The organism is Herbaspirillum sp. WTB6 (assembly GCF_057457785.1).
Genome location: NZ_CP176522.1, coordinates 3,512,979 through 3,628,321, shown reverse-complemented (window position 1 = coordinate 3,628,321; position 115,343 = coordinate 3,512,979). Strand labels below are relative to the sequence as shown.

The following is a 115,343-nucleotide window of genomic DNA, read 5'->3' as shown; positions in this document are numbered from 1 at the left end:
GAAGAACTGATCGGCGCTCCGCAAAACATCGTGCGCCACCCGGATATGCCGCCGGAAGCGTTCGAAGATTTCTGGCGCGCCCTGAAAAACGGCAACGCATGGACCGGCCTTGTCAAGAATCGCTGCAAGAATGGCGATCATTACTGGGTTGAAGCGAATGCCGCGCCCATGATGGAAAACGGAAAAATCGTCGGCTATGCGTCGATCCGGGTCAAGCCGAGCCGCGAGCAGGTACAGGCGGCGGAACAGGCCTACCGGGAAATTAAAGCGGGCAACAAAAGTCTCGGAATTCGGGACGGCGCGATCGTGAAACGCACTCTCCGCCGTCGCTTCAGCTTGCTGCAAGCGCTCTCCCTCAAAGCCAAAATGGGCGTCTCCTCGACGCTATTGATGCTCCTGTTCGGCGCCAACCTGGCGGCCTCAAGCATAGGAGGCGAGCACTACCGGGACTGGTCGGCCGTCGCCTCGCTTCTCGGCATTGCACTGGCGGCATTGTTCGGATTCATGCTGTACCGCAGCACGCTCGCTCCGATCGAACGCGTTTGCCGCGACATCGACCGCATGAGCGCCGGAGACCTGACAGGAAAAATCGAATCCGACGGCAACGACGAGTTGGCGCGTCTGATGCAGTCGCTGCGCGTTCTCCAGACCAACGTGAAACTGCTGGTGGGGCAAATCAAAGAGGCGACCGAACTGGTCAACGACGGAGCGGCTGAAATCGCCTCCGGCAATACCAATCTCTCGGCACGCACCGAATCACAAGCAAGCTCGCTGGAGGAAACTGCGTCGTCCATGGACGGACTGACCGGAACCGTCAAGCAGAATGCCGAAAACGCGCGCGAGGCGAACCAGTTGGTGGCAGCCGCCTCGGACATCGCGGCCAAGGGCGGTCACGTAGTCGGCCAGGTGGTCGAGACGATGGGGTCGATCAACGAAAGTTCGCGCAAGATCGTGGAAATCATCGGGGTGATTGACAGCATTGCCTTCCAGACCAATATCCTGGCCTTGAACGCTGCGGTCGAGGCGGCGCGCGCCGGAGAACAGGGGCGTGGCTTCGCGGTGGTGGCGACCGAAGTACGCAATCTCGCCCAGCGCTCGGCAGGCGCGGCTAAGGAAATCAAACTCCTGATCGGCGACTCGGTTGAAAAAGTCGACGCCGGAAGCAAGCTGGTCGACGAGGCCGGCAAGACCATGGACGAGATCGTCACATCGGTGCAGCGGGCGGCCGGCTACATGAATGACATCACAGCCGCCAGCCAGGATCAAAGTGCGGGAATCGCCCAAGTCAATCAGGCGATTGCCCAAATGGAAGATGTGACGCAACAGAACGCCGCCCTGGTCGAACATGCCGCCGCCGCTGCGCACAGCATGCAGGCACAGGTAGTCAAGCTGGCGCATCTGGTGGACGCTTTCAAGCTGGTGAGCGGCGGCGCCCCGGTAGGAAGTGCATTCACACGTGGCTCCGCTTCGCACATCACGGCGCGCATCGCAACGACCAAACTTCGCCCTGCTTCTACCCCTCCCCGCACAAGCATGTGAGAGAACGCGCGGTCGTCACGAGCGCGACGGCGCTGTTTCAAGCCTGTTGATCCGATCCGACAGGGTACCGGCTGGGATCTTATCCGTCGCCGGACGTGCTTCGTTCGGAGTTTCAGCGCGAGCCTTGCGCACAATCGCGGAAAGTCATGCCCGGCGCTGTCGGCTCACTCCGCTTCAAACCATATACTCAAGAAATAGACTGTAAATTTCGCAAGATATATGGTCATTTAGAGAACATACTCCATCATTTTCAAAGCAGCGCCATAGCCTGTTCAATATCCGCAATCAAATCATCGGGCTGTTCCAGCCCGATGTAGAAGCGCACCAGCTGCCCGCTCTCGCGCCAGCTTTGGCGCATGCCCGCCATCCGGTACGGCACGCACAGGCTGTGCGCGCCGCCCCAGCTATAGCCGATCTGGAACAGCTGCAGGCTATCGATGAAACGGTCGGTTTGCGCCTCGCTGTAACGCGGCTCGAAGATCACCGAAAATAGGCCGCCGGCGCCGGAAAAGTCGCGCTGCCAGATTTCATGACCGGGACAATCCGGAAACGCCGGATGCAGCACCTTGGCGATTTCGGGCCGGCTCTTCAGCCAGGTCGCCACTTTGAGCGCGCCGGCGTCGTGCGCCGCGAAGCGCAAGCGCATGGTCGGCAAGCTGCGCAACACCAGATAGGCGTCATCCATCCCGACCCCGAACCCGAGCCGCATGTGGGCGCGCTCGATTTTGTGAGTCAATTCGGCGTCGCGTGTGATGATCGCGCCCATCAGCACGTCCGAGCCGCCCGACTGGTATTTGGTCAGCGCCTGCATCAGGATGTCGACCCCATGCTCGAAGGCGCGAAAGGCAATGCCGGCCGACCAGGTGTTGTCGAGCGCCACCAGCACACCCTTGTCATGCGCGGCGCGGCAGATGGCCGGGATGTCCGGCACTTCCATCGATACCGAACCTGGCGCCTCGGTCCAGATCAGGCGCGTATTCGGCTGAATCAGTTCGGCGATGCCGGCGCCGACCAGCGGATCGTAGTAGCGCGCGCTGATGCCGAAATCCTTGGCCAGCCAGTTGCCCAGCTCGCGGTTCGGGTTGTACACATTGTCGGGCAGCAGCACGTCATCACCGCTTGTTAGCAGCGCGAAGTCCACCATCGCGATCGCTGCCAGCCCGGAAGGCGCCAGGATGCAATGCGTGCCATCCTCGATCGCGGCCAGCCGCGCTTCCAGCGTGAACGAAGTCGGCGTGCCGTGCAAGCCGTAGGTGTACCCGGATTTTTCCTGCCAGTTGCGCGAGCGCAGCGCCGCCACATTCGCAAACAGCACGGTAGAGGCGTGATGGATCGCCGGCTGCAGCGCGGCGAAGCCGGCGGGCGGGGTGTAATCGCTGTGGATCAACGCGGTTTGCGGGGATTTTTTCGAGTTCACACCTGCCTCCGGTTGTGGTTATGGCTTGACTGCGGCTCCTGCCCGCCGTGGCGGCGGCTTTTTCGACGCCGCGGGCTTGGGCCGGATCACTGTCAATACGAACGGCTCGCTGATCGAACCGTCGAACGACGACCAGGTGCCGCTGAAGGTGTCGCCTTCAAGCTTGCCGTCCCACTGGCCCGAGACGTTCCTGCCGTTCTCGGATTCTTCCAGGAACACGGCGCCGTCGCGCTCGAATTCGCCGGCCAGCAGGATTTTCTGCGAACCGCCGAAAACGAAGTATTCGCCTTCCAGCCCTTCGCGCATGTCTTCCTTGATGCGCAGGCTGGCCTGGATCTTCAGTTCGCCCAGCGTGCCGCTCAAGGCCGGCGCGCCGGCGAACAACCTTTCGGCAGCGGATGGCGGCGCGTCAGGGACGACGATCGCGACTGCCGGGTTCGCAGCAGTCATGGACAAATCACTGGCGGCCAGCGCCGCACCGCCCGCGCCCAGCAAGACGCACAACAACAGCCGCTGCATCATGCCGCCGCCCACAAGTCATGCGCGTCGGAGGCGGTCACGGTGACATCGACGAATTCGCCGACCGCCAGCTTGCGGTGCGGCTCATACGGCGCTTTCACATACACCAGGCCGTCGATTTCGGGTGCGTCGGCGGCGGAACGACCGACGCCATTGCGGCCGTCCAGCTCGTCGATCAGGACCCGGATGGTCTGACCAACCTTGGCGCGCAGGCGCTTCTTCGAAATTTCTTCCTGCAGCTGCATCACGCGACCGCGCCGTTCTTCGCGCACTTCTTCCGGCACCGGATCGGGTAGCAAATTGGCGCTGGCGCCCTCCACCGGCGAATAGGCGAAGCAGCCGAGGCGGTCGATTTCGGCTTCCTTCAGGAAATCCAGCAGGTATTCGAACTCGGCTTCGGTTTCGCCGGGAAAGCCGGCGATGAAGGTGGAGCGGATCGTGATATCCGGACACAGCGCGCGCCAGGCGCGGATGCGTTCGATATTCTTTTCGCCGCTGGCGGGCCGCTTCATCCGTTTCAGCACGTCCGGGTGCGCATGCTGCAGCGGCACGTCGAGATACGGCAGCACCTTGCCCTCGGCCATCAGCGGAATGATCTGGTCGACGTGCGGGTACGGATACACGTAATGCAGGCGCACCCAGGCGCCATACTGCGCGGCCACTTCGCCGAGTGCGGTCACCAGTTGCGTCATATGGGTCTTGACCGGCTTGCCGTTCCAGAAGCCCATGCGGAACTTGACGTCGACGCCGTAGGCGCTGGTGTCCTGCGAAATCACCAGCAACTCCTTGACGCCGGCCTTGAACAGGTTTTCCGCTTCCAGCATGACGTCGGCGATCGGGCGCGACACCAGGTCGCCGCGCAGCGACGGAATGATGCAAAAGCTGCAGCGGTGGTTGCAGCCTTCGGAAATCTTCAGATAGGCGAAATGCTTGGGCGTCAGCTTGATGCCTTGCGGCGGCAGCAGGTCGAGAAACGGGTCGTGCGGCTTCGGCAGATGCAGGTGCACAGCATCCATCACCTCGCCCAGCGCGTGCGGCCCGGTCACCGCCAGCACCTTCGGATGCACTTGCTGGATGATATCGTTGCCGGCCGCATCTTTCTTGGCGCCGAGGCAGCCGGTGACGATCACCTTGCCGTTTTCGTGCAGCGCCTCGCCGATCGCGTCCAGCGACTCCTGCACCGCGGCATCGATGAAGCCGCAGGTGTTGACGATCACCAGATCGGCGCCGTCATAGGACTTGGCGGTTTCGTAGCCTTCCGCCCGCAACTGGGTCAGGATCTGCTCGGAATCGACCAGCGCCTTCGGGCAGCCGAGCGAAACGAAGCCGACTTTGGGTGCGGTTTGGGGTGGGTTGGACATAAAAAAGGGTATCAAAAGCGAATCCGCTATTGTACCCGTTCACTTGCGGCGCTCGGCCGCTCGTTCTGCACCGGCTTGGCGCCGGTGCCGGCCGGATTGCGCGCAGGCGACTTATTTCGCTTTGTCCACCGGACCGAATGGAAAGCTACCGAACATGCTCTTGGTCTGGTTTTGCATCTGTTCCTGCATCTGGATGAACAGGTTCTTGCTTTGCTCGATGTAGTTGCTCATCATGCCCTGCATCATCGGGCCCTGCACATTCATGAACTGGGTCCACATTTCCGGGCTGAACGGCTTGCCTTCATACAAACCCTTGGAATTTTCCGCCAGCTTGTTCTGGATGTCGATGAAGGCCTGGATGTTTTTTTCCAGGTAGGAACCCATCATGCCTTGCATCGCATGGCCGTAGTAGCGGATGATCTGCGACAGCGCCGCGCTGGAAAACATCGGCGTGCCATTCGCTTCTTCTTCCAGAATGATCTGCAGCAGGATGCTGCGCGTCAGGTCTTCATTGGTCTTGGCATCGACCACGGTGAATTCCTCGTTGTCGAGCACAAGCTGCTTGACATCGGTCAGCGTGATGTAAGAACTGGTCTGGGTATCGTACAAACGGCGATTCGGATACTTCTTGATCATGCGCTCGGAAACTTTTTTTGCACTATTCATCGGGAAATCCAGTTATTGCGCCACCGCGCAGCGTAAGTCAATCAGCAAAAACACGAACGTACGTTCGCCTCCCCATTTGCAATCATAATCCGTAACATGCACGGCCATGCAATTTCCGTAATTTTCGCCGATCCATTGCAAGTTCCACCGGCGGCGCATGGTTCCGCGCCGCCGGTCCGGTCTAACCCATGTGCAGGCCGCCATTCAGCGAGAAATCGGAGCCGGTCGCATAGCCCCCTTCTTCCGAGGCAATCCAGGCCACGATCGAGGCAATTTCGCTTGGCTTACCCAGGCGTTTGAGCGGAATGCCGGCAATGATTTTTTCCAGCACATCCGGCCGGATCGAACGCACCATGTCGGTGCCGACATAGCCGGGCGAAACGGTATTCACGGTCACGCCCTTGCTCGCCACTTCCTGCGCCAGCGCCATCGTGAAGCCGTGGATGCCGGCTTTCGCGGTCGAATAATTGGTTTGTCCGAACTGGCCCTTCTGCCCGTTGACCGAGGAAATGTTGATGATGCGGCCCCAGCCGCGATCAGCCATGCCGTCGATCACCTGCTTGGTGACGTTAAACAGGGAATTCAGGTTGGTGTCGATCACCGCGTCCCAGTCATCCTTGCTCATCTTCCGGAACTGGCCATCGCGGGTAATGCCGGCATTATTCACCAGTACGTCGACTTCACCGATTTCCGCCTTGACCTTGTCAAACGCTGCTTTGGTCGAATCCCAATTGGACACGTTGCCTTCGGACGCGTGGATATCCAGGCCCTCGGCGCGCATGTCGGCCAGCCATTTATCCTTGCGCTGGGAATTCGGGCCGCAGCCGGCCACAACCGTATACCCTTCCGCACAAAGCCGACGGCAGATTGGCGTTCCGATGCCACCCATGCCACCTGTTACATATGCGATGCGTCGTGCCATTTTCGTCTCCTTTTATCGTGTTGCAGTCACTTCAATCAGAACGTACCCGTACGTAGCGCCCGGGCGCCGGCTCTATCGGCTTGTATGTCGTATTTCCGTATTTGCGCGGCGCCGCCACCTGCACGCCGCCGTGTTCGGCCAGGAAGGCCGACCATTCCGGCCACCAGCTGCCGGCATGCTCCTGTGCCGTGCGCAACCACGCCGCCGCATCGTCGGCCGTCTTGTCGTTACGCCAATAGCTGCGTTTGTTCTTGGCCGGAGGATTGATCACGCCAGCGATATGGCCGGAAGCCCCCAGAATGAAACGATTGCGGTTCGGTTTTTTCGGGTTGAGCAAGGTGGTCGATGCATACGCGGCTTCCCACGGCACGATATGATCTTCGCGCGAACCGTAAATGAAGGCCGGCGCATTGATTTTCCCCAGATCGACCTGCTCGCCGCACACCGTCAGCCGGCCAGGTTCCTTCAGGCTGTTTTCCAGGTACATGTTGCGCAGGTAATAGCAGAACATCGGCCCCGGCAGATTGGTGCTGTCGGCATTCCAGTACAGCAAATCGAAAGCGCGCGGGTCTTCGCCCTTCAGGTAATTCGATTCGACATAATTCCACACCAGGTCATTTGGCCGCAAGCTGGAAAAGGCCGCGGCAAAATCACGCCCTGGCATCAAGCCGCCACGGCCAATCGCCTGCTCGCGTAACGCCACCTGCATCTCGTCAATGTACACATCGAGAATGCCGGTGTCCGAAAAATCCAGCAGCGCAGTCAGTAAAGAAAGGCTGGCAACCGGCTTTTCGCCGCGCGCGGCCAGCACCGCCAGCGCGGTCGCGACCAGCGTTCCGCCGACGCAGAAACCAAGCGCGTTGATCTGCTCCTGGCCGGAGATATCCTGCGCGACGTGAATCGCCTTGATCACCGCATTTTCAATGTAATCATCCCAGCTCAAGTGAGCCTGCGATTCGTCAGGATTGCGCCAAGACACCAGAAACACGGTATGCCCCTGCTCCACCGCGTAGCGCACCAGCGAATTCTCCGGCTGCAGATCCATGATGTAGAACTTGTTGATGCAAGGTGGCACCAGCAAGAGCGGCCGTTCGTACACGGTGCGGGTTTGCGGCTTGTACTGAATCAGTTGGAAAATCTCGTTCTCGAAAATTACCGCGCCTTCGGTCAGGGCGACGCTTTTCCCGATCTCGAACGCCGCCTCGTCGGTCTGAGAAATTCGCCCCTTTTGCATGTCGGCAATCAGCTGCGCCACGCCCTTGGCCAAACTCTCGCCGCCGGTTTCGACGATTTTTTGCTGGGCTTCGGGATTGGTCGCCAGAAAATTGGCGGGAGAAACCGCATCCACCATCTGCTGCACGGCAAACCGTATCTTCCGCTTCACCTTCGGCGGGGCCTGCACGGCATCGGTCAGCGCCGTCAAAAAACGTGAGTTGAGCAAATAGGCTGCTGCATTGAAGGCAAACAGCGGATTGGCATTCCAGGCCGAGGCGGCAAAGCGCTTGTCGGCAATGGCTGGCGCCTTGGCGCTCAGGGCATCCCGCCACAAAGTGGAAAATTGCTGGATGTAGTCCTGCTGCAGTTGCGCCACCACCGCCGGATCGAGTTTGATGCCCAGTTCTTCCAGCTTGGCCGTCAGCGAACGGGTATCGGGCTGTGCCGCCGGCTGCAGCCACGACCGCCACGCATCGGGGTTGGAGAATTGCGCCAGCCAGTGGCCGTATGCGTTCTCGGGGTGCGGAGTAGTCATGCGCGAATCCTCGTTCTCACGTATGGTTACGGTTTATCGCAGGGAGCGGGTTCGTTATGCATATCGTAGCAATTGCGTGGATATACGTGGTACTGATGATGGCCATCACCGAACACTCCATCGTTGCAGCCATTATGACGTTTTTGCTATACGGTGTGTTGCCTTTGGCAATTATTTTGTACATCGGCGGCAGCCGCGGACGGCGGCGCCGGCGCGCGCTGGCGCAAAAAACCGGATCGGCCGACACTGTCCGCAGCACGCCGGAAGATCCCGTGCCGACCGAGGGCCGCACGCCTGATTAGCGGCGATCGAGTATCTGTCACGACAGCCAGATGAAGGAGCCAATGCGCCCGGTTATGCCATCGCGGCGGTACGAATAGAAGCTCTCACGCTCGAAAACCGTGCACCGGTCGCCGCCGGAAATCAAATCGATGCCGGCCGCCTGCAAGCGCGCCCGCGCCAGTCGGTAGATGTCGGCGTGGAATTTGCCGTCGCGCGCCGCGATCGGCGCAAACGCTGCATTCGCGGCGGCATCCTGTTCGACAAATGCCTGCCGAACCTCGGCGCCGACCTCAAACGCCTGCGGGCCGATCGCCGGTCCCAGCCAGGCCAGAATGTCGGCGGCGCCGGCCGCGCGCATCGCATCGACCGTACGTTCCAGCACTCCCCCCGCCAGTCCGCGCCAGCCGGCATGTGCGGCGCCGACCACCCGACCGGCGCGATCGCACAGCAATACCGGCAGGCAATCGGCGGTCAGGATCGCGCACACCACTCCGGGCCGGGTAGCAATGCTGGCGTCGGCAGGCGGGACGGCGTCGACCGCGGTAGCATCCACCACTCGCGTGCCATGCACCTGCGTCAGCCAAGCCGGTTCGGCCGGCAAGAGCTGTCGCAGCAGTTGGCGATTGCGTTGCACGCAACTCGGATCATCGCCGACATGCGCCCCCAGGTTCAAACCACCGCCGCCGCTGCCGTCATCGTAGGGCGCGGCACTGACGCCGCCGCCACGCGAGGTGATCAGGGTGCCGACATTGGCCGGCGCCTGCTCCCAAGTCGCGCGAATAACTTCCATGCCCCTACTCCTCTGCCGAGGTCAGTACCTGCTTCACATCGATGCCGGCACGTGCCAGCAGCGCGGCAAAATCCGGTGCCAGCTGCACGCTCCACGCGCATTGCACATGCGTGACCGGATGCACCAGCCCTAGGCGCCACGCCTGCAGTGCCTGGCGCGGAAACACCGGCGCCAGATGCGCCTTGCCATACACGGCATCGCCGACCAGCGGCCAGCCCAGCGACTGCATGTGAACGCGAATCTGGTGGGTGCGTCCGGTTTCCAGCCGGCAGCGCACCAGGCTGACGGCACGCCCCTCCAACTGCCCGCCGGCTAGCCGCTGGTAATGGGTGCGGGCCGGCTTCGCGCGCTCGCTTTCCAGCACCGCCATCTTGATGCGATCACGCGGATGGCGGCCGATCGCGCCCTCGATGCTGCCGCTTGCCTGCGGCGTGCCCCATACCAGCGCCAGGTATTCGCGCTGCACGGTGCGCGCCTGCAGTTGCCGCACCAGGTCGGTATGCGCCTCCAGCGTTTTCGCCACCACCATCAGGCCGCTGGTATCCTTGTCCAGGCGGTGCACGATGCCGGCGCGCGGCACTCCGGATAGCGCCGGGCAGTGATGCAACAGGCCGTTCAGCAAGGTGCCAGACCAGTTGCCGGCGGCCGGGTGCACCACCAGTCCGGCCGGCTTGTCGAGCACCAGGATCGCGTCATCCTCGGCCACGATGCTCAACGCCATCGGCTCCGGCTGGAATGCGCTTTCTTCCGGCGCCGCCTGCGGCAACACCAGCACCGCCTCGTCGCCGAACGGCATGCTCTTCATGTGCGCGACGGCGCCGTCCAGCGTGACGCGCCCGCTTTCGATCCAGTGCTGAATGCGCCCGCGGGAAAACTGCGGTATATGGCGCGCCAGCACCTTGTCGAGTCGAACACCACCGTCGGCTGCGGACAGGCGCAAACGAATCGGCGCCATATCGGTCGCGTCGGCATCGGCCCAATCGTCCGCAAAATCGCCGGTTTCATCGCCGCCTTTGCCGATTTCGGCGCGCCCGGGATTTTTGCCTGGAAGTACCTTCTTAACCGGCATCACGGCAAATCGCTTCAGCTATAATCAGTCCCTTGTTGATACGCATTCCGGCCAAAACCATGCAAAAAAATTGTTCGAAGCTGCTCGCTGTGCTGTTTGTATTCTCGTTGTCGGGGTGCGGCGTGTTCTCCGAAGCGCCGGACGAAACCGCCAACTGGTCCGCTTCCAAATTATACGCGGAGGCGCATGACGAGCTGTCGGCCGGCGGCTACGACAAGGCCATCAAGTACTTCGAAAAACTGGAATCGCGCTATCCGTTCGGCACCTATGCGCAACAGGCGCAGATGGAAATTGCCTACGCGCATTACCGGCAAGGCGACCAGCCGCAAGCGCTGGCCGCGGTCGAGCGCTTCATCAAGCTGCACCCGAATCACCCGAATGTCGATTACATGTATTACCTGCGCGGCCTGATCAACTTCAATGACAAGGTCAGCCTGTTCGACTTCCTGGCCAGCGAAGACACCACCGAGCGCGATCCGAAGGCGGCGCGCGAAGCCTTCGACTCCTTCAAGTTGCTGGTCGAGCGCTACCCGGACAGTGTGTACGCCAAGGATTCGGCGGCGCGCCTGAAATACCTGGTCAACGCGATGGCCCAGCATGAAGTACACGTGGCCAATTACTACTACCGGCGCGGCGCCTACCTGGCTGCCGTCAACCGCGCGCAAACCGCGATCAGCGAATACCGCGAAGCGCCGGCGATCGAGGAAGCGCTGCACATCATGGTGCGCTCCTATGACGCGCTCGGCTTGCCGGAATTGCGCGACGACGCGCAGCGGGTGCTGAAGCTGAATTTCCCGAACAGCGACGTGACGCAACTCGGCGGCCCGAAGAAAGCCCCTTGGTGGAAGTTCTGGTAAGACGCTTCTAGCAAATATGAAAAAAGCCTCGTCACGAGGCTTTTTTCATTTTCATTGCGGATTTTCGCCGGCTTCGGCTCACGACTCCAGGCGGCGCCGGAATACCCAGCGGCACGCATCCGATTGTTCCGGTGCAAACGTATAACCTTCCTCGGCAAATGCCTGCAACCGCTCTGGCCGCGCAATCCGGTGCACGGCGGCGTGGCGCGCCATCAGGCCGCGCGCGCGTTTGGCATGAAACGAAATGATCTTGTAGCGGCCGCCCTTCCAGTCTTCGAATACCGGCGTAATCACCGGAAACGGCAGCCGCGCGCGCTGCACCACCTTGAAATACTCTTCCGAAGCCAGGTTGATCAGCACCGGCTCGCCTTGCGCCGCCAGCAGGCGGCTCAATGCATCGGTCACGACCTCGCCCCAGAATGCATACAAATCCTTACCGCCCGGATTGGCCAGGCGCGTTCCCATTTCCAGCCGATACGGCTGCAGCAGGTCGAGCGGTCGCAACAGGCCGTACAATCCCGATAAAATCCGGATGTGCGCTTGCGCATAATCGAGCTGGGCCGTGGACAGTGAGGCGGCTTGCAAACCCTCATATACATCGCCGTTGAAAGCAAAGATCGCCGGCCTGGAATTCTTGCGGCTGAACCTGGGCGACCAGGCGGCATACCGCTCCGTATTCAGGTGCGCCAGCGGATCCGAAATGCGCATCAGGCTGGCGATCTGCGCGGGAGAATATGTTTTCAGGATCTCGACCAGTTGCGCCGAACGCGGGATGAAATCGGGTTGGGTGTGCTGGTCGGTGGGCAGCGGCGTTTGGTAATCCAGGGATTTGGCGGGCGACAGGACAATCAGCATGGTGCACATCTCGATCAAAAAATTTGCCTCATGATACCGAATCGCGTGGTCATCGACACCAACGTCTGCCTCGACCTGTTCGTGTTCCGCGACCCGCGCTGGGTGCCGCTGCTGGCCGCGCTGCGCGACGGCAGCCTGCAGGCGGTGACGCGCGCCGATTGCCGGCGCGAATGGCAGATCGTGCTGGGCTACGCCCATCTGCCGCTGGACGCCGCCGCACGGCCGCAAATCGAACGCGAATTCGATGCGCTGATCACCTGCCTCGCCTTCGAAGCACAGCCGGCGGAGGCGGAAGTCCGCCTGCCCTTGTGCAAGGATACGGACGACCAGAAATTCCTGGAACTGGCGCGCGATGCCAAGGCCGAGACGCTGATCACCAAGGACAAGGCATTGCTGAAGCTGGCCAACAAAACGCGGCGCGCCGGACTGTTTTCCATCATCCCGCCCGAGGCCTGGCTGGCGCAATGGGCCGCGGCCGGCGCTGCGGCGCTAGAATAAGACGTTTCCACCGACCGTTGCTGCCCGGATTTCCCTCGATGAATTCGCCTCTCGCTTCCGCTCCTGATTTCAGCCGCCTGCCCTCGCGCCTGCCGAATGTCGGCACCACCATCTTCACCCTGATGTCGGCGCTAGCCGCCGAAAAGAATGCAGTCAACCTGGGCCAGGGTTTTCCCGATTTCGATTGCGACCCGCGACTGCTCGACGCGGTCGGCAGCGCCATGCGGGATGGCCACAACCAGTACCCGCCGATGGCCGGCGTGCCGGCGCTGCGGCAGGCGATCGCCGACAAGATCGCGCGCCTGTACCGGCACACCTACGATCCGGCCGACGAAATCACCATTACCGCCGGCGCCACGCAAGCCATCCTGACCGCCATCCTGTGCTGCGTGCATGCCGGCGACGAAGTGATCATCATCGAGCCGGCCTACGATAGCTATCTGCCGGCAATCGAACTGGCGGGTGGCAAGGCGGTGCCGGTGCAGATGGAATTGGGCCCGAACGGCTATGCGGTGCCGTGGCCGCAAGTGGCGGCGGCAATCAGCCCGCGCACGCGGCTGATCATCATCAATTCGCCGCACAATCCGACCGGTTCCGTGCTGGAGGCGGCCGATCTGGCGGCGCTGGCCGACATCGTGCGCGGCAGCGGCATCCTGATCCTGGCCGACGAAGTGTACGAACACATGGTGTACGACGGCGCGCTGCACCAGTCGGTGGCGCGCATGCCGGAACTGGCGGCGCGCTCCTTCGTCGTCTCCAGTTTTGGCAAGACCTATCACGTGACCGGCTGGAAGGTAGGCTACGTCGCCGCCCCGGCCGCGCTGATGAGAGAGTTCCGCAAGGTGCATCAGTTCAACGTCTTCACCGTGAATACGCCGATGCAGCACGGACTGGCCGCGTATATGGCGGACCCGGCGCCGTACCTGGAGCTGGCAGCGTTTTACCAGAAAAAGCGCGACCTGTTCCGCGCCGGTCTGCGCAAAACCCGCTTGCGGCTGCTGCCGGCCGACGGCACCTATTTCCAGTGCGTCGATTATTCGGCGGTGTCCGCGCTGCCGGAAATCGAATTCGCGCAGTGGCTGACGGCCGAGATCGGCGTCGCCGCGATTCCGGTATCGGCGTTCTACAGCCAGCCAAAGGAATCGGGCATCGTGCGCTTCTGTTTTGCGAAGCGGGATGAAACGCTGCAGGCAGCGCTGGCACGGCTGGAGAAAATATGACTGAATGGCTCTGTTGCAGTTGGCTGTAGAAATTCAGGCCAATTCCAAGCAAGGCGGAGTGAAACCAGGGTCAGAGTTTTTTTACGCCGGCCTCATGGCGTAAATTACTCTGACCCTGCTTTCACGGATCAAGCGCGGCGGCGCCAAAACCCGCGTGGTTGGGAACCTCATCCCCGCAGGCGCGGTTTCAAACACGAAGTGCAACATAGGCTAAATCCAGAGGAAGTGTAGCAAGGTTGTAAAAGACCTCATGCGGGGTTCTGTAACCAAGGCATTTGCGGGGGCGGTGGTTGAGTTTGTCGACGGCGGCCTGGAGCGCTTGCTGGCTGACGGTTTTCAGATTGGTGTTCTTCGGGAAATACTGCCGGAGCAAGCCATTGGTGTTTTCATTCAGGCCGCGCTCCCAGGAATGATAGGGGCGGGCAAAGTAGACATCGGCCCGCAGGCGGGCACTGATCAAGGCGTGGTCGGCGAATTCCGATCCGTTGTCGAAGGTGATGGTGTGGCACACCCGCCGATGCGGGCTGAGCAAATCGACCACCACCGCACCCACGCCCTCGGCCTGCTTGCTGTTGGCTGGGGCGGCCAGGGTGAAGCGCGACCGCCGTTCCACCAGCGTCACCAGCACCCCTTGCTGGCCTTTGCCAATCACGGTGTCGCCTTCCCAATCGCCCAGCCGCAGGCGTTGCTCGACCATCAGGGGACGATGCTCGATGCCGATCCGGCCCGGCAGGATTCCCCGACGCCGCCGGCCGCTGCCGTGGCGCTGGCGCCGGGGTTTCTGGCTGCGCAAGTGCCGGATCAAATCGCCGCCGCCACGCCGATCGGCGTAGATCCGTTGATAGACGCTCTCATGACTGATGCCGATCGGGCTGCCCCGTTCCAGCGTCAGGCGGTGGATCGCTTGTTCGGGCGACAGGTCCAGGCGGATATAGGCCTGAACCGCCAACCAGGCGGCGTCGGCAACCCGGCTCGCATTACGACTGTTCTGTTGCCGTGCCAAGGCTTTATCGTGTGCCTGGCCAGGCCGCCATTGATGCACGCCCCGGTTGCGCCGCAGTTCGCGACTGATCGTCGAGCGATGCCGCCCCAGCCGGCGCGCAATCTCGCTGACTGAATGATCGTCTGCCTGCAGTTCGTGAATTTGGTATCGTTCGTCTCGGGTGAGGTGCGTATAGCGCATATTCGGCAACTTTCGACTGGCTGGTCAAAGGGTTCGAATGCTAGCGCATCTCGCCCTCCTTCCGTTGATCGGTGTTGCACTTCGTCTTTGAAACCGCCAGGTAACCACTCGGGTATGCTTCACAAACAACAGTTTCACGACCGACAATAGACTGCCACATAGGGAGTATATGACTGGCGCTACGATATTTGTCGTCCCCGCGGCAGCCGGAACGACAGCCTTCAATAGCCGACGGCCCAGCGGTCAAGCGCCGTTCACTTGGCGTAATTCTTCATCATCAATTCGGTATTGATCTTGCGGTCGGCATTGACCTTTTGCACCGTCGGCCGCTCGCCCATCTCCTTCAGGTAGGCGCGCACCGGCAGTTCGGCCAGCATGTCTTCGCCGTATATCACCTTGGTCGCCAGCGACACCAGCGGCAAGTGAACGATGGCGGCGCAATCAGCCAGCGTGAACTGGTCACCGGCGATGAATGGCGCAAAGCGCGCCAGCTTGGCGAAGCCCTGGATATGGCGCTTCAGCAGTTTTTGCACCCGGGTCTTGGTTTCCTCGGATACGGTGCCGCCAAAAAAGGCTTGCGGATACAATTCGCGCGCCACCAGTTCCAGATGCAGTTCCAGAAACGTCAGCAGTTCGCGCACCTTGGCGGCCGCGAACGGGTCGGCCGGCAACAGCGGCTTTTGCGGATAGGCGGCTTCAATGTATTCCACGATCACGTTCGATTCGCACAGCACGCCCTGCTCGACTTCGAGATAAGGGATTTTTCCGAGCGGCGACTTTTCCAACAACGCCGGGCTGCGATCGGCCCACACCAGCGCTTCTTCAAATGCCAGCTCTTTTTCCAGCAAACCCAGCTTGACCTTGTTGTAGTAATTGCTGGCGGCAAAACCGCATAATCTCAACATGTAATCTCCTTTTTCGAATCGATGGTAGCCGGCCGGACATGATATCCGCTAACGCTGGTTGCAACCGTGTCAGCGTTGCGCCGGCGGCAATTGCCGCAATTGTTGTTCGACGAATGCCTGCAATTGCGGCGTCAGCGTATTGCTGGCAGCCGCCCGCCCGAAGGCTTCGCGCGCTTCGTCCGGACGCGCCGCATCGCGCAGCGAAATCCCCAGCCCCATCCACCACAGGCCGTTGTCCGGCGCCTTGTGCAGTGCCTGCCGGTAATGCTCGATCGCTTCCGGATGGCGACCATCGCGCTGCAGCAGCGCGGCCAGGAAGGCCTGGTAATCGGCGCGCTCGGCCGCATGCGGCAAGCTGCGCCGCAAGGTATCCAGCGCCGGCCCCAACCCGCCCTGCTCCACCTGCACCCGGGCCAGGATCATCGCCATGCCGACCTGTGCCGGATCCAGTTGCAGGCCGGCCTGCAACAGATCGATTGCCGCCTGCGGGCGCTTGGCATCGAGTAGCAGACCGGCCAGAGTCTGGCGTGCCGCCGTGTGCCGCGGGTCGCCGTGTAATGCTTGTTCCAGCGCCCCCTGCGCGGCCGCGGCATTACCCTGCTGGAGTTGCACAACCGCCCGGCGGAAATCGTTCTCCGCCTGCTGCTGCGGGGTCAGCGCACGAATTTCCTTGGTCAGCGGCGCGCTGGGGGCTTGCGTTTCGGCTTTATCAGCCGGCTTCGGCTCGGCCACTACCAGGGGCGTGGCGGGCGGTGCCGGTCTTGGGGTCGAGGTCGGCGTTGGGGTCGGCTTTGGCGTCGGCTCCACATTGAGCGGAACTGGCGTAGCTGCAGGCACCACCTTATCGATCGCGACAGCTAGGGCCGGTGGCGTCGGGCCGGCTGTTTTTTCCGGCGCTGGCATGGCCGCGGCCGGAGCGACGGGCGCGTGCTCCGGCTGAGTCGTTGCAACGGCAGCTGCTGGCGCGCTTGCGACTGGCGCCGGCTCAGGGCTCGCCGCTGCGGCGCCGGCGATCGCGGCTCCAACCCGCGCCTGCGGAGCCGCAGCCTGGACCGCGGCAACAACCGGTGTGGCCACCGGAGGCGGCGCGCGCAGCCACCACCACAGCCCGACCCCGACCCCACCTCCGATCAATAGCGCCGGCAGCAGTACCAGCCACCAAACGGCAGGCAGGCGGGGCGCTGCCGGCACCGCGCGGACCTGCATCTGCTCCATCGCCAGCGGCGCGTCATCGGCACGGCGCTGCTCCAGGTCCTGCAACATTTGATTGATCAGGCTCATCTCAACACCACCCAGCCGATGGCGGCCGCGGCCGCCAGGAAAATAACACTGCCGAACCCCCAGCGCTGCCATTGGCCGCTGGCGGCCGCCAGCGTATCGCGCGCGGCGCCGGCGACATGGCGCCCCAGTACCCGCCGCCGCCCCTCGCCATACGCCAGCATCAACGATTTATGCGCGAGGATATTCACCAGGCGCGGAATGCCACCGCTGGCCTGGCGCAGCTTGCGCATCGCGTCGCGCGTGAACAATCGGCCACCGCCATAGCCGGCGACAGCCAGCCGATGCGAGACGTAAAACTCCAGGTCATCCGCGCCGAGCGGCCCGAGATGGTAATGGAAGGTGATGCGCTGCGCCAGTTGCCGGATCTCCGGCTGTTGCAACTTGTGGTTCAGCTCCGGTTGCCCGAACAGGACGATCTGCAGCAGCTTGCGCTTTTCGGTTTCCAGATTGGTCAGCAGGCGCAAGGCCTCCAGGCTTTCCAGCGGCATCGCCTGCGCCTCGTCCAGGCACAGCAGCACGCGCTTGCCCTCGCCCGCCAACGCCAGCAGGCGTTGCGTGAGCGCCTTCAGGATCTGGTGCTGATCGACGCCCTGGTCGAGCGCGATGCCCAGTTCGTCGGCCAGTGCCAGCATCAGGCTGCGCGGTTCCAGATAGGGATTGGGGATGTAGGCGGTGACGAAGCCGCCGCCCAGCGTCGCCATGAACTTGCGGCACAACAGGGTTTTGCCGGTACCGACCTCGCCGGTGATCTTGATGAAGCCTTCGCCGTTCCTGGCAGCGACCAGCAGGGTATTGAGCGCCTTCTGCGCGCTGCCGGAGGAAAAAAAGAAACTGGTATCCGGAGTAATACCGAACGGCAGCTCGCGCAGGCCAAAGTGTTTTTTGTACATGCCGGGCGATTACTCCGGCAACATGCGCGGCGCCATGTCCTTGATCCGGCCCTGGGACTCGAGCAGGTCATTGGCCCAACTGGCGCTGCCCTGGACGATGGTCGGCTTCAGCAGGATCACCAGTTCGCGCTTTTGCATGGTTTGGCTGGTATTCCGTGCCAGCAGGCCCAGCACCGGCACGTTGCCCACGCCCGGCAATTGCGAGCGATCGGTGCTGGTGGCTTGCCGCATCAGGCCGCCGATGGCGACGATCTGGCCATTCTGGCCGCGCACCACACTATCGGTTTCCGATACCGCGGAAGACGCCAGCGGCAGGTTCAGCGTACCGCTGGTACCGCCCAGGTTGATCGATTTCTCGACTGTAGTCACATTGCTGACCGATGGATGAATATGCAAAATGATGTTGCCATCGTCATCGATCTGCGGCGTCACGTCCAGCGCCACGCCGGAAAAGAACGGCTGCAGCGTCACGCTCGGGGTGGTGGTGGTGGTGGTGCCGCTGGTGGTCGTGGTGCTGACGTTGGTGACGAAGAATTCGTCGGTACCCACCTTCAATACCGCTTTCTGATTGTTCAGCGTCGCGATGCGCGGGCTGGACAGCACATGCACATTGCCCTGCGTTTCAAGAAATGACAGCAGCGCGGCGAAATTGCTGGTCTGGAAGGCCAGTCCGAACAAGCCGCCCATGCCGGTGGCGGCACGAGCCGCCAGATCCTGGCCCGGCACGCTGACCAGGCGCGGATCGGTGAAGGTACGCGCGCCGGGATCGATCGAGGCCGATCCGGTTGCCAGCGCCCCGTTCGGTTGCAGCACCGTGCCCGGCGAGATGAAGCCGCTCGAAAGCCGGCTATTGCCGCCCCGATGGAAGGCTGCCCAGTTGACTCCGGCCTGGTAGCCGTCGTTCAGCTCGACCTCCATGATCTTGGCTTCGATGATGACTTGGCGATCGACCGACAGCTGGGTTGCCTTCAGGTAGGCGGCAACGTTTTTCAACTCCTCCGGCAGCGCGCGCACCACCACCACTCCGGATTGCGGGCTGATGACGACGCTCCGCCCCTCCTTGCCTTGCCCAACGATCGCTTCCAGCGAGGCTTTCAGCTCGCCCCAGAAATCGCTCTTGGACGTGGTTTTGATCTTGCTGGTATTCAGCGCCTGCGAGGTCGAGCCGGGCGCAACGCTGCCGGGCAAGATGCCGCCCGGTGCGCTGGCGCCGCTGGTAGGGGAATCACTGACCGAACCGGAGGTCACCCGAATATCCGAGGTGCCGTCGCGGTTGCCGGTCAGGTAATTGACCTGGAATACCCGCGTCTGGATCGTCAGCGGCTTGACATAGATGCGCCGCCCCTCGACCTTGTAGTCGTAGCCGTACAGTTCGCGCACCGCATCCAGTGCCTCGAACAGCGTAACGTCCTTCAGGTTGGCCGAAATGGTGCCCGTTACGTCCGGATGCACCAGCATGTTGTAGCGCGTGCCGGCCACGATCGCATTGAAGAACTGCTGTGCCGGCGCGTTGTTGAATGCCAGATTGAAGCGCTCCTCCGCCTGTGGGCGAACCGCCGGCATTTCGATTTTCAGCGGCGGCAGCAGCGATGCCGCCACCGCATCCGGCGCTGCCGGCGCCGTGCTCGACGCAACCGCCTTTTGCATCTCGGCGTTCAGCAAATCATGGGTGGCGCGCTGTGAGGCGGGAGAGACACATCCGGCCAGCAGCAGCACGGCGACAAGAGAGCCTAATCTTTTCATGTTGTTTTCCACGGTTACTTCTGAATTTGCGAATGTCGGGAGGCATTGACGCCCGGGCGGCCGGAGAGCGGCTGCTTTTCCAGATCAGGAAAGAGCTTCAATCTCTGCACCTCGCTGCCATTGCGAAGCACCACTTCACTTTCGGTGATCGTGACCAGCCGCGCGCCCTGGTACGTCCCGCCCAGAGCCACGGTCTGGCCACTGATGATGGCCACCTTGCGCGATGGCGACAACATCACGGATTGCAGCACCGGCAACGTGCTGGCGACCGCCGCGTCCTCCGCCGCCGCCAGGGCCGGCGGCGGGCGCGTCGGATCGGGCAGGTCGGCACCGGTGGCGGCGGTCGCTGCCGACGCCAGTGCCAGGCCGGCAGCCAAACTCGCCAGGCGCCACGCCCGCCTCACAGGTTGATCCATTTCTTATCCAGGCTCAAAGTAAACAAAGTCAGTGTCAGGCGCGCCTGCGGCCAGGATTCCACTTGCAGATTCGCCTTGCCCCAATACAGTTGCCACGGCATCGCCTCCAGTTGCGCCATGTAATGCACCATGTCGGGATAAGTGCCGGCAACCGTAATTTCAACTCCGTGGCGATAGATGCTGCCAATACCGCTGGCGGCACCGGCAGCGGCAGAGCCTGCAGCGCCAGCCTTGGCCTCGGCCGGCGCGCGTTCGGCCAGATCGGCGACCGGCAGGGTCGTCAGCGAGAGCAGTTGCAAGCGGCCGTCGCGGCGCAGGATCGCTTCCAGCAATGCCGGCATTTTTTCCGGTGCCACCAGTGCCTTGCGGGTATCCTCCAGCGCCCCGCGCAACTGGCCGGACTGCTGCTGCAGATGCACCAATTGCTGACGCAGCGCCGCGTCCGGGTCGTTGCCCCGTGCGCGCACTTTTTGCTGGATGTCGTTCTGGATGGCCGCAATCTGCGCCTGCTCCGCGGCGATTTTCTGCGACAACTGTTTTTGCCGGGCGAACTGCGGATCGAGTAGCAGCGCATTCACCAGCACCACCAGGATCACCGCCGCCATCAGGAAGATCAGGGCCCGCTCGCGCAGACTCATCGCGTCGATACGGGCGGAAAATTTTTGCCAGGATTGTTTCATTTGAGCTTGGCTCCGGCGGCGTTGCCCGCATCCTTTGCGACCCCGGCCGACTGCAGCCGGAACTCGACGTAAGCGGCCGCCTTAGTGGTCACACCGGGCGCCGCACCGGCCGCCTGGGAGCCGTCGGCCGCCTCGGCCGGCGGCTGCCGCATTTCCAGCATCGAAAACGATTTTCCCTGCATCACCGGCTCACGCGTCAGGCGACTGATATACGCCGGCACCAAATCCGGCTGCAGCGTGCGGCCCTGCAGCGCGATCTCGTTGCCGGCACCCTGGATCGCCAGCCCGGTCAGCCACAGGCCGCCGGTGATCTGGCGCGCGAAGGCCTGCAGGTAACTCGAATAACCCCTGGTGTTGCCGATTTCCCCGGTTTGCAGGAGGTCGTATAGTTGTTGCAGCGCCTTGACGTCGGCGCCGGTCTTTTGCAGCTCCGCCGCCAGCGCGGAATCCGGTTTGCGCTGGCCGAACTCGGCATTGATGCGCGCTTGCTGCGTCAGCGCCTGGCCAAGCTGGGCGCTGGTCTTGTCGGCCTCCGCGCGCAGACCCGACGAGCGGTAATTGGCATACGCCGCCACCAGCAGGGAGCCGATCAGGACCAGTGCCAGCGCCTGCAGCATCGTCAACGCCGAAAAGTATTTCTTCTGGCGCAGCAATATCGGATTGAAAAGATTGATCTGCTGGCTCACAGCGCCTTCTCCTCGTGCCGCAGGGCCGCGCCCAGCGTCAGGAAATAACGCTGCTGCTGCGCCGGCTGGCGCAATTCAGCGACGGCGGAAAAATCGAACAGGGTATCCAGATCGAGCATCTCCACCGGCACGTACAGATTGGCCGCCAGGTAGTCGCGCAAATCGGAGCCGGCCTCAGCCAGCGGCGCCAGCACCAGTTTGGCCAGCGTGATGAAGTGATATTGGCGGTCGAGGTGGTCCAGCGAGCGCTGCAGTTCCAGCGTGATGCGCTCGCGGCAGGCTTCCTGCTGCCCGGCATCACCCGCCAGCAATTGCTCGGGACGCACGTCGATACGGCGCGACAGATACAGTTCGCCACGATAGGTCACCGTCAGCAGGCCGCCTTCGGCACCGAACGACAGCAACGCCACGCCGCGCCCCTCCGGTTCCAGCAGCGCCGAGATATTCCGCTGCGCCATTTCCGGCACGTCGATCACGCTCAGGGGAATCTTGGCGGCGCCGAACAACTCCTGGCGCTGCGCGATCAATTGATTGCGCGCCGCCACCACGTACATCGAATGATTGCGGGCCGGCGCCGCCGGGTCGGGCGGCACATCCAGCACGTCGATGGTGGCATCGTCGACATGGAAATCCAGCATGTCCTTCAGGCGCCAGCGGATCGCGGTCTTCAGTTCATCCGGCGGCACGTTCGGCGCATCCACCAGCAACAACTGGTATTCGTCCGCGCCCAACAGCGTGGTGCAATCGTGACGATCGGCGTGCAGGTCTTTTGCCAGGCGTTCCAGCACGCTTTCCGCCGAGGCTTTCGCCAGCGGATAGAACGCGGCCTGCCGCACCTTCGGCTTCGCGCCGTCGGCACGCCCAACGCAGGCCGCCAGCACGCCGTCTCGCTGCGGACTAACGCTGACCCAGCCTGTGCTTTTCTTTCTTTTCCTGAATAAGCCCATGCCTCTACATGCCCCCCAAAATTCCCACCTGAAGTAAGGTGGTTCTACCAATCCTTCTACTGTTGCTCCGGTTCTTGACGGCTCCGGCTACCCGCTGCCGCATGCTTGATTTACCTTGCGTTTCAAACGAGCATGTCTAGCGCCAATCGCCGTCCCGTTAATCTAATAAACTTCACGCAGATAAATAATCGGGCCGCTTTTATACACACCAAACGTTGCGCGCGCAGTCGGATCGTCATCGAAAAGCAAGCCATTCCATTTTCCCTGCAGCCAGGGCATGTTCGCCGGCGTCGTCGCAACGCAAGCCGTACCCGGCACATTGTCATCCGCCAGATCAATACAGATATCGACACTACCGTTACCAGACGGTTTCGAAAGCGGTTTTTTCACAACAAGCGAAGCACGCCCATTAGAAAACTCAAGTGGCGTAGCCACGAAATTATTGGACGGCATGTTGGAAGCGGATAGCGCACCACGCTGGTTATAAAGCTTCACACTGGCCGGGTCTATCAAGGTGCAATTATCGTCCGCATTGGTAACGAATCCGACATTATTTTTCCAATACTCGGTATACAGTTGAACCGGCAAGTCGATCAATTCCGAGCCGTGGGTATTCGAAAGCTTCAAGCGCCCAAAGCGAATCGCGGTCGATCCCGATATCACGCTGCCACCTGGTGATTGCGGGGTACCATTGAATGACGTGATGCCGACACCATCTGGATCGTTGATCGCCGTCTTGAGCGCGAAATTTTCATATGAGCCATCTGGCGCCGAATTCCGATCGAAACTATATTTGCCATCAACGACATAACCGCCCGCATTCCAGGTGAAGCCAGGCAAGCCAGGAGTCAGGCGGGCATTCAGCGGATTGATCGCAAGACCGGAATTATCGCCGACAATCGAAAAGGTCGAGAGAGGCGAATAACCGGCTCCATAGCGCGCCAGTTGAACGCCATTTGCGCTCATTGCCTGAAGGCTGATTTGTATTCCCAGTGCGGGTTGTCCCATGTAGGTAAACTTGTCGTCGCAAGCTGCTTTCAATGTCGTCGTTACATCGTAGTGGTGCGGCCTGAAACGCCCTTTCGGCCCTATCGGGGAACTACCGATCACGCATCCGTAGCGGGAATTGACCAGGCCATTTGCCGTGCTATCCACCACACAGTCCTGGGTCGGCCCGTGATTGACGCCGTTTACCACGCCGGTCACCTGATCGACTGCGGTGAAGGTGTCGTCCGTTACCGTATCCAGATTGAATGTGAGGGTACCCGCATCTTCGTATTGAAACGAGCCAACCGATGTGGAACCGGCCGCTGCCTGGAACTCGCCGTTCAGCGGGATACTCGCCCCGGCTGGAACCGCTGTCACCTTCGCTATATCCAGCAACGGTGTGCCGTCGTAGCCGAAGCTCACAGCCGGGTTGGCAGTGATGGCAAAATCGCTTCCCGCCGGAAAGCTGTTGGCAGGGGATGCGGCTGCGGGATCCAATGCCGGGGTCGTCGACAATCCAAATTGCTGCGGGCGTATTGCAAAATTATCCTTGGAACAAACGGATTCACTACCTTTGGTGATACGCACCTTCACATTCCTGGCGGCATTCGGATAATTGAATGGTACCGATACACGGCCGTTTGCCAGTGTTCGCGAGACCGAAGCAACCAGGCCGGCATTCGTATCGCTGCAGTTTCCGCTGGGCGCGGTCGGATCAACCAACGAGACCGACACCGTATCCTTGTTGCCTGTGTCGATAACCGCGTTCTTGACGGCCAATACATCCAGGGAAAAGGCGATACCTGCCAACTTGGTATAAATCGGAGTGGCCGGCCCATTGCCCGGCTCGGCTGCATCAAAGCAGCCTGACAAAAAGCGCACGGTGCAGGTTTCGGCCGAATCGCCGAAACAGCGGGTTCCGGTAGCCGCTATCGGCGAGGTCGCCGCACCACCAATGACGACATCTCCGGCGCCGCTCCTGGTAAGCGTCACTTCTCTTTGTCCACCGGTAAACGTGATCGGATCGGCCGACCAACTACCAGTGGAGTTGGTTAGGTTGACAGTAACCGCTCCCCCGAACAAGGCGGTGCAGTCCGCATCGGCGCATGCCTTCACAACAACCGCAGCGGAACCGCACGCCGTACCCGAATGCTCCAGCCGAATATGATGCAAGGTCAGCACCCGCTGCGTGATGGAACATATTTGTAGTGCATCGATCTCGTGGATATTGGCACTCCCCCCGGTGGCCCCGGTGAACGACATGCTCCAGTTTGTCGGCACTGCCGCTTGTCCGTCCTGCGCCTTGGCGTCGAATACCGGCACCACGACCTGATAACTATTACCAGTGCCGGTCGTGTCGCGCTCGACCGAAGTCAGTGCTTTCACGCCATCGCTGTGGTCGACGATGATTCGATACTTGTGTCCAGGCGCAGGTGACGAAGATGCGGCATTATCAATCCCCGGCGACAAGGTACCTGTGCCACCGAGATAGGAATAGCCTGTAAAACCGCTTCCGGAGCCGCGAATGGCAACCGCGTCGGGCCTCGCTCCCGGCGCATTGCCACCCGATCGCCCTTCGGTATTGCTGGAAAAATTCCCGAACTCGTCCAGCGCGATTCCCAGCCACCCGCCCTTGAAGCCTTCGTGCGTGGTATCGCCCCCTTGGTCCTGTCGTTTGGGCGCATAACCCATCGAACCGCCGAAAGCGCCGGCGATCGCCGGCTGCGAGGCGTCGGACAGGATGATGCCGATACCGTCGGCACCAGTCCCGCCATACGAAAAATGCTGAAATTCAACGATGATCTTGTTTCCGGCACCGGGAAATACTCGTTGCAGCGTGGCGTATGTCGATACCGATTGCGACGCGTTCGTCAGCCGCAAGCGATTGCTCGCGATCGCCGGATTGCCAAAACTTCCCCCCTCGTTACCTACCGTCCAGTCACTGCCCGGATGACCGTTGGCCCGATTGAAATCGTCACCAAAGCAAGACAGGCCACCCAGCGGGTTGATCACCACCGATTGCGCCGCACCGAGGTCAGCGTTGCCGCTGGCTGTAGCGGTTCGTGTGCCGGTGGCGCCAACCGATGGGCGAGACTCAAAATTCATTTCCATCGAAATGCCGGCCGCATTGGGTGGCGTCCCGGATGCCTTATCGATCACTTCGGTCATGCCCGGCGGTGGCGACCAGGTGCCGGAACTGGCGTATTCATGCACCGTAACCAGCACGCTATTCGCCTTGCTGGTAGTCAGGCTGGGAGCCGTGTGGGTAAGCGCGCTGGCCGTCGCTACGCCAGCCTCGGCACCGATTGGCCCGTTCGGATCGGCACCGCCGAACGCCGCGATGCCGCCCACTGCGCCGACATGCGCGCCACCTGACAGCGTCCACGCATAACTGGCCGGTTCATTGGCGGTTGCAATGCGGTAGTAAGTCTGCAATGTGCTTGAATTGGTACCACTCCGAACCACCTGTCTCACCAATGACCAGCCACTGGGCGGGGTAACCACGATCGCGCTGGTTGCAACCGATACCGAAGCGATCATTACATCATTGGCTTCTGTTCCTGAGGGTTTGGCGATCGCCAGCACATTGCCGCTGGTCGACGGGCGCAGTGCGATCAGCGCACCGGTATTCAGGCCAGGCTGATTGTTGTTCATCGTGGCGACCACCGGGCCAACCGCTTGCGGCGCCAGCGCACCGCTGTAAAACAGCCCGATGGCAGCGCCCGGAGCCGAATTGTTACGAGAAAAATATGCGCTGCTCCAGCTTAAACCTCCGGTTGTCGTCATCGTCAAACCACTTGGCCTGCTCGCCACATGCGCAGCGAACAATACCCATGCGCCGTTGGTAGTCGTGTTCAATACGCCAGATTCAACCGTCAAATCGGCTCCCGAATTGACGGCGGCGAAAGGGACATCGAACGGCGCGGCGGGATCGACCCCTCTGAATCCGCTGCAGCGCGCGACGATGCGGCTGCCGGCCGGGTGCACAATCGTCGGAGTCGGCGTATTGCTGATCGCGAGCCGCCAAAACAAGGATGCCCGATGCGAGCCGCTGGCGACCGAATAAGCAAGGCGAGTCCAGGCAGCATCGTTTATCGAGTGATCCACCGTATCAGTCGACTCGACCAGGCACACCAACAAATCGTTTGCCTGCAGGCCACCCGGCAAGGCAGGAGTCAGGTTACCCGAGTTGCCGGTCGCGGCGCCTCCTGATCCGACATAAGTGATGCCGGCATTTCCGGCCGCCAGACTAGCGGAGGTAGCGGCACGAAAAACGACTTGCGCCGACGCATCAGCAACCAGACTAAGCAAAAAAAATGCGCGGCAAACAAACGACAAGAAGCGCAAAGCCCCATTGCCAGTGCTGGCATGCATCGGATTTCTATCGTATTTCATTGCCTTTTTACTTTGCTCCACTTCGACGTCAAAAGCTCGCCTCCTGCTTGCCGCGCGCATGCGATGATCAATATCGGCATGGCATATCGACGTTCCCATCACAGCTGTACCTGCACCACCCTTTGCACATAATTGCTGCTGCCCGGCGTCGGATTGGGGCAGATGCCAGCCGCCGGCAGGTTGCATGCAGTCGCCTGGATGACAGCGGTGTCGATGTTCAGACCCAAACCGGTATCCGGCGTACACACCACCGTCACGGTAAATGCGGATAGCGAGCTACCGGCAGGCAGGACAAGATTGGTGGCGGCGGCGCAACCGCCGGCCTGCAGCTTTTGATACAAACCCCACTCGATTCCTGCGCGCGCAGCCTGGTACGCCTGTACGCCCTGCACATCGAGCGTGGAACTTTGATGCTGAACGGTTGAAATCGAGACCATCGCCGCGCCGAGCGCGGCCAGCACCACCAACATGAATATTGCGCTGACCAACGCGAAACCGGACGCTGGGCGTGAGCCGGTCCGGGCATTTCCGAGGTGCCGGGTTCGTCGCCAAAAGATCATGGTGTATTGTCCACATGAACTTGATGAAACAATGTGATCGTGCCGCTGTCTGGCCGCTGCAAGGCAAGCGTGATGCCAACCAACGCGCTCCTCACATTGGCAAGCGTCTCGTAATTGAACGTGCAGCCGCTCACACCATCGACCAGCAGCGCATTGGCGGCACCGGAAAGCGGTACCGCGCCGGGATTCGCCGGCTGTGCCGCCTGGATCGGATAACCCCAATAGCGCATCAGTATACCGGCGCCTGGATTGCATACGTAGGTCACCGGCGTAGTCACCACCTGAAAGCGATGAGCCGGCGAACGCATGGATACAGGCGTCTGCGCTGCAAACGGATTGGTCGCCAGCGTAATCGTGCGCGAACCTGTGTTGATTGCGCTAATCAACGCACGATTACATGAGCCGGTGCAGTTATAGGCATCGGCAGGGGCCTGCCCCAGGTTGTAAATCACAATGTGCTGTCCAGCCAAAATCTGTTGCGAACCAGCAGCGGCTAATGGTCCGACCACTCTAAAGGTCCGATCGGCAGTATTTGAAAAGTCGAGAATATCGCCCCCCTCGACTGCGTCTTCTTCGGCCAGATAACGCCCCCCGGTGCTGGTCAATAGGAATTCGAGAAACGTACTGGAACCATCGGTCGTGATACGGATGCTGTTCGGCAGCGCCAGACGTAAGTCACGCGCCATGCGCCGCACGACGGTATCCGCCTCGTCCGCCAATTCAGCCCGACTGACGCTATCCACATAACCCTGCACCGGCGAGCGGATAAACACCGCCACCACCGCGCTGATAATGGCGGTGATGACGATCACGATGACCATCTCCACCAGCGTGAATCCGCGCCGGTTGCCGGAGTATGCCGATGAAATCGAGAGAGCCGACCGGTTCATGGCAGCAAGCCCGGCGCATAACGGATGCGATAGCCATCCAGCCGGATGGTCTCGCTACCGTGCGTCACCCTGATCGTAATCCGCAGCGAATCGCTGGCAGGAATGCCGCCCAACGCTTCTTGCGCAACTTCGATCGTCGCTGCATACCCGGCCATGCCGGGAACGCCAATCGCGTTTACGTCCGCAATCGCAATCGGTTGTGGCACGCCGTACGCCGCGACGTAATCGTTGACGTTATCAAACGGACGCGTGTTGCCAGCTTCCGGCCCCACTCCCTCCGGAGCGGCCAGACACTCCGCGGCACTGGCGGCGGTTTCCGCATCCGGATCGGCCGGATCGCAAAACGTAAAGCGGGCCAGCGACACTTCTTCCAGCAGCGCTTCGGCCACCGACAATGCCTGTTTGCGCAACTGCGGATCGGCACTGCTTTTTGTCGTGATATTCAATACCTGCAACACCCCGATCACCGCAATGCTGACAATGACGATGAACAGCACCAGCTCCACCAGCGTGAAGCCAGATCGCGCATGACTGCTCGGCAAACGGTTACTGATGGACATAACCGGTTTCCCGCTCGACGATGATCTTGTGAACCAGGCCGCCACCGGTCAGCGTGACGGTCAAACCGGCGAAGCTGGAGCCGGGGTCGGCATCGCCAAGGTTGAATGGCCGTCCCAACGCGTTGAAATAAAAACCCGCCATCGCCGGCGCGATTGCGACATTGATATTGGCAGGCAATGCTGCACACATCCATGTGCCGTCATTGGCGCAAGCAGCGGAGGCGGCCCGGTTCGCGGGCGAACGCACGCGGCTGTTGCAGGCGGCGTCGAAGCACAGCGCGCCCCGATTGTTGGCGAAACTGACGAAGACATTTCGGTTCTGCGCGATCGCGACTTTTTGTGCGTAACGCAACATCGACTGCATCTGATCGCCAAACGCACGGGTGTCGAATGTGTTGCGGTCAAACATGCGCGGCAGTGCAACCACCGCCAATACGCCCAGGATGATCATCACGACAATCAGCTCGACCAGGGTAAAGCCGGAATTTTTCATCGCGGTTTCGCTTGCTCTCTGGTTGAGGCGCCATGCCCGGCAGCGGGCAAGAAAAAAGCGGGAGGACGTTTGCGCGCCCGTCCCGCCGAGTCCATTACTTGGCGCGGTATGGATTCAGTGCATCACCGCCGTTTGGCGGATCGGTGGCACTGTTACAGCATGTCCTTAGACGCCGATGATCGTCACGCTAGCGGTGGCGCCGCCCTTGGTCTGGGTCAGCACACAAGTATTCTCGCCAGCAAGAAGCGCGGCCGGCGTGGCGCCGAGCGTATATCCGTCCGGAATGCCGCCTTGCAGGATCGCATCCGCGGCGGCAGTGCAGCTCAGGCCGGTCGTGGTTTCGCCTTTAGCACTGTTAGCACTCTTCGCAGCGTAATTGACGGCACTAGCCGAATTGATGGCGCCCGCGACGCCCTGCAAGGCAGCGGCACTCGCATCCGAACTAAGATCGACGAACTTTGGAATCGCCACCGCCGCCAAGATTCCGAGAATCACGATCACTACCACCAGTTCAATCAAGGTAAAACCCGCCTGTACTTTACGCATCATTCACTCCCTAGATGTTGAATAAAAATGTTCCTACTAGAACTTGGTAATTAACAACCTGTAGTGGTTAATGTAATGACCGGCGCCACCGGGCCCAGCGCTGCCTGGGTATAGGAAATACGGCAGTTGGCAGCGGTAGTCGCGCCATTGATGCTGATCAGGCGCGGGTTGGTACCGGTGATGGTTAATCCGTCGGCAGCAGCATTCAGTTGGGCGGCGGCGATGATACCGGCATCCGCTGCGGTCGGATACTGGTTGGCCATCGCAATCGCGGCGCCATCCATGTTGGTGTTGCCGGTGGTTGCGTTGCAGGTTGGTGCCGCATTCGTCGCCATATCGACCATGCAATTGGCGCGCGCCAGCGCGGCGGCGGCCTTGATCGAGCCAAAAATGGCTTGCGCCTTGGCAACCCGGGCTTGAGTTTGCATGTTGATGTAGCGCGGCAAGGCGGTCGCCGCCAGGATGCCGATGATCGAGAGGACGATGACCAGCTCGATCAAGGTAAAGCCGCTGCTCTTGTGTTTCATGTTTGCCCCATAGGAAAAAACTGGGTCGATTGTAGCAATGAAGAAAAAAAAAACGTTGTCAGACTGTAACTATGCAGCTTCTTTACAACATGTTTTTTCGGGAAATTTTATAAATCTTGTTAAATCGGTTCATTCCAGCGGTAGGGCGTGGCCAGCACCAGGGCCACGCCTTCCACCGGTGTCGGCGGCGAAGCCGTCAGGCCGGCGGCCGGCGTGCGCGCCATCACCTGTAGTCGCACTTGGTTGGCGCCAGCCTCAGGCTGGAAAAATCGCCGGTGCTGCGGGAAATACACCAGTTGCCGGCGCACCGCGTCGAAATACCAGTGGCCCGGCCGTGCATTGCCGGCGTCCGGCTGCGCCAGCAGGCCGGCGTAATTGGCGGGCGGCGCCGCCAGCCAGGTGATCGGGTTTTCCCGCAGCAGCTCGCCCATGCGCGCCATTTCGCCGCCGATCATCAGTTCCGCGACGCGTACCCGCAGACCGCTGCGCAGGTTGGCGATGGTGGCTTCCATCACCGTCTTTTCGGCGTATTCCTGGTAGCGCGTCAGGCGCTCCAGCAGTAGCGCGGCGACGATGCCGATCACGATCACCGCGAGCAGCAGTTCGAGCCGCGAGGCGCCGCGCACACGCTTCATGGCAGGCTACGCCGTTGCGAAGGCGACATTCCGCACGGCGCGCTCATTTCGGCAGCGCCACCTTACCCAGGTCCCAGATCGGCAGGAACACACCGAGCGCCAGGATCAATACCAGGATGCCGAGTCCAAGGATCAGGATCGGTTCGATTTGTGAGGACAGCGTCTTCAGTTCGTAATCGACTTCGCGCTCGTACATTTCAGCGACCTCGTCCATCAGCGTGTCAATCTCGCCGGTTTCTTCGCCGACCGCGATCATCTGCAGCACTACCGGCGTGAAGACGCCGGTGGTGGTGGCGACGCGTAGGATGCTCTCGCCGCGCTCGACACCATCGCGCATCTGCTCGACGCGGGCCGAGATGTAGGCGTTGTCGACCGTTTGCGCCACCACGTTCATGCCCTGCACGATCGGCACGCCGCTCTTGCTGGCCAGCGCGAAACTGCGGGCGAAGCGCGCCAGCGTACCCTTTTGCATGATCTTGCCGACGATCGGCAGGCGCAGCTTGAATCTGTCCCAGCGATAGCGGCCGCGGACGGTGCCAACGTACAGCTTGAACCCGACTGCGGCGCCAGCCAGCACGGCCAGCAGCAGCGGCCAGTACTGCACCGAGAAATTCGAGGTGCCGAGCAAGATACGCGTCATCAGCGGCAGTTCGGCATTAAAGCCGGCATACACCTTGGCGAAGGCCGGGATCACGAACAGGTTGATCACCGCCATCGCGGCCGTCATCGCCACCACCACGAAGATCGGGTAGCGTAGCGCGGCTTTGACGCGCTGCTTCATTTCGCGCTCGAATTCGAGGTGATCGAACAGGCGCAGGAAAATTTCATCGAGCCGGCCGGTGGTTTCGCCGACCCGCACCATGCTGGTGTAGAAACCGGAGAACACTTCCGGATGGCGATGCATGGCGGCCGACAGTTCGCGCCCGGCATCGAGCGAATCGCGCAAGTCTTTCAGGATGCGGGCGAAGCCCCTGTTGGTGGCCGACTCCTGCAAGCCGGCCAGGCCACGCATGATCGGCACCCCGGCTTTCAGCAACGTGTGCAGTTGGCGACTGAAGAGCTGCAGGTCGATCGGGCGTACTTTTTCCTCGGTCAGCCGTTGCCACCAGTTTTGCTCGCCGTTGCTGATGGTTTTCGTGGTCGGCAGGATTTCGACCGGCGTGGCGCCGGTGTTGAACAACTGGTCGGCGATGGCGCCGCTGTCGGCACCTTCGAGTACCCCTTGCAGCAGTTCACCCCGGGCGTTGCGGGCTTTGTAGGAAAAGAAAGGCATGGAGGGTTCCGAAAATCAAGGGTAGGCTGGCACGGTGGCGGCGCTGAGCTGGCAATATACTCCAATCGTTATCAGCCGAATCCGCTCATATATTGGATGTGTTTTACATATACTCCATAAATTTTTTGCTGCATCTTATCCACTGTCGTAGTTATTGGGGTCAGATTTTTTTTTCGCAGCGTTTCATCACGAAAATGTCTCTGATCCCAATAATGGACTGGAGAACAATCCTCCAAACCGCGCCGGTTTTGATGTCCTTGCCCCAAGTCCGTGAAACCAGGGGCAGAGTAATTTTCGCGGAAAGGCATCGCGAAAATTACTCTGCCCCTGGTTTCACTGCGCATCGCTTGCGATACGGACGTACTTCAACAGCAAACAGCGACCTGCAATAGAGCATCCGCCTGCAGCCGGAATCTGCTCCCGCTCAGGGATGCCAAAAACCGCACGGGCATTCAATCCTCAAACTGGTTACTAATCCGCATCGCTTCGCCGACCGTGGTCTTGCCGGCCACCACCAGCGCCACCGCATGCCGGCGCAGGGTTTCGCCGGCCATCTGCGCCTGGGCCACCTTCAGGAAATGTGCCGGGTCGTGGTGGTTGGCGGCGTCGGCCACCGCTTCGGTCATTTCCAGCATTTCATAGACGCCGGTGCGGCCGCGATAGCCGGTGCCGTTGCAGTGCGAGCAGCCGCGTCCGTGATGGTATCGATACGCGCCGACCTGGTCGCCCAGTTCGGCTTTCAGCCATGCCGCTTCGCCGGCGGTCAAGGCCACCGGTTCGCTGCAGCTTTCGCAAATGACGCGCACCAGCCGCTGCGCCAGCACCGCTTGCAGCGAGGTCGCCATCATGTAGCGCGGCACGCCCATGTCCAGCAGCCGGATCGGCGTGCTGACGGCGTCGTTAGTGTGCAGCGTCGATAGCACCAGGTGGCCGGTGAGTGCCGCGCGCATGCCGATCTGCGCAGTTTCCTGGTCGCGCATCTCGCCCACCAGCACCACATCCGGATCTTGCCGCAGAGCCGAGCGCAGCACGCGCGCGAAGCTCAATTCGATCTTGTCGTTGACCTGCACCTGGTTGACGCCGGGCAGCCGGTATTCGACCGGGTCTTCGACCGTGATCAGCTTCTTTTCCAGCGTGTTCAATTCCGACAGCGCGCCGTACAAGGTGGTGGTCTTGCCGCTGCCGGTGGGTCCGGTGACCAGCACCAAGCCGTTCGGGCGCTGGACGATGGCGCGGAATTTTTTCACCATTGCCGGCGCCATGCCGATCGAATCGAGCCGCAGTGTGCCGCCGCTCTGGTTCAGCAGCCGCATCACCACCGATTCGCCGTACTGGGTCGGCATGGTGGAAATCCGCACGTCGATCTGCTGCTGCTTGACGCGCACGCCGAAGCGGCCGTCCTGCGGCAACCGCTTCTCGGAGATGTCGAGTTCGGACATCAGTTTCAGACGCAGCGCCAGCGCCGGCGCGATCCGGATGTCGGCCTCGGTCTGCAGGTGCAGTACGCCGTCGATGCGGAAGCGGATCTGCAGCCGTTTTTCCTGCGGCTCGATGTGGATGTCGGAGGCGCGCACCTGGGTCGCATCGTCGAACACCGATTGCAGCAGCTTGACCACCGGTGCTTCTTCCAGCCCCGGCGTGCCGCCCAGCGCGCCGAAATCGACCACGGTGTCGCCCAGGTCCTGCTCCAGCTCGCGTGCGAAGTCGGTAATTTCGTCAGTGCGGCGATAGACGCGGTCGATGGTTTGCAGTAGCTCGCTTTCATTCACCACCGCCAGCGCGATGTTGCGCTTCACCAGACGCGAGATTTCGTCGTAGGCGAACAGGTCGGTCGGATCCACCATGCCGATCAGCAAGGCGCCGCCGCGCTCTTCCAGCACCAGCGCGCGAAAGCGGCGCGCCTGGGTTTCCGGCAGCAGCCGCACCCGCTCCGGATCGATGTTGAAAAACTTCAGGTTGATGTACGGAATGTTCAACTGGCTGGCCAGCGCGCCGGAAATCTGCTCCTCGCTGACCAGGCCGTTTTCGACAAACACCCGCCCCAGCTTGCGCCCGCTGCGCTTTTGCTCGGCCAGCGCGAATTGCAACTGCTCTTCGGAAAGCAGCTTTTGCTGGACCAGAATTTCTCCCAGGCGGACCTTTTCCGGCCTTGCCATAAGCGCTCCTTGCTGTGGACGAATATGAAAAAAACAACGGCGTATTCTATGCCACAAAAACCTTGCCGTCGGCAATTTGTTGTGCGGGCGCGGCATCGCTCGCACACCAGATATCAAGCATGCGCCTGTACCGGCGCCCGCGGTTTGGGCAATAATGACGGGCGTTTTCAATACCTTGGGCGATCCGACCGATTCCAGAACCGATGCCTGGCCACCTCACACGACGCACGACACCAGTGGAATGCATGTACTGCCGCCTGGCAGAACCACAGATAAATTTTCGGCCATCCACCTTTACCACAATCTTCCATGACTGCTGAACTCCGCGCGTCGCGCCGCGACGCCACGCTGATCCTGACGCTGTCCAATCCGGAAGCGAAAAATGCGCTGCATCCGGACATGTACGCAGCCGCGATCGAAACCCTGTCCACCGCCGAGCGCGACGATTCGATCCGGGCCGTGGTGCTGACCGGCGCCGATAATTTCTTTTGCGCCGGCGGCAATCTCAACCGACTGCTGGAAAACCGCGCGCTCGAGCAAGCGGTGCAAGCCGACGCGATCGACCGCCTGCATGGCTGGATCGACGCCTTGCGCGCCTGCCCGAAGCCGGTGCTCGCCGCGGTCGAGTGCGCCGCCGCCGGCGCCGGCTTTTCGCTGGCGCTGGCGTGCGACCTGATCGTCGCCGGCGCCTCGGCCAAATTCGTCATGGCCTACGTCCAGGTCGGCTTGACGCCGGATGGCGGCGGCTCCTGGTTCCTGACCCGCGCGCTGCCACGCCAACTGGCCAGCGAAATCCTGCTCGAAGGCAAGCCGGTGTTGGCGCCGCGGCTGCAGGCGCTGGGACTGGTGAATCGCGTGGTGCCGGACGGCACCGCGCTGGAAGCGGCGCTGGCCTGGGCCGACCAATTGGCGACACTGTCGCCGCAGGCGATGGAGCGCATCAAGGGCCTGGTAGCCGAAGCGGCGGACAATTCCCTGGCGCAGCACCTGGAAGCGGAAAAACGCAGCTTCGTCGCCAGCCTGCATCACCGCGACGGCCATGAAGGCATCAGCGCATTCCTCGAAAAAAGAAAGCCGAACTACAAATGACCCAGCACAGCAGACGACGCATTTACCTGATGCGCCACGGCAACGTGACCTATTTCGACGCCGCTGGCAAACCCTTCGCGCCGGATACGGTGCCGCTCAATGAACAAGGCCGCGCACAGGCGACCGCGGCCGGCCAGGTATTCGCGCAGCAGGCGGTGCGCTTCGATCGCGTGATCGTCTCCGGCCTGCCGCGCACGGTGCAGACGGCGCAGCATGTGCTGGCGCAAACCGGCCAGCAGATCGGGCTCGAAACTTGGCCGCAACTGGAGGAGCTGAAAGGCGGCAAGCTGTCGCAGATCCGCGATGACGAATTGAAAAATGCCTTCATCAGCGCCTTCCAGGGCCTGGTGACGGAAGACAGGCAATTCCTCGGCGGCGAAACGATCGGCCAGTTGCTGGACCGGGTGCACCCGTGCATCGACCGCCTGCATGCCGAACCGGACTGGGACACGATCCTGCTGGTGCTGCACGGCGGCGTCAACCGCGCGATCCTGTCCTATGCGCTCACCGGCCAGCGGCTGTTCATGGGCGGGCTGGCGCAAACCGCCGGCTGCATCAACGTACTCGACGTCGGCGCCAATCGCGCCGACTGGGTGGTGCGGATCATGAATTATTCGCCGCTGTCGCAGTTGCAGGACAAGTCGCGCGACACCACGATGGAGTCGCTGTGGAAGCAGTACAAGAAGGCGCGCGGCCTGTAAGCTGGAACAAACGGCCAGGAAACCCCGGAAACGGGGTTAAATTTCCGCGTCGAATAGTACGAACGTTCTATTCTATCGGGTAGAATGGCTCCGACCCACCCGCACGCTTTCGTGCATCACGCAGGAGACACGATGTTTGAAGAATTCATGGGCACCATGCCAGTGTCGGAGCGGCAAAAATTCGATGTCGGCGCCTTGCACGACTACATGCGCCAGCATGTAGGCCCGATCCAGGGCGATCTGACCGTCGAACAGTTCAAGGGCGGACAGTCGAACCCGACCTTCAAGGTTTCCGCCGACGGCCAACACTTCGTGCTGCGCACCAAGCCCGGCCCGGCGGCCAAGCTGCTGCCTTCCGCGCATGCGATCGAGCGCGAATTCCGCGTCATGGATGCGCTTTCCAAGGCTGGCTTCCCGGCCGCCAAGCAGTATGCGCTGTGCACCGACGAAGCGGTCCTCGGACGCGCCTTCTACCTGATGGAATTCGTCGACGGCCGCGTGCTGTGGGATCAGTCGCTGCCCGACATGAGCCAGGCCGAGCGCGCCGCCATCTACGACGAAATGAACCGCGTGATCGCGCAGTTGCACACCATCGATTACGCGGCGATCGGGCTCGGCGATTTCGGCAAGCCCGGCAATTATTTCGCGCGCCAGATCGAGCGCTGGATCAAGCAATACCGCGCGTCCGAAACCGAGAAGATCGAGTCGATGGACCGGTTGATTGCCTGGTTGCCCGACAACATCCCGCCCGGCGACGACACCTCGATCGTGCATGGCGACTATCGGCTCGACAACATGATCTTCCATCCGAGCGAGCCGCGCATCCTGGCCCTGCTGGATTGGGAACTGTCGACGCTGGGCCATCCGCTGGCCGATTTCTCCTATCACTGCATGAGCTGGCACATCCCGCCCGGGCAGTTCCGCGGCATCGGCGGGCTCGACTTGCCGGCACTCGGGATTCCGTCCGAAGCGGAATACATCGCACGCTATTGCGAGCGCACCGGCAAGACCATCCGCCAGGAAGACTTCGGCTTTTACCTGGCCTACAACATGTTCCGTCTGGCCGGCATCCTGCAAGGAATCATGAAGCGCTATGTAGATGGCACGGCCGCCAGCGCACAAGCCTTGAACGCCGGCAAGCAGGCACGGCCGCTGGCTGACATGGGCTGGGCCTACGCTTGCGGCAAAACGGACTGATTCACCCTTCACCCCCTTACCACCAGGAGACGGCATGGAATTCGAATACTCGGACCGCTGCAAGGATTTGCAGGAAAAGCTGCTGAAGTTCATGGATCAGCACATCTATCCGAACGAAACGGCGTTCACCAAGGAAGTGCACCGCAACGGCAAGGAACACGGCAATCGCTGGATTCCGACCAAATTGATCGAGGAGTTGAAACCGAAGGCGCGCGAACAGGGCTTGTGGAATTTGTTCCTGCCGAAGTCAAGCCGCGCGCCGGAGGGACTGTCCAATCTCGACTACGCGCCGCTGTGCGAAATCATGGGGCGCGTATCGTGGGCGCCGGAAGTGTTCAACTGCTCGGCGCCGGACACCGGCAACATGGAAACCATCGAGCGCTACGGCACCGAAGAACAGAAACGCGAATGGCTGGAGCCGCTGTTGCGCGGCGAGATCCGCTCGGCGTTCGCGATGACCGAGCCGGCGGTCGCCTCCAGTGACGCGACCAACATCGAAACCCGCATCGAGCGCGATGGCGACGAGTACGTGATCAACGGCCACAAGTGGTGGATTTCCGGCGCCGGCGATCCGCGTTGCGCGGTCTACATCCTGATGGGCAAGACCGATCCGGAGGCACCGCGCCACGTGCAGCAATCGATGATCCTGGTGCCGGCCAACGCGCCCGGCATCACCATCGTGCGGCAATTGCCGGTATTCGGCTACGACGACGCGCCGCACGGCCATAGCGAAATCCTGTTCGAGAACGTGCGGGTGCCGGTTTCCAACATCCTGCTGGGCGAAGGGCGCGGCTTCGAGATCGCCCAGGGCCGGCTCGGGCCGGGCCGGATTCACCACTGCATGCGCGCGGTCGGCGTGGCCGAACGGGCGCTGGAACTGATGTGCCAGCGCCTCAACCAGCGCACCGCGTTCGGCCGCAAGCTGTCGGAACAGGGGGTGTGGCGCGAGCGCATCGCCGAGTCGCGCATCCAGATCGATTGCGCGCGCCTGTTGACGCTGAAAGCCGCCTACATGATGGATACGGTCGGCAACAAGCACGCCAAATCGGAAATCGCGATGATCAAGGTGCTGGCGCCGAACGTCACCCAGCAGGTGCTGGACTGGGCGATCCAGGCGCACGGCGGCGGCGGCGTCTCCGACGTCTTCCCGCTGGCCGCGCAATGGGCCGGCAACCGCACGCTGCGCCTGGCCGACGGCCCGGACGAAGTGCACCGCAACGCCATCGCCAAGCTGGAGCTGGCGCGGCACTTGCCGGTACCGGGACAGGAAGTGGAATTGCCGATCACGCGTTCGTAAGGACCGACAAGCACGGCAGCGTGCAGCGCGGCAGCCTGAATTTCCGCATAATGCGGATCAGCGCTGCGCTGCCGGCCCGTTCCGGATCGGGGCACACGATGATTTTTCCATGAGGGCTTGCCATGATCGATGTCTATTCCGCCGCCACTCCGAACGGCCACAAGATCCACATCATGCTGGAAGAATGCGGATTGCCATACCGCGTGCACCACATCGATATCGGCGCCGGCGACCAGTTCCGGCCGGACTTCCTGGCGATTTCGCCGAACAACAAGATTCCCGCCATCGTCGATGCCGACGGCCCGGACGGCAAGCCAATCTCGCTGTTCGAATCGGGCGCGATCCTGATCTACCTGGCCAGCAAGGCCGGCAAATTCCTGGGCAACACCGACCGCGAAAAATTCACCACGCTGCAATGGCTGATGTTTCAGATGGGCGGCATCGGCCCGATGCTGGGACAGGCACACCATTTCCGCATCTACGCGCCGGAAAAGATCGACTATGCGGTGAATCGCTATACCAACGAAGCGCGGCGGCTGTATGGCGTGCTGGACAAGCAGCTCTCGCAGCATGCGTATCTGGCCGGCGATGCCTACACGATCGCCGACATCGCCACCTTCCCCTGGACCCGCTCGTGGAAAAACCAGGGCATCGAGCTGGAGCAGTTCCCGGCGGTGAAGCGCTGGTTCGACGAGATCGGCGCACGGCCGGCGGTGCAGCGCGGCGTCCAGGTGCTGGCCGATTTGCGCCGCCCGCTGACCGATGACAAGGCGCGCGAGATTTTGTTCGGCAGCGTCCAGTACGGTAAGCACTGAAGCCGGGCCGGGAGTAACCCGGAGGGCCTCGGCCGCTCAACATACTCCCTATATAGTGTGCAGATTCCGCAGATAAAATTTATGTCTTCGCAACATACTGTCAGCTTCAAGGCCTGTCGCAGTTATCTGTTGAATTTTTTCCGGTGTCGTTCCCGCGCAGGCGGGAATCTGGTGGCGTGAAGGATCAACGGCCCTGGGCCCCTGCCTGCGCGGGGGTGACTGATCGCTACGAATAGCGCCGCGAAATCGACTCCGCCACGCACACCGGCTTGTCGCTCCCCTCGCGCTCCATCGTCACTTCCCACACCATCTGCGCGCCGCCGGCGATGTCTTCCACCGCCAGCAGCTTGATGCGGCCGCGCACGCGGCTGGGAATCGTCACCGGTGCCGGAAAGCGCACCTTGTTCAGGCCGTAGTTGACGGCCATCTTCACATCGGACATCGAAATCGAGTCCGTCATCATCCTCGGCAATAGCGACAGCGTCAGAAAGCCGTGCGCGATGGTCGAACCGAACGGCGACTGCCGCCGACTGCGCTCGACATCGACATGTATCCATTGATGGTCGCCGGTGGCGTCAGCGAACAGGTTGACGCGCTCCTGGGTAATTTCGACCCAGTCCGACACCGCAACTTCCTGTCCGACCAGCTCTTTCAGTTCTGCCAGTGTTCCAATTTCACGCACAGTGTTCTCCCCCTTTTGTAATTGATCGGCTTAGGTCGGGCGCCGGCCGAACATGCCCAGGCCCTTGATCGACAATACCAGTTCACCGTGCTGATTGGTGGCGCGCCACTCGGACAGCACCACGCCACGATCCGGCTTGCTGGATGAGGGCGTCGATTCCAGCGTCACCAGATTCAGCGTCAGCGTATCGCCGGCACGCACCGGTTTCAGCCAGCGCAACTGATCGACGCCGGGCGAGCCCATGCTCGACGAGTTGCTCAGAAAACCGTCCACCATCAGCCGCATCATCATGCTGCAGGTATGCCAGCCGCTGGCGATGATGCCGCCATAGATCGATTGCGCCGCCGCTTCCGGGTCGACATGGAACGGCTGCGGATCGAATTGGGTGGCGAAGGCGATGATCTCTTCCTCGGTCACCGTGCGCGAACCGATCTCGACCGAGTCGCCGACCTTGAAATCCTCAAAATACCATTTCGGTTGTGGCATCGAACATCCTTTCCGAATAATTCAGGCTATCAGGCCGCATCCTTGAAGCCGGGTTGCGCCGCAAAGCGCGCCAGGTGATGGTCGGTATCGCCCAGCGTCAGCTCGATCATGGTCAGGCGCTTGAAGTAATGCGCCGCCGGCAGCTCGTCGGTGACGCCCATGCCGCCATGCAGTTGCACCGCCTGCTGGCCGATGAATTTCGCCGCCTGACCAATTTTCGCCTTGGCCGCCGATACCGTGCGGCGCCGCTCCTCGACATCGCCGGAGGCCACCTTGACCGCAGCCAGGGTCGCCAGCGAGCGTGCCTGCTCCAGTTGCATGAACATCTCGGCCATGCGGTGCTGCAGCGCCTGGAATTTTCCGATCGGCACGCCGAATTGCTGGCGCGTCTTCAGGTAGTCCAGCGTCGCCGCATTCAGCGCTTCCATCAGGCCGATCGCTTCCGCGCACAGCAAGCCGATGCCGTAGTCGGCAACCGCATCCAGCAGTTCCCAGCCGGCGCCGGCCGCGCCCAGCAGCGCCGATGCCGGCACCTGCACGTCCTTGAACGCGATGTCGGCGGCGCGCTGGCCGTCGATGGTGCGGTAGTCGCGCCGCGTCACGCCGGCGGCATCGGCCGGCACCAGAAACAGCGAAATGCCGCCGGTGTCGCGCTGGCCGCCGCCGCTGCGCGCGGAAACGACCAAGGCATCGGCCTGGCCGCCGTGGATCACCACGGTTTTGGTGCCGTTCAACAGATAGCCTTCGGCATTGGCTTCTACCTTGGCAGCGATGTCGAACAGGTCATGGCGCGATTGTTTTTCGCCCAAGGCCGAGGCCAGCTTCAATTCACCTGCGGCGACCCGTTCCAGCATGCCGCCATGGCCGCCGGCGCGCTTCAGAAATTCGGCGCCGAGCACGGTCGCCCAATACGGCTCGACCACCAGTCCGCGCCCCAGTTCCTGCATCACCACCAGCATGTCAACCGCGGAGCCGTTGAAGCCGCCCTGCGCTTCCGGGATCGGCAGTGCAGTCATGCCCAGCTCGGCCAGCGCGCTCCAGGCCTGATCCGAGACTCCGGCGGCCGAGTGGATGATCCGCTTGCGCTGTTCAAAGCCGTAGTCCTTGGCGGCCCAGCGTTGCAGGGCGTCGGCGAATTGTTGTTGCTCCTGCGTGAAATTGAAATCCATTGCTCTCTCCTCACAGACCCAGGATCATCTGGGTGATGATGTTCTTTTGAATTTCGTTGGAACCGCCGTAGATCGAGGTCTTGCGGTAATTGAAGTAGTAGGCCGCCAGCGGCGCCGCGTCGTCGTCCTGCGTGACGCTGTGCTCATGCGCGCCTTCCAGGAAATCCTGATCGAACGGCAGGCCGTAAGGGCCGACCGCTTCCAGCATCAGCTCGGTCAGCATCTGCTGCACCTCGGTACCCTTCACCTTCAACAGGGAGGCTTCCGGCCCCGGGCCGCGCTTGCTGCCTTCCTGCGATACCACGCGCAGCACGGTCACTTCCAGCGCCATCAGTTCGATTTCGAGACTGGCCACCTTGGCCGCGAACACCGGATCGTCCAGCAACGGCTTGCCGTTTTTTTGCTGGCTGTTGGCGACCCGTTTCAGGAATTGCAGCTCGCGTTTCGAGCGCCCCACTGCCGCAATGCCGGTGCGTTCATGGCCAAGCAGGTATTTAGCGTAGGTCCAGCCCTTGTTTTCCTCGCCGATGCGGTTGGCCACCGGCACCTTGACGTTGTCGAGAAAAACCTCGTTCACCTCATGCTCTTCATCCAGCATGATGATCGGCCGCACCGTGATGCCGGGCGTATGCATATCGATCAGCAGGAACGAGATACCTTCCTGCTTGCGCGCGCCGGGATCGGTGCGCACCAGGCAAAACATCATGTCGGCGTGCTGGCCGAGCGTGGTCCAGGTTTTCTGGCCATTCACCAGGTAATAGTCGCCGTCGGCGCTTTTCACCAGCTCGGCGCGGGTTTTCAGCGAGGCCAGGTCGGAACCGGAACCGGGTTCCGAATAGCCTTGGCACCACCAGTCCTCGCAGGACAGGATGCGCGGCAGGTAATACTGCTTTTGCGCTTCGTTGCCGAATGCCATGATCACCGGCGCCACCATCGCGACACCGAACGGCAGCACCGGCGGCGTACCGGCATGCGCGCATTCTTCTTCCCAAATATGACGCTGTACCGCCGACCAGCCGGTGCCGCCATATTCGACCGGCCACGCCGGCGCCACCCAGCCCTGCCTGGCCAGCGTCTGGTGCCAGCGTACGTAATCCTGTTTCGCCAGGCGCTTGTGGTTTTGCACCTTGTGCTGCAGGTCCGCCGGCAGGTTTTGCTGTAGCCAGCCGCGCACCTGGTCGCGAAACGCGAGATCGTCCGCGGTGTAGTTCAAATCCATGCTGTCTCCCCCTGTTGAGTCATTAAATAGCACGACCGTTCAAAAAGATTATACAGGGGATTTCATGCGCATCGGACTGTTGCGCACGCTTCTGATCACTTGCGGAATCGATGCGCGTCGTCGGCTCGCGGATTTTCAGTGCGGTGCTCTCCCACCGACAGGCGGGCAGCACTGCCCGCAGGCGGCGCTCAGAGCGAGGGCGGAAAATCCTCGGCCGCGACCGGCCTGGAAAACAAATAGCCCTGTGCGTAATCGCAGCCGGCAGCGGCCAGCAAATCGCGCTGTTGCGTATTCTCCACCCCTTCCGCAATGACTTCGATGCCGAGTTTGTGCGCCATCACGATCATGGCTTCGCATAAGGCCAGGTCGGGTGAATCCGGCACCAGGCTGCGCACGAAGGACTGGTCGATCTTCAGATAATCGATATGGAATTTCTTGAGGTAGGACAGCGACGAATAGCCGGTACCAAAATCGTCGATTGACACCGCAATGCCGGCGTCGCGAAATGCCAGCAAGGTATCGGTGACGGCGGCGCCGGCGTCCATCAGCAAGCCTTCCGTAATTTCGATGCAAATGCTGTTGCCCGACAATCCAATCTCCTCCAGCCAAACCAGCCATTCGGCCGGTTTGATGCCTTCGCGTCGAAACTGCACGGCAGACGTATTGACGCTGACCTGGAACTGCGCTCCGCGCGACGCTCTCCACAACATCGCCTGCCGTGCCGCCTGGCGAAATACCCAGTCTCCCAGCGCGTTGATCAGCCCGGTTTCTTCGGCGACCGGGATGAATTCGGCCGGACTGATCATGCCGCGCTCCGGGTGGCGCCAGCGGATCAGGGCTTCCGCCTTCTCGATGGCGCCAGTCGCCAATTTCACGATCGGCTGGTAATACAGGCAGAACTGGTTTCCGGCCAGCGCCAAGCGCAAATCGCGCGCCAGCCGGCGCCGGCTCTGCGCGGTTTCCTGCATCGACCGGACGAAATAGCTGAACCGGTTGCGGCCGCAATCCTTGGCGGCATACATCGCCTGGTCGGCGTTCTTGATCAACTCCTCGGGTTCGCTTGCATCCTCCGGATACAGGGTGATGCCGATGCTGGCTGAGATGTATAGCGCTTCTTCCGCCAGCAGGAACGGCTCCGCCAGTGCCTGCAATATCTTGCGCGCGATACGCTCGACGACGCCAACATCGGTCAGTTCGCCCAGGATCAGGGTAAATTCATCGCCGCCCAGGCGCGCCACCGTATCCGACCCGCGCACGCAATTCCGCAGGCGCTGGGCCGCCTGTTGCAGCAACTGGTCGCCGAGCTCGTGACCCAGCGTATCGTTGATTTCCTTGAAGTTATCGAGATCCAGGAACATCAAGGCCAGCGGCAAGGCGGCGCGTTGCGATTTCTGGATTTCCTGTTGCAGCCGATCGTGAAACATCAACCGATTCGGCAGCCCGGTCAGGGAATCGAAATTCGCCTGTTCCCAGATCAGCGATTCGGTTTTCTTCTTGTCGGTCACGTCGGAAAACAGGCCAATCCGCCGGTACACCGTACCGTCCTCATTGAAAACCGTATTGATCGCCAGATGCTCGGCATATAGCTCGCCATTCTTGCGCCGGTTCCAGAGCTCGCCCTGCCATCTGCCAGTAGTATTGATGGCTCGCCACATCGCCTGGTAAAAAATCTGGTCCTGCCGACCGGAACTGATGAGCTTGATGTTCTGGCCGATCACTTCCTGCGGCTGGTAGCCGGTGATTTCGGTAAACGCCGGGTTGACGGTGACGACGGTACCGACCGCGTCGGTAACCATGATGGCCTCGCTGGTGTGCCGGTACGCCAAGGCAGCCAATTGACCTTCCCGTTCGATTTCCTTGCGCCGGCTAATGTCCAGCATGACGCCAATCGTAACGTCACGACCGTCAATCTGCATTTTCGAACCGAACACTTCGACGTCGAACAGAGAGCCATCCTTTTTGCGTGCCTGCCGCTCGTAATGCACTTCCTGCAATTCGCCGGCCAGCCGGCGACGAATGCCTTCCTTTACCGCCTGCCGCTCGTTCTCGGCAACGATGTCAAACACCCCAACCGACGCTGTCATCTCGCTGCGCTCATAACCGAACATGGCGGCCATCTTGGCATTGGCAAAGTGAAATTTGTGATCCTTGACGATGTAGACGCCAACCCCGGAATTTTCGGCGAGCTGGCGGAACATGGTTTCCGCCCGCATCAGGCTTTGCCGCTCCTGTTCGACGCGGCCCAGCAGATTGCCGATGTGCTGCGCGGAATGGTTGAAGGCAGTCGCCAACTGGCCTATTTCATCAAATGACTGAAAGCTGGTGCGCACATGGTAGTTGCCAGCCGCCAGCTCGGCGCAGTAGCCGGACAATTCCTGCAGCGGATAGACGATCTTGCGGCGGATGGCAAGGAAGGCCGCCGCCAGTACCAGCACATCCAGCAGCAGCAAGGCGTAGATTTTCATCATGCCGCGCTGCTGCATTTGCTGCGTGTCGGTGACGATGAAGCCGATCAAGCTCTCGCTGTCGGCCAGGATGGTCGCCGCGGCTTCCGCCATCGATCCGAATTTGAGGGTAGCCGCCGGTGCGCTGCCGCCAGTCCTTGCACGCATGGTCAGCGCCGCTTCCACGTAACTGCGATAGCTGGCCCAGTCGCGCTGCACCGCCTCCAACCGCCCATGATGTTGCACACCCAGCTTCGGGATGTCGTAGCCGAACACGCTGCCGCCCTGCAACAAGACAGTCAGCGCCGCTTCGAAATCCTGGAGACCGCGCGTTACCGAATCGTGTTCGGCACTGTTCGCCGACGACAGGCTGACGGTTTCAAATGCGATCCGCTGGCTCAGCATGCGCAGCTTGCCGGCCACGTTCAGGGTCGCGGCCACGTCGTTCAGGTCGTTCAGCATCTGCTTGACGACGACGATGTTGGCCGCCGCCACCAGCAGCACCACGAAAAACACCCAGCCCATCTTCTGGCCGATGCTGGGGCGCAAAAAGGGGTGGCTGCGGCCGGAATATGGTAATTGTTTAACGAATTCTTCAGTCATATCCTGCATGGCGCCCGCTGCTGCACCGACGATTCATCGCATCGCCGGCATTGATTTCAAAATTTCTCCCAGTCGCTATCCGCCGCAGTGGAATTGCCAAGCTTTTTGATGCGCGGCGCATTTGCGGCCGGCGCCTTGAGCGCCGGCGCCGCTCTCGCATGACGCTGCACGCCGACGCTCCCGATCGCCGGCCGCTGCGTGACATCGAGCGCCGAGGCCGCCGTCATGCCGTCGGTTCCAGCCAGTTTGAAGACACTGACCACATGCGCCAGATTGGTCGCCTGGTCTTGTAGCGCCGCCGCCGCTGCCGCCGCTTCCTCCACCAGCGACGCATTCTGCTGGGTCACGGTATCCATTTCGGTGATCGCCAGATTGATCTGCTCAATGCCGGAAGTCTGTTCCCGACTCGCCATGGTGATTTCGCCCATGATGTCGGTCACCTGCTTGACGCTCGCCACGACCTCGCTCATCGTGACGCCGGCCTGCTCCACCAGCGCGTTGCCGACTCCGACCTTCTCCACCGAATCACTGATCAGGGTCTTGATTTCGCGCGCAGCTGACGCGCTACGCTGCGCCAGGTTGCGCACTTCGCCGGCCACCACCGCGAAACCGCGCCCCTGCTCGCCGGCGCGCGCCGCCTCGACCGCCGCATTCAACGCCAGGATATTGGTCTGAAACGCGATGCCGTCGATGACGCCGATGATATCAACAATCTTTCGGGATGATTCATTGATCGAGCCCATCGTGTCGACCACTTGCGCCACCACCGCGCCGCCCTTTTGCGCGGTTTCGGCGGCCGACAATACCAGCTGATTCGCCTGGCGCGCATTGTCGGAATTTTGTTTGACGGTCGAGGTCAGTTCTTCCATCGATGACGCTGTTTCTTCCAGCGAACTGGCCTGCTCCTCGGTACGCGCCGACAGATCGAGGTTGCCGGCGGTAATCTGGCCCGAGGCGGTGGCAATCGTATCGGTGCCGGTGCGCACCTGGTGGACGATGGCGGCCAGGCTGTCGCGCATGGCCTTGATCGCAAACAGCAAGCTGTCGTGATCGCCGTGTTTGACATCGATCGCGCCGGACAGATCGCCGGCTGCAATTTGTTGGGTGATCCCCACGGCGTAGTCCGGCTCACCACCCAACTGCCGCAGCAGGCGGCGCAAAATCAGGAAGCCAGCCAACATGCCGATCGCCAGCGCGAGGCCGCCGAGCGTCAACATCAGGATGCCGGCGAATTGGATGTTTTGCTTGATTTCGACGCCACCGCTGGCGACCAGTCTGCCCTGAAACACCAGCAGGGCACTGATCGGCTCCTGCAAAGCATCCAGCGCCGGCAAGGTTTCGGTTTTCATCAGGCTGGTGGCGGCATCACGGCTCCCCTCTTCCAGCAGGGTTTTTACCCGAGAAAAAGAAGCCACATATCTGCCGCGTGCGTCCTTGATATTGGCCAGCAAGGCCTTGCCCTCCGGAGCGTACACCAGCCTTTCCAGTGTCTGGGTAGCTTCATCGCCAGTGTTCTTGTTGGCGTCGATCTTCTGGTAGATTTTGTTCGCCTCGGACCTGTCGGCGACCAAGAACAACTCCAGCGTGTTGCGGGCATTGGCACGCGTGATGCGATCGATTGTGTTGACCGCCTCGGCCTTGACCCAATCCTTGTCGATGATTCGTGCACTGAGCGCACCGACTTCGTTGAAGCGCACCAAACCGACCGCGATCAGCACAGCCATCAGAACCAGCACCAGTCCAAAACCGAGACTCAGACGCGTTGCGACCTTCATGCTTGCCTTGCCCATTACGATTCCCCCGGAGTAAATAACCGGCCCATGTTTCCCAGCACTGGTCACACTGCGAACATGGACTTGACTTGACTTGACTTGACTTGAATCAAGTATCGGGCATTCCCCATTCGCACAGTAGTCGGCTTTTTCTGCAAATAAAGTCAGAACATCCGGCGAAAAAAAGCAGGAAATCCTTACTTGGCGGAAGAACGATAGCTGGAATGTCGGATGGGGGCGGGAGGCGCCGCGCCCGCCAATTGTTGGTTATGCGCGAATAACACCAGATCGGCATTATTGTCGATGTGCAGCTTTTTCATTAGCCGCATCTTGTGCGTGCTGACAGTTTTCGGGCTCAGATGGAGTTGCCGCGCTATCGATCCGATCGGCTGGCCGGCGGCAATCATTTGCAGCACCAGCAACTCGCGCCTGGTCAGCGCCTCCTGCGGCGGTCCATGCACCCGGGCGTCGAAGATGGCAACCTCCACCAGCGCCGGATCGATGAAGCGGCCGCCGGCGGCGACCTTGCGAATGGCCTCCGTCAGCATGCGTAGATCGCTGGATTTGCTGATATAGCCGCTGGCGCCGGCCGCCAGTCCGTGGCGTACGATTTGCCCCTCGTTATGCATCGACAGAATCAGGATCGGCACCGCCGGATGTTCCTCGCGCAGGCGGCCGATCACCTCGAGTCCGGTCGGGCCCGGCATGTTGACATCCAGCAGCAGGATATCGAACTGGCCGTGTCGCGCCAGTTCCAGCGCTTCCACACCGCTTGCCGCTTCGGCTACCACCGCCATGTCGTCGGCGGTGCCAATGATCTGTCTCAGGCCGCTGCGAATCAATGCATGGTCGTCGGCAATCAGAATCCGGATCATCCCTGTGCCCCGCTCTCCGAGAATGGCAACTCGATGGTAATGCAGGTGCCGCTGCCGGGACTGCTATCGATGCGAAGCACGTTACCCAACCCCTGCGCACGCTCGCGCATGCTTTGCAAGCCAAAACCGGCGCGATCGCGCATCGCCGCCACGTCGAAGCCGCAGCCGTTGTCCTTTACCGCCAATCGCAACACCGAAGGGCTGCGCTGCAGGGAAATCAGCACCTCGCTGGCGCCGGCGTGACGCCGCACGTTGGTCAGCGCTTCCTGCGCGATACGAAACAACTCGGTCGCGATCGCGTCATCCAGCCTGACGTCGCCGTCCGGCGCCTCAACTCGGCAGCGGACGCCCCCACAGCGGTTGAAATCCTCAGCCAACCATGCGATGGCGGCCAACAAGCCGAAATCAAGCGCCGCTGGCCGCAGGCTGGTCGCCAGACGGCGCACCGACTCAATGGTTTTTTCCACCAACGCCGCCAGCTCCCGGGTTTTTTCGCGTAGCTCGGGACGATCGTCGCCGAAACGTAAATCAAGCAGGGCAACCTGCATCGCCTGCGCAGTCAGCAACTGTCCGAGTTCATCATGCATTTCGCGCGCCACGCGCCGCTTGTCCTGTTCGATCCTGATGGCACACTGCAGCCGCGTCGCGCCATTGCGCCCCAGCATCTGCGCCAGCCCAACCAGAAATTCCATGATCGCGGCCATGCGCTCGCGCGGGATAACCGTGACCTCCTTAATGGACGCCAGATAGGCGGCTTCGTCAAAACCGAATTGGCGCGCCTGCCGACGAAAGCGCTCCAGATCGGGAGCGGCGTGCAGCATCTGGCCGGTGAAGATGGTGGCGACATGTTCGCCATCGATTTTGACCGGGGTCGCATAATCGAACAAGCCGTTCAGGCATTCATAGCCGACATAGCTCTGATCCGCCAAGTGGCTGAAAATATGGCGATCGCTGGTTTCGCAGTTCTCGCAGGCCTTGGGGTGGGCGCGGTGGAATTTGACGCAACACTTTTCCCAACCGGCAGCCGACAGAATGTTTCCCTGAAGATCCAGCAAGGCGTGATTGATGCCGGTGGCCCGATGCAAGGCTTCCATTACCTGTTGCAACTCAGGCAAGTCAATCAACTCTGAAATATTATGCTTCATCGGTTTGAAACATCTGCGGCGAGGCAGGAATTGAAGCGCCGTGATCCGGTACACAGCCAGTCTCAAGTAGGTTCAACTGCTGGGCCGCGGCCCTTCCTTGACGATGAGCAGGCCGGGATTGGCCTGTTTGTCATTTGCTTGCTGTCAATTTTTTGTGCACGGATTATAGCGTACGCGAATAATGACAAACTGACTCGCGCAGCGAAGTGTCGGTATTTTTCGCTGAGTGATTTGAGACCGGGAGCGGCTGGTTATCGGCGGGATTGTTTCAAAAACTGACTGAAACCGGAATTGCGGAGAATTACCAGCACGCGGGCTACATGCCGTCTCCTGTCAGGGGCAGGGGGCATCACAGGGGAAGCTTGGACCCGGCAATTACCGGCTACCCCAACCGCGCCGCAGTTGCTCGCGTTGTTGTGTCGTCAGCACGCCGTCGATGCGCTTGCGTTGTTCCAGCCAATTCTCGAACATCTGTTTGCGCAGATCAGCCATCGCGGCATATGCCTTGCGCGCGGCTTGCTCGTCAAACTGACCTGTGGGAAGGCCCTGTTCATGCATCTTGCCCATCAGGTCCCATTGTTTGCCCAGAAACTCTTTCTCGATCTGCTCTATCTTCGCACGCTGCTCGCTGGTGAGATCAGGAATATTGCCGAGGCCATAGCGCCCCATCATTCCCGGACCCATCTTGTAGCCATCCCGGTAGCCACCTTGCCCGCATCCCTGGCCCCAGTCATCATCGCCCATCATGCCGGGCCCCATGCGATAGCCACCGTAGCCACCGCCCATCATCCCCGACCCCATGCCGTAAGGCTGGGACCAAGCCGACGCCGCCAATAAAAGACCGGCGACGAGCACTGTCGATGTGCGCTTCATATCCATCACCTTTTAATAGACAACGCTAGAACAATACTCAACGAACCTAATAGCAGCATTGAGCGAGGCCAAACCGCGCGCATTTGCCGGGCTTACCGCGAGCAACGCATCGTAAAACGCGTTCGTGCGATGCGAAGGCCCTGCCTTGGCGGCATCGGGCAAAGGCATGGGACCTGCCGCATGCCAGAAAGCATGCGGATTTTCAGGCCGTTTCAGATGGAATAAAACAACTGGATGGTGCCCGAGACCGGAATCGAACCGGTACGCCCCCTCTCGGGTAAGCGGCGGATTTTAAGTCCGCTGTGTCTACCAATTTCACCACTCGGGCCTGATGCGATTCTAGCGAATCGGCCTAGGACGTTCGGCGCTAGCCGAAGCGCCGAAACCATCAACAACCGCCGGCAATCCGGCAGCAGAAGAGGCGCGCATCTTAGCATATGGGGCGGTGCCAACCCTGACGTTCCGACGCAAATTATCCACGTCTCGGGAACGCCGGCAGCGTCAGGGCGGAGGCCGGTCGCCGGAAGACCGACACACATGATGACCGTGCTTTTCTGCTATTGCACTCGATATTTGAATCCGCCCGTTACTGATATGGGATATAAGAAAAATTTCCCTTATTTTATTGCCGAAAATAGTTGATGTTAGCTGAGTATATGAAATGAAGCCTGTTTCGGGTTGTTTCCCGGCCCTCAAAAAAAGTTAAGTATCACAAACATCTATATCTGACATTCTCAAAGGAAAGCAGACAACAATGATGCGACGCAATATAGTTGCTCTGTCTCCTCCAATTTCCTCCTAAAGAATTGGATTTAGCCCGCAACCGCAAGGTTTGCGGGCTTTTTTTTTGCGGTGAGCCATCGACAATCTTCGTGGTGAGCCCTATTGACGGGGGGCATTCAAGTATGGCGCCATGCAGCGATTAGATTGCACCTGGGCATCTCGACGTCGCCGGCAAAGCCAGGGGAGTGGTGGCGGCCCAGCAACTGATTGGCGAGTCGGACTTGGCGGGACGCATGCTAACGCTGGATGCGCTGCACTGTCAAAAAACATCAGACATCGCCAAATTGACAGCCCTATCCGAAGAACCGAGTCTGTTCGTGATTCGATTGCCGGTTTTATCTCATCTTGCTACGGTAATACAGTTTCGGAAAAGAAATATACTGTTATACTTGGACTAGGGTCATCTTTCTGAAAACCTTCCCCTTTTACCGCCCGGAGGAAACTATCATATGAAAAAAATTCTGCTAATCGCTGCTATTTTCGGCCTCCTTTCCACCCAAGGAATTGCTCAAACCACGCCCGCCGCTGGCGCGGCAGGTTCGGGTACCGGCGCGGGTACGGGCGCTGCTGCTAGCGCGGGTACGGCCGGTGCTGGCGCCGGTGCAGCCGCGGCGGGTGCAACCGCGGCCGGTCTGAGCGTAGGCACTATGGCCGCCATCGGAGTAGCTGTTGCCGGCGTTGCAGCGGCCGCGTCCAACTCCAATTCGACGACAAGCCACTCTACGACCCGGCACTGATTGCCTCCCGGGAACGCCCCATGGCGCTCCCAAGTCGCCCCACCACCATACCGGTACAAAGCACTGTCTGCCTGGATGCAAGCTCCAGGCAGACAGTGCTTTGTGGCGGTCGTATGGTTGCCGTTTTGCTTGAGCCATCTAACTATGAGCTGACCGTCCTGAATCGATAGGCCGCCATCTCCCATGAAGAACCAATCTTTTCACCGCCGTCTTGGTTTTGCGATTCACGGAATCGCTACGGCCTGGCGCGGCGAAAAGAGTTTTCGCCAGCAGTGTGTTATCGCGCTGGGTGTCGTATTCATCCTCGGTTGGCGCAGACCTTCCATGATCTGGTGGGCATTGCTATTACTGAACTGTGGCCTGGTGCTGGCCGCAGAACTTTTCAATACCGCACTGGAACACGCGCTCGACCATCTGAATCCGGAACGGCATCCTGCCATACGGTTAGCCAAAGATTGTTCGGCGGGGGCTGTGCTACTCCTGAGCCTCACCGCCGCGTGCATATTCATCGCATTTCTGATAGAGACATCGGTGGTTTAGCCGGCCATACCCTATGGCCATATACGTGCCTTTGCTCAGAACCAAACCGCCTTCATGGCTGACGACATATCACACACGATTCAACTGACGATGTATGCAAATACTGATTGTTTCATTCTTTTTTTCCGTGCTTGCAACGCTCCTGATCGTACGCTACAGCCACGTTCACCTGTGGCTGTCGGCCGACTACGATCTGCACGGCGTTCAGAAATTCCATGAAACTCCGGTACCGCGCATCGGTGGGGTTGGAATTTTTTTTGCAATGGTCACCGCCGGTATTTGGCTGTGGGTAACCGACTCTCGCGATGTTCGCTTTTATTTTCTGTTTCTCCTCCCCTGCTTTCTAGTTTTCGTCGTTGGATTTGTTGAAGACTTGACGAAACGGGTCAGCGCGCGCATGCGGCTGATTGCAGCCATGTGTTCAGCCTCGATAGGTTTTTTTCTGCTGAATGTCCAGCTTCAAACCTTCGATATTCCTCCAGTAGATGAGCTGCTCCAAGTTACCTATATCTCGCTTCTTCTGACCATATTCGCGGTCGCCGGGGTGGCCAACGCCGTAAACTTGATTGATGGTTTCAACGGACTTTCCGGATTCGTGTCCATGACCACGCTTTTTGCGCTCGGCTTTGTTGCCAGCCTGGTCGGAGATCATACGGTTTTCGTGTTCGCGATGATTTGTGCCGGCGCGGTCGGTGGATTTTTAATCTGGAATTACCCCAAGGCGAAAATTTTCCTGGGAGATGGCGGCGCCTACCTGGTGGGGTTCATCATTGCGGAACTGTCAGTTCTTCTGAACGAACGAAACGCAACGGTATCGGTTGTTTTCCCATTGCTGTTAATGATTTACCCGGTTTTTGAAACCATATTCACCATTTATCGGCGCAAGTTCATCAAAGGCATCTCGCCGGGCGTACCGGATGCGCTGCACTTGCACCAGTTGATCCATAAACGATGGGTTCGCTGGAATGTCGATGACGGTACGACATCCCTCAGGAGCAGAGGGAATTCAGCAACCTCGCCTTATCTTTGGGTGCTGCATCTGTTTGCGGTTATTCCCGCAATTCTATTTTGGGATAACAGCCTGGTTCTGTGCGGATTCGTCATCCTGCACATTCTTACCTACCTCTGGCTATACGACCGTATTGTTCGCTTCAAAACACCAAGGTGGTTGCTGATGTACGGCCGTGCCGGCGCCCGGCCTGCCGGGAAATTGACCAAAATAAAACAACTGGACCCCCGGGTTCGCCCGGAATGAAACAGCGCGGATGCGGGAGTTCTATTCTACTGATATTTCTTCGATCCGATGTGACGCCAGGATATTTTTCTGCCGAAAAATTTTGATGATTTGTTCAAGATAAGCGTTAAAAACGAGCTTTTCATCAAACTCCCGCTGCATTTTTTCGCGGCCCGCCAAGCCCATTTTCCTGAGATCAGGCGCCGACAAATCCAATATCCGCGACATACAGTCGGCCAGGTCGTCCACATCCTTTACCCGGCACAGGAAACCGCTAACACCGTCATCAACCGTGTCACGGCAGCCAACGGCATTGGTGGTAATGACCGGCACCCCCATGCTGGCAGCCTCCAGCAGTGTTTTCGGCGTTCCCTCGCGATAGGAAGGAAGCACGGCACAATCCGCCTGGGCAAAACATTCGCGCACATTATCGGTCGAACCCAGGTATTCAACCACGCCCTCCTCCACCCACTTGCCCATTTGCCCGCGTGAAATCGCGGATGGGTTATCGATATCCAGAAACCCAACCAGCCGGAACCGGGCATCAGGGTATTTTTTCTTCACTTTCCTGGCCGCTGCAACGAACTCGCCAATGCCCTTGTCCCAGAGCATTCGCGCGACCAGCAAGAAAACAAATTTTCCGGAATTTTTCGGCAACTCCGCCGGCTGGAAGAACTCCAGATCGACACCCGATCCAGGCAGAAGACCTGCCTGCCTCACCCGCACCAGGCCTGCGCCCAGGAAAAAATCCCTGTCGTCGGAATTCTGAAAAAAAACCTTTTCCGGAAACCTGAGGGAAAATCGGTACAGAAGGCGAACAATGACGGTAATCCAGTTCGGATTGATAAATGCCCGCCCCAATCCCGACACATTGGAAATTACAGGCACCCCGGCACATTTCGCCGCGATTGCGCCATAGATATTAGCCTTCGGCGTATAGGTCAAAAGCAGATCCGCACCGCTTTTTTTAATGAGTTTCCAATACTGCCAGGCAACTGAAATATCCTTGAAGGGGTTTGCGCCGGCGTTCTGCATCCTTATCTCAAAATATGTGCACCCCAAGTCCGCCAAACGGGGCACATACTCGTCGGTAGGCGCAAACACCACGACCTGGTACCCCTCGTCCTGCAACAGCTTGATCAGGCCGCGCCTGAAGTTGAAAACGTACCATGCCGTATTGGAAGTAATCGCGACCGTCGGTCTGGGTGCCGTCACATCGCCACCGTAGAAACATTCTCGATATACCAATCGGCAGCTTCTGCCAGCCCCTGTTGAACCCGGTGCGTCGGCGCGTAGCCCAGGCACTGTTGCGCTTTTTGAATGTCCGCTTGTGAATGCCTGACATCCCCGGCGCGAAAATCCCTGTATATCGGTGGCGTGATACCAAGCTCAGGGCATCGCTCAAAGACCAATTTCTGGATCGCGTCGAAAAGTTCGTTCAACGTGGTGCGATCTCCCAAGGCTACGTTATAGATCTGGTTCACTGCATCCGGATTCTGAACAGTGGCGGCCAGCACATTCATCTGCACAACGTTCGCTACATAGCAAAAGTCCCGGCTGGTTTCCCCGTCGCCATTAATAAACACCGGCTGCTCGCGCAAAATACTGCTGAACCACTTGGGCATGACCGCCGCATACGCGCCATCCGGATCCTGCCGCGGACCGAATACATTGAAATATCGCAAGCCGATCGTCTCCAGGCCATAGCAGCGCCCAAAAACATCCGCATAAAGCTCGTTAACGTACTTGGTCACGGCATATGGCGACAGCGGCTTGCCAATCCGGTCTTCCACTTTTGGTAAGCCGGGATGATCGCCATAAGTCGAGCTGGACGCCGCATACACAAACCGCCGTACCTTGGCATCACGGCTGGCCGTCAGCATGTTCAGAAAACCCGAGATATTGATTTCATTGGTACGGATCGGGTTTTCCAGCGAGCGCGGCACACTGCCCAGAGCCGCTTGGTGCAGCACATAATCAACGCCGGCGACCGCCTGGCGACACGCATCCAGGTCACGGATATCGCCCTCATGAAAGCGGAAACGCTCCCATTGCTCGGGACGCACCAACTCCTGCACCCACTCCAGATTTTTGCGAAAACCCGTTTCAAAGTTATCGAGCCCGATAACCCGTTGATCCAGCTTGAGTAATGCCTCCAGCAAATTCGAGCCGATAAAACCGGCGACACCGGTGATCAGCCACGTTTTCCGATCGGCGCGCAACTCTTGTTGCTTGTCCTGGTAAGCAGTCATCCGGTTCCTTCTCACAGACGCCAAAGCCGGATACCGGCAGCGGCGAAATCCACCTGATTACAAATTCCTTTAACGTCAATTACGACCGGGTTGTTTTTCAGCATGCGCAAATAATCCGTGACGCCCAACTGGGAAAAATCCTTATGCGCCACCGCAACAACCACCGCTTCCGATGGTCGCAACCGATCCAGCGATGTCAACTTCACGCCATATTCTTCCTTGGCCTTGGCTTCGTCCGCTTCCGGGTCGCAAACCTGCACCTCCAGCCCGAAGGATTGCAGTTCGCGAATCACGTCAATCACCTTCGAGTTCCGCAGGTCCGGGCAATTTTCCTTGAAGGTCAGGCCGAGCACGGTCACCGTGCAGCGGCCAACATCGTGCCCTGCATGAATCAGTTGTTTAATGGTCTGTTGCCCAACATATGCGCCCATACCATCGTTAATGCGCCGGCCAGCAAGAATCACCAACGGATGGTAACCAAGCATTTCTGCCTTGTGCGTCAGGTAATACGGGTCAACCCCGATGCAATGGCCGCCCACCAGGCCGGGTTTGAACTTGAGGAAATTCCATTTGGTCCCGGCAGCTTCCAGCACACTGTTGGTATCGATCCCCATCCGATCAAAAATCAGCGACAACTCGTTCATCAAGGCGATATTCAAATCGCGCTGGGTGTTCTCGATCACCTTCGCAGCTTCCGCGACCTTGATCGTAGCCGCGCGGTGCACCCCCGCCGTGACCACCGATTCATAGACCGCAGCAATCACATCCAGCGTTGCGGCATCCTGCCCTGAAACCACCTTGGTGATTTTTGTGAACGTGTGTTCCTTGTCACCGGGGTTGATCCGCTCCGGGCTATAGCCAACCGTAAAATCCACGCCGCACTTCAGGCCAGACACCCGCTCCAGAATCGGCACACACACGTCTTCGGTTACGCCGGGATAAACCGTGGACTCGTAAACCACGATGTCGCCTTCTTTCAGCGCGCGCCCTACCGTTTCCGAGGCGCGCTCAACCGGCGTCAGATCCGGCTGATGCGCATCATTGACCGGCGTCGGCACCGCCACAATATGAAAGTCGGCAGTCGCCAACTGCTCCGGGTCAGCGGTGAAGACGATATCTGAGCGCGCCAAATCGGCAGCATCAACTTCATTGGTACGATCCACACCATCCCGTAACTCGACCAGCCGTGCCGCATTGACATCAAAGCCAATCGTCCTGGCTTGCTTGCCGAAAGCCACCGCCACGGGCAGGCCGACATAGCCAAGTCCTACAACAGAAATTTTTCTTGTATGCATAGTTCACATTTTAATATTTGACGCCGATGAAATAGCTTATTTCCAGATACTGGTTTACAGTATTTTTAAATCTGCAACGATTGATAACGGAAACCGTTACATTAATAATGATACTCCCAATAACACCTTCGTTAATTACCACGGGACAACTGTGCAAACCACTCCATCAGCATTCCGGTTTTGCCATGAATCGCAACCAGGTGCAGCAGTTTAGTCAAGGCCAGTCGGCCTTCGGCATATTCCGGACAACCGATTCTTCGACACACGTCCTCACCCAAAAAACTGCCTCGCCAAATCAGGTTAGCGCCACAGCAGTACCCACGGATAAAACTGGTAAGGCAGCCAGGCAAATGCATGGGATGCAAAGACCAACCAGACAAACAGCACCGCCGCGCTGTAGGCCACCACGGCGCCTACCCAAATAACATTGTGACCCTCGCGTTTTCCCAAAACATTGGGCAGGCGCGATAACACAAACAACTGCAGCGGAATCCAGTACAGGGCGACCCGATCCACCGCCGTGGAGGACGGCGACACCACCAACAACCCCACAAAGCCCAGCGCCCCCAGCGACATCCAGCTCCAGAACGCCCGGTCTTCCTGCGGCATTTCAAAGCGTTGGCGATAAAACAGGAACAACGCCGCCGGCAACGCATTCATGGCCACGCGGATGGCTGCCCCGGACGAATCGTATTGCGCCCCGATATAGTTGGCGGCCAGTGCCTCCACCGACCCCTGCAGCAACAGCAAAAAAAATAGCAAGGAAGCCAAGCCTATCCATAACACCATCCAGATCCGATGCCGGGTCCCGGCCAATGCGGCCAGCGGCATCAAGATTACCGCCGATTTATGAAACGTCGCCGCCAGCGCCACAAACGCCACGAAACGCAGTATTTTTTGATCTGACAGTGCCACCAGCGCCAGCATGGCAAGGCCGATCGCTACCCCTTGACGCGTATAACCCATGGCCACCACCGTTACCAGATACGGCACTGCCACCACCAGCGCCAGCCAGGGCCGCGGCTGGGCTCGACAAAACGTCACCAAACCCCAGGCAAATAGCGCCGCACAGACGGTATTGACAAAATAAGGTCCAAGCTTCGTCTGGGCCGCAATCCAGTTGAGCATTCCATAGGCCGGATCGCTACTGGAAACAGCCTCCCGAAACGACTGGTAGCCCGCTTGTCTGACGTAGCCAAGGTAATTAAACCAATCTCCTCCGACCTCATGGCGCAGCCCGATCATCAACACCAGAAGCGCAAATACCACGAGCCACCAGTCAGGCCAGTAGGCTGCCCGGACTCGCACTGGCCGCAGGCGCGTGGTGGCGCGCCACGCCACCAGAAAAAACAAGAACCAGTAAGGCACCATCGTTAGCGACTCTCTTCAAGCCAAGCCTGAAACATCAGGACATTCCACAGGTGCGGCCCCCAGTTGCGCTGCCCGCTCAAATGTTCCGCCCACTTTTGCCGAATCGGCCCAGGATAAAAATAGCCTTCCTGACGAAGATGTTGCTCCCCCAGCAAATTTTCGGCCCATTCGCGCAATGGGCCGCGCAGCCATTCGTGCAACGGAATCCCGAACCCCATCTTTGGGCGCTCGATCAGTTCGCGCGGCACATGCCGATACAACACTTCACGCAGCGGCCATTTGCCAACACCATTACGCAGCTTATACGCCAGCGGCAAGCCCCAGGCGAATTCGACAATCCGATGATCCAGCAGCGGCACGCGCGTTTCGAGACTGACGCCCATGGCTGCACGGTCCACCTTACATAAAATGCCGTCCGGCAGATAGCTCAGCATATCCAGCGCCATCATCTGATGGACGAAATGATCGGTGGCAGGCTGCCGACCAGAGTCGGTAAGCACGGAGGATGATTCAGCGCCATCGATCACCACGCCAGCCGGATCGGTCCATTGACTCACCAGCAAGCGGTACAACTCAACCGCACTACCGGCAGCCAGCACCCCTGCGCCTTTATGCAGCTTGTCGCCAATATTGGCCCGCGCAAGACTTACGGGTAGCAGACTCTGCATCGGCCCCAATAACCGGTTCCACGTGGAGGGCGACAGGCTCGTCAACGCGCCGGCCAAGACACGACGCATTCCCACCGGCAGACGCTGCAGCTTGTGCCACAACTGCTGGCCCAGCACATACGAGTTGTAGCCGCCAAACAGCTCATCCCCAGCATCACCGCTAAGCGACACGGTGACATGCCGACGCGCCAGTTGGCTGACCAAAAACGTCGGGATTTGCGAGTAATCCGCGAACGGTTCGCAGTACAGGTTCGGCAACTTGGGAATGACATCCAGCGCCTGCCGTGGCGAGACATACAGCTCGGTATGATCTGTACCGAGGTGCCGTGCCACGGCTTTGGCATGCTCGGCCTCGTTGTAGCCGGCCTCGCCAAAACCGATGGTGAAGGTTTTTACGGGGTGGCCGCCCTGCTCCTTGGCCACTACCTGCATCAAGGCAACCACGGTGCTGCTATCCACGCCACCCGACAAAAATGCGCCCAACGGCACGTCGGCCGCCATTTGCTGACGCACCGCATCTTTCAACATCGACTCCAACGCATCGACAGCCTGCTCCGGCGTACCGGCAAATGGCTGCGCCAGCCCTTGTTCCACCGCCGCCTTACCGCTCCAGTATGTGATTAACCGCGGCATCCGATCCGCCAGCGACACCGACAGCAGGCAGCCAGGCGGCAGCTTGGCAATGTCGCGATAAATGCTATGCGGCGCTGGAATGTAGCCATGGCGCATCAGCAAGCAGAGCGCGCCACGGTCGATTTCTGCGGCAAACGTCGGATGGGCCTTGAGGGCCTTGAGTTCAGACCCAAATAAAAACACCGCGCCTTCCCCGCACCCCTGCCAGCCGTAATAAAGCGGCTTTTCACCCAACCGGTCCCGCCCCAGCGTCAGCGTGCGCGTCTGCTTATCCCATACCGCAAATGCAAACATACCGGTACATTTTTCTACCGTCACCCCAACGCCCCAAGCGTCGAAGCACGCCAGCAACGTCTCGGTATCGGAATGACCGCGCCAAGCCGGCGCCCTCCCCACAGATTCGAGTTCTCCACGCAGCGCCAAGTGATTGTAAATTTCGCCATTGAAAGCCAGCACGAACACTCCGCTTGCGGAAAGCATGGGCTGATGCCCGGTAGATGATAAATCGAGGACCGCAAGGCGCCGATGTCCCAACGCAAAACCCTGTTCTCCATCAAACCAAAGCCCCGAACCGTCCGGGCCACGGTGTGTAATCACCTCAAGCATCCTGACAAGTGTGTCAGATTCTTGATAAGAAGAAGAGCCGCCAAGAAATCCAGCAAGACCACACATAACAGCCTATGCCCCACGCCTTATATTGCGAATTGTACGCAGGCCAATTTCAGAAATATATCTAGCAGAGGTGCCCACAATTGGTACATCTCTAACAGCAAGGGCGTCTTCAAAAGAAATAAAATGTTTTTTATTTAACTCAATAAATAATTTAATTTTCTCGATCTCCCTTACTGTCATATTATTGATGTGCAGACAAATAGTATAAATACCAAAACCAAACTGTATTGGCGAAGAAAACAACTGCGGAAGTACACGTAAGTTACCGATCTTATATGGATAAATCCCGTATCCGTCCGTTAATGCTCTAAACCCAAGATCGCTCAGGGCAGAAACAGTTATCCTATCAAAAGAATGTGCTGGAGCCATGAATAGTGGTTGCCAAATTTTATTGGCAACCATTATTTTTTTTCCTGCCTCTAGTTTTTCAATTTGCTCACCATATGACAGACCTGCAAACTCCGATCTGCGATTTATTCTCAATAGACCGGCGTCTGAAGTTACGTACTCATGTGTATAACCGTGCTGCGCAATCGACCACCCGCTAGCAGCCCATTGTCTCACCACACTCCAAAAATCTTCACGCGTCGGCTCAACTACTAATTTTTTATCTTTATTTGATGGAACCACACCAAGAATAGGTTTTACGTTGTATTTAAGAAGAGTTTTTTCCAACTGTTCAAACTTCGTCCATGCCATGGTCGGAGTAATGTCGTCAAGACGAATTATGTATTTACTCATTACACGAAATTTCGATTAAATGGAGGCGGCGGACGCCGTCAATAGCATCTATCGTTTTGGCAATACGCCCAAGAGAAGAAAGAAAATCGGCATCATGATTATATCTATATCCATTAGATCCCTTTTTTATTTCATCGACGAGCAAATAACGCAATCCAATTCGTTCCTTTATTGACATAACAGCTTCTTTAATTTCTAAAGATTTAATATTGTGCAGCCAATTAACCATAATCAGAAGGTCAACAGGATAATTACAAGCCTTCTGCAATTTATCGATTTCAGAAAGGGATGCAACATGAAAATTTACCGACCTTGAAGCGATACGACTTCCCGCTTTGATCACTGTAGGGTCTGCGTCAAAACCAAATCTTCGTTCAGCAGGAATTCGACAAATAATCTCGCCTAGGCCGCATCCTATTTCCATTACCGTAGAAGCTCCAGCGTGGTTGGCGAGTTCGACAACCTGTTTTTTATACGGGCGGCAAGACCATGGAGCGGACGCATGCCACCAATCAAACCGATAGATTCGCCAAAGTATATAGTTATAAAATTTTCCGAAAAGACAGCAAATCAGGCAAACTCCAGGCTTCATATGAGGCCTCCCCCTTTTCTATACATTCATCATTTGCACATACAAGCTCTCATATCGTTCACGTGTATGCTCAATGGTGAACTGTGAAGCTATGCGGGCGTGTGCTTTTATGCCTAATGCGGCACGATCGGTGGCCGATAGAGTTAAAACATGAAACAAGCCCGCGGCCAGCGCTGGGGTATCTTCTTTGGGTACCACCACGCCGCAGTCGCCAAGCAAATAGGCGGCATCACCTACATCAGTGACTACGCAAGGCTTGCCAATTGCCATTGCTTCACCAACCACATTGGGAAAGCCTTCTGTTCGGGACGACAGGCAAAATACATCCATGGCAGCCAAACATACTGGCGCATCGCTACGCTCGCCCAGCAATACAAAGCGCTCCGCGCATCCAGTAGCGGCAATCCACCCTGTCAATTGAGCGTTGGCGGGGTCGCAGTCGCGCCCCACCATCAAAAATCGAACGCCGGAGTGTTGCCTTGCCAACAAGCCAGCAGCGTTGACGAAATTACGCTGGTCTTTCACAGCATTAAAGCGCCCTAATGTACCCACTACCAACGTGTCCTCCGCCCAACCGCATTCGCTCCGTAGCGCCAGTTTTTGCGCCGGGGTGACGTTCAAGCCCGCTAAATCGAATCCATTCGGAACTACCATCATGCGGGCGGCGCTGTAGCCTAATGCCACGTGGACCCGACGTGAAGCCTCCGCCGCACATACAATTGTGTGCGGTACCAAACCAGAGAGCCTGGCACACAGCCAGCGTATCCAAACGGTCGCGCGGGTACTACCGGCAGCAGCATCGGTGGTTCGAATGCCCCATATGACGTTTTTTAAACCGACTAGCCGGGCCGCTATGCCCCCGAGGAGATCGGAGTGATACATCCAAGTTTGCACGATATCGGGACAAGAAGTGCGGATCAAGTTCATCAGCCTCCACATCACACGAGGGATATCCAGCGCAGAACTCATGCCCAGTGCATGAACCTCAATGCCAAGAGCCTGCAGTTGTGGCCCTATCTTGCCAACGCCAGTGAGTGAAACAACCTCGTGCTGATAATTTCCGTTGCCAAGATGTGATTCGAGCAAGCGCTTGAGCATCAATTCAGCACCGCCAATATTGAGTCCAACAATAATATGAAAAACCCTTATCATCGCATTTCACGCACAAAATTTAGGTTCATCCGGCTCTCGTGTAGGACACGGCGGCCAAATATAGGTTGAGTCCACCACAATGGAAATAAACGACGATCTTGAAGTTGTTCGGATTACGATAACCGCAAGCGCGCTTCTGGAAGATAGCAATCTTGGAATTCAATTCTTCCGCGACGGCGTTGGTAACGTGATGACCAAAGTAGGTCACTTATCCAACTACTCAAATTTCCGGAGTCACTTCTATTACCTTACAGGAATATCTGAAGAGCCACTTTCTTTAACTCGATAGACATGCCCAACCAGGAATCCAGAACCTTTTTTACTAGCAAAAAAATTGTTGTATGTGCTAATAAACAAATCCATCCCTAATGAAATAAATCCTGGAACTCGCCATCCCTTGACCGCAAGAAAATGGGTAAACGGTGGATTACTTGCAATCACTTTTGTAGCAACTAATTCAAGACTGTCAAATTCACTCATAAACTGCTCAAAGTACTCTTGATAGTGAAAAAAAAAGTGCTCACAACCATTAACATAAGCAATAAATTTTTCCGAGTCTTTCTTCATGAACCTATATATCGCACTATCATTATCATATTCATTCACAAATATGAGTCTCGCCCCCTCCCCGCAGCAACGAAGCGACTCACTCAGCAATCTACGCATCACATCAAATGAAATATGCGCATTAAGATTTATGAAGGTAAAAACATCAAACTGATGCTCATACGGCAGCTGACCGCCATCCAAGTACGGCAAAGCATTAAGGTAGCCACGCGCTCTTGCTAAATCAGAGGGAAAGCCAAGAATATCTACCCCATAAACTCCTGCTGTGCGATCCACCAATACCTGTTTTCCGCAACCACAAGCCACATCAAGACAAATCTCATTGCCATATAATTGCTGCGACAAAAACAACTCATCTCCTCCCCTGACGGAGAAAAGCCACGCAAAAAATTTGATGCTCTTAAGCTTAGAAAAAAAAGATAGTGATGAAACCTGCCTGTCGCGCCAGTAATTCTTACTTTGCTCCTTCATAGCCCAACCCTTTATAAGAAAAGTCCTCCCGATCAGGCACTCAGCGGCCAGCACACGAAACAGAAGGCGTCGCCAGCGTCCTTATTAATTCTGCAGTTTCCTGAGCGGTACGTACCCAACCATAGCGGCTGCACATGCCATCAACACTATCCTCATAGTTGGCCGCATAGCGATCAACATCGGCAATAAAATGACGAAATGTAGAAACTGCATTGCTGCCTTCGCGCAACAAAACGCCGAACTGGTTCTGCTCGATATACTCCTGCCCTGGGGTATCGGTGGTAAAAACCGGCAAGCGCGAAGCCACATACTCCAAAGTCTTGAGAGACGAAAGTTTCACATTCCTGTGCCTCTCATATTCGTATAGCACAATGGCTGCATCGGCTGAAGCATAAAGCTTAGGCAAATCCGAGTAATCAACCTTACCCATATACCGAACATTGGTGGGCGAGCCAGCCTGTATGCGTGCACGCGCATCACCATCACCTACCATAAGAAAACAAATATCTGGAAAGTGGTGCGCCAGCCTTACAACGTCTTCCGCGCCATCCCAAGGTGTAAACGTACCCACATAAATAACTGTCAATGATCGCCCCGGTTCACGCAAGGGCCGTTTATTGATGAAGAACTGTTTAGCCACACCATTAGTAATTGTAAAAACAGCACCACGAGGCTGGTAACGCTTACGAACAGCATCTGCAATGCCATCACTTACTGCAATGCACCGTGCCGCATTCCTGACCAACCACCGTTCCTGCCAGCAGATGAGATTCCTCATCAAACTTAACTTCCCCGCGGATACCGAATCTTCCTGCGCCAGCCCATTCAATTCCAAAACAAATGGAACATGAATGATCCATAAGGAAAAAATAACAAAAAAATGCCAATGACTAAGACGAATATAAACAAGATCGTATTGGCCACCCCGCATCAATAAATACAACCCCATGAATGTGTCGAAGCACACCTGTCTTAATTTTGGCACATTGATGACACTGACACTTCGTAACTTGAACCGTGCATTGATTATAGGTGGACGCCTTGTCCAAGATGGCGCGAAACCAGTTACTTGACAACCAGGCCAAACATCTAACAAAGCATTCCAAAGTTCCAGGAAATGGATTGCTGGCCCCCAGGAAATACCTAAATCATTGAATGTAATAGTTATTATTTTCATATAGATCAATAAATATTCAATGGCTGCAAAGCCTATTGGATATTACCATCGCAGGTATTACCGATATAAAACATCACGAAATACTATCCTTAGCCATGTAGCCTTCCACTCGCCAGTACGGAATTGGTGTCACCCTACACCAACACGCGATCCGGCTTTTCAGCCAGTAGCACTTCTTCGATTTTCTCAAGCTGCCGCCCGGCCATCGCATGATGCGCACCGCCACCGATGCCAAAATCATAGGCAGGCTACGGAATATCCATTTCCTCGAAGAAGATATCCGACATACCGGCATCATAATGTCGCCCAGTATGGATTAGTACTTCATTGATACCATATTGTGCAAGCACGCACGACACCGCTGCCGCCTTGATGAATTGAGAGCGTACACCGAGGATGGTAATAATTTTATTCGACGCAAAATACCCTCAATTAAGCCTCATGATTGACTGCCGTAAAACGCGATGTGATAAGGATTCAACGCAAAATTCTTGACTACAACATATCGATACTTGGCTTTAAGCTCTTTCATTATCTGCTTCCGCGACGTCTTCCTTTCCGAGCCAACCTCCCAAAAATGCTCAGCTGCTAATTTCTTTGGCCTTGGAATGTCAATAAATGTATTCCAAAGTACCGGTGAAATCTTCGGAAGCCGCAAAAATCCCCCCAGACCGATTGATGCCCGATAATTTGGAAGCGTCATAAATAATCTTTCTCCTAGCGCGCCGAGATGATCAAGACTGGGAATGAACTGCTCGTACGGCATGTGCTCAAGTACTTCGCAGCAAACGACGAGGTCAAAGCGCTCCCCCTTGATATGAGTAGCGACCTCATCTAGTGGCGCACAAATATCCGGTTCCAATGCCGGGTTAATATCCACCGTCGTTACCTGATATCCGGCCCGTCTCAGGAACGTGGACGTAAAACCATTTCCAATCCCTACCTCAAGGATGCTTTTTGGCCTGAGTGCATGGATCTCATGTATTTGCTGGGACAGCGAACACAGTTGCGTAAGCGCAAAATAGCCGTCCGAGTAATAAATATCTCGCGACAGTGACTGTTCCCTTTCTTTGCCTCTCATTGGTTTGCCCATGACAATTCGAACCCTCTCATCCAGATCCAGTATTGGATTACAACAGCCGAAACAGCGCCAAAAAGAGCGCCCCTGATGTCGCCCACAACAGCAGGATGCGCCAGCACTTCTCCATAACACGGGCCAGAGCACTAAAGTCGACACCCGATATCCGACAAAAAACAATCAAATACAGCAGATACACCATCGCCGATGCAATTGCATAGGTCTCTGCCAACAGCACCACATTCATTCTGCCTACCAGAAAAACTGCGCCAACCCTTACCCCACCACCAAGCAGAGTCAGCCCCAGCATCGTTTTTTGCTTTCCGGCAACATGCGTCACCATGGAAACTGGTGAGGACACGAACTGAAACACAAACCACGGCATCATCCAGCCCACCAACTCTCCCGCCCTGCGCCACTCGGCACCAAACAAGAGTGCAAATACCGGGGCGGCAACGATACCCGCAAATATCAACGGCCCCACGCCCGTCTTCAGCAGCCCGCCCAAAATACGCGTGGTGAATTCCTCCAGCCGCCCCGCCCGCAATTCTTCTGGCGCATGCGCAAGATACACTTGTGCAATCGAACCACCGATCAACCCCATTGGAGCGGCCATCACCTTGGTCGCCAGCATCAGGTAGCCCGCCTCCGGGCCTATCGCCAAGGTGGCGATGATGATGACGGGAATTTGCGTGCCTGCGCTATTGGCTAAGGCCTCCAGCGTCGAATATTTTGGAAACTTGGAATAATTCCGCAGTGCTTGCCATGTGCTGGCCACGGTGACACTGCGAAGTGCTGCGCGATCCTCGCGCCATGCATCGCACACCAATCCCACAAATCCCGCGCCGCCATTCACCATCTGCCCCACCATAAGACCGATGGGACCGGCGCCTGCCAAGCCGCCACCGATCTGTATTGCCGTCCCCCCAACCGTCTGCGCCATGCGCGCGCGCGCGATGCGAGGGAATTTCTTCTTCCGCGTTGACCAAAACTGAACTGCAGCATAGGCACTCGCAAACCAGGTACCCAACGGCACCAGCCATAGATAGGGGGCAATGGCGGACACTTTCAAACGCACAGCAATCCAGTCCCCGCAGAAAAATACTAGCAGGCCCAGCAGCGCCGTGAATGCAGTGGCACTTGCGAGCGCCAGCGCCAATAAACTGGCGGCTTCTTCATCTCTTTCCGGCATCGGAATGGCGATTTCAAGCCGCAGACAGGCCACCACGGCAAGGATGCCCAGCAGCGAGGCATACACCGCCAACACGCTGAAATCTGCCGGCGTGTATAGCCGGGTAAGAATCGGTAGAGCAAGAACCGCCAGCGCTTGGGCAAAGGCGGTGCCGCCCACCAAGATGCCCACGGAATGCACGATTCCGTGACGGGCATCTAGCCGGGCGTGGATTGCCTTTTTTACCGAAGCCAGCAACACACCGCGCGCCTAGCGGATCGCCGCAACGATGGCTGCCACATCTTGCGCCAGCAAATATGGATGCATCGGCAAGCTCAATACCTGCTGCGCTACTTCATCCCCAACTGGCAGCGTGACCGCATTATCTGCAACGGCGGGCTGCTTGTTTAACGGGATCGGGTAATGCACCGCACTCGGAATGCCAGCCTCCTTAAGCTTGGCCTCGACCGCAGTGCGGTCCGTTACCCGAATCGTGTATTGCGCGTAGACGCTGGTGTTGTGCTGTTCGATATAGGGTGTAACGACGGTTCCCGCTGCGTCGAGGATCTGATCATAGTGCTGTGCCACTTGCTGGCGCAGTACTATTTCTTCATCGAAGACTTCCAGTTTCGCCAGCAAGATGGCTGCCTGAAGTGTGTCCAGCCGGCTGTTGACGCCAACCCGGATGTGGTGATAACGGCGATCCTGCCCATGGCGGGCGATCTGGCGCAGCACCATAGCCAACTGGTCATCATTGGTGAAGATGGCGCCGCCGTCGCCGTAGCAGCCCAGCGGCTTGCTGGGAAAAAAGCTGGCACAAGCAATAGTCGTCAGATTGCAGGAGCGGCGGCCCTTGTAGGTGGCGCCGAAACTCTGTGCGGCATCCTCGATCACCGGGATGTCGTATTTGGCGGCAATCGCATTGATGGCGTCGAAATCCGCACATTGGCCATAGAGCGATACCGGAATAATTGCCTTGGTTCTGGGTGTAATCGCCGCCTCAAGCAATTGCGGGTCAAGGTTGTAGGTACGCGGATCGATGTCGACATACACTGGCTTTGCACCCAACAACGCAACAGTCTCTGCCGTCGCGATATAGGAAAAGCCCGGTGTGATGACTTCATCGCCGGGACTGATGCCGAGCGCCATTTGGGCGATTTGCAGGGCATCGGTGCCGTTGGCACAAGTAATGCAATGTTTGGCGCCGACAAAGCCGGTTAGTTTTTGCTCCAGTTCGGAAACTTCAGGCCCAAGAATATATTGACCATGATCGAATACTGCCTGGACACGGGCATTGATATTTTCGCGCAAGGCATTGTACTGAGCCTTGAGATCAATGAATTGCATGAATTTGCCCTTTTATTGATTGGAGATCAGTCTACAAACATTCTCTTTTAGTTCGTAGCGCTCGCCAGTATGGAGACACGTAGTTTCGCCTTCACCTTTGAGCGGCAAATCCAGCCGCTCGCCAAACCGGCTCATCCAGCCAATCTGACGCGCCGGCACTCCAGCCATGAGGGCAAAATCAGGTACATCGCGATTCACGACTGCTCCGGCACCGATAAACGCATATTCGCCGATGGTGGTACCGCACACGATGGTGCAATTGGCTCCCAGGGTTGCGCCGCGTCTGACTAGCGTCTTGCGGTATTCGTTCTTGCGCGTCACCGCCGAACGCGGATTGTAGACGTTGGTGAACACCATGCTCGGGCCACAAAATACGTCATCCTCGATCGTTACTGCGTCATAAACCGAGACGTTGTTCTGGATCTTGACGTTATCGCCAATGACGACGTCGCTGCCGACAAAGACGTTTTGGCCCAGCGAGCAACCGGCACCGATACGTGCGCCACCGCAGACATGCACGAAATGCCAGATCCGGCTGCCGTCGCCGATAATCGCTCCATCGTCGACAATCGCACTCGGATGAATCGTGGCTGCCATCTCAGTACTCCAGCGGCAGCGCGACCCGCTTGCCGTCGCGCGCCGACAGATACGCGGCAATCAGGACTTCCATCGATTTCAAGCCCTCGCGGCCGTCGGTCTCGGGTTCGGACTCTCCGCGCAGTACCCGGATGACGTTGTCGTAGTAGAGCGGATGGCCAAACCCATAGACAGAGGTGGTCTGATAGCTGGCATCCTTGATTTTCTGGTCGTCCTCGTCCGCCTCGGCGAACTCCCAGTGCTGCACCTCATTAACCGCGACCCCGCCAATACGGACAGTACCTTTTTCGCCAAGAATGGTGATGCTGCCCTCGAGGTTCTTGGGGTAGGTCAACATGGTTACATTCATCGAACCGAGCGCGCCATTGCGCCAACGCACACTAACGACGCCGCTATCCTCCACCTCGATGTCGCGCGCCAGCGTGGCCGTATACGCGTGCAGACTTTCGACCGGGCCGATGATCCAGTCGATCAGGTCGACGTAATGGCTGGCCTGGTTCATGAAGGCGCCGCCATCAAACTCCCAGGTCCCCCGCCACTTGGCGCTGTCGTAGTATTCCTGTGGTCGTGTCCAGAAAACATTCAGGTTGACCATGTAGATACGACCGAAACGGTTTTTTTCGACTGCGCGCTTCAGCAATTGCAAGGTAGCGTTACGGCGATTTTGCTTGACGACGAACAGACGTACTCTGGCCGCATCGCAGGCCGCAACCATGCGCTTGGCATCGTCCCAGCGCGTCGCCATCGGTTTTTCAGTAATCACATGGCGACCAGCCTGGGCAATCTGAATTCCCTGCTCCGAATGCAAACCGGATGGCGTGGTCAGAATGAACGCGTCGGCATCGCAGCCTTCGAGCATATCTTTTAAATTCTTAAACGGCCTGGCGCCCGTCGCGCCTGCGGCCTCTTCCAAGGCTTGCGGATTGATGTCGCAGACGCCGACCAACTCGCAGCGCTCTTCATGCTGTTTCATCGCGGCGAAATGATTTTTGGCGATGCGGCCGCAGCCGACTAGCGCGAAACGGATTTTGCGATCGGTAATCGCGGGAGGAAAGGAACGCATTGAATTGTTTTTCATTCATTAATCACTACGAGATAGAGTTTCTGCTTCAAATTAAGCACAGCCGTAAACTACAAAATCACCGCTACACCTGCAGCTTCGGGCCGTTTTACAATTTCGTTACTAGCCATTGATTCCCGCTTCAAACCGCGGGAATCATAGGATGCTGTCGAGCCGTGGTTACGGTTCGCGCCTCTTCCAGGCAATTGACAGTTGCTGCCAGCGCTTGCTGTTATCCGGGTCAATACGCGAGTTTTGATAAGCCGCGTGCAGGAAGGCCAGGATCATTCCCAATAAACCGCCAGCAGCTGCGCTGGTCAGCGTAATCACTGTGCGTTTTGGTTTGGACCTTCGCTCGGCGGGAACCGCCTTATCCAGTTGCTGAATCAGTGACGAATTTTTGGCTTCATCGATCTTTGCCAATTCAAACTGCTTTGCCAGCAACTCGAAAATGGTTTCGTAATACTTGACGCTGCGTAAACTGCGCACATACTCGACTCCGACCTCGGGTATTTTCCCTGTGGGGATCATGAAATCGTTTTCCCCGGATGGCTGACTCTTTTCCAGCTTGGATAACTGCGTCCGCAGCGCGCGAAGCTCTTCCTGGGTACGCAGCAAATCGGGGTTTTGGCCAGTTGCGAAGGTGCGCATTGCATTCAACTGCACTTCTTTGGCTGCGATGGTGCCCTTGATCTGTGCAACATTCGTAATGATTGCCTGTACTTGCCCATCGGGCTGGATCATGCCGGTTTTTTCCTGGGTGGTACGCAGCGCGACTTCGGCATTTGCCAACTGGTCTTTTGCTTCTTTCAATTGTTTTTCAAAAAACAGGCGGCGTTGCGAGGCTTCGGTGATGGCCATGGTCTGGGTCAGCTTGGCCAGCTCATCGACATAGGCATTTGCCAGGTCGGCAGCAAACTGCGGATCCTCGTCATTCACGCTGATGTAAATCAAACCATCGCTCTTGCCGCTGGAAATATCGCTAGTGCTGCGTAACGCCACGCGCGTGTCATCCATGGTCGTCTTCTGATACCGCTCTTTCAGCTTGAAGCGCGTGATCAGGTTATCGGCAACGGTGCGGCTCCCCAGCAAACCGACATAAAGATCGTTCGGATTTTTAAGCCCGGCGACGCTTCCCGCTACGCCAGCCAAGTTGCCAAGCTGCCCCAGCATGGCGGCAACACCGGCGCTTTGCTGCTGCTGTGGCGGCATGATGGTGGCTGTACCGGTAAAAATCGGCGTCATCAGCAGCGTGACAGCCATTGCCAATACTCCGGCAACGATCGAGGTGCCGATCACCAGTTCCTTATGTTTGGCCAACACGATCACCCAGTCCAGTAAACGAATCTGGTCACCATCTTCGTCTGTGGGCGGACGTTGCCGTGCTTTGTTTTCCGGTTGCTCGGACATTGTTCGCTTTCAAAAAATTTACTACTGCCCGTTCCCGCCGCTGCCTGCAGGCGGGGAAAGTGCATGGATTGTTACTTCAACACTTTGATCGCGGCCGCGCCCAAGCCGAACTGATAGAGAATCTGCGTCCAGTCCTTGAAGTTCTTGATCCAACTGGTTTTTTCCGTTTTCTCCGGCACGACGATGGTATCGCCCGGCATCAGGCGCCGGCCTTCAAAGCCGCTCAGCCAACCGGATTGCTGGCTGCCGAGAACCGATCCGTCGGCCTTCAGTATGTAGGCGCGACCCTCGTCAGCATCCTTGGTCGTGCCGCCCGCCTGGGCCAGATAATCCGCCACCTGTTTCCCTGGCTTGTAGAGGAAGGTGTTTTCGTTATAAACCGCGCCGATGACACCCACTACGGATGGCCGCGACGGGATCAACAGGCGGTCACCATCTTCCAGTGCAATGTCGGGCAAATTTTTAACAGTCGATTCATCGGACAGTTCCAGCGGGATACGGCCGGTAGCCTTGACTTGGCGCAGCCTGGCGATCAGCGCCCTGCGACTTTCTATTTCCGCTTTCAATGCTTGCACGTCTTCCGGATTTAATGCATTTTGCGACCGGGTAGCCGCGGTACGCTCGTTCTCGCGCTCCATCCGGTCCAGTGCTTCATCCATTTTCTTTTGCTGCTGCACACGCGCCGACTCGCGGGTGAATTCGGCGCCGTACAGGTAGGCTTGAGGAGTCAGACTGCCGACCCTTGCGGCAAGCTGGCGCAGCGTTTCGCCGACCTCTGCCTTGTACAGCCCGGCTTGGTTGATTTCTCCTTCCACCCGGACGTATTTGGTTTGCTTGGCGGTGGGTACCCGTATATCGTCCTTGGAAAAAATCGTGACGACATCGCCCGGCTGCAACAGTAGGTTCGACTCCGGATCGTTGCCCATGACGACTTTGCCCAGGTTGAACGGGATCAGGCTGGTCGTCAGATCCGCGGCATTGAGCCGCTCGATCACCGCATAATCCCAGTTGACTTCCGCAATCGAGCGCGCGACGTCGTTGCGCAACCGGGATGCCGTATCGACCTCAATACGTGTCGCGGCATTCTTTTTTACCCAATAGTCGGGCGTGATCAGTGCGTCTTTTTCTGGAATCAGGTCCTTGATGCGCATGCCCTTTTGCCAGGGGTAGCGTGCAGTCGCGGCGACGTTGCCGCGCAAGGTGACGGCATTCTCGAAGCGCGGCGAGATCGACAGGATGGTCACCAGGTCACCATCGTCCAGCGTGCGTGCCAGCCCGGCCTGGTCGAACCTGAATTCCTCGACAACGCGCGCCTTGCGCTGGGCGATGCGCTCCAGGGTAACCTTCTCTGCCGCTGCGGTAGTGGTCAAACCGCCCGCCAGTGCAATGGCTTCCTCCAGGGTGGGCTTGCCCTTGATTTCGTATATTGCAGGCGCGTTCACGCTGCCGGTGATGGCGACCAGCGGGCCGATCGGCGGAATATAGATCACATCACCGGGCAACAGACGGGCATCTTTCGATTTGTCACCTTTGACGAGCAGGTCATACATATCGAACTCGGTAACGACCTTATTGTCGCGTTTTAGCTGAATGTGGCGCATCGAGCCCTTGGCGGACGGCCCGCCGGAGGCGAACAAGGTATTAACCAGAGTGCTCATTGAGCTGACGGTGTAGCTGCCCGGACGCCGGGCCTGGCCGACCACAAACACCTGGATCGAGCGCAACTGGCCCAGATTGACGCTCAGGTCGAAGTTGCGGAAGACCCGGCCGATGGCGGTTTTAAGATAGCCCTGCAACTCCTGATACTTGATCCCAGCAACGTTGACGTTGCCCACCTTCGGGATATAAAAATCGCCGTTACGGTCCACCGTTGCGCGGTAATCGATGTCGATCTGGCCCCAGGCGCGCACCACGATCTCGTCACCAGGGCCAAGGACATAGTCAGCGGTAACGGGAATCCGGTCCACCGGGGCGAAGGTCGAGGGCGAGGCACCGAACAGGTTATAACCGAACAGCGGCAGATTGCGCCCTGTCGAGAAACTCACGAAATCCTGGAATTCGTTTTTTTCCTGCTGGTCGTTCAAGTTTGGCGCAGCGATTGCCTGATCGCCGGATTTGGTTTCCGTTGTGGTGGGAAAGGCCGCATTGGTAATCGGCGCAGGCGCCATATTTGGAGCGGGTTGCTGTGTGGCTGTGTCTGCTCTGGACGATTGGCCGGTTGATTGCGCTGCCGCGGAACCGGACGGCGCCGCGCCGTCGCCGAAGCCAGATGTTTCATGCGCCACGCCCGGCACCGAGGTAACGCACAAGCCGACCAGAATTGCGAACAACGAGGAATAACGCATCAACGAACCTTTAAAAATTTTCCCAGATCAATAATGTTGGATCAACGTTTATTGAGTTTTACAAAAACCATGACGACGTACTGCCACTTTCTCAATACGATTTTTGCCACACAACGCCAATTTCTCCCGGGCCGGTACTGACCGAAATTCTCGACTGGCTATCGTCCCGCTGTGCCTGCCAAAGCCAACTGCCGACTGCGTAGCCCAACAAACTACCCGCGACTGTATCCGAAAACCAATGCTTTCTACCAGCTACCCTGCCCATCGAACCCACCGCGGCAAGGCCATACAGCCATTGCGCATCGTATTCCTTCGCAAACGGCGTGACGGCCGCGAATGCAACCGTGGCATGGCCGGATGGGAATGACGAATTCGAGCGGGGCTGGCCGCTTCCTGTACCTGACCACGCACCTCTTTCTTCGTCCGGCCTCGCACGGCCGACAATATATTTGGTGCCGAAGGCGAGACCGGTCGCCGCCGCAACGGACTGGAGCGATATCAGGCCGGTATTTTGCATGCGCTGGTCGCCCAGCAGGGTGGCGGCACCGGCGCCGCCGACCAGCGCATAAGGCAGGACATTGCCGAAGGTATTCCAGCCGCGCAATATGCGCGAGTCGGCATGATTTTTTGCAAACCGGTCGATTGGCTTATCGCTGACCGCGGCGACCAGTACCGCGCCGGCGGCGATTGCCGCTCCCTGGGCCCAATCGGTCGCCCGCGGCAGCGCGGAAGAGGATTGATCGATGCGCGTCCGGACTTCCGGCCATGGGTTGCCAATTGGTTCGATCGGCGGATTGACTGCCGGGTGGTTTTGCTCGTCCGCGCGCTCAGCGAAGTTGCCAAGGCCATCGAGCATGTTCATGTCGCGCCGGGGGTTTTCCAGGAGTTCGTACAGATCGCCGGGCGAGGCCACCATCTGGCCTACGTCGCGGGTCCAGGGCGAGATCGCGAAGTTGGCATTAGCCTGGGAGTCGGCGGGCAGCATGCTTCCCAGCGGGATCGAAAGGAAAACTCCCTTGTCATTGTAGGGAGAGGCGACCGAGCCTGGCGACGTGGTGTCTTTGCCGTTCGTTCGGGTGTACCACGCCCCGACTTCGACGCCAGAGCGAAAGCGCCGTTTGACCTCGGCGCGCACGCCGACGTCCTTGGCCAAAAAGCGCCCAACCCGAGCGGTGGCGGTGATGTCATAGGGCAGGCGGTAATGCAGCGCGCCAAGCGCAGTGATTGTCTGGTAATCCCGCTTGCCGAACCAGCCCTTGAAGTCCCGCTGCTGCAGCGCATCGACCGAAAGATCAACCGCCCAGCGGCTGTTTCCGGGCAGGTAGAGAACCTGTCCGCCGACTCCGCGGTACATTTCTTCATACATCCCGCCTGAAACGCGGGCGTACCAGCGTTCGCCGGGCATCATGTATTGGTTGAGAAGGAGACGATGCAGCTTGAAACGATTGCCTCGCTTGTACTCGGCGACGTCGCTGCGCACGTGCGGCAACAGGCTGTTGGACTGTTGCGTGACGCCGCTGACGTTTTCGGCGATGGTTAGTCCCAGCGCACCGTTCAGATATAGCCCTTCGCCCAGGCGCTTGTCGTAATCGGTCGCCACCGACAACTCGGAGCGCAAAGCGCCACTGGGATCGTTGAAGAAAAAGCCGATCTTGGGAACAATCCGGAAGCGGTTGGCTTCGCGATCTTCCGAACTGAACTGGACCAGATTTCCGTCCTGGCCCACCAGCACGGCCAACCCTGAATCGTCCTTGATGCCGGCCAGCATGCCGGCCTGGTCGTCGTGGATGACGTCGTCCGGCCCGGGCTGGCGTATCAGCACGGCGTCGAGAAACGCCTGACGGTTTATTTTCCCATCCAGATAGCCGTTCAGCCTGTCCAGATCAAAAAACTCATAGGTGGCGACCGGCTGTTCGAGTTTGGTATAGGTAACGTGAATTGCCCTCACGCCCGCCGGTGCAAAGGCCTGCGCGGTGCGTACGGCGCGCCCTACCGCCCTCCCGAGATTGGAAATGCGAGTATTGGTGAGTACGAGATCGAGCGTGTATCCCCGTAGCTCAATGCGGATGTTCTTATAGTCTTGTTTGGCCAGAGCCTGTACCAGGGCGGCGCCGTGGCTGGCATCGTGCTGCCACTCGTCGATCGAGGGACGTGTCCACGTATTTTTCTGCTGGAACCAGGCTGGCTCATAAATCTTGGGAACGAATTCGCGATCGGAGAGCGGGATGCTGATGAATGCGTTGACGCTGGAATGGTCTCGGTGCCGCGCAGCCTGGAGCCCTAACCAGCCCCAGCGGTACTCGACTCCCACCGCCGGCCCTTTGTTACGTTGGCCGGCGTATGTCTCCGAGGCACGGAAATCCGTGCTGTAATTGTTTGCATCGTACTCGGCTACCACCGCCCAATGGGGAAGGCCCTCCGGCCTCCAGCGGACGCCGCCAAACAAGCCATCCGGCCTTTTGCGGCCATAGCCGATGCTGACTTCCAGATTATTGTTTGCGCCAAATGTCTTGGTGGCTACGGCGTATTGCCCTTTGAAAAGCTCGGTACCGAACAGATCGCTTGCCCCGAACGCGATCGAAGGCAGCCAGCGGCTTTCGTCCCATAGCTTCAGCTTGAAATCGATAACCTTGTCTTTGTAGCGCCCGTAGCCGCTACCGTAGTCATTGCCCGCATTAAATCCGTTGATGCCGGTGACCGATACATAACGGCCGGTTGCCTGTAGAAACGGCAGGATATTCGCGGTTGCCCACAAATCCCCATATGGACTGTCGTAGCTATATCCGAAACTGAAGGTCCCATCGGTCTCGACGACGGCGCTCGGCATGTTGACGTATCCGGATTGCCCCTGGTTGTTGGGAGTGGCACCAACGGCTAGCGGACTGCCGAAAGCCAGGCAACCGTAGCACGTATATCTGATCGATTTGCGGAAAACGCTTAACAAACCCAACAACTCCAAAAAAGCTGCCACGCGGCATCGAAATGTCCTTCACCATGGAAAAACAAGAACGCATTTCAGCATAAGAAATCGGAAAAATGCACTACCGCCCCAGTTCGAATACGCGCATGAAACGCATTGCCTCGCTCTGCAGATCGAACATGGAATTATAAAAACCAGATCAATATTGCTTTCCCTCAACACTTGAATTTTAGCATTGCTGCCGCACTCGACCCGAACATGTTCCCTAATAATTACTCTTTGTGGCGGCTCAGTGCGGCACCGCCGCGACAAGCGGTTGGCAGTGACGTTGTCGCAACAGAGTTGGCACCGGCAGGGGTATCCGAGACTGGCGCAATACCGGTAGACGACGCGCAATATGTATCTAAATTTTGCATACTCAAATCATGAGTATTGGTTTCTGCCCTTTTTTATTCATTAATTTGTGCATACTCTGCATTATTAACCGGGAAACAACTCTGTGCGTACTGTGAATCGTTTGAGGCACGTAACCACAAAACGGCCCTGCGCCGCTGCATCACCCCTACGGCTGATAGGTATCACCCAGCACCGCGCCATCACGCCGCGGATCGGCACCCCCGCTTAACCGCGGTACGCCATTCGACATGGATTTGACGATCGTGCTCAGTCCGCTGGCTTGCGGCTGGAGGCTAACGCGGTGGCCGAGCGAGCGCAAACCAGTGATCAATTCATCGGCGTCACCCGCCACGCCATGAACCGGCGCCGCAAGCTGCAGATTTGGATGTTCGCCGCCCACCGTGGTGGCCGCATTGTTGCCGCCGAAATCGATCATCGACACCGCCTGCTGCGCATCCATGTTCCAGTCCAGCACGCCCACCAGCGTTTTGACCACATACTGGATGATGGCGGCACCGCCCGGCGATCCGGTCGCCATCACAAATTCGCCGCGGCTGCCGTCAGGTTTCCGGCGAAACACCAGGGTCGGCGCCATCGAACTACGTGGCCGCTTGCCGGCTTGCAGCCGATTCGCCACCGGCGCGCCATCGAGCTCCGGGGCGGCGCTGAAATCGGTCAACTGATTGTTCAGCAAAAAACCGTGTGTCATGTGAAACGAGCCGAAGCCGGCTTCAATCGTGCTGGTCATCGACAGCACGTTGCCATAGCGGTCGATCAGGGAAACCTGGGTAGTGCCGTGTTCCGGCGTGTGCGGCGCCGCCAGCGGCTGCGTGCCGAAATCGCCGGCCGGCACCGGCAGCGGCAGCGCCTTACCGACGTCGATCAGGGCAGCACGCCGCCGCAAATACGCCTTGTCGAGCAGGCTGTCCAAGCCGGCGCCAGGCAGCGGTACGAAATCGGTATCGGCAACATATTGATTGCGGTCGGCATAAGCCAGGTGCTCCGCCTCCGTCACCAGATGGACGCCGGTCACATCGGGCTTGCCGCCGTTTTGATCCTTCCGCGGCGGTGCGTAGCGGGACAGGTCAAAATTTTCCAGGATGCCCAGCGTTTGCGCCACCGCGATGCCGCCGGAAGACGGTGGCGGCATGCCGCAGATCACATAGCGCCGATAGTCGGAACAGAGCGCCGGCCGCTTCTTGGCACGGTAATCGGCGAGGTCCTGCAGGCTGGTGACGCCCGGCGTAATGCGGCCGCCATCGCTGGTCCGAATGCTGGCCACGATCGCGCGCGCGATCGGGCCATCCTCATAAAATGCGCCGGCGCCGCGCTCGGCCAGCACGCCAAAGGTCTGCGCCAGCGCCGGATTCCTGATCAGACTATTGGTCTTGGGCGGGTTGCCGTCGGCATCCAGAAAGAACGCAGCCATCTCGGGATGGGCGCGAATGCGTCGCAGCGCGCCTGGCTCCGCAATCGCGGCCGCCATGCGCGGCGGCACCGCAAAGCCATCGGTCCCCAGGCGGATTGCCGGCGCAAACAAAGCCTGCCAACGCAACTTGCCGTATTCGGCATGCAGCAGTTCCAGCGCGCGTAGCACGCCGGGCGTGCCAATCGAACGGCCGCTGCGCATCGCGTCCGGCACCGGCGCGCTGCGCTCGGCCGCCGATTTCCAGCGCAGGTAATTTTCATCGGCTTGCGCTGGCGCCGTTTCGCGGCCGTCATAGGCAGTGACCTGGCGCGTTCCGGCGTCGTAGTAAAGGATGAAAGCGCCTCCGCCAATTCCGGATGATTGCGGCTCGACCAGGTTCAGCGCCATTTGCGCCGCCACCGCCGCATCGGCCGCAGTACCGCCCTGCTGCAGCACCTGGCAGGCAATTTTGGTGGAAAGCGGGCTGTTGGTAATTGCCATGTAGGTCTTGGCATGCACCAGCTTCTTCGGACGATAACCGGTCGCCACTTCCGGCGCGCCGGCGTCCCCGATCTGCGCTGCAACTTCGGCGGCCGGCGCCGCATCCAGCGCGCACGCCCCCGGTTCGGGCGCACCGGTTGGCGCCAGCACGCCGTGCTGGCCGCTGCAGGCAGCCAGGCCCACCACAACTACCGCCGCGCAAACTCCTGACGCAAAAGAGCCACCCCGAAATGAGAACAGACGTGCCCTCCCGAGCACTGCCGGGAAATCGCTGCATGACGCGGGATGATTCATTGAATACCTCGGGCAAGGTGCCATGAAATCAGAGGCTAGCGGCATCGCCACGTTCGATCCGATCTTGCCGGTGGATCGAACGTGGCATTTATTAAAGAGAGCTATCCACCAACCACGGCAAAAGTAACCGCCAGCTCGACCGGCGCATCGAGAGGCAGTTGGTCGACCGAGAAGGCGGTCCGTGCGTGCGCGCCAAGTTCCGGGCCCAGAACGGAAACAAACAGATCCGACGCGCCGTCCAGTACCTTCGGCTGGCTGAAATTTCCCGGAACGGAGGCCACGTACCCTTCGATTCGCAGTAGGCCGGCAAAGCCGTCGAATCCGCCAAGATGATGATGAATCTGGGCCAGAACATTGATGGCGGCGATCCGCGCCGCCAGCCTCCCGTCTTCTTCGGTCAGCCCCGCTCCGACTCGACCGGTATAGGCAAGTTTTCCATCAATCAGCGGAAATTGTCCTGAGATGAAGCCGATGCCGTTGCGGACGACGACGCGCTGGTACGCGCCGGCCGGCCGGGGTGCATCTGGGATGAGGATTCCGAGTTGATCAAGTCTGGCGTTGACGGCAAGCGTAATCGAGTTCGGCATCGGATTCCTCCAGTTAAAATGAAACTGAAGTGTGATGCGTACAACCCGTCAGCGCAATACCCACCGGGAGCAAGTCCGGGACAGCCGAGGTGTAGAAGAAGCGCCACCATGACCGGGCGACACCCCTGCTCCAATCGAGACAGCGGCAGTTGATATGAGAGCCGATCGGCAGAAAAAGTCGCCGACAAATAAAAAGGGCCTACCTTGCGGTAGACCCTTTCTGTTACTGGTGCGGCTGGCAGGAATCGAACCCACGACCCCTTGGTTCGTAGCCAAGTACTCTATCCAGCTGAGCTACAGCCGCGAAAAACGAAAGTATAGCACGAGTTAATTTCCATTTGAAAGTCCTAATTTCAGACATTCTTCCTGCACAGTCCGGCGGCTGGCGAGTCCGTGAAACACAACAACGCATGACCGACTTGGGCTTTTTCCGGATGTGTTGCTGCAATAGCTTTTTTTGTAAATTACTTATGCTAAAGTCGACTACATCGAACTTTTCGCTTGGCGGCTTGTCGGTTGTCGCTTCGACATCAAAAAACTGTCGAGTCAAGTAGCCAGTATGGCGACACGTTGTTTGTTTGCTTCTTCCCGACATATTTTCCGTGATTCATTGGACCAGCGCACTTCCAGATTTTTTGTGATTTCAACTCTACCTCATCACTCGCTTCGCCGCGCCGAAAAAATTCCGTCAGACCAATCGCCTGGCCGGCAGCAACGGGTACATGCCGGAACGACAAGACTGCCTCAAGCCGGCCGCAAACAGCGCCCTGTGCCGGGACAGCCATGAAAATTCAGCCATCGCAAATGCTAGCGTCGGCGCCAGCGGGGGGGCGGTTCATGGCGCAATCGACCACGCGCGATATGCTGGAAGCGCAGCGCAGGATGCTGCCAACCGCGTTCGGCGCCTGTCTGTCCGGTGTGCTTTAGGGGCCGCCATGCGTCTACGCAGTCTGGAAAGCCGCATCGTTGTCTTGTTTCTGCTTCTGATTCTGATGGTGCAGTTGGCGGGTTTTGTGACGATTCGCGCCAACATCGAGCGAAACGTGCGGGCCACGATCGGCGAGCAATTGGCAATTGGCGAAAAGGTATTCCGGCACCTGCTGCTGCAGAATGCGAGAAACCTGAGCCAGGGACTGCGCTTGCTGGCTACCGATCACGATTTCCAGAAGGCCGTAGACAACGATGATTACGAAACCATCTCCGCGGCGCTCGCCAGTTACGGCAGCCACAGCAATACCACGCTGACGGCGCTGGTAGGGCCTGACCATCGAATCCGCGCCAGCACCGGCGACCAACCTTCACCAAGCCTGGAACGGGCGGTACTGCAACTGGTCAGCGGTGCCGAGCAGTCCGGCAAGGCCACGGGCATTGCACTGGTGGCCAATCGCGCTTTCCAGGTGATTGTGGTGCCGGTCATGGCGCCAGTCACCATCGGCTGGGTAGCGATGGCGCAACCGATCGACCAAGCCCTCGCAGCCGATATGAGCGAGTTATCGTCACTACAGATATCGATTCTGACACGAGGCGACAATGGCAAATGGACAGCCGGCGTGTCGACCCTCGGCCAATCCAACCTCGACAAGCTAAGCGCGCAATTACAAGCAGTAGCGGGCGCTGCGCTTTCTCCCACCGAAGTGCAACTGCATGACGACGAATTTGGCACGCGCATCTTCCGCCTGGCGCAGGATTCCGGCCAGACCGCGATCGTGGTATTGCAGCATTCGATTGGCCAGGCAATGGCTCCCTATCAGGGCCTGCTGCTAGCCCTGCTGGCGCTGACCGCGCTTGGTATTGGACTGGCGATGGTTGGCAGCATCCTGATTGCCAAGCGCATTACCGGACCGCTGCGGCAACTGGCGGAGAGCGCCAAGCGGCTTGGCACCGGCGACTATTACCAGGGCCTGATCGAAATCAAGCGGGAAGACGAAATCGGCGAATTGTCACGCGCATTCGACAGCATGCGCGAAGGCATCGCCAACCGCGAGCTGGAAATCCGCCGCCTGGCATATTGGGACAACCTGACCAACCTGCCGAACCGTGCCCAGTTCGTGACCATGCTCGACAGTGCCCTGACGCAGGCGCGCAAGCAAGATCTGTCCTGCCATGTACTGATGATGGACCTGGATCGCTTCAAGCACGTCAACGATGTCCTGGGCCACTCGTTCGGCGATGCCTTGTTGCGTCAGGTAGCGCAGCGCCTGTCGACCCTGAAAATCAAGAGCGGCGATCATATTGCCCGCCTAGGGGGTGATGAATTTGCAATCCTGCTGACCAACAGCAGTCTCGACGAAGCGCGGGAAATCGCCAGTCGCATCCTGGAGTCGCTGGAAACCCCGATCTCGCTGGAAGACCAGACGGTCGATCTGGGCGCCAGCATCGGCATCGCCGGCTTCCCGACACACGGCAGTGGTGCCGAGGTGCTGCTAAGCCGCGCCGAAGTGGCAATGTACGCCGCCAAGACCGGCGGCAACGAGGCGATGGTATATGACACCGCAATCGACAAGACCAGCCAGGAAAGCCTGTCGCTGCTGGGGGAACTGCGGCGCGCCATGGACAATGACGAATTCCGGCTGCACGTCCAGCCCAAGACCCTGCTGCCGGACGGGAAGGTCATCGGCGTCGAAGCGCTGGTGCGCTGGATGCACCCGAAGAGAGGCTTGCTGCAACCGGACCACTTCATCCCGTTTGCCGAAAAGACCGGATTCATCCGGGTCCTGACGCGCTGGGTGCTGGAGCAGGCCGCGGCGCTGTGCAGCCGCTGGGAAGCCGCCGGCGTGCGTCTGATGATCTCGGTCAACCTGTCCACCCGCGATCTACTGGATCAGGATCTGCCGGCCAAGTTCATGGAAATCCTGGCGCGGCATCAGGTAGCGTCTTCATCCTTCTGCCTCGAAATCACCGAAAGCGCGATCATGGACGATCCGGTGCGCGCCCAGCAAACGCTGGAACGCCTGTACGCCATGGGGATCGAGCTATCGATCGACGATTTCGGCACCGGCTATTCCTCGCTGTCCTACCTGAAGCGGCTACCGGTGCACGAACTGAAGATCGACAGATCCTTTGTGATGAACATGGAGCATGAAACCGACGACGCCACCATCGTCCGCTCCACCATCGATCTTGGCCACAACATGGGGCTGCGCGTGGTGGCCGAAGGAATCGAAAGCGATGCCGCACTGCAATTGCTGGCACGCATGGGCTGCGACCAGGGCCAGGGCTATTTCATCAGCCGGCCAATGCCGGCCGACCAGTTTTTACCCTGGTTCAAGCGCTGGGAGCCGCGCCATGCCGTCCTCGAAAATCTGATCTAATCGCCGCGCACACGCCATGACCAAAACACCGGCTTCCCCACTGCGCCACCGCGCGCGGCCAACGGATAGCGCCGCCAATCGCGCCATAGACCAGATGCGGGCGGAATGGCTGGTGCCGGTGATGCAAGGCGCCTTCAACGAAATCTACGCAATCGACTGTGACAGCCTGCGCCTGCTGTACCTGAATCCGGCCGCCTGCGCCAATCTGCAATATCCGCAGCACCTGCTGGCTGGCATGACATTGCTGGATGTGGCCGGCAATCTGGATCAGGAAAGTTGCCGCCGAATCCTGCAGCCGCTGCACGACGATGGCGCGGCACAGGTCACGCTGGATACCATGCTGACGCGCCACGACGGCACCCGCTATCCGACCGAATTGCGGCTGCTGCGCTCGACGCTCGGGCCGGCACCGGTATTCATCGCGATCGGCAACGATCTTAGTTCGCGCTATGAGTCGGCCCATGCACTGCGGCTGAGCGAGGCGCGTTTTCGCGCCATCGTCTCCAACACTCCAGGTTTGGTCTACCAGCTCCTGCGGCAAGCGGATGGTAGCGTCGCCTTCCCTTATCTGAGCGGCGGCTGTCATGCGCTGCTGGGCGTTGCCGCCGAGCGGCTGCGTACCGATGCGACGCTGTTCCTGCAACTGATCCTGGCCGAAGACCGACCTTCCTGGCTGGAATCGATGGCCGCCTCCGCCGCCGACATGACAGCCTGGAACTGGGAAGGCCGCATCTGGATCGAGGCCTGGAAGGACATCAAGTGGATCAATCTGCGCGGCACGCCGCGCGCCCTGGAGGGTGGCCTGGTGCAATGGGAAGGCATCATGACCAACATCACCGAAAGCAAGCTGGAACAAGCCGAAATCACGCGTTCGCGCGCGCAGTTGGCAGAATTGTCGGCGCATGTCGAAAACGTGAAAGAGCAGGAGCGCACCCGCATCGCGCGCGAAATCCACGACGACCTGGGCGGTAACCTGACCGCGATCAAGATGGCGCTGGCGCTCCTGGCGCGCCGTCTGCCGGCAGGCGACACCGCACTGGCCGCCAAGGCAGCGTACCTCGATGCACTGGTCGATCGCACCATCGAATCGGCGCACCGCATTTCGGGCGACCTGCGTCCGGGCGTGCTTGACTTCGGCATCGTCGCAGCAATCGACTGGCAAGCGAAGGAATTTGAAAAGCAGGCAGGCATCCCCTGTATTTTCAGCCCGGAAATGAGCGAGCTGGATCTGCATCCGGACCAGGCGGCCGCGCTGTTTCGCATCTTCCAGGAGGCGCTCACCAATATCGGCAAGCACGCACATGCGACCCGGGTGCGCGTGCGGCTTGGCAAAAACCGGCATGGGGTGCTTCTTGAAATCAAGGACAACGGACGTGGCATCGCCGCCACCGACCGCCTGAAACCGAATTCCTTCGGCATTCGCGGCATGACTGAACGTGCCAGTGCGCTGGGCGGCAGCCTCAGCGTCAGTGCCGAACCCGGCGGCGGCAGCCTGGTGGCGATCCGGATCCCGCTGCCAGCCATGGCGGCACCAGAATCACAACACAACAGCAATCAGCAGTACAGATCGTCATGACCAGCAAAAATTCAGCAAAAAAAATAAAAGTCCTGATCGCCGACGACCACGCCATCGTGCGCGAAGGCCTGAAACAGATCCTGGCGGACACCACCGACATCGCGGTTGCCGGCGACGCCGAAAACGGCTTCGAAGCGATCAAGCTGATCCGGCGCGGCCCCAGCGACGTCATGTTGCTCGACATTTCCATGCCCGACCGCAGCGGCATCGATGTCCTGAAACAGTTGAAGAAGGAATTTCCCAAGCTGGCGGTGCTGATGCTGTCGATGCACCGCGAAGATCAATATGCGATCCGGGCGCTGAAGGCCGGCGCCGCCGGCTATCTCAACAAGCAAAGCGCTCCGGCCGAACTGGTCACCGCGATCCGGCAGGTCGCCACCGGCCGCAAATACGTTAGCCCCGCACTGGCCGAAGAACTCGCCAACCAGGTGGGCGAGGACCACGAACGGCCGCTGCATGCCACGCTCTCCGACCGCGAGTATCAGACCATGACCATGATCGCCTCCGGCAAGACCGTCAGCGACATTGCCGCCGAGCTGGCGCTCTCGGTCAAGACCATCAGCATGTACCGCTCGCGCGTGCTGCAAAAAATGAAGTTGCGGCACAACGCCGAACTGACGCATTACGCGATCAAGAACCAACTGGTGGACTGATGTCGCACGCTTGCCGTTCCCGCGAAAGCGGGAACCAAGTGTCGCGCGCCATGTGAGATCAATCCCGTTCGGGCCGGCTGGGAAGAACGCCGCTGGGCTCCCGCTTGGCTCCCCGGGAACGACAGGCTGGGCAGGTTCGTAACCGAAGCCATGGCCAGCCCCCGAAACCTCAAATTGCACCCCCTTTCTGCCGCTACTCCCGGCATCAATGCGCGCCTTGATCCCATAACATGATTCCCACAGCCAGAAAATCTCGATCCGGGAGCGCTCATGCAGGCCACACAAATCAGCTCAAGCTATTCTTCCGCATCAAATCCGGTCGATGTCGGCTTCGAGGTTTTGCGTCGACTGGCAGCACGCCGCATCGCCCCCACTCCGGACGCCTATCGCGCACTGTATGACGAAATCGCCGGGACCGCGTCGCATCAGGCCGAAACCGTACTGGCGCGTTTCGGCAAGAGCCGCGGGCGCGCTCCGTACGACGCGCAAGATGCCAACACCCGCATACGCGCACTGGAATCGCGGCTAGAACAACTGAACGAACTGGTATGCGAAGACCAGTTGACCGGCAGCCTGAACCGGCGTGGCCTGGACGATATGCTTTCGCGCGAACTGAGCCGCGCCAATCGGCGCGGCACGCCTTTGTGCGTGGCGATGCTCGACCTTGACGATTTCAAGCAACTGAACGACACCCACGGCCATTGCGTCGGTGACGAAGTGCTGGTGCACCTGGTGCAAGTCATCAAGCAGACCTTACGCAGCATGGATACCGTGGCCCGCTTCGGTGGCGAGGAATTTCTGATCCTGCTGCCTGATACCACGCTGGAAGCCGCCAGCCTGGCGCTGGCACGCCTGCAGCAAAAGCTGGCCGAACAGGTCTTCATTCACAAGCGCCAGCGGCTGCCGATCACCTTCAGCGCCGGCATCGCCCTGCGCGCCGCCAATGAAGGACGGCCGGCGCTGGTGGCGCGCGCTGATGCCGCGCTGTACGCGGCCAAGCAGGCAGGTAAAAACCGCGTCGTGTACGCGGTCTGACCACGATATAGCCGTTGATCGAAAAAACAACAGAAACGCACAAAATACCGGAAACGACAGAATCTTCCAGAATCGCGGCGCCAAATCGCGCGATCATGCCGGGCTAGCATTATTGCACTGCAAAATTGCACAACCCACTTATCGTTATGCCCGCCAAGCCACCCAAGTCCGTCCAGCACAACGCCGCCGACATCGCGCGCGAAGCGTTCCATCGCTTGGCGGCGCAACGCATTGCCCCCACCCCGGATGCCTACCGCGCGGTCTACGATGAAATCGGCGGCCTGCCCGCGCAGACGGACGCGGAAACCATCCTCTCCGCACTGGCTACCAGGCTCGCAGCCGGGAGCGGCGATGTTGCCGAGCTCGGCCGCCGTTGTGTCCAGGCACGCGCGCAAGGCAATTGGCAAGACTGCGGCGAACAACTGATCCAACTGCTGGAACAACATCTGGCGCCGGCAGCGGCCGCCATCGACGTTGCGCCAGAGCCGATGGCGACCCTGCCGCCATCGGTCATCCTCACCGGTGCCCAGGGCAACCTGCTGCGCGACATGCTGGTGCGCTCGCTCAATCTGGCGCTGACGGCGCAACTGCAGCACGCCCCGCACCTGATGGCCGAAGCGCAGGCGCTGGCCGCCAGCATCAAGGAGGCCGACAGCACCGAAGCGCTAAACCAGGCCGCCGGCCGGTTGCGCCAACTGTGCTTGCACATCGAACAGGACAGCGAAGACACGCAGCACCAGCAGGAGATGTTGCTGCGGCTGTTCCGGTTGCTGCTGGACAACGTCAAGGAACTGGCCGAAGAAGACAGCTGGCTGGCCGGCCAGATCGCCAGCGTGCAGGCGCTGCTTGCCGGCCCGATCGATTCCGCCGCCTTGCAGGATGCCACGCGCAGCCTGAAGGAAGTGATCTACCAGCAAGGCGTATTGAAGCAAAGCCTGACCGAAGCCAAGGTCACGGTAAAGCACATGATGCTAACTTTCATCGAATGCCTGTCGGCCACCGCCGCCACCACGCGCGACTATCACCAGAAGATCGAGCACTACACGACTGAAATCAGCCGCACCGACGACATCGGCAAGCTCAACACCATCCTGCACGACGTGATGCGCGAAACGCTGCTGTTGCAAAGCGAAGCGCTACGCTCGCGCGACCAGATGCTGCATGCCCAGCAAGCCGCGCACAGCGCGGACGACCGCATCAAGGCGCTGGAAACGCAACTGGCGCAAATGAGCGAACTGGTGCGCGAAGACCAGTTGACCGGCAGCCTCAACCGGCGCGGCCTGGACGGCGTTTTCGAGCGCGAGCTGGCGCGCGCCGACCGCCGCGGCACGCCGCTGTGCATCGCCATGCTGGACCTCGATGACTTCAAGCGCATCAACGATTCGCACGGCCATGCCGCCGGCGACGAAGCGCTGATCCACCTGGTGCGCGTGATCAAGGACACCCTGCGCACGATGGATGTCATCGCCCGCTTCGGCGGCGAGGAATTCCTGATCCTGCTGCCCGACACCGTGCTGGAATCGGCCAGCGCCACCATCACCCGCCTGCAGCGCGAACTGACCAAGCGCATCTTCCTGCACAACCACCAGCGCATCCTGATCACCTTTTCCGCCGGCCTCGCCTTGCGCGCCGCGGGCGAAGACCAGAAATCCCTGATCCGGCGCGCCGACGCCGCCTTGTACAAAGCGAAGAAGGCCGGTAAAAACCGGGTGGTCAGCGCCGGCTGAACGGCGCCGCCAAATCGCTTGCTGCAACGGGCCACGCTTTGCGCGGCTTCCGCATACAAACAATATACTCCCAGTGGATGACATTCTTACCGGAAATAAAATGGCGGATTTATCAACATACTCCACCAAACTGCGCGGCGGTTTCAAACACGAAGTGCAACATAGGCTAAATCCAGAGGAAGTGTAGCAAGGTTGTAAAAGACCTCATGCGGGGTTCTGTAACCAAGGCATTTGCGGGGGCGGTGGTTGAGTTTGTCGACGGCGGCCTGGAGCGCTTGCTGGCTGACGGTTTTCAGATTGGTGTTCTTCGGGAAATACTGCCGGAGCAAGCCATTGGTGTTTTCATTCAGGCCGCGCTCCCAGGAATGATAGGGGCGGGCAAAGTAGACATCGGCCCGCAGGCGGGCACTGATCAAGGCGTGGTCGGCGAATTCCGATCCGTTGTCGAAGGTGATGGTGTGGCACACCCGCCGATGCGGGCTGAGCAAATCGACCACCACCGCACCCACGCCCTCGGCCTGCTTGCTGTTGGCTGGGGCGGCCAGGGTGAAGCGCGACCGCCGTTCCACCAGCGTCACCAGCACCCCTTGCTGGCCTTTGCCAATCACGGTGTCGCCTTCCCAATCGCCCAGCCGCAGGCGTTGCTCGACCATCAGGGGACGATGCTCGATGCCGATCCGGCCCGGCAGGATTCCCCGACGCCGCCGGCCGCTGCCGTGGCGCTGGCGCCGGGGTTTCTGGCTGCGCAAGTGCCGGATCAAATCGCCGCCGCCACGCCGATCGGCGTAGATCCGTTGATAGACGCTCTCATGACTGATGCCGATCGGGCTGCCCCGTTCCAGCGTCAGGCGGTGGATCGCTTGTTCGGGCGACAGGTCCAGGCGGATATAGGCCTGAACCGCCAACCAGGCGGCGTCGGCAACCCGGCTCGCATTACGACTGTTCTGTTGCCGTGCCAAGGCTTTATCGTGTGCCTGGCCAGGCCGCCATTGATGCACGCCCCGGTTGCGCCGCAGTTCGCGACTGATCGTCGAGCGATGCCGCCCCAGCCGGCGCGCAATCTCGCTGACTGAATGATCGTCTGCCTGCAGTTCGTGAATTTGGTATCGTTCGTCTCGGGTGAGGTGTGTATAGCGCATATTCGGCAACTTTCGACTGGCTGGTCAAAGGGTTCGAATGCTAGCGCATCTCGCCCTCCTTCCGTTGATCGGTGTTGCACTTCGTGTTTGAAACCGCCCGCTCGAACAATGCCGGCAACCTGATTCCAGCGGCCGAGGTCGAAGCCAAGTTCGCGGCCAAGCGGGCAGCAACGCGCCGCCGGCTTGAAGCATCCACCAAATGATGGAACTGCTTTGGACGCCCGAGGCGACACAAGACCGCGACGAAATCCATGACTTCATCGAGACCGACAACCGGGCCGCCGCGCTGGCTCTCGATGAACTGTTTGCAGAGAAAGCCGGCCGCCTGGTCGATCATCCCGGCCTGGGTCGGCTTGGCCGCGTTGCCGGCACCCGCGAGTTGGTAGCGCATCAAAATTACATCCCTATCTATGATTCGGCCGGCGATCTGGCGCGGGTGCTGCGCGTACTGCACACCGCCAGACAGTGGCCGTCAAGAACGCATTAGACAATGCCGCCTGGGCAATCGCCATACGGCTTGATACCGCTCAGTTAAACGAACTTCCGAGAGAATGTCATTCCACGACAGCGGAAATTCAGCGGCGTGATGAACGAACATCACTGCCCCCTTGCAGGGCGCGTTTCCGCTGGCAAGCGCAAACCGTTTCGCAGGCAGACAGCGGGCTGCCTGAATTCCCTGCTATGCTCCGCGCGGGGACAACCCGGAGAAATATTTCGTCTTAACTGAACCGCATTAGCGCATGCGGCCGCGTTGTCAGCCTTGCGTGTGCACGGCTATCGCGGCGAAAACTGCTATCTGACATTTCGGTACGGCAGCGCGTTTGGCGAATTTGGCTTACTCGCTCCAGAGCACCGCCTGATCGAGTTCCGGCGCGACTCTTAGCAAGGCGGCGCGGCCCTGCAGGGCGCGCTCCTTCCAGCCTTTGCCGCGCCCCAGCGCATCTTTCCAGGCGGCGTTGAACAGATCGGCCTGCCCCGACTCGTGGAAGTAACTCACCAGGCTGGTAGCCTGCAAGATGTCCTTGTTTGCCTTGACGCGTTCGCTGACCGGGCGCTCTCCATACACGATCAGCTTGTGAATGGCGAGACGTTCCGGTGCCGGCAGGTTGACCACGCAGGAGCCGGCAGTGCCGAATACGCAGCCTTGCGTGGTTTGTTCCAGCGAAAACTCCATGAATTTCAAAGGCTCCAAGGCCAGGTTGAGTTCGGGCAGGACGACGGTTTTGTTATCCCTGGTCATGCTGGTGACAAAGTCGATCCGCAATTCCTGATCGTTTGGATTGCGATACTGGGCGCCGGCCGCGCCGTTGAACTGAGAAATGGGCAACAGGCCCATTTCGAGGGATTCCAGCGCACCATGGACATCAAGCTGGATGGAGGCAGGCAGCGCCACCGAAATATTACGGCCGGCAGGTGCAAAATCGACGTCCAGGGTGGCGGCGCCATCCAGCCAGCGTACGCCAAGCATGTTGCCGATCGCCAGGAAGGCATGGGTGCCGATCAATATGCCGCCGGCGCGGAAGAATCCGTATTCGGAAAGGCGCTTGATGATCCTGAAATGCTTGGGCGCGATCGGGGTGCAGCCCAGGGCAATGGCCGAGCGGGCTGCCGGCGCGAGCGGTTTGTCCTGGCGGATTTCGGCGAACCTGGCGACCAGCGCCCGGACCCGGGCCTCGTCGGGGCCGACGTATGCCATCCTGAGCTTCTGGTCGGTATCGCGGTAAGCAAAATACCAATACGACTTTCCCTTGCGTTCGAGCTTGTGAAAACTTCCCGCCAGTCCTGCCAACGCATTGGTCATTTCAAACGCGCGTGTCTGCTCGAACAATTCGGCATAAGCGGTTTGGGCAGAGAGGTTGAGTTCGGAAAATCTCATGGCAACTCCAGTTGCTAAACATTTTAGCGAATTGTTTAGCAATGAGCGTAGAGAATTTCCCTGGCCGTCCAGATTGAGGAGCCAGGCAAGCATGAATGCCTGCGCCCAATCGACACCAAATCGAAAATCTGAAGGGTTTTTGGCGAATTTATATCTTCGCGCGAAGCGGTTAATTGCTTAAAGATTTCCGAAATGCAAGCCGACAAAACAAGCACCTGGCCTGAGTTCGGGTGAGGCTGGAAGAAAAGAAAGTTTCCGAAAAATTTCAGAAACGCTCAACTTTTTCCAGCCGCGTCCGATATCACATCCAACGACGGCTTGCGCCAATCAAAAAAGCGCATACCGACAATGAAAGTGCTCAGGTCGGACATCATCGGCCCATTACAGGAGAATCAACATGGCTGCTTTTATCAATACCAATATTGCGTCGTTGAATGCACAACGCAATCTGAACACCTCGCAGTCCTCGCTCGCCACCTCGCTGCAACGTCTATCCTCCGGCCTGCGCATCAACAGTGCCAAGGACGACGCTGCCGGTCTGGCCATTTCCGATCGGATGACTTCGCAAATCCGCGGCCTCAACCAGGCGGTCCGCAATGCCAACGATGGCATCTCGCTGGCACAAACAGCGGAAGGCGCGCTGGGCGAAATCACCAACAACCTGCAACGAATTCGCGAACTGGCGGTACAGTCGGCCAACGCCACCAACAGCGCCAGCGACCGCGCTTCGCTGGATGCGGAATCGAGCCAGTTGATTGCGGAAATCACGCGGGTTGCCAGCCAGTCGTCGTTTAACGGCTTGAATCTTCTGGATGGATCCTTTCAAAACCAAGCATTTCAGGTCGGCGCCAACGCAAATCAGACGATTTCCATCAGCTCGATCGCCGATTCGCGCGCAACTGGGTTGGGCAGCAACGTATTGCAAGTGGGCGGGACAGCGATGAATGTTGCTACCGCTGCTGCCGCCGACATCTCGGGCGGCAACGGAGTTGCTGCCCAAAACGCAATGACGGTTAATACGGCTAACGGTGGCACCACCTCTGCATTTAACATAGCTGTCGGAAGCAGTGCCAAAGCGATCGCTGCAGCCATTAACGCCTCTGCTAGCAATGTTGGCGTAACGGCTACGGCCACTAACAGCGCTACCTTGAGCAGCCTTGGCGCCGCCGGCACCGTCAGCTTCACGCTCGGCGGTACCGCCTCCGCCGCCATTTCCGCAGTTGTCGCGGATCCAACCGATCTGACGTCACTGGTCGCAGCCATCAACGGCGCATCGGGAACCACCGGGGTCACCGCCACTTTCACCAGCACATCGGCGAAAAATGGGATTACCTTGACTAGCTCCGATGGTAGCGATATCAGCATTCTGAACTTTGCTAACGACGGCGCTACCAAGACAGTTGACTTCTCTGGCAAAACGTTGACTGGTGGTGCAGCAACAGATTCGTCGATCAAAACCGGGTCGGTATCTCTTAGCAGCAGCAAGGGTGCCATCACTTTAGGTAGCACTACCGGTGGAACTGTGTTTAATACCACAACGAGTTCCTTTTCATCGGTAGCCAGCCTCAGTCTCACCAGCGCCACCAATGCACAATCCGCGATTGCCGTGCTAGACGCGGCGCTGGCCCAGACCAACAGCTCGCGGGGTGACCTCGGCGCCTATCAGAACCGTTTTTCGTCGGCAATTTCAAACCTGCAGACGACTTCGGAAAACCTGTCCGGCGCACGCAGCCGGATTCAGGACGCCGATTTTGCGTCGGAAACTGCCACCTTGACCCGTGGTCAGATTTTGCAGCAGGCTGGCACCGCGATGCTGGCACAAGCCAACTCATTGCCAAACGGCGTGCTGGCCCTGCTGCGTGGCTGATCGGCGCAGCTCGCATGACCCGACCTAGGTCGGGGTAATTCAGGAATATTCCCCGTCCGGCTTAACCCGGACGGGGTGTTCCCATTTAAGGAGCGATCATGGAAATTCGATCGATAGCCACGTCTTCTACATCGCAGCCGCCAGTCACAGAAAAAGCAGCTACAGCGGCTGCGGCCAAGTCCGCCGCCCTGGCAACGACGGCAAATCCTGCTCCAGAGGCTGCCGTGCCGGCTCCCGACAGCGCGCAACTGTTGCAGGCAGTTGGTCATCTGAACCAAACGATGAAAACTCGCGAATCCGGATTGGAGTTTTCGATCGACGAAGAATCGCATCGTACCGTGGTCAAAGTGGTCGATCAGCAAACGAAAGAATTGATCCGCCAGATGCCGTCGGCGGAAGCCCTGGAAATCGCCAAGGCGCTGGATCGGGTGCAGGGCATGTTAATCAACCAAAAAGCATGATGGCCTGCACAGCGAACTAGACCCGAAAAACCCATCTCAAGTCGAATTTGATTCGGCCGATAACGGGGTATATTGTCACTTTTCAGCAGGAGGCCACGTGGGTATTTCCTCCCCCGGCGTCGGATCCAATCTCGATATCAATTCCATCATCAACCAGTTGATGCAGGTGGAAAGCAAACCGCTGGTGGCGCTTGCCAAAAAAGAGGCGAGTTACCAGGCAAAGCTGTCAGCCTTCGGTAGCCTATCGGGGGCACTGACCTCGTTCCAGACGACGCTAGCTGGCTTGAGTGATCTTTCCAAATTCCAACAACTAGCCAGCGCCAGCAGCGATTCGACAGTCGCCACCGCCACCACTGCCAAAGGTGCGGCGGCCGGCAAATACAGCATCAACCTGACCCAATTGGCGCAGCAGCAGTCGCTGGCCGGCAAGGGCATGGCTTCGACCACCGCCTCGATCGGCGGTGGCGACGCCACTACTATCCGCTTTCAATTCGGCACCATCAGCGGCGGCACACTAAGCAATGGCGTGTATACCGGTGCCAGCTTCGCGGAAAACCCCGATCAGCCCTCCGGCAGCATCACCATCGACAGCAGCAATAATTCGCTGCAAGGCATCCGCGACGCAATCAACAAGGCTGGCCTGGGCGTGACCGCCACTGTCGTCGCCGATGGCAGCGCGGAACCAAATCGGCTGGTACTGACTTCGGACAAGACCGGCGCCGCCTCCAGCATGCGGATCACGGTCGATGGCGACGCGGCGCTGCAGGATTTGTTGGCCTATGATCCCGATACTGCCAGCGGCGGCACGCAAAAGCTAACCCAAACCAGCGCCGCGCAAAACGCGCAACTGACAATCAACGGCATCGCCGTCACCAGCGCCACCAATGTCATCGCAGGCGCGATCGAGGGCGTGACGCTAACTGCAAGCAAAATCGGCAGCACCGATATTTCGATTACCCGCGATACCGGTGCCATCGAAAAAAACGTCAATGCGTTCGTTAAATCCTATAACGACCTGAATGCAGCGTTGAAGATGTTGGCTGGATACAACGCTGACGCAAAGACCGGCGGCCTACTGATCGGCGACTCGACCGTGCGCACGATCCAGACCGGATTGCAGAGGATGTTTGCGGCACCGCCTGCAGGGCTGGGAGGGTCACTGACGCAACTGTCGCAAATCGGCGTCTCCTTTCAGAAAGACGGTACGCTTACGCTCGATTCGGGAAAGTTGCAAAAAACGATCGCCAGCAATTTCAACGACATCGGCAAGCTGTTTGCCGTCGCCGGCACCGCTTCCGACAGCTTGATCAGCTATGCCGGCTCGACTCTGGCCACCAAGGCCGGCAGCAATGCGATCAACATCACCACGCTGGCGACCAAGGGGCAGCTGGTCGGTTCGGCGGCGGCCAACACCACCATTACCGCGGGAGTGAACGACGAACTGACGCTGACACTCAATGGCATCAAGTCCACCTTCAAGCTGACCGCCGGTTCCTACAACGCGGCGTCGCTAGCGGCTCATCTGCAGGCGACCATCAACGGCGTCAAGGATTTTTCGGCGGCAGGCTTCACGGCCAAGGTCAGCCAGACCGATGGCGTCCTGACGATCATGTCCGAACGCTACGGCTCGGCGTCCACGGTCACGCTCAGCGGCAGCGGGGCCGCCGAGTTGCTGGGCACCGAGCCAACTGCCACCGACGGCGTCGACGTCGCCGGCACCATCAATGGCATTGCCGCCAGCGGGTCCGGCCAGTTCCTGACCAGCACCGATGGCCTGAAACTCCAGGTTACTGGCGACACCTTGGGCAATCGAGGGACACTGGATTTTTCGCAAGGCTATGCTTCGCAACTGGGCAAACTGGTCGACGGCTTCCTGGGCAGCGAAGGCCTGATCTCCAGCCGCACCGATGGCCTGAACAGCAGTATCAAGGATATCGGCAAGAACCGCGATGCACTGAATCTGCGCTTGACCAACATCGAGGCGCAGTACCGCAAGCAATTCACCGCGCTCGACGTCATGCTTTCCAATATGAACTCAACCAGCAATTACCTGACTCAGCAGTTGGCGGGACTAGCCAACCTCAATAAACAATAAGCGGAGAAAGCACATGTTCGGATCGACCAGAAACGGCGCCAACGCCTACGCCAAAGTTGGAATCGAAACCGGGGTGGCGGCCGCCAGCCCGCACAAGTTGATCGTGATGCTGTTCGACGGCGCGCTGCTGTCGGTCGCCACCGCCCTGCAAAAAATGAAGGATGGTGACATCGCCGGCAAGGGCCAGGCGATCTCCAAGGCCATCGCCATCATCGACAGCGGCTTGCGCGCCAGCCTGAACAAGGAGGTTGGCGGCGAAATCGCCATCAGCCTGGATGCGCTGTACGACTACATGGGGCGGCGCTTGCTGGCGGCGAATATCGGAAACCAGCCGGCGATCCTGGATGAAGTACACGGCTTGTTGGCCGAGCTGAAAGGCGCCTGGGAAGCGATCGGCGAAACCGCCAATCCTGCTCAGCCAATGCCGGCGGCAGCGCCGAAAATGCCGGCCTACGACGCGCTGGCGCCGCGCATGTCCAACCTGGTGAGGGCCTGAACCGATGAATAGCCAGGAAGTCATTTCCCTGTACGAAACCGTCGCCGGCATCACGACACAGATGCTGGCCGCAGCCCGCAGCGGCGACTGGGATCAGTTGGTGGCGCTGGAAAACCATTGCAACCATCATGTGCAGCGGCTGCAAAACGGCGAGCCGCCGGAGCCGCTGACCGGCACGGTGCGCCAGCGCAAGGTCGAGATCATTCAGAAAATCCTGGCCGACGACCGCGAGATTCGCAACATCACCGAACCGTGGATGCAGCAATTGTCCGCGTTAATGAAGAATGCCGGAACCGAACGCAAACTGACCCAGGCGTACGGGACGCAACAAGCGAGCTGAGCATGCTGCCGCGGGCCGACTTGTCCAGCATTCGACCCGTGCTTGCGATCGATGCGCCGCCTGCGGTCGTCACGATTGCCGACTCCAAACACGAAACCGTCAGCCGCCTGGCGCAGATTGCGCTGGGCCAGCAGGTGCAGGCCAAGGTACTGTCGGCACTGGAGGATGGCACTTTCCTGGTGCGGCTGGAGGGCGCCACGGCGCGCATGAATCTGCCGGCTGACGCCAAGGTTGGCCAGTCCTTGCTGCTGACGCTCACCGGCACCATACCGCGCCCAACTTTTTTGCTGGGCAGCGCCGGCAATCCGGCCGCCACCGCCAACGTCAGCGCCGCCGGCCGCCTGATCGATCATCTGCTGCAAGGCGCGCGGCAAGGGAATGCCCCGGCCAGCTTGCAGGGCAGCGCGCCGCTGCTGCAGACGCCACCCTCGGCCTCAGCAACCCAACCGGCCCAGATCGCCAACGCCTTGCGCGACGCGGTGGTGTACAGCGGATTGTTCTATGAATCCCATGTAGCCCAATGGGCCGCCGGTAGCCGCAGCCTGGCGCAATTGCTGCGCGAGCCGCAGGCGCGGGAGCCACTGCAGGACCCCAGGTTGCCGGACGCCAGGCTGCTGACCGCGAATCCGCCAGGCGCGGCACGTGCCGAGACCTCTCCCTCGCACCAACTGATCCCGCTGCAGCTGGACACGCTGGAAAACCAGCGCGTGCTGTGGCGCGGCGAACTGTGGCCGGGGCAGACGCTGGAATGGGAAATCGGCAAGGACGCGCCGCAAGGCGGCGATCCCGCGGCGCCGGATGCGGAGCCATCCTGGCAAAGCGTGGTGCATTTCGAGCTGCCGCTCCTGGGCAAGGTAAGCGGAGCGATCCGGCTGGTTGGCCAGCGCTTGCACATGCAATTGCGCACTGAAACCGACACCGCTGCCCTTGCCCTGCGCGCGCACGGCCCCCGCTTGTCTGAAGCCTTGAACGCGGCCGGCTCGACCCTCGATTCTCTGACGGTGAAACGCGATGCCGCCGAACCCTGAAGCACCGCCGATCGTGCCGCCCAGCGCGGTGGCGCTGGCCTATCAGAGCGGCGACGGCGCACCGAAAGTGGTGGCCAAGGGGCGCGGTCTGCTGGCCGAACAGATCATTGCGCGCGCCCGCGAGCACGATGTGTTCGTGCATGAATCGAAGGAGCTGGTGGCGCTGTTGATGGAGGTGGAACTGGATGACCAGATCCCGCCGGCGCTGTACCGGGCGGTGGCGGAACTGCTGGCATGGCTGTATCAGGTCGATGCTGCGCAAAAGGCCGAGGGCGGAGTATGATGGCGCAATGTTGCCGTGTGGAACCAGATGCAAGGGCGGAGTTGGTTGACGCCTTTCGTCATTCGATTCAGCCGGCAATTGCGACCATGGGCAAAAATGAATCTGCCAAATCAGCCCCGCCACATCCCTTGCCGCTCCGACCTTACTGACTACCTCGATGCCAGATCACGACGACTTCCAGTCACTCGACTTAAGCGACTACGAAATCCACTCGCGGCGCGAAATCATCAATATCCTGCGCAGTCTGGGCGAATGCAATCAATTGATCCAGTTGCGGCTCGAGGGCGGCGCCGACACCATCGTGACCTCGGTGCTGGCGGTCGAGGACGGCGCGGGCGAGGTGGTGATCGACTGCGCGCCCAGTTCGACTGTTAACCAGCGCATCCTGGCCAGCGAGCGGATTTTCTTTGAAACCGTGCTCAACAATATCCGCATCCTGTTTCAGACCGGCGCCGCCAGCGCCTGCCAGCACCAGGGCGGCCCCGCCCTGCGCGTGCCGATTCCACCGGTACTGATACGGCTGCAGCGGCGCGAGTTTTACCGCGTACCAACTCCGACCGTCAACCCGCTGCTGTGCGACATCCGCAGCGGTCAAGGCGAGGACGAGCGCGTCATCACCCTGCCCCTGCACAACATCAGCGGCGGCGGTATTGCCCTGATGGATGAACACAAGTTGCTGAACCCGACCATTGGCTTCATCTATCCGGATTGCCGCATCCAGTTGCCAGCCGGAACGCTGGTGCAGACCGCACTGGAAATCCGCAACACGCGCGACCTGACGCTGGCCAACGGCAAGAATACGCGCCGCGTGGGTTGCCGCTTCGTCAACTTGCCCAGTGCCATGCTGAATGCGGTGCAGCGTTACATCACCAGCCTGGAACGCGAACAGAACGCGCGCCATGCCGGGATGGGATGAGCTGCTCGCAGGCGTTCACCAAGATAGGAAGCATGGCGGCCGGCTTACATACTGGCCACCCAAACTATCAATTCCGGCGGAAAAATGGTGATATAGAAAACATACTCCACCGCCTCTGTAAATTAGGGTCAGAGTCGAATTATTTTCGGAACTTTTCTGGCGATTGCGCGAAATCCGTGAAAGCAGGGTCGGAGTAATTTGCGCCATGAAGCCGGTGCAAAAAAACTCCGACCCTGGTTTCACTCGGCTTGCGCCTGTTGCGGACAGGACGCCCGTAAGTCAGAGTCGAATTGTTTGACTCCGCTACCACTTGCGCCCGCTGGTCCGAACTGTGCCTATACCTGCATATTCATGATGTCGTGGTAGGCCGATACCAGCTTGTTGCGCGCCTGTACCGTGGCCTGGAAGGTGATGCTGGCCTTTTGCATCGAAATCATCATGTCCGACAGACTGACCTTGTCGTCGCCCAGGGCGAAATCCTTGGCCATTTGCTCCGATTTCCGCTGCACACCGTTGACCGAATCCAGCGACGCCTTCAAGGCATCGGCAAAACCGGGCCTGGTTACCGGTTCCTGCGGCTGCGGCTGCAGCGGATTGGCGACCCCCTGGGTACGTGCCGCGGCCGCTTTCAGTTGCGCCACCATGGCTTCGATCCTGCTGGTGTCTATGGCTCCTACGCTCATTGCATTGCTCCCCTGCTGGCTGGCGCCATGCGCCGCAATGACAGCACGTTAACACGGGCGCGCTTTGGCTTCGCCCTCGAACAGCGCAAGAAATATTGCTCTATTCCAACGATTGAAATACGCTGGCGGAACGACAATCGGCATAAGGCTAAAAGCGTAACCAACGAGGCATCAGGTGAATCCAGACATTTTCAATCAATCCGGCGGCGGGAGCGCACCATGGCGGTAGCAGCAGACGGCACGGTTACTCCCGGCCTGATGGGGCTGACGCAAACGCCGGGCGCGCGCAACGCGCTGCTGGCGGTGGCGGCAGCGGCCATCGTCGCCGTCATGGCTGGTGTCTGGATGTGGAGCCAGGCGCCGGATTACCGCATCCTGTTTTCGAACTATTCGGATCGCGATGGCGGCGCCATCGTCGCCGCGCTGCAGCAGATGAACGTTCCGTACAAGTTCGCCGAAGGCGGCGGCGCCATCCTGGTGCCGGCCAACCAGGTGTACGACGCGCGGCTGAAGCTGGCTTCTCAGGGCTTGCCGAAAGGCGGCGGGGTCGGCTTCGAACTGATGGAGAACCAGAAGCTGGGCGTGTCCCAGTTCCTGGAACAGGTGAATTTCCAGCGCGCGCTGGAAGGCGAGCTGGCCCGTTCGATCCAGGCGGTGGCGGCGGTGCAGTCGGCGCGCATCCACCTCGCCCTGCCGAAGGCCTCGGTATTCGTGCGCGAGCAGCAGGCGCCGACCGCATCGGTATTGCTGAACTTGCACCCGGGCCGCACGCTGGACCAGCAGCAGGTCAGCGCCATCGTTCACCTGGTGGCCAGCAGCGTGCCGAACCTGCCGCCAAAGAACGTCACGTTGGTCGATCAGAATGGCAACCTGCTGTCGGAATCGGACAAGAAAACCCGCGCCAACGGCCTCGATCCGACCCAGTTGAAATACGTGCAGGAGCTGCAGCAAAGCATCGCGCAGCGGGTCGAATCGATCATCACGCCGATCGTCGGCCCCAACAACGTGCGCGCCGAAGCCACCGCCGATGTCGATTTTTCGCATAGCGAACAGGCGGCGGAAATCTACAAGCCGAACCAGACGCCGGATTCCGGCGCGGTGCGCAGCCTGCAAAGCAGCGAATCGGCGACGCCCGGCAGTGCCAACGCCGGCGGCATTCCGGGTGCGCTGTCGAACCAGCCGCCGGCGCCGGCCACCGCACCAATCACCGTGACAACGACTGCCACTGCAGCCAACGCCAGAACCACGCAGCAATCGGCCGCCGGCACTCCGCCGCAGAATACGCACAAGGAATCGACCGTCAATTACGAAGTCGATAAAACCATCCGTTACGTGCAGCAGCCGATGGGCGGCGTGAAAAGGCTGTCGGTCGCGGTGGTGGTGAATTACAAGCGTGAACTGGATGCCGATGGCAAGATGATCAGCCGCCCGCTCTCCGACGCCGAGAAAACCCAGATCACCGATCTGGTCAAGGAAGCCATGGGTTACAACAAGGATCGCGGCGATACCCTGAACGTGGTCAACAGCCCGTTCGCCGGCGTGGAAATGGAAATCGTCGCCGATGTACCGCTGTGGAAACGGCCGGAAGCGCTGGATATGGCGAAACAGGGCGGCAAGTATCTGTTGGCCGGTCTGGTTCTGCTGTACCTGTTCTTCGCCTTCCTGCGCCCCACCTTGCGCAAGCTGACCGCGCCGACGTCAGCCGCGCTGCCGGCGCCTCCGAGCGAGGACGCCGTGGTGCGCCTGTCCGCTCCCGCGCAGGAAGGGGCGCCGGAGCGCCTGCCGCGTACTTATCAGAACAATCTGGACATGGCCAAGCAATTGGCGCGCGACGATCCGAAAGTGGTGGCTAATGTCGTCAAGGCGTGGGTGAACGGCAATGAGTGAACTCGGTATCCAGAAAGGCGCGATCCTGATGCTGGCGCTGGGCGAGGATGAGGCCGCCGAAGTGATGAAATACCTCGGCCCGCGCGAAGTGCAGAAACTGGGCGCCGCGATGTCGGTGATGAAGGGCGTCGCCAGCGAAGACCTCGATTCGGTGCTGAACGAGTTCCGCAACGAAACCGAGCTGCAGACCTCGCTTGGCGTCGATTCGGACGAATACATCCGCACGGTGCTGACTAAGGCGCTCGGCAGCGACAAGGCGTCGTCGCTGTTGAACCGGATTCTCGGCGGACGCGACGCTTCTGGCATCGAAAGCCTGAAATGGATGGATGCGCAGTCGGTGGCCGACCTGATTCGCAACGAGCATCCACAAATCATCGCCACCATCATGGTGCATCTGGAGCGCTACCATGCCTGCGAAGTGCTGGACCAGTTCACCGAACGGCTGCGCAACGATGTCGTACTGCGCATCGCCACGCTGGACGGGGTGCAGCCAGCGGCCTTGCGCGAGTTAAATGAAGTGCTGACCAAGCTCCTGGCCGGTAACGAGAACCTGAAGAAAAAACCGATGGGCGGGATACGCGCCGCCGCCGAAATCCTCAACTTCCTGTCCGGCGAAAACGAAGCGGCGGTGATGGAAAACCTGAAGAATTACGATCCCGACATGGCGCAGCGGATCATGGACGAGATGTTCGTGTTCGACAACATCATGGACATCGACGACCGCGGCATCCAGATCATCCTGCGCGAAGTGCAGTCGGAATCGCTGATCATCGCGCTGAAAGGCGCGCCCGGGGAATTGCGCGAGAAAATCTTCAAGAACATGTCGCAGCGCGCGGCCGAGATGATGCGCGAGGACCTGGAATCGAAAGGCCCGGTGCGTCTGTCCGAGGTCGAGGCGCAGCAGAAGGAAATCCTGCAGATCGTGCGCCGCCTGGCCGACGAAGGCCAGATCATGCTGGGCGCCAAGGGGGACGATGCGTATGTCTAGCACGGTGATCCCGAAAGAACAGATGTCGGCCTTCCAGCGATGGGAAATGGCTTCGTTCAACGAGCGTCCGGCCGCGTCGGCGCCGGAAGCTACCCGCCCCAGCATCGAACAGATCGCCGAAATCCGCGAAGCGGCGCGCAGCAAAGGCCACGCGGAAGGTCTGGCCGAAGGCCGCGCCGCCGGGCTGGCGCAAGGCCGGGCTGAAGCCGCCGCCGAAACGCAGCGGCTGCGGCAGATCGCCGAAACCTTCGGCCACGAAGTGGCGCGCGCCGATGAAGTGATTGCCCAGCAAATGCTCGATCTGGCGCTGGATCTGGCCAAAGCGATGCTGAAAACGGCGCTCGCGGTACGGCCGCAACTGGTGCTGCCGATCGTCGCCGAAGCGATCCATTACCTGCCCGCGCTGCAGCAACCGGCAAGCCTGTTCCTGCATCCGGAAGATGCACTGCTGGTGAAAAGCCACATGGATGACGAGTTGCAAAAGGCCGGCTGGCGGGTGGCCGACGATGCCCAACTGGAACGCGGCGGCTGCCGCATCGAAACCGCCAGCAACCAGATCGATGCCTCCACTGGCAGCCGCTGGCAGCGCATCGCCGCTGCGCTGGGCAAGGAATCGGAGTGGCTCGACGCATGAGCCCGAACCCCGCCACGCCGGCTGCAGGGCTGTCGCGCCACGGCGCGCGCTGGCAAGCCTACCTGCGCGACTGCCGCGCGCTGGCCGCACTGGCCGAGCCGATGCTGGTTTCGGGGCGTGTGACGCGCGTGGCCGGGCTGGTGATGGAAGCGGTCGGGCTCAAGCTGGCGGTCGGCAGCGCCTGCACCGTGCCGCTGCCGAATGGCGCGCGGCTGGAGGCGGAAGTGGTCGGCTTTGACGGCGAGCGGCTATTTTTGATGCCGCAAAGCGACGTCGAAGGCATCGTGCCCGGCACCCGCGTGTTTCCGGTGGAAGTGGTGCAAAGCCTGCCGCGCCCGGGCGCGGTCAACCATCCACGGCGCCGCCCGAGCGACCGCGGCCGCCACCTGCCGGTCGGCGATGAATTGCTGGGGCGGGTGCTGGACGGCGCCGGCCGCCCGCTGGACAACCTTGGTCCGCTGCATGCGGCCAGTTCGGCACCCCTGAACGTACGCGCCGCCAATCCGCTGACGCGGGCGCCGATCGTGGACATCCTCGATGTCGGCGTACGCGCGATCAACAGCATGCTGACGGTCGGCCGTGGCCAGCGCATGGGGCTGTTCGCCGGCTCCGGCGTCGGCAAAAGCGTGCTGCTCGGCATGATGGCGCGCTACACCAGCGCCGACGTGATCGTGGTCGGCCTGATCGGCGAACGCGGCCGCGAAGTCAAGGAATTCATCGAGCAGATTCTCGGCCGCGAAGGCCTGGCGCGCTCGGTGGTGGTGGCCGCTCCGGCCGATACGCCGCCGCTGATGCGCATGCAGGGCGCGGCCTACGCTACCGCAATCGCCGAGCATTTCCGCGACCAGGGCAAGCACGTGCTGCTGATCATGGATTCGCTGACCCGCTATGCGATGGCGCAGCGCGAAATCGCGCTGGCGATCGGCGAGCCGCCCGCCACCAAGGGCTATCCGCCGTCGGTATTCGCCAAGCTGCCGGCGCTGGTCGAGCGCGCCGGTAACGGCAAGCAAGGCGGCGGCTCGATCACCGCCTTCTACACTGTGCTGACCGAGGGCGACGACCAGCAGGACCCGATTGCCGACGCCGCGCGCGCGATCCTGGACGGCCACATCGTCTTGAACCGGGTGCTGGCCGAAGGCGGCCACTATCCGGCGATCGACATCGAGCAATCAATTTCGCGCGCGATGCACACCATCACCTCCGCCGAGCACCAGGCAAAAACGCGGCGGCTGAAGCAGCTCTACTCGCGCTACCAGCGCAACCGCGACCTGATCGCGGTCGGCGCCTACAGCCCCGGCAGCGATCCGGTGCTGGATGAAGCGATCGCGCTCAACAGCAGAATCGAAGCCTTCCTGCAGCAGGGCATCCCGGAACGGGCCGGCGTTGCCGAAAGCTTGGCGCAACTTACCGCTCTGTTTGGCTGATCAAGGCATGGAGAGGCAAAATATAATCAGGGGCATTGAGGATGTTTCTCGACCCCAGCGCCCAATGAAACGGAGTATGCGACCAATATATTCATTACTGGTGCGATATCTGACGTCATTGCGTGGAGTATACGTTTCATTGCGAGTTTGCACGAACAGGTTTTAAGGATTCGAATCACCTATGGCAACTTCGTCCGCAATTCACACGCTGATCGAACTGGCGACCCAGGAAACCGACGAAGCCGCCAAGCGGCTGGGCCAAGCCATGCGCACCGGCGAGGAAGCGCACCAGAAGCTGACCCTGCTGCAGCAGTACCGCGACGATTATGCGGCGCGCTTTCAGGCCAGCATGGCGGCCGGCCTGTCGGCCAGCGGCTATCGCAATTTCCAGACGTTCATCGACAAGCTCGACAGTGCCATCGCCAGCCAGCAGCAGGTGGTGGCCGGCGCCGAACGCCGCATTGGCCAGGAGCGCGGCGCCTGGCAAGCCAGCGAACGCAAACGCATGTCGTACGACACGCTGGCGACGCGGGCGCAAAAAGCAGTGCAGAAACAGGAAAACAGGCGCGACCAGAAGCAAAACGACGAGCACGCGGCGCGCCTGATGTCATACAAACGCTAGCGCCGCCAGGCAGCCACCCGCTGCCTGCGGTCTGATACGGATTCGCAATCAAAAAACGGTAAATGCCATGAACACAGCTCCGCTCCAGAATCCGGCAGGCCTCCTGCAAAACGCCCCGCCCGCGGGACGGCAAGGCGACGCCAATCCGGCACAGACTCCATTCAACCAGGTGCTGTCGAACGAAGTCGCGCAACGACGCGACGCCGGTAACACCGACGATAAGACAGCACCAGCGAAGCCAGGCGAGGGCGACCAAGCGCCGGCTGTGGCCGGCAATGACGGCGCGCCGCTAGACAAGACCCGCGCGCAGGCAAAGAGCGACGAGGCGGAACGCGACGGCGCCGCCTCGGTGGTTCCCGCCTCAGCCGAACTGCTGGCGCTGGTCGCCGATCTACAGCGCGCAAACGGAACCGGCGCCGTGGCGACCGACGGCGCGGAAGATGCCGCAGCCGCAGTTACCGCCAAGGCGAGCAAGCAGGACGCCACGCTAGCGATCGACCCTGACTTGTCGCGCGCAAGCTCGAAAAAAGATGCCATCTTGGCGCTTGCCGACAGCAAGATCAGACCGCCGGCCGCTGGCTCCGCATCTAACGGCGGCAAAACCGAATTACCTGCCCATGGCTTAGCGCCGGCCGGACACGCCACCGATCCGACCCAAGCTCCCACCCTCAAGCCGGACGCGGCGTTCGCCACCGCGATCCAGCAAGCCAGCAAAGCCAACACGGCGCCCGAGCTCAATCGCCTGGAAAGCCTGGACGCCGCCGCCACGCCGGCGCCCGCCGTAGCGCAACTCGCCCCCAGCTCCTTGCACGCCAATCAGGGCGTACCGGTTCAGGCCGCCGACAAACTGACACCGCAAGTCGGCACGCCGGCCTGGGATTCGGCACTCGGGCAAAAAGTGGTGTGGATGGCGGCCGGGGCCCAGCAAAGCGCATCGCTGAGGTTGAACCCGCCGGACCTGGGACCGCTGCAAGTGGTCTTGCACGTCAACAATTCGCACGCCAACGCCACCTTCATTTCTGCCCAGCCCGAGGTGCGGCAAGCTTTGGAAGCCGCCATGCCGCGCTTGCGCGAAATGATGGGCGATGCCGGCATCCAGCTCGGGCAAGCCAACGTCAGCACCGGCACCCCGGATCAGCAACCAACCTGGAATGGCCAGACGCCACGCCAGGCCGCCCGCGGCAACGAGGGCATCGGCGGCCATGCCGATACACCCGTGCGTAGCGGCCAGGTGCCGGTGACCGGGATCGGCCGCGGCCTGGTGGATACCTTCGCCTGATAGCGCCTCCCCGCCGCCCCTGCCCTTCATCTTCTGCCGCTTCCAGCCGATACACCCTTATCGACAGCGCGGCGAAAGCCGCGCGGCTTTCCGATATTCGCCAGAATTTTCATTGGCATCGCGCAACATTCGTCAGCGGCATCGGGTAACATAAAAGCGCCGAGTTGCAACGGCTTCAGCCCTCTCTTCTTCGCATGCGGGCTGCGACTATTTACCGATAATGGATATAACCGGTCAGGCTAGGGATCAGAGGAAACAGGATGGCAACAGCAAGCCCGAGGACCATGCCGCGCGCAGTCCCCAAACCAGCTCCCGCGGCGCCGCCACCGCCCGAGCCCAAGGAGGAAGCGCCGCGCAAATCGCGCAAGAAGGTTTACCTATTGCTGTTGCTGCTGCTCCTGGTACTGGGCGGCGGCGCGGCCGGCGCCTGGTGGTATTTCATGCCGGCGGCAACGCCTGCCAAGGAGGTACGCGAGGCGCCCAAGCCGCCGGTATTCGTGACCATCGAACCGTTCACGGTCAATCTTGCCGCCGGTGAAAATGGCGACCAGTACTTGCAGGTGGCGCTGACCTTGCAGGTGACGGATCAGGCCCAGGTCGACCGCATCAAGCTGTACATGCCGCAGGTGCGCAGCCGGGTTTTATTGTTATTGTCAAGCAAGAAAGCGAGCGATATCTCCACCGTCGAGGGCAAGAAAAAGCTATCCGATGACATCATCGCCCAGCTCAATCTGCCTTTTGCGCCGAATGGCGAGCCGCAAAGCGTGTCCGATGTTTTCTTTACTTCTTTCGTGATCCAGTAAGCTCATGGCCGATAATTTTCTGTCCCAGGAAGAAGTCGATGCGCTGCTCAAGGGCGTCACCGGCGAGCAGGACGAGGTGCGCCCGGCGGAAGACCCGTCCAGCATCCGGCCGTATAACCTGGCGACGCAAGAGCGCATCGTGCGCGGCCGCATGCCCACGCTGGAAATCATCAACGAACGCTTCGCCCGCCTGTTGCGCATCGGCCTGTTCAACTTCCTGCACCGCAGCTCGGAAGTCTCGGTAGGCCCGGTACGGGTCTCGAAATACAGCGAATTCATCCGCAACCTGGTGGTGCCGACCAACCTCAACCTGGTGCACATGAAGCCGTTCCGCGGCACCGCGCTGATCGTGTTCGACCCGACTCTGGTGTTCCTGATGGTGGACAACCTGTTCGGCGGCGACGGCCGCTTCCACACCCGGGTCGAGGGCCGCGACTTTACCCAGACCGAGCAGCGCATCATCTCGCGCCTGCTGGACATCGTGTTCGAAACCTATGCCAAGTCCTGGGAACCGGTGTACCCGGTCTCGTTCGAATATATCCGTTCCGAAATGAACACCCAGTTCGCCAACATCGCCACTCCCAACGAGGTGGTGGTGGCAACCACCTTCACCATCGAACTCGGGCAGGTATCCGGCGAACTGCATTTCTGCACCCCATATTCGATGATCGAACCGGTGCGCGACCTCCTGACTTCCAGCTTGCAGGGTGAAACGCTGGAAGTGGACAAGCGCTGGATCCGCCTGATGACGCAGCAGATCCAGACCGCCGAAGTGGAAATCATCGCCGACTTGGGGGTTGCCAAGGTCACCCTGGGCGACATCCTGAACATGAAGGCCGGCGACATCATTCCGCTGGCGATTCCAGAAACGGTCAGCGCCAAGGTGGACGGCGTGCCGGTGATGGAGTGCAGCTACGGCAAGCTCAACGGCCAATACGCGCTGCGTGTGGAAAAACTGCTGACGCAAGCCAATTCCGAATCTCAAGGAGACGAACATGTCTGATACTGCCGATACCCAGGCCATCTCGGAAGACGACTGGGGCGCCGCCATCGCCGAACAGGCGCAGGCGGAAGCAGCGGCGCAGGCCAAGAGCGCCAGCGCCGAAGTGTTCCGGGATTTCGCCAATCCCGCGCCACGCGCCGACACCCATAACGACATCGATTTCATCCTCGATATCCCGGTGCAACTAACGGTCGAACTGGGCCGCACCAAGATCGCCATCAAGAACCTGCTGCAACTGGCGCAGGGTTCGGTGGTCGAGCTGGACGGCCTGGCCGGAGAGCCGATGGACGTGCTGGTCAACGGCTGCCTGATCGCCCAGGGCGAGGTGGTGGTAGTCAACGACAAGTTCGGCATCCGCCTGACCGACGTCATCACGCCGTCCGAACGCATCCGCAAGCTGAACAAATGATCGGTTCGAGATGGTTTGCGCTGCCGCTGGCGCTAGCGGCGGCCGGCGCGCGAGCGGCTGACGGCGCCACACCCACGACCGCCAGCCTGCTCCAGGTGCTGCTCGGCCTGATCGCGGTACTGGCATTGATGGCAGGCGCGGCCTGGCTCCTGAAGCGCTTCGGGGCTGCCCGTGGTACCGGCAACTCGGTGGCGAGGATCGTTGGCGGCGTCTCGGTCGGCAACCGCGAGCGGGTGCTGGTGGTCGAGGTGGCCGACCAGTGGATCGTGGTCGGCGTTGCCCCCGGCCGCGTCAATGCGCTGGCCAGCATGCCGCGCCAGGAAAACCCGGCGCCATCCGCCGGCGGCGCGGCCTCCGCCAAATCCTTTTCCGCATGGTTGAAACAGACCGCTGACAGGCGCCATGGCAACCAGTAACCGCGCACCCCGCACACTGGCGCGCTGGCTGCCGCTGGCCTTGCTGTTCCTGCCGCTGCTGGTCGGCGCGCAGCAGGCCGGCCTGCCCGCATTGACCAGCACGCCAACTGCAGGCGGCGGCCAGTCGTATACCCTCAGCCTGCAAACCCTGCTGCTGCTGACCGCGCTGTCGTTCCTGCCGGCGGTACTGCTGATGATGACTAGTTTCACCCGCATCATCATCGTGCTGTCGATCCTGCGCCAGGCGATCGGCACGCAGTCGGCACCGCCCAACCAGGTGCTGGTCGGGTTGGCGCTGTTTCTGACGCTGTTCGTGATGGGGCCGGTGTTCGACAAGATTTACACCGAAGCCTACCAGCCGCTGGCGGAAGACAGGATCACGATGAGCGAGGCGCTGGACAAGGGAGTGGCGCCGTTGAAGGAATTCATGATGAAGCAGACCCGGCAATCCGATCTGGCGCTGTACGTGAAGCTGTCCAACAGCGTCCAGCCGCAAGGGCCGGAAGACGTGTCGCTCCGTGTGCTGGTGCCGGCCTTCGTCACCAGCGAACTGAAAACCGCGTTCCAGATCAGTTTTGCCATCTTCATCCCGTTCTTGATCATCGACATGGTGGTGGCCAGCGTCCTCATGTCAATGGGGATGATGATGGTGTCGCCGGCGATCGTCTCGCTGCCGTTCAAGCTGATGCTGTTCGTGCTGGTGGACGGCTGGCAGTTGCTGATCGGCTCGCTGGCGCAGAGCTTCTACTGAGGAAATCGAAATGACCCCGGAAAGCGTGATGACCATGGGCCGGCAGGCGGTGGAAGTGATGTTGATGGTGTCCGCGCCGCTGTTGCTGGTGGCGCTGGCGATCGGCCTGCTGGTCAGCATCTTCCAGGCCGCGACCCAGATCAATGAGATGACGCTCTCCTTCATTCCCAAACTGGTCGGCATCTTCGTCGCGCTGGTGCTGGCCGGGCCGTGGATCCTGTCGGTCATGATCGACTACATGCGGCAGATGCTGACCAGCATCCCGAGCCTGATTGGCTAGGCCGCCGCTCGCCTTGAGCAGCGCAAACCGCCCGCCGGCATCCGTTCCATGATCACCATCACCAGTGCCGAACTGCTGGCGTGGATCGGCGGCCTGTTGTGGCCGCTGTCGCGCATTCTCGGCCTGATCATGGTGGCGCCGCTGTTTTCCAATCGCAGCATACCGATGCGGGTGCGGGTCGGGCTGGGTTTCATGATCGCGCTGATCGTGGCACCGACCGTGACCAACCTGCCAGCGGTCGATCCGATGTCGGTTGCCGGCATCCTGCTGCTGGCTCAGCAAATGGTAATCGGCATGGCGATGGGCTTTGCCATGCGCCTGGTGTTTGCTGCGGTCGAGATGGCCGGCGAGATGACCGGCATGACCATGGGCCTGGGCTTTGCGACGTTTTTTGATCCGCAATCGCAGGGGCGCTCGTCGGCCGTCAGCCAGTTCCTGGCGCTGCTGGTGCTGATGATCTACCTCGCCGCCAACGTTCATTTGGTGCTGCTGTCGGTACTGGTGGAGAGCTTTTCGGCACTGCCGGTCTCGCCCGCGCCGCTGGAGGGCGAAGCGGTGCGGCAACTGGTTCTGGCCGGCGGGCGCATCTTCAACCTCGGAGTGCAACTGGCGCTGCCAATGGTGGCGGCGCTGTTGATGACCAACATGGCGCTCGGCATCCTGACCCGGGCGGCACCGCAGTTGAACCTGTTCGGCATCGGATTTCCAGTCACGCTGGCGGTCGGCTTCATCCTGATCGCGCTGTCGCTGCCCTATCTGGCGACGCCGATGGAGCGCTTGTTGCAGGAGGGAATCGAGTTGGTGCGGTACTTGGGCAGCATGCCGCCAGCCGTGCCTGTACGTTGATTCAAGATGGAGTATGGCGGTTTTTCCGCCATTTCAAGGCCGGTACCAGACAGCACATTCAGGAGTATGACCTGCCGGCGGCCTTACATGTACTGGAACAGCGACAATCCGGAGGCGCTGACATACGCTTTTTGCGCTGCCTGCAGCGTGATCTGCTGCTGCATTAGCCGCGAATAGGCTTCCACCGGGTCCAGCCCGACCAGATCCGCGAGGTTTTCCTGGTACTGGATATCGCGCGCGCTGCCGGTGTCATCCAGCGCATCGATTTCATTCAGGCGGGCGCCGATCGAGGCACGCACCGTGAGGACGTTATCCAGGGTCTTGTCGAGGTTGCCATTGGCGGTGGCGAGGCCGGCGGTCAGATTGGCCTTGTCGGTATCGCTCGCCACCGGCGTTTCCAACAGCGTGATCAGGTCATGCAGCGTCTTGAAGATATCTTCACCGGGCTTGCCGCCACCCTGGAAAATCTCCTGTCCCGAATTACTGATGTCCATCGTGCGCGCTGCCTCGACCTGCAATTTGCGCTGCCCATCGTCACCCTGGTATTGAGCACCGCCAACTGTCTTGGCGAAGGCCGGGGTCGTCGTCTGGTATCCGGAAAACAGGTAGTTGCCGGAACCATCGGTACCGTTTGCCAGCCCCAGCAATTCGTCGAAACGGCCGCGCAATTCGGTGGCGATCGAAGCGCGGTCGCGATCGTTGATACTGCCGTTGCCGGCGCTCACGATCGCCGTCTTGACATCCTGCAGCAGCGGCGTCACTCCTTGCAGCGCACCCTCCACCATCATCAGCGAAGTCTTGGCATTCTGGCGGTTGACGCCATACTGCTGATTTACTGCCTGCGCCTGCGAGACGTCGAGCGCGCGCGCGGCCGCGACCGCATCGTCGGCCGGAGTGAGCACGCGGCGATTGGTGCTGATCTGCTGCATGGTCTTGTTCAGTGCCGACTGCATGTCGCCAATCCGGCCCGCGCCGGTTTCGAACATCAGGTTGGTGGAAACGCGCATGGAAATTCGCCTTTAATGACCGAGTGTCAACAGCGTGTCGAACATGGTGCTGGCGGTCTGCATGAGCTTGGCCGCCGCCTGATACGCCTGCTGATAACGCATGATGTTGGCCGCTTCTTCGTCCAGATTGACGCCGGATTCCGCCTGCTGCGCCTGGCGCGCCGCCAACAACTGATTGGCTTCGGCGGTACGGCTCACATCCAGTTCGTGCGTCTTGTTGCCGATCAGGCTGACCAGTTGCGAATAGGCACCCTGGTAGCTGGCGGTGCCGTCGATCAGCGTGTTTTTGATTTGCAATTCGCCCAGCTTCATCGCATTGCCGTTGTCGCCGACGTTTTTGCTTGGGCGCAGGATGAAAGTATCGCCGTCGCCGAGGGTCCCGCTGATCGTGAAATCGATGCCGTAGCTATTGACGCTGGCGCCATCGGTGTAGGGGATGGCCGGCTGCGGCGTTCCCGCCGGTTGCAGCGTCACGGCGAAACCGGGCGGAACGGCGCTGGCATCGTATTTCAGCTCCAGTGTTTCTCCTGCTTGCAACGGCGTAGCGGCATAGCCGGGGCCGACTCCGGTGGCCACGATGGCGCCCGTGCCGGTATTGGCGCTACCGACTGCAGACAGCACCGGCATCGCCGGCACGCCGGCGGCGGCGATCTTGGTGGTGTCGCTGATCAGCACCTTGAAGTCCTGCGCGCCATTCGCGGTCGGCTTGATCAGGAAGCTGTCGCCTGCCGCGGGAGTACCGGAAGCCACGCTGAAATCGACGCCGTCGATGGTTTGCGGAAAGGTGTTGAAGGTGGTGACCGCGCCATCCGACAAGCGCGTCACCTTGTAATTGGTACCGTCATACTGCAGTCGGTAGTTGCTCGTAGTTAACTTGGAAGGGTCGCTGACAGCGGCCGCCATCACTGTGTCGGAAGGGTTGCCGGCGTTGGCGATGGGCAGCGGCTGGCCGACCGCAAAAAAATCCCCTCCCGCGTCGCCCTTCTGGTCCAGTCCCTTTGCATGCTGGGCGTTGAAATCCATTGCCAACCCGATCGCCACCCGCCCCAGCGCGTTTTGCGCCACATCCAGCGTCTGCGAACGATATTCGAACAGGCCGCCGAGCGTGCCGCCCATCAGGGCGTTCTCCGCCAGCGGCATAGTGCGGCCGTTACCGCCGGTATAGCCCACCTGCAGCCGCCCGGCATCGTCCGCCGACTGTAACACCGTCAAGGAAAAAGCCTGCGTACCCATCACCAGCTGCTGGCCATTGCCGATCGACACACCATAGCTGTTGTCGCCCTGCTTGATCACGGTCGCCTTGACTTCCTTGTTGAGATCGGCAATCACCTGATCACGCTGATCCAGCAGGTCGTTAGGCGGGCTGCCGGTCGCGCTGGCTTTCTCGATCGCGTCATTCAATTGCGCAATCTGGCGCGCATAGGCATTGATGCTGGTGACGCTGGCGGTGATCTGACTGTTGACGTCTTCGCGGCTGGCAACCAGTTGGCTGTTCAGGCTCTGGAAGCGCGCCGCCAGCGTCTGCGCGCCGGACAGCACGGCCTGGCGCGAAGCCGCCGCGTTCGGGTTGCCGGTCAGGTCTTGAATGTCCTTGAAAAAACCCTGCAGGCTGGGCGACAGGCCGGCAGCGGTATCGGCCAGCAGATTGTCGATGCGGCTGATTTGCGCATGGTAGGTATCGAGCGCGGTTTTTGCGTTTTGCGAAGCCACCACCTGGTTGCTCAGGAATTCGTTGTAGACGCGCTGGATGGTGGTCACCTCGACCCCCTGCCCCATGAAGCCGAATCCGAGGTTCTGCGCATTGGCCGCGCCCTGGATCATGACTTGGCGGTTATAGCCCGGGGTTGCAGCATTGGCAATGTTGTGCCCAGTCGTGCTGAGCCCGACCTGGGCCGCGTTCAAGGCACTCTTGCCGATACTGAGGATATTCGAGCCCATGGTCTCTTCTTCTGTGATGGTGCGGCGCGCAAGCTACCGATACCGTGTCATCGGCATCCGCACCGAAAAACTTTAACTGCCGCTTTCCCGAACCGATCCGGCAGCGGCCTGAGCAATGATGCGGGTCAGCTTGGAGGCATAATTCGGGTCGGTTGCATAGCCGGCATTCTGCAATCCCTGGGCAAAACCTTTCACATCCTGCGCATTGGTCAGCACGTTTTCATAACGCGGATTGTTGCGCAACAGGCGGGCGTAGTCGCGGAACGAATCGGCGTATGAATCGTAGGCGCGGAATTTTTCCACCCTCTTTTGCGGCACGCCATTCACATATTCGGTGGTGGTCGCCTCCACCACCTTGCCGCCCCAGTTGCCGCCAGCCTTGATGCCGAACAGGTTGTGACTCGGAGTGCCGTCAGCTCCGGTGATCTGGCGCTTGCCCCAGCCGCTTTCCAGCGCCGCCTGGCCCAGCATGAATCTGGCCGGAATACCGGTGCTGCGGCTGGCTTCCTCGGCCTCGGGGGCCAGTCGCGACAAAAAGGCCTGCACATGCGGCGGCTGCGACGGATTGGCGACCGGCGCCAGCATCGGATTGGGCCGCGGTGGCAGGGCGGCCACGCCATTGTTGCCCGGAAGCGCGGCCGGCGCATCGGCAGCCGGTTTGCCGGCCGTATTGGACAATTGTCGGATCAGCACGTCGGCCAGTCC

Annotated in this window: 103 protein-coding genes, 2 tRNA genes and 1 pseudogene (2 of these 106 cut by a window edge); 40 read left to right on the top strand and 66 right to left on the bottom strand. The window is 59.7% G+C overall.

The window, feature by feature from the left end; translation table 11 throughout:
* Nucleotides 1-1,539, top strand: partial view of a methyl-accepting chemotaxis protein gene (locus tag ACK2VC_RS16970; protein ID WP_486731550.1) — the 3' portion only. The gene continues 135 nt to the left of window position 1, outside the view; only the last 1,539 of its 1,674 coding nucleotides appear in the window; its start codon lies beyond the left edge, outside the window; its stop codon occupies nt 1,537-1,539.
* A 250-nt stretch (nt 1,540-1,789) separates the two neighbouring features.
* Here the strand turns inward: ACK2VC_RS16970 and ACK2VC_RS16965 are convergent, their stop codons facing one another.
* The 6 genes from ACK2VC_RS16965 to phaC all read right to left on the bottom strand — a co-directional run bounded on the left by ACK2VC_RS16965 (nt 1,790) and on the right by phaC (nt 8,174).
* Nucleotides 1,790-2,956: a cystathionine beta-lyase gene (locus ACK2VC_RS16965; RefSeq protein ID WP_486731549.1), complete on the bottom strand. Its 1,167-nt coding sequence runs from the start codon at nt 2,954-2,956 to the stop codon at nt 1,790-1,792.
* Nucleotides 2,957-2,974: 18 nt separating this feature from the next.
* Complete coding sequence (locus ACK2VC_RS16960; protein WP_486731548.1) at nt 2,975-3,478, bottom strand: hypothetical protein; 504 nt, start codon at nt 3,476-3,478, stop codon at nt 2,975-2,977.
* On the bottom strand, nt 3,475-4,836 hold the full coding sequence (gene rimO, locus ACK2VC_RS16955) for a 30S ribosomal protein S12 methylthiotransferase RimO (protein ID WP_486731547.1): 1,362 nt from the start codon (nt 4,834-4,836) through the stop codon (nt 3,475-3,477). The genes ACK2VC_RS16960 and rimO overlap by 4 nt, the downstream gene beginning before the upstream one ends.
* 111 nt (nt 4,837-4,947) lie before the next feature.
* Nucleotides 4,948-5,502: a polyhydroxyalkanoate synthesis repressor PhaR gene (gene phaR / locus ACK2VC_RS16950; RefSeq protein WP_486731546.1), complete on the bottom strand. Its 555-nt coding sequence runs from the start codon at nt 5,500-5,502 to the stop codon at nt 4,948-4,950.
* Between the two features lie 181 nt (nt 5,503-5,683).
* Nucleotides 5,684-6,424 (bottom strand): 3-ketoacyl-ACP reductase, encoded by a 741-nt coding sequence (locus ACK2VC_RS16945; protein ID WP_486731545.1) that lies wholly within the window; start codon nt 6,422-6,424, stop codon nt 5,684-5,686.
* Between the two features lie 31 nt (nt 6,425-6,455).
* Nucleotides 6,456-8,174 (bottom strand): class I poly(R)-hydroxyalkanoic acid synthase, encoded by a 1,719-nt coding sequence (gene phaC / locus ACK2VC_RS16940; protein WP_486731544.1) that lies wholly within the window; start codon nt 8,172-8,174, stop codon nt 6,456-6,458.
* Nucleotides 8,175-8,269: 95 nt separating this feature from the next.
* On the opposite strand from phaC, the gene ACK2VC_RS16935 reads away from it, so the two are divergent.
* Nucleotides 8,270-8,476: a hypothetical protein gene (locus ACK2VC_RS16935; RefSeq protein ID WP_486731543.1), complete on the top strand. Its 207-nt coding sequence runs from the start codon at nt 8,270-8,272 to the stop codon at nt 8,474-8,476.
* A gap of 17 nt (nt 8,477-8,493) precedes the next feature.
* Here the strand turns inward: ACK2VC_RS16935 and pgeF are convergent, their stop codons facing one another.
* Entirely contained in the window at nt 8,494-9,246 is a 753-nt protein-coding gene (pgeF, locus tag ACK2VC_RS16930) for a peptidoglycan editing factor PgeF (protein WP_486731542.1), read from the bottom strand.
* A 4-nt stretch (nt 9,247-9,250) separates the two neighbouring features.
* Nucleotides 9,251-10,201, bottom strand: coding sequence for an RluA family pseudouridine synthase (locus tag ACK2VC_RS16925; protein ID WP_486733271.1), 951 nt, complete (start codon nt 10,199-10,201; stop codon nt 9,251-9,253).
* Between the two features lie 173 nt (nt 10,202-10,374).
* On the opposite strand from ACK2VC_RS16925, the gene ACK2VC_RS16920 reads away from it, so the two are divergent.
* Entirely contained in the window at nt 10,375-11,172 is a 798-nt protein-coding gene (locus ACK2VC_RS16920; protein WP_486731541.1) for an outer membrane protein assembly factor BamD, read from the top strand.
* 78 nt (nt 11,173-11,250) lie between these two features.
* Here the strand turns inward: ACK2VC_RS16920 and yaaA are convergent, their stop codons facing one another.
* Nucleotides 11,251-12,027 (bottom strand): peroxide stress protein YaaA, encoded by a 777-nt coding sequence (yaaA, locus tag ACK2VC_RS16915; protein ID WP_486731540.1) that lies wholly within the window; start codon nt 12,025-12,027, stop codon nt 11,251-11,253.
* A gap of 30 nt (nt 12,028-12,057) precedes the next feature.
* On the opposite strand from yaaA, the gene ACK2VC_RS16910 reads away from it, so the two are divergent.
* Nucleotides 12,058-12,525 carry a putative toxin-antitoxin system toxin component, PIN family gene (locus ACK2VC_RS16910; protein ID WP_486731539.1) on the top strand — a complete coding sequence of 156 codons (468 nt, stop codon included), beginning with the start codon at nt 12,058-12,060 and terminating at the stop codon, nt 12,523-12,525.
* 38 nt (nt 12,526-12,563) lie between these two features.
* A complete protein-coding gene (locus ACK2VC_RS16905; RefSeq protein ID WP_486731538.1) occupies nt 12,564-13,745 on the top strand; it encodes a pyridoxal phosphate-dependent aminotransferase in 1,182 nt (393 codons plus the stop codon).
* A 187-nt stretch (nt 13,746-13,932) separates the two neighbouring features.
* Here ACK2VC_RS16905 and ACK2VC_RS16900 read toward each other — a convergent pair whose 3' ends face one another.
* The 19 genes from ACK2VC_RS16900 to ACK2VC_RS16810 form a co-directional block, all read right to left on the bottom strand.
* Nucleotides 13,933-14,928 (bottom strand): IS30 family transposase, encoded by a 996-nt coding sequence (locus ACK2VC_RS16900; RefSeq protein ID WP_486730009.1) that lies wholly within the window; start codon nt 14,926-14,928, stop codon nt 13,933-13,935.
* 254 nt (nt 14,929-15,182) lie between these two features.
* The gene (locus tag ACK2VC_RS16895; protein WP_486731537.1) at nt 15,183-15,833 is read right to left on the bottom strand and encodes a glutathione S-transferase; all 651 of its coding nucleotides are present in this window, start codon (nt 15,831-15,833) and stop codon (nt 15,183-15,185) included.
* A 69-nt stretch (nt 15,834-15,902) separates the two neighbouring features.
* On the bottom strand, nt 15,903-17,114 hold the full coding sequence (locus ACK2VC_RS16890; protein WP_486731536.1) for a tetratricopeptide repeat protein: 1,212 nt from the start codon (nt 17,112-17,114) through the stop codon (nt 15,903-15,905).
* The gene (locus tag ACK2VC_RS16885; protein WP_486731535.1) at nt 17,111-18,004 is read right to left on the bottom strand and encodes an ExeA family protein; all 894 of its coding nucleotides are present in this window, start codon (nt 18,002-18,004) and stop codon (nt 17,111-17,113) included. The genes ACK2VC_RS16890 and ACK2VC_RS16885 overlap by 4 nt, the downstream gene beginning before the upstream one ends.
* A 9-nt stretch (nt 18,005-18,013) precedes the next feature.
* Nucleotides 18,014-19,747 (bottom strand): pilus (MSHA type) biogenesis protein MshL, encoded by a 1,734-nt coding sequence (gene mshL, locus ACK2VC_RS16880; protein WP_486731534.1) that lies wholly within the window; start codon nt 19,745-19,747, stop codon nt 18,014-18,016.
* A gap of 14 nt (nt 19,748-19,761) precedes the next feature.
* Nucleotides 19,762-20,163: a hypothetical protein gene (locus ACK2VC_RS16875; protein WP_486731533.1), complete on the bottom strand. Its 402-nt coding sequence runs from the start codon at nt 20,161-20,163 to the stop codon at nt 19,762-19,764.
* Complete coding sequence (gene gspM, locus ACK2VC_RS16870) at nt 20,148-20,843, bottom strand: type II secretion system protein GspM (RefSeq protein ID WP_486731532.1); 696 nt, start codon at nt 20,841-20,843, stop codon at nt 20,148-20,150. Before gspM ends, ACK2VC_RS16875 begins: the two co-directional genes overlap by 16 nt.
* Nucleotides 20,840-21,529, bottom strand: coding sequence for a PilN domain-containing protein (locus ACK2VC_RS16865; RefSeq protein WP_486731531.1), 690 nt, complete (start codon nt 21,527-21,529; stop codon nt 20,840-20,842). The genes gspM and ACK2VC_RS16865 overlap by 4 nt, the downstream gene beginning before the upstream one ends.
* Nucleotides 21,526-22,476: a pilus assembly protein PilM gene (pilM, locus tag ACK2VC_RS16860; protein WP_486731530.1), complete on the bottom strand. Its 951-nt coding sequence runs from the start codon at nt 22,474-22,476 to the stop codon at nt 21,526-21,528. Before pilM ends, ACK2VC_RS16865 begins: the two co-directional genes overlap by 4 nt.
* A 162-nt stretch (nt 22,477-22,638) precedes the next feature.
* Nucleotides 22,639-27,045: a DUF6701 domain-containing protein gene (locus ACK2VC_RS16855; RefSeq protein ID WP_486731529.1), complete on the bottom strand. Its 4,407-nt coding sequence runs from the start codon at nt 27,043-27,045 to the stop codon at nt 22,639-22,641.
* On the bottom strand, nt 26,958-27,329 hold the full coding sequence (locus tag ACK2VC_RS16850) for an agglutinin biogenesis protein MshP (protein WP_486731528.1): 372 nt from the start codon (nt 27,327-27,329) through the stop codon (nt 26,958-26,960). The genes ACK2VC_RS16855 and ACK2VC_RS16850 overlap by 88 nt, the downstream gene beginning before the upstream one ends.
* Before the next feature lie 86 nt (nt 27,330-27,415).
* Nucleotides 27,416-28,309 carry a prepilin-type N-terminal cleavage/methylation domain-containing protein gene (locus ACK2VC_RS16845; RefSeq protein ID WP_486731527.1) on the bottom strand — a complete coding sequence of 298 codons (894 nt, stop codon included), beginning with the start codon at nt 28,307-28,309 and terminating at the stop codon, nt 27,416-27,418.
* Complete coding sequence (locus tag ACK2VC_RS16840; RefSeq protein ID WP_486731526.1) at nt 28,306-28,869, bottom strand: type IV pilus modification PilV family protein; 564 nt, start codon at nt 28,867-28,869, stop codon at nt 28,306-28,308. Before ACK2VC_RS16840 ends, ACK2VC_RS16845 begins: the two co-directional genes overlap by 4 nt.
* The gene (locus tag ACK2VC_RS16835) at nt 28,856-29,362 is read right to left on the bottom strand and encodes a pilus assembly FimT family protein (RefSeq protein WP_486731525.1); all 507 of its coding nucleotides are present in this window, start codon (nt 29,360-29,362) and stop codon (nt 28,856-28,858) included. The genes ACK2VC_RS16840 and ACK2VC_RS16835 overlap by 14 nt, the downstream gene beginning before the upstream one ends.
* Before the next feature lie 165 nt (nt 29,363-29,527).
* Nucleotides 29,528-29,911 carry a pilin gene (locus ACK2VC_RS16830; RefSeq protein WP_486731524.1) on the bottom strand — a complete coding sequence of 128 codons (384 nt, stop codon included), beginning with the start codon at nt 29,909-29,911 and terminating at the stop codon, nt 29,528-29,530.
* 47 nt (nt 29,912-29,958) lie between these two features.
* Nucleotides 29,959-30,435 (bottom strand): type IV pilin protein, encoded by a 477-nt coding sequence (locus tag ACK2VC_RS16825; protein ID WP_486731523.1) that lies wholly within the window; start codon nt 30,433-30,435, stop codon nt 29,959-29,961.
* Nucleotides 30,436-30,554: 119 nt separating this feature from the next.
* Complete coding sequence (locus ACK2VC_RS16820; protein ID WP_486731522.1) at nt 30,555-31,070, bottom strand: type II secretion system protein; 516 nt, start codon at nt 31,068-31,070, stop codon at nt 30,555-30,557.
* Between the two features lie 43 nt (nt 31,071-31,113).
* On the bottom strand, nt 31,114-32,343 hold the full coding sequence (locus tag ACK2VC_RS16815) for a type II secretion system F family protein (protein ID WP_486731521.1): 1,230 nt from the start codon (nt 32,341-32,343) through the stop codon (nt 31,114-31,116).
* Nucleotides 32,344-32,795: 452 nt separating this feature from the next.
* A complete protein-coding gene (locus tag ACK2VC_RS16810) occupies nt 32,796-34,499 on the bottom strand; it encodes a GspE/PulE family protein (protein WP_486731520.1) in 1,704 nt (567 codons plus the stop codon).
* Nucleotides 34,500-34,808: 309 nt separating this feature from the next.
* On the opposite strand from ACK2VC_RS16810, the gene ACK2VC_RS16805 reads away from it, so the two are divergent.
* The 5 genes from ACK2VC_RS16805 (at nt 34,809) to ACK2VC_RS16785 (ending at nt 39,598) form a co-directional block, all read left to right on the top strand.
* On the top strand, nt 34,809-35,588 hold the full coding sequence (locus ACK2VC_RS16805) for an oxepin-CoA hydrolase, alternative type (RefSeq protein WP_486731519.1): 780 nt from the start codon (nt 34,809-34,811) through the stop codon (nt 35,586-35,588).
* Entirely contained in the window at nt 35,585-36,289 is a 705-nt protein-coding gene (locus ACK2VC_RS16800) for a histidine phosphatase family protein (RefSeq protein ID WP_486731518.1), read from the top strand. The genes ACK2VC_RS16805 and ACK2VC_RS16800 overlap by 4 nt, the downstream gene beginning before the upstream one ends.
* Nucleotides 36,290-36,421: 132 nt before the next feature.
* Complete coding sequence (locus ACK2VC_RS16795; protein ID WP_486731517.1) at nt 36,422-37,486, top strand: phosphotransferase family protein; 1,065 nt, start codon at nt 36,422-36,424, stop codon at nt 37,484-37,486.
* 34 nt (nt 37,487-37,520) lie between these two features.
* Complete coding sequence (locus tag ACK2VC_RS16790) at nt 37,521-38,783, top strand: acyl-CoA dehydrogenase family protein (RefSeq protein ID WP_486731516.1); 1,263 nt, start codon at nt 37,521-37,523, stop codon at nt 38,781-38,783.
* Nucleotides 38,784-38,905: 122 nt separating this feature from the next.
* Nucleotides 38,906-39,598: a glutathione binding-like protein gene (locus ACK2VC_RS16785; protein ID WP_486731515.1), complete on the top strand. Its 693-nt coding sequence runs from the start codon at nt 38,906-38,908 to the stop codon at nt 39,596-39,598.
* A 226-nt stretch (nt 39,599-39,824) separates the two neighbouring features.
* Here ACK2VC_RS16785 and ACK2VC_RS16780 read toward each other — a convergent pair whose 3' ends face one another.
* The 10 genes from ACK2VC_RS16780 to ACK2VC_RS16735 all read right to left on the bottom strand — a co-directional run bounded on the left by ACK2VC_RS16780 (nt 39,825) and on the right by ACK2VC_RS16735 (nt 51,194).
* Nucleotides 39,825-40,280, bottom strand: a complete 456-nt coding sequence (locus ACK2VC_RS16780) for a MaoC family dehydratase (protein WP_486731514.1) — start codon at nt 40,278-40,280, stop codon at nt 39,825-39,827.
* Nucleotides 40,281-40,310: 30 nt separating this feature from the next.
* Nucleotides 40,311-40,766, bottom strand: a complete 456-nt coding sequence (locus tag ACK2VC_RS16775; RefSeq protein WP_486731513.1) for a MaoC family dehydratase — start codon at nt 40,764-40,766, stop codon at nt 40,311-40,313.
* A 29-nt stretch (nt 40,767-40,795) separates the two neighbouring features.
* Entirely contained in the window at nt 40,796-41,935 is a 1,140-nt protein-coding gene (locus ACK2VC_RS16770) for an acyl-CoA dehydrogenase family protein (protein WP_486731512.1), read from the bottom strand.
* Nucleotides 41,936-41,945: 10 nt separating this feature from the next.
* Entirely contained in the window at nt 41,946-43,154 is a 1,209-nt protein-coding gene (locus ACK2VC_RS16765; protein ID WP_486731511.1) for an acyl-CoA dehydrogenase family protein, read from the bottom strand.
* A gap of 188 nt (nt 43,155-43,342) precedes the next feature.
* Nucleotides 43,343-46,210, bottom strand: coding sequence for an EAL domain-containing protein (locus ACK2VC_RS16760; protein ID WP_486731510.1), 2,868 nt, complete (start codon nt 46,208-46,210; stop codon nt 43,343-43,345).
* Between the two features lie 47 nt (nt 46,211-46,257).
* Nucleotides 46,258-47,976: a methyl-accepting chemotaxis protein gene (locus ACK2VC_RS16755; protein WP_486731509.1), complete on the bottom strand. Its 1,719-nt coding sequence runs from the start codon at nt 47,974-47,976 to the stop codon at nt 46,258-46,260.
* Between the two features lie 194 nt (nt 47,977-48,170).
* Nucleotides 48,171-48,848, bottom strand: a complete 678-nt coding sequence (locus ACK2VC_RS16750; RefSeq protein ID WP_486731508.1) for a response regulator transcription factor — start codon at nt 48,846-48,848, stop codon at nt 48,171-48,173.
* Entirely contained in the window at nt 48,845-50,047 is a 1,203-nt protein-coding gene (locus ACK2VC_RS16745) for a PocR ligand-binding domain-containing protein (RefSeq protein WP_486731507.1), read from the bottom strand. Before ACK2VC_RS16745 ends, ACK2VC_RS16750 begins: the two co-directional genes overlap by 4 nt.
* Before the next feature lie 321 nt (nt 50,048-50,368).
* Nucleotides 50,369-50,866 (bottom strand): Spy/CpxP family protein refolding chaperone, encoded by a 498-nt coding sequence (locus ACK2VC_RS16740; protein ID WP_486731506.1) that lies wholly within the window; start codon nt 50,864-50,866, stop codon nt 50,369-50,371.
* A gap of 235 nt (nt 50,867-51,101) precedes the next feature.
* Nucleotides 51,102-51,194: transfer RNA gene (locus ACK2VC_RS16735), tRNA-Leu, on the bottom strand.
* 959 nt (nt 51,195-52,153) lie between these two features.
* On the opposite strand from ACK2VC_RS16735, the gene ACK2VC_RS16730 reads away from it, so the two are divergent.
* The 3 genes from ACK2VC_RS16730 to ACK2VC_RS16720 all read left to right on the top strand — a co-directional run bounded on the left by ACK2VC_RS16730 (nt 52,154) and on the right by ACK2VC_RS16720 (nt 54,181).
* Nucleotides 52,154-52,285, top strand: a complete 132-nt coding sequence (locus ACK2VC_RS16730) for a hypothetical protein (RefSeq protein ID WP_486731505.1) — start codon at nt 52,154-52,156, stop codon at nt 52,283-52,285.
* Nucleotides 52,286-52,569: 284 nt separating this feature from the next.
* On the top strand, nt 52,570-52,926 hold the full coding sequence (locus ACK2VC_RS16725; protein WP_486731504.1) for a diacylglycerol kinase: 357 nt from the start codon (nt 52,570-52,572) through the stop codon (nt 52,924-52,926).
* Between the two features lie 94 nt (nt 52,927-53,020).
* Complete coding sequence (locus ACK2VC_RS16720) at nt 53,021-54,181, top strand: glycosyltransferase family 4 protein (protein ID WP_486731503.1); 1,161 nt, start codon at nt 53,021-53,023, stop codon at nt 54,179-54,181.
* 21 nt (nt 54,182-54,202) lie between these two features.
* Here ACK2VC_RS16720 and ACK2VC_RS16715 read toward each other — a convergent pair whose 3' ends face one another.
* The 22 genes from ACK2VC_RS16715 to ACK2VC_RS16610 form a co-directional block, all read right to left on the bottom strand.
* Nucleotides 54,203-55,375: a glycosyltransferase family 4 protein gene (locus ACK2VC_RS16715; protein ID WP_486731502.1), complete on the bottom strand. Its 1,173-nt coding sequence runs from the start codon at nt 55,373-55,375 to the stop codon at nt 54,203-54,205.
* A complete protein-coding gene (locus ACK2VC_RS16710; protein WP_486731501.1) occupies nt 55,372-56,412 on the bottom strand; it encodes an SDR family oxidoreductase in 1,041 nt (346 codons plus the stop codon). The genes ACK2VC_RS16715 and ACK2VC_RS16710 overlap by 4 nt, the downstream gene beginning before the upstream one ends.
* Nucleotides 56,413-56,423: 11 nt before the next feature.
* Nucleotides 56,424-57,707: a nucleotide sugar dehydrogenase gene (locus ACK2VC_RS16705; protein ID WP_486731500.1), complete on the bottom strand. Its 1,284-nt coding sequence runs from the start codon at nt 57,705-57,707 to the stop codon at nt 56,424-56,426.
* 300 nt (nt 57,708-58,007) lie between these two features.
* A complete protein-coding gene (locus tag ACK2VC_RS16700; RefSeq protein WP_486731499.1) occupies nt 58,008-59,078 on the bottom strand; it encodes an EpsG family protein in 1,071 nt (356 codons plus the stop codon).
* Between the two features lie 2 nt (nt 59,079-59,080).
* Nucleotides 59,081-61,051: an asparagine synthase (glutamine-hydrolyzing) gene (gene asnB, locus ACK2VC_RS16695; RefSeq protein ID WP_486731498.1), complete on the bottom strand. Its 1,971-nt coding sequence runs from the start codon at nt 61,049-61,051 to the stop codon at nt 59,081-59,083.
* A gap of 6 nt (nt 61,052-61,057) precedes the next feature.
* Nucleotides 61,058-61,792: a DUF2334 domain-containing protein gene (locus ACK2VC_RS16690; protein ID WP_486731497.1), complete on the bottom strand. Its 735-nt coding sequence runs from the start codon at nt 61,790-61,792 to the stop codon at nt 61,058-61,060.
* On the bottom strand, nt 61,785-62,384 hold the full coding sequence (locus ACK2VC_RS16685) for a class I SAM-dependent methyltransferase (RefSeq protein ID WP_486731496.1): 600 nt from the start codon (nt 62,382-62,384) through the stop codon (nt 61,785-61,787). Before ACK2VC_RS16685 ends, ACK2VC_RS16690 begins: the two co-directional genes overlap by 8 nt.
* Before the next feature lie 18 nt (nt 62,385-62,402).
* Nucleotides 62,403-63,536, bottom strand: coding sequence for a glycosyltransferase family 4 protein (locus ACK2VC_RS16680; RefSeq protein ID WP_486731495.1), 1,134 nt, complete (start codon nt 63,534-63,536; stop codon nt 62,403-62,405).
* A gap of 25 nt (nt 63,537-63,561) precedes the next feature.
* On the bottom strand, nt 63,562-63,744 hold the full coding sequence (locus ACK2VC_RS16675; RefSeq protein ID WP_486731494.1) for a transposase: 183 nt from the start codon (nt 63,742-63,744) through the stop codon (nt 63,562-63,564).
* 35 nt (nt 63,745-63,779) lie between these two features.
* Complete coding sequence (locus ACK2VC_RS16670) at nt 63,780-64,574, bottom strand: class I SAM-dependent methyltransferase (RefSeq protein ID WP_486731493.1); 795 nt, start codon at nt 64,572-64,574, stop codon at nt 63,780-63,782.
* A 40-nt stretch (nt 64,575-64,614) separates the two neighbouring features.
* Complete coding sequence (locus tag ACK2VC_RS16665; protein ID WP_486733270.1) at nt 64,615-65,751, bottom strand: glycosyltransferase; 1,137 nt, start codon at nt 65,749-65,751, stop codon at nt 64,615-64,617.
* A gap of 439 nt (nt 65,752-66,190) precedes the next feature.
* Complete coding sequence (locus ACK2VC_RS16660) at nt 66,191-66,844, bottom strand: class I SAM-dependent methyltransferase (protein ID WP_486731492.1); 654 nt, start codon at nt 66,842-66,844, stop codon at nt 66,191-66,193.
* A 37-nt stretch (nt 66,845-66,881) separates the two neighbouring features.
* Entirely contained in the window at nt 66,882-68,261 is a 1,380-nt protein-coding gene (locus ACK2VC_RS16655) for a lipopolysaccharide biosynthesis protein (protein WP_486731491.1), read from the bottom strand.
* A gap of 9 nt (nt 68,262-68,270) precedes the next feature.
* Nucleotides 68,271-69,347: a DegT/DnrJ/EryC1/StrS family aminotransferase gene (locus ACK2VC_RS16650; RefSeq protein ID WP_486731490.1), complete on the bottom strand. Its 1,077-nt coding sequence runs from the start codon at nt 69,345-69,347 to the stop codon at nt 68,271-68,273.
* Between the two features lie 12 nt (nt 69,348-69,359).
* A complete protein-coding gene (locus tag ACK2VC_RS16645) occupies nt 69,360-69,944 on the bottom strand; it encodes an acyltransferase (RefSeq protein ID WP_486731489.1) in 585 nt (194 codons plus the stop codon).
* A gap of 1 nt (nt 69,945) precedes the next feature.
* On the bottom strand, nt 69,946-71,007 hold the full coding sequence (locus ACK2VC_RS16640; RefSeq protein WP_486733269.1) for a Gfo/Idh/MocA family protein: 1,062 nt from the start codon (nt 71,005-71,007) through the stop codon (nt 69,946-69,948).
* 177 nt (nt 71,008-71,184) lie between these two features.
* On the bottom strand, nt 71,185-72,414 hold the full coding sequence (locus ACK2VC_RS16635; RefSeq protein ID WP_486731488.1) for a GumC family protein: 1,230 nt from the start codon (nt 72,412-72,414) through the stop codon (nt 71,185-71,187).
* A 71-nt stretch (nt 72,415-72,485) separates the two neighbouring features.
* Entirely contained in the window at nt 72,486-74,759 is a 2,274-nt protein-coding gene (locus ACK2VC_RS16630; RefSeq protein WP_486731487.1) for an SLBB domain-containing protein, read from the bottom strand.
* 91 nt (nt 74,760-74,850) lie between these two features.
* Nucleotides 74,851-77,586 carry a YjbH domain-containing protein gene (locus ACK2VC_RS16625; protein WP_486731486.1) on the bottom strand — a complete coding sequence of 912 codons (2,736 nt, stop codon included), beginning with the start codon at nt 77,584-77,586 and terminating at the stop codon, nt 74,851-74,853.
* 655 nt (nt 77,587-78,241) lie between these two features.
* Entirely contained in the window at nt 78,242-80,302 is a 2,061-nt protein-coding gene (locus ACK2VC_RS16620) for a gamma-glutamyltransferase family protein (RefSeq protein ID WP_486733267.1), read from the bottom strand.
* 77 nt (nt 80,303-80,379) lie between these two features.
* Nucleotides 80,380-80,865 (bottom strand): RidA family protein, encoded by a 486-nt coding sequence (locus tag ACK2VC_RS16615; protein ID WP_486731485.1) that lies wholly within the window; start codon nt 80,863-80,865, stop codon nt 80,380-80,382.
* A 227-nt stretch (nt 80,866-81,092) separates the two neighbouring features.
* Nucleotides 81,093-81,169, bottom strand: a tRNA-Arg gene (locus tag ACK2VC_RS16610).
* 631 nt (nt 81,170-81,800) lie between these two features.
* Here ACK2VC_RS16610 and ACK2VC_RS16605 point away from each other — a divergent pair.
* From ACK2VC_RS16605 to ACK2VC_RS16585, 5 genes and pseudogenes are all read left to right on the top strand, one after another.
* On the top strand, nt 81,801-84,176 hold the full coding sequence (locus ACK2VC_RS16605; protein WP_486731484.1) for a putative bifunctional diguanylate cyclase/phosphodiesterase: 2,376 nt from the start codon (nt 81,801-81,803) through the stop codon (nt 84,174-84,176).
* A gap of 16 nt (nt 84,177-84,192) precedes the next feature.
* Complete coding sequence (locus tag ACK2VC_RS16600; protein ID WP_486731483.1) at nt 84,193-85,752, top strand: PAS domain-containing sensor histidine kinase; 1,560 nt, start codon at nt 84,193-84,195, stop codon at nt 85,750-85,752.
* A complete protein-coding gene (locus ACK2VC_RS16595) occupies nt 85,749-86,405 on the top strand; it encodes a response regulator (protein WP_486731482.1) in 657 nt (218 codons plus the stop codon). The genes ACK2VC_RS16600 and ACK2VC_RS16595 overlap by 4 nt, the downstream gene beginning before the upstream one ends.
* Before the next feature lie 480 nt (nt 86,406-86,885).
* Nucleotides 86,886-87,440, top strand: a pseudogene (locus ACK2VC_RS16590) (GGDEF domain-containing protein); the annotation flags it as partial.
* A 146-nt stretch (nt 87,441-87,586) separates the two neighbouring features.
* Nucleotides 87,587-89,167 (top strand): GGDEF domain-containing protein, encoded by a 1,581-nt coding sequence (locus tag ACK2VC_RS16585; RefSeq protein WP_486731481.1) that lies wholly within the window; start codon nt 87,587-87,589, stop codon nt 89,165-89,167.
* 143 nt (nt 89,168-89,310) lie between these two features.
* Here the strand turns inward: ACK2VC_RS16585 and ACK2VC_RS16580 are convergent, their stop codons facing one another.
* Nucleotides 89,311-90,306 (bottom strand): IS30 family transposase, encoded by a 996-nt coding sequence (locus ACK2VC_RS16580; RefSeq protein WP_486730009.1) that lies wholly within the window; start codon nt 90,304-90,306, stop codon nt 89,311-89,313.
* A 199-nt stretch (nt 90,307-90,505) separates the two neighbouring features.
* Here ACK2VC_RS16580 and ACK2VC_RS16575 point away from each other — a divergent pair, with 199 nt between their 5' ends.
* Nucleotides 90,506-90,793, top strand: a complete 288-nt coding sequence (locus ACK2VC_RS16575; RefSeq protein ID WP_486731480.1) for a type II toxin-antitoxin system RelE/ParE family toxin — start codon at nt 90,506-90,508, stop codon at nt 90,791-90,793.
* Between the two features lie 348 nt (nt 90,794-91,141).
* Here the strand turns inward: ACK2VC_RS16575 and ACK2VC_RS16570 are convergent, their stop codons facing one another.
* Nucleotides 91,142-92,275 carry a GSU2403 family nucleotidyltransferase fold protein gene (locus ACK2VC_RS16570; protein ID WP_486731479.1) on the bottom strand — a complete coding sequence of 378 codons (1,134 nt, stop codon included), beginning with the start codon at nt 92,273-92,275 and terminating at the stop codon, nt 91,142-91,144.
* 304 nt (nt 92,276-92,579) lie between these two features.
* On the opposite strand from ACK2VC_RS16570, the gene ACK2VC_RS16565 reads away from it, so the two are divergent.
* The 8 genes from ACK2VC_RS16565 (at nt 92,580) to ACK2VC_RS16530 (ending at nt 99,668) form a co-directional block, all read left to right on the top strand.
* Nucleotides 92,580-94,049 (top strand): flagellin N-terminal helical domain-containing protein, encoded by a 1,470-nt coding sequence (locus tag ACK2VC_RS16565; protein WP_486731478.1) that lies wholly within the window; start codon nt 92,580-92,582, stop codon nt 94,047-94,049.
* A gap of 98 nt (nt 94,050-94,147) precedes the next feature.
* Complete coding sequence (locus ACK2VC_RS16560) at nt 94,148-94,510, top strand: flagellar protein FlaG (protein WP_486731477.1); 363 nt, start codon at nt 94,148-94,150, stop codon at nt 94,508-94,510.
* 97 nt (nt 94,511-94,607) lie between these two features.
* Complete coding sequence (gene fliD, locus ACK2VC_RS16555; RefSeq protein WP_486731476.1) at nt 94,608-96,605, top strand: flagellar filament capping protein FliD; 1,998 nt, start codon at nt 94,608-94,610, stop codon at nt 96,603-96,605.
* A gap of 13 nt (nt 96,606-96,618) precedes the next feature.
* Nucleotides 96,619-97,101 carry a flagellar export chaperone FliS gene (gene fliS / locus ACK2VC_RS16550; RefSeq protein WP_486731475.1) on the top strand — a complete coding sequence of 161 codons (483 nt, stop codon included), beginning with the start codon at nt 96,619-96,621 and terminating at the stop codon, nt 97,099-97,101.
* A 4-nt stretch (nt 97,102-97,105) separates the two neighbouring features.
* A complete protein-coding gene (locus tag ACK2VC_RS16545; RefSeq protein WP_486731474.1) occupies nt 97,106-97,441 on the top strand; it encodes a flagellar protein FliT in 336 nt (111 codons plus the stop codon).
* Nucleotides 97,442-97,479: 38 nt separating this feature from the next.
* Nucleotides 97,480-98,469 (top strand): flagellar hook-length control protein FliK, encoded by a 990-nt coding sequence (gene fliK, locus ACK2VC_RS16540; RefSeq protein WP_486731473.1) that lies wholly within the window; start codon nt 97,480-97,482, stop codon nt 98,467-98,469.
* The gene (locus ACK2VC_RS16535; RefSeq protein ID WP_486731472.1) at nt 98,453-98,752 is read left to right on the top strand and encodes an EscU/YscU/HrcU family type III secretion system export apparatus switch protein; all 300 of its coding nucleotides are present in this window, start codon (nt 98,453-98,455) and stop codon (nt 98,750-98,752) included. Before fliK ends, ACK2VC_RS16535 begins: the two co-directional genes overlap by 17 nt.
* A 157-nt stretch (nt 98,753-98,909) precedes the next feature.
* Nucleotides 98,910-99,668, top strand: a complete 759-nt coding sequence (locus ACK2VC_RS16530) for a flagellar brake protein (RefSeq protein WP_486731471.1) — start codon at nt 98,910-98,912, stop codon at nt 99,666-99,668.
* 335 nt (nt 99,669-100,003) lie between these two features.
* Here ACK2VC_RS16530 and fliE read toward each other — a convergent pair whose 3' ends face one another.
* Nucleotides 100,004-100,351 carry a flagellar hook-basal body complex protein FliE gene (gene fliE, locus ACK2VC_RS16525; RefSeq protein ID WP_486731470.1) on the bottom strand — a complete coding sequence of 116 codons (348 nt, stop codon included), beginning with the start codon at nt 100,349-100,351 and terminating at the stop codon, nt 100,004-100,006.
* Nucleotides 100,352-100,570: 219 nt separating this feature from the next.
* Here fliE and fliF point away from each other — a divergent pair, with 219 nt between their 5' ends.
* The 13 genes from fliF to fliR all read left to right on the top strand — a co-directional run bounded on the left by fliF (nt 100,571) and on the right by fliR (nt 111,693).
* Nucleotides 100,571-102,238 carry a flagellar basal-body MS-ring/collar protein FliF gene (gene fliF / locus ACK2VC_RS16520; RefSeq protein ID WP_486731469.1) on the top strand — a complete coding sequence of 556 codons (1,668 nt, stop codon included), beginning with the start codon at nt 100,571-100,573 and terminating at the stop codon, nt 102,236-102,238.
* Nucleotides 102,231-103,226, top strand: a complete 996-nt coding sequence (fliG, locus tag ACK2VC_RS16515; protein ID WP_486731468.1) for a flagellar motor switch protein FliG — start codon at nt 102,231-102,233, stop codon at nt 103,224-103,226. Before fliF ends, fliG begins: the two co-directional genes overlap by 8 nt.
* Nucleotides 103,219-103,860, top strand: a complete 642-nt coding sequence (locus tag ACK2VC_RS16510; RefSeq protein WP_486731467.1) for a flagellar assembly protein FliH — start codon at nt 103,219-103,221, stop codon at nt 103,858-103,860. The genes fliG and ACK2VC_RS16510 overlap by 8 nt, the downstream gene beginning before the upstream one ends.
* The gene (fliI, locus tag ACK2VC_RS16505; RefSeq protein WP_486731466.1) at nt 103,857-105,284 is read left to right on the top strand and encodes a flagellar protein export ATPase FliI; all 1,428 of its coding nucleotides are present in this window, start codon (nt 103,857-103,859) and stop codon (nt 105,282-105,284) included. Before ACK2VC_RS16510 ends, fliI begins: the two co-directional genes overlap by 4 nt.
* Nucleotides 105,285-105,465: 181 nt before the next feature.
* On the top strand, nt 105,466-105,906 hold the full coding sequence (gene fliJ, locus ACK2VC_RS16500) for a flagellar export protein FliJ (RefSeq protein ID WP_486731465.1): 441 nt from the start codon (nt 105,466-105,468) through the stop codon (nt 105,904-105,906).
* Nucleotides 105,907-105,973: 67 nt separating this feature from the next.
* On the top strand, nt 105,974-107,185 hold the full coding sequence (locus tag ACK2VC_RS16495; protein WP_486731464.1) for a flagellar hook-length control protein FliK: 1,212 nt from the start codon (nt 105,974-105,976) through the stop codon (nt 107,183-107,185).
* 284 nt (nt 107,186-107,469) lie between these two features.
* Nucleotides 107,470-107,988, top strand: coding sequence for a flagellar basal body-associated protein FliL (fliL, locus tag ACK2VC_RS16490; protein ID WP_486731463.1), 519 nt, complete (start codon nt 107,470-107,472; stop codon nt 107,986-107,988).
* A gap of 4 nt (nt 107,989-107,992) precedes the next feature.
* Nucleotides 107,993-108,991 (top strand): flagellar motor switch protein FliM, encoded by a 999-nt coding sequence (gene fliM / locus ACK2VC_RS16485; protein WP_486731462.1) that lies wholly within the window; start codon nt 107,993-107,995, stop codon nt 108,989-108,991.
* On the top strand, nt 108,984-109,400 hold the full coding sequence (fliN, locus tag ACK2VC_RS16480) for a flagellar motor switch protein FliN (RefSeq protein WP_486731461.1): 417 nt from the start codon (nt 108,984-108,986) through the stop codon (nt 109,398-109,400). Before fliM ends, fliN begins: the two co-directional genes overlap by 8 nt.
* Entirely contained in the window at nt 109,397-109,816 is a 420-nt protein-coding gene (gene fliO, locus ACK2VC_RS16475; protein ID WP_486731460.1) for a flagellar biosynthetic protein FliO, read from the top strand. The genes fliN and fliO overlap by 4 nt, the downstream gene beginning before the upstream one ends.
* A complete protein-coding gene (gene fliP, locus ACK2VC_RS16470) occupies nt 109,803-110,567 on the top strand; it encodes a flagellar type III secretion system pore protein FliP (protein ID WP_486731459.1) in 765 nt (254 codons plus the stop codon). Before fliO ends, fliP begins: the two co-directional genes overlap by 14 nt.
* A 10-nt stretch (nt 110,568-110,577) precedes the next feature.
* Nucleotides 110,578-110,847, top strand: coding sequence for a flagellar biosynthesis protein FliQ (gene fliQ / locus ACK2VC_RS16465; RefSeq protein WP_486731458.1), 270 nt, complete (start codon nt 110,578-110,580; stop codon nt 110,845-110,847).
* Between the two features lie 48 nt (nt 110,848-110,895).
* Nucleotides 110,896-111,693: a flagellar biosynthetic protein FliR gene (gene fliR, locus ACK2VC_RS16460; protein ID WP_486731457.1), complete on the top strand. Its 798-nt coding sequence runs from the start codon at nt 110,896-110,898 to the stop codon at nt 111,691-111,693.
* Nucleotides 111,694-111,776: 83 nt separating this feature from the next.
* On the opposite strand, the gene flgL is transcribed toward fliR, so the two are convergent.
* The 3 genes from flgL to flgJ all read right to left on the bottom strand — a co-directional run.
* Nucleotides 111,777-112,700: a flagellar hook-associated protein FlgL gene (gene flgL, locus ACK2VC_RS16455; protein ID WP_486731456.1), complete on the bottom strand. Its 924-nt coding sequence runs from the start codon at nt 112,698-112,700 to the stop codon at nt 111,777-111,779.
* Nucleotides 112,701-112,712: 12 nt separating this feature from the next.
* Entirely contained in the window at nt 112,713-114,638 is a 1,926-nt protein-coding gene (flgK, locus tag ACK2VC_RS16450; protein WP_486731455.1) for a flagellar hook-associated protein FlgK, read from the bottom strand.
* 72 nt (nt 114,639-114,710) lie between these two features.
* Nucleotides 114,711-115,343, bottom strand: the 3' portion of a protein-coding gene (gene flgJ / locus ACK2VC_RS16445) for a flagellar assembly peptidoglycan hydrolase FlgJ (protein ID WP_486731454.1). 264 nt of this gene lie beyond the right edge of the window; 633 of the gene's 897 nt are visible here — the last part of the coding sequence; the start codon falls outside the window, past its right edge — the gene reads right to left on this strand; the stop codon is at nt 114,711-114,713.

Coding starts and splice junctions, on each gene's coding strand:
- ACK2VC_RS16685 (WP_486731496.1), bottom strand. CDS start 62,384: ATGAAGCCTGGAGTTTGCCTGATTTGCTGTCTTTTCGGAAAATTTTAT.
- pgeF (WP_486731542.1), bottom strand. CDS start 9,246: ATGGAAGTTATTCGCGCGACTTGGGAGCAGGCGCCGGCCAATGTCGGC.
- ACK2VC_RS16565 (WP_486731478.1), top strand. CDS start 92,580: ATGGCTGCTTTTATCAATACCAATATTGCGTCGTTGAATGCACAACGC.
- ACK2VC_RS16605 (WP_486731484.1), top strand. CDS start 81,801: ATGCGTCTACGCAGTCTGGAAAGCCGCATCGTTGTCTTGTTTCTGCTT.
- rimO (WP_486731547.1), bottom strand. CDS start 4,836: ATGTCCAACCCACCCCAAACCGCACCCAAAGTCGGCTTCGTTTCGCTC.
- ACK2VC_RS16905 (WP_486731538.1), top strand. CDS start 12,564: ATGAATTCGCCTCTCGCTTCCGCTCCTGATTTCAGCCGCCTGCCCTCG.
- ACK2VC_RS16840 (WP_486731526.1), bottom strand. CDS start 28,869: ATGTCCATCAGTAACCGTTTGCCGAGCAGTCATGCGCGATCTGGCTTC.
- fliP (WP_486731459.1), top strand. CDS start 109,803: ATGGCAACCAGTAACCGCGCACCCCGCACACTGGCGCGCTGGCTGCCG.
- ACK2VC_RS16595 (WP_486731482.1), top strand. CDS start 85,749: ATGACCAGCAAAAATTCAGCAAAAAAAATAAAAGTCCTGATCGCCGAC.
- ACK2VC_RS16890 (WP_486731536.1), bottom strand. CDS start 17,114: ATGAGCCTGATCAATCAAATGTTGCAGGACCTGGAGCAGCGCCGTGCC.
- ACK2VC_RS16740 (WP_486731506.1), bottom strand. CDS start 50,866: ATGAAGCGCACATCGACAGTGCTCGTCGCCGGTCTTTTATTGGCGGCG.
- ACK2VC_RS16920 (WP_486731541.1), top strand. CDS start 10,375: ATGCAAAAAAATTGTTCGAAGCTGCTCGCTGTGCTGTTTGTATTCTCG.
- ACK2VC_RS16650 (WP_486731490.1), bottom strand. CDS start 69,347: ATGCAATTCATTGATCTCAAGGCTCAGTACAATGCCTTGCGCGAAAAT.
- fliL (WP_486731463.1), top strand. CDS start 107,470: ATGCCGCGCGCAGTCCCCAAACCAGCTCCCGCGGCGCCGCCACCGCCC.
- ACK2VC_RS16775 (WP_486731513.1), bottom strand. CDS start 40,766: ATGCCACAACCGAAATGGTATTTTGAGGATTTCAAGGTCGGCGACTCG.
- ACK2VC_RS16805 (WP_486731519.1), top strand. CDS start 34,809: ATGACTGCTGAACTCCGCGCGTCGCGCCGCGACGCCACGCTGATCCTG.
- ACK2VC_RS16690 (WP_486731497.1), bottom strand. CDS start 61,792: ATGAGTAAATACATAATTCGTCTTGACGACATTACTCCGACCATGGCA.
- ACK2VC_RS16895 (WP_486731537.1), bottom strand. CDS start 15,833: ATGTTGAGATTATGCGGTTTTGCCGCCAGCAATTACTACAACAAGGTC.
- ACK2VC_RS16785 (WP_486731515.1), top strand. CDS start 38,906: ATGATCGATGTCTATTCCGCCGCCACTCCGAACGGCCACAAGATCCAC.
- fliI (WP_486731466.1), top strand. CDS start 103,857: ATGAGCCCGAACCCCGCCACGCCGGCTGCAGGGCTGTCGCGCCACGGC.
- flgL (WP_486731456.1), bottom strand. CDS start 112,700: ATGCGCGTTTCCACCAACCTGATGTTCGAAACCGGCGCGGGCCGGATT.
- ACK2VC_RS16710 (WP_486731501.1), bottom strand. CDS start 56,412: ATGACTGCTTACCAGGACAAGCAACAAGAGTTGCGCGCCGATCGGAAA.
- fliF (WP_486731469.1), top strand. CDS start 100,571: ATGGCGGTAGCAGCAGACGGCACGGTTACTCCCGGCCTGATGGGGCTG.
- ACK2VC_RS16795 (WP_486731517.1), top strand. CDS start 36,422: ATGTTTGAAGAATTCATGGGCACCATGCCAGTGTCGGAGCGGCAAAAA.
- ACK2VC_RS16925 (WP_486733271.1), bottom strand. CDS start 10,201: ATGGCGCCGATTCGTTTGCGCCTGTCCGCAGCCGACGGTGGTGTTCGA.
- ACK2VC_RS16815 (WP_486731521.1), bottom strand. CDS start 32,343: ATGCCTTTCTTTTCCTACAAAGCCCGCAACGCCCGGGGTGAACTGCTG.
- ACK2VC_RS16620 (WP_486733267.1), bottom strand. CDS start 80,302: ATGGCACCTTGCCCGAGGTATTCAATGAATCATCCCGCGTCATGCAGC.
- ACK2VC_RS16960 (WP_486731548.1), bottom strand. CDS start 3,478: ATGATGCAGCGGCTGTTGTTGTGCGTCTTGCTGGGCGCGGGCGGTGCG.
- ACK2VC_RS16885 (WP_486731535.1), bottom strand. CDS start 18,004: ATGTACAAAAAACACTTTGGCCTGCGCGAGCTGCCGTTCGGTATTACT.
- gspM (WP_486731532.1), bottom strand. CDS start 20,843: ATGAAACAATCCTGGCAAAAATTTTCCGCCCGTATCGACGCGATGAGT.
- ACK2VC_RS16625 (WP_486731486.1), bottom strand. CDS start 77,586: ATGCCGAGCGCCGTCGTCGAGACCGATGGGACCTTCAGTTTCGGATAT.
- ACK2VC_RS16825 (WP_486731523.1), bottom strand. CDS start 30,435: ATGAAACACAAGAGCAGCGGCTTTACCTTGATCGAGCTGGTCATCGTC.
- fliQ (WP_486731458.1), top strand. CDS start 110,578: ATGACCCCGGAAAGCGTGATGACCATGGGCCGGCAGGCGGTGGAAGTG.
- ACK2VC_RS16640 (WP_486733269.1), bottom strand. CDS start 71,007: ATGCGTTCCTTTCCTCCCGCGATTACCGATCGCAAAATCCGTTTCGCG.
- ACK2VC_RS16530 (WP_486731471.1), top strand. CDS start 98,910: ATGCCAGATCACGACGACTTCCAGTCACTCGACTTAAGCGACTACGAA.
- ACK2VC_RS16495 (WP_486731464.1), top strand. CDS start 105,974: ATGAACACAGCTCCGCTCCAGAATCCGGCAGGCCTCCTGCAAAACGCC.
- ACK2VC_RS16680 (WP_486731495.1), bottom strand. CDS start 63,536: ATGATAAGGGTTTTTCATATTATTGTTGGACTCAATATTGGCGGTGCT.
- ACK2VC_RS16830 (WP_486731524.1), bottom strand. CDS start 29,911: ATGATGCGTAAAGTACAGGCGGGTTTTACCTTGATTGAACTGGTGGTA.
- ACK2VC_RS16535 (WP_486731472.1), top strand. CDS start 98,453: ATGCCGCCGAACCCTGAAGCACCGCCGATCGTGCCGCCCAGCGCGGTG.
- phaC (WP_486731544.1), bottom strand. CDS start 8,174: ATGACTACTCCGCACCCCGAGAACGCATACGGCCACTGGCTGGCGCAA.
- fliS (WP_486731475.1), top strand. CDS start 96,619: ATGTTCGGATCGACCAGAAACGGCGCCAACGCCTACGCCAAAGTTGGA.
- fliM (WP_486731462.1), top strand. CDS start 107,993: ATGGCCGATAATTTTCTGTCCCAGGAAGAAGTCGATGCGCTGCTCAAG.
- ACK2VC_RS16670 (WP_486731493.1), bottom strand. CDS start 64,574: ATGAAGGAGCAAAGTAAGAATTACTGGCGCGACAGGCAGGTTTCATCA.
- phaR (WP_486731546.1), bottom strand. CDS start 5,502: ATGAATAGTGCAAAAAAAGTTTCCGAGCGCATGATCAAGAAGTATCCG.
- ACK2VC_RS16835 (WP_486731525.1), bottom strand. CDS start 29,362: ATGAAAAATTCCGGCTTTACCCTGGTCGAGCTGATTGTCGTGATGATC.
- ACK2VC_RS16770 (WP_486731512.1), bottom strand. CDS start 41,935: ATGGATTTCAATTTCACGCAGGAGCAACAACAATTCGCCGACGCCCTG.
- ACK2VC_RS16910 (WP_486731539.1), top strand. CDS start 12,058: ATGATACCGAATCGCGTGGTCATCGACACCAACGTCTGCCTCGACCTG.
- yaaA (WP_486731540.1), bottom strand. CDS start 12,027: ATGCTGATTGTCCTGTCGCCCGCCAAATCCCTGGATTACCAAACGCCG.
- ACK2VC_RS16945 (WP_486731545.1), bottom strand. CDS start 6,424: ATGGCACGACGCATCGCATATGTAACAGGTGGCATGGGTGGCATCGGA.
- ACK2VC_RS16615 (WP_486731485.1), bottom strand. CDS start 80,865: ATGCCGAACTCGATTACGCTTGCCGTCAACGCCAGACTTGATCAACTC.
- ACK2VC_RS16750 (WP_486731508.1), bottom strand. CDS start 48,848: ATGATCCGGATTCTGATTGCCGACGACCATGCATTGATTCGCAGCGGC.
- ACK2VC_RS16760 (WP_486731510.1), bottom strand. CDS start 46,210: ATGCAGGATATGACTGAAGAATTCGTTAAACAATTACCATATTCCGGC.
- ACK2VC_RS16600 (WP_486731483.1), top strand. CDS start 84,193: ATGACCAAAACACCGGCTTCCCCACTGCGCCACCGCGCGCGGCCAACG.
- flgK (WP_486731455.1), bottom strand. CDS start 114,638: ATGGGCTCGAATATCCTCAGTATCGGCAAGAGTGCCTTGAACGCGGCC.
- ACK2VC_RS16545 (WP_486731474.1), top strand. CDS start 97,106: ATGAATAGCCAGGAAGTCATTTCCCTGTACGAAACCGTCGCCGGCATC.
- ACK2VC_RS16755 (WP_486731509.1), bottom strand. CDS start 47,976: ATGAAGGTCGCAACGCGTCTGAGTCTCGGTTTTGGACTGGTGCTGGTT.
- ACK2VC_RS16725 (WP_486731504.1), top strand. CDS start 52,570: ATGAAGAACCAATCTTTTCACCGCCGTCTTGGTTTTGCGATTCACGGA.
- ACK2VC_RS16580 (WP_486730009.1), bottom strand. CDS start 90,306: ATGCGCTATACACACCTCACCCGAGACGAACGATACCAAATTCACGAA.
- ACK2VC_RS16900 (WP_486730009.1), bottom strand. CDS start 14,928: ATGCGCTATACGCACCTCACCCGAGACGAACGATACCAAATTCACGAA.
- fliE (WP_486731470.1), bottom strand. CDS start 100,351: ATGAGCGTAGGAGCCATAGACACCAGCAGGATCGAAGCCATGGTGGCG.
- ACK2VC_RS16660 (WP_486731492.1), bottom strand. CDS start 66,844: ATGGGCAAACCAATGAGAGGCAAAGAAAGGGAACAGTCACTGTCGCGA.
- ACK2VC_RS16705 (WP_486731500.1), bottom strand. CDS start 57,707: ATGCATACAAGAAAAATTTCTGTTGTAGGACTTGGCTATGTCGGCCTG.
- fliJ (WP_486731465.1), top strand. CDS start 105,466: ATGGCAACTTCGTCCGCAATTCACACGCTGATCGAACTGGCGACCCAG.
- ACK2VC_RS16630 (WP_486731487.1), bottom strand. CDS start 74,759: ATGCGTTATTCCTCGTTGTTCGCAATTCTGGTCGGCTTGTGCGTTACC.
- ACK2VC_RS16820 (WP_486731522.1), bottom strand. CDS start 31,070: ATGAAGCGTGTGCGCGGCGCCTCGCGGCTCGAACTGCTGCTCGCGGTG.
- fliG (WP_486731468.1), top strand. CDS start 102,231: ATGAGTGAACTCGGTATCCAGAAAGGCGCGATCCTGATGCTGGCGCTG.
- ACK2VC_RS16585 (WP_486731481.1), top strand. CDS start 87,587: ATGCCCGCCAAGCCACCCAAGTCCGTCCAGCACAACGCCGCCGACATC.
- ACK2VC_RS16790 (WP_486731516.1), top strand. CDS start 37,521: ATGGAATTCGAATACTCGGACCGCTGCAAGGATTTGCAGGAAAAGCTG.
- ACK2VC_RS16560 (WP_486731477.1), top strand. CDS start 94,148: ATGGAAATTCGATCGATAGCCACGTCTTCTACATCGCAGCCGCCAGTC.
- asnB (WP_486731498.1), bottom strand. CDS start 61,051: ATGTGTGGTCTTGCTGGATTTCTTGGCGGCTCTTCTTCTTATCAAGAA.
- ACK2VC_RS16850 (WP_486731528.1), bottom strand. CDS start 27,329: ATGTTGGTGGTGCTGGCCGCGCTCGGCGCGGCGATGGTCTCGATTTCA.
- ACK2VC_RS16720 (WP_486731503.1), top strand. CDS start 53,021: ATGCAAATACTGATTGTTTCATTCTTTTTTTCCGTGCTTGCAACGCTC.
- ACK2VC_RS16800 (WP_486731518.1), top strand. CDS start 35,585: ATGACCCAGCACAGCAGACGACGCATTTACCTGATGCGCCACGGCAAC.
- ACK2VC_RS16700 (WP_486731499.1), bottom strand. CDS start 59,078: ATGGTGCCTTACTGGTTCTTGTTTTTTCTGGTGGCGTGGCGCGCCACC.
- ACK2VC_RS16645 (WP_486731489.1), bottom strand. CDS start 69,944: ATGGCAGCCACGATTCATCCGAGTGCGATTGTCGACGATGGAGCGATT.
- ACK2VC_RS16875 (WP_486731533.1), bottom strand. CDS start 20,163: ATGGATCAACCTGTGAGGCGGGCGTGGCGCCTGGCGAGTTTGGCTGCC.
- ACK2VC_RS16765 (WP_486731511.1), bottom strand. CDS start 43,154: ATGGATTTGAACTACACCGCGGACGATCTCGCGTTTCGCGACCAGGTG.
- fliO (WP_486731460.1), top strand. CDS start 109,397: ATGATCGGTTCGAGATGGTTTGCGCTGCCGCTGGCGCTAGCGGCGGCC.
- ACK2VC_RS16665 (WP_486733270.1), bottom strand. CDS start 65,751: ATGAAAATAATAACTATTACATTCAATGATTTAGGTATTTCCTGGGGG.
- fliN (WP_486731461.1), top strand. CDS start 108,984: ATGTCTGATACTGCCGATACCCAGGCCATCTCGGAAGACGACTGGGGC.
- ACK2VC_RS16810 (WP_486731520.1), bottom strand. CDS start 34,499: ATGGCAAGGCCGGAAAAGGTCCGCCTGGGAGAAATTCTGGTCCAGCAA.
- ACK2VC_RS16575 (WP_486731480.1), top strand. CDS start 90,506: ATGATGGAACTGCTTTGGACGCCCGAGGCGACACAAGACCGCGACGAA.
- fliR (WP_486731457.1), top strand. CDS start 110,896: ATGATCACCATCACCAGTGCCGAACTGCTGGCGTGGATCGGCGGCCTG.
- ACK2VC_RS16570 (WP_486731479.1), bottom strand. CDS start 92,275: ATGCTTGCCTGGCTCCTCAATCTGGACGGCCAGGGAAATTCTCTACGC.
- ACK2VC_RS16935 (WP_486731543.1), top strand. CDS start 8,270: ATGATGGCCATCACCGAACACTCCATCGTTGCAGCCATTATGACGTTT.
- ACK2VC_RS16855 (WP_486731529.1), bottom strand. CDS start 27,045: ATGCAACCTGCCGGCGGCTGGCATCTGCCCCAATCCGACGCCGGGCAG.
- pilM (WP_486731530.1), bottom strand. CDS start 22,476: ATGGGCTTATTCAGGAAAAGAAAGAAAAGCACAGGCTGGGTCAGCGTT.
- mshL (WP_486731534.1), bottom strand. CDS start 19,747: ATGAAAAGATTAGGCTCTCTTGTCGCCGTGCTGCTGCTGGCCGGATGT.
- ACK2VC_RS16510 (WP_486731467.1), top strand. CDS start 103,219: ATGTCTAGCACGGTGATCCCGAAAGAACAGATGTCGGCCTTCCAGCGA.
- ACK2VC_RS16635 (WP_486731488.1), bottom strand. CDS start 72,414: ATGTCCGAGCAACCGGAAAACAAAGCACGGCAACGTCCGCCCACAGAC.
- ACK2VC_RS16845 (WP_486731527.1), bottom strand. CDS start 28,309: ATGAACCGGTCGGCTCTCTCGATTTCATCGGCATACTCCGGCAACCGG.